Origin of the sequence: Nonomuraea sp. NPDC059023 (assembly GCF_042740095.1) — a bacterium.
In the GTDB taxonomy this organism is placed as follows: Bacteria; Actinomycetota; Actinomycetes; order Streptosporangiales; family Streptosporangiaceae; genus Nonomuraea.
In genome coordinates, this window is sequence record NZ_JBHYIO010000010.1 from 130941 (window position 1) to 243157 (window position 112217).

Annotated in this window: 110 protein-coding genes (1 of these 110 only partly in view); 50 read left to right on the top strand and 60 right to left on the bottom strand. The window is 69.6% G+C overall.

All coding sequences use genetic code 11. The features are described 5' to 3' along the window. Nucleotides 1-126: 126 nt before the first annotated feature. The 4 genes from ACFWYW_RS18965 to ACFWYW_RS18980 are packed head-to-tail and all read right to left on the bottom strand — an operon-like array spanning nt 127 to nt 3487. A complete protein-coding gene (locus tag ACFWYW_RS18965) occupies nt 127-1059 on the bottom strand; it encodes an ABC transporter substrate-binding protein (protein WP_379612102.1) in 933 nt (310 codons plus the stop codon). Between the two features lie 37 nt (nt 1060-1096). Continuing rightward, entirely contained in the window at nt 1097-1762 is a 666-nt protein-coding gene (locus ACFWYW_RS18970; RefSeq protein WP_379612103.1) for an ABC transporter permease, read from the bottom strand. Continuing rightward, the gene (locus tag ACFWYW_RS18975; RefSeq protein ID WP_184972667.1) at nt 1759-2433 is read right to left on the bottom strand and encodes an ABC transporter permease; all 675 of its coding nucleotides are present in this window, start codon (nt 2431-2433) and stop codon (nt 1759-1761) included. Before ACFWYW_RS18975 ends, ACFWYW_RS18970 begins: the two co-directional genes overlap by 4 nt. Further along, nucleotides 2426-3487, bottom strand: coding sequence for an ABC transporter ATP-binding protein (locus ACFWYW_RS18980; protein WP_379612104.1), 1062 nt, complete (start codon nt 3485-3487; stop codon nt 2426-2428). Before ACFWYW_RS18980 ends, ACFWYW_RS18975 begins: the two co-directional genes overlap by 8 nt. A 263-nt stretch (nt 3488-3750) precedes the next feature. On the opposite strand from ACFWYW_RS18980, the gene ACFWYW_RS18985 reads away from it, so the two are divergent. Continuing rightward, nucleotides 3751-5781, top strand: a complete 2031-nt coding sequence (locus ACFWYW_RS18985; RefSeq protein ID WP_379612105.1) for a hypothetical protein — start codon at nt 3751-3753, stop codon at nt 5779-5781. Between the two features lie 123 nt (nt 5782-5904). Here ACFWYW_RS18985 and ACFWYW_RS18990 read toward each other — a convergent pair whose 3' ends face one another. The 6 genes from ACFWYW_RS18990 to ACFWYW_RS19015 all read right to left on the bottom strand — a co-directional run bounded on the left by ACFWYW_RS18990 (nt 5905) and on the right by ACFWYW_RS19015 (nt 12654). Next, nucleotides 5905-7062, bottom strand: coding sequence for a lipid-transfer protein (locus ACFWYW_RS18990; RefSeq protein ID WP_379612106.1), 1158 nt, complete (start codon nt 7060-7062; stop codon nt 5905-5907). Nucleotides 7063-7660: 598 nt separating this feature from the next. After that, complete coding sequence (locus ACFWYW_RS18995; protein ID WP_379612107.1) at nt 7661-8071, bottom strand: MaoC/PaaZ C-terminal domain-containing protein; 411 nt, start codon at nt 8069-8071, stop codon at nt 7661-7663. Beyond that, complete coding sequence (locus ACFWYW_RS19000; protein ID WP_379612108.1) at nt 8068-8958, bottom strand: bifunctional MaoC family dehydratase N-terminal/OB-fold nucleic acid binding domain-containing protein; 891 nt, start codon at nt 8956-8958, stop codon at nt 8068-8070. Before ACFWYW_RS19000 ends, ACFWYW_RS18995 begins: the two co-directional genes overlap by 4 nt. Continuing rightward, the gene (locus tag ACFWYW_RS19005) at nt 8955-10109 is read right to left on the bottom strand and encodes an acyl-CoA dehydrogenase family protein (RefSeq protein WP_379612110.1); all 1155 of its coding nucleotides are present in this window, start codon (nt 10107-10109) and stop codon (nt 8955-8957) included. Before ACFWYW_RS19005 ends, ACFWYW_RS19000 begins: the two co-directional genes overlap by 4 nt. Continuing rightward, on the bottom strand, nt 10109-11065 hold the full coding sequence (locus ACFWYW_RS19010) for an acyl-CoA dehydrogenase family protein (protein ID WP_379612111.1): 957 nt from the start codon (nt 11063-11065) through the stop codon (nt 10109-10111). The genes ACFWYW_RS19005 and ACFWYW_RS19010 overlap by 1 nt, the downstream gene beginning before the upstream one ends. Further along, a complete protein-coding gene (locus ACFWYW_RS19015; protein WP_379612113.1) occupies nt 11065-12654 on the bottom strand; it encodes an AMP-binding protein in 1590 nt (529 codons plus the stop codon). The genes ACFWYW_RS19010 and ACFWYW_RS19015 overlap by 1 nt, the downstream gene beginning before the upstream one ends. A gap of 268 nt (nt 12655-12922) precedes the next feature. Between ACFWYW_RS19015 and ACFWYW_RS19020 the strand changes: the two genes are divergently transcribed. The 9 genes from ACFWYW_RS19020 (at nt 12923) to ACFWYW_RS19060 (ending at nt 21247) form a co-directional block, all read left to right on the top strand. Beyond that, entirely contained in the window at nt 12923-13486 is a 564-nt protein-coding gene (locus tag ACFWYW_RS19020; RefSeq protein ID WP_379612114.1) for a TetR family transcriptional regulator, read from the top strand. A gap of 301 nt (nt 13487-13787) precedes the next feature. Beyond that, the gene (locus ACFWYW_RS19025; RefSeq protein ID WP_379612115.1) at nt 13788-14303 is read left to right on the top strand and encodes a TetR/AcrR family transcriptional regulator; all 516 of its coding nucleotides are present in this window, start codon (nt 13788-13790) and stop codon (nt 14301-14303) included. Nucleotides 14304-14404: 101 nt separating this feature from the next. Beyond that, on the top strand, nt 14405-15337 hold the full coding sequence (locus tag ACFWYW_RS19030; protein WP_379612256.1) for an NADP-dependent oxidoreductase: 933 nt from the start codon (nt 14405-14407) through the stop codon (nt 15335-15337). Between the two features lie 240 nt (nt 15338-15577). Further along, entirely contained in the window at nt 15578-16549 is a 972-nt protein-coding gene (locus tag ACFWYW_RS19035) for a sigma-70 family RNA polymerase sigma factor (protein ID WP_379612117.1), read from the top strand. A gap of 125 nt (nt 16550-16674) precedes the next feature. Continuing rightward, on the top strand, nt 16675-17790 hold the full coding sequence (locus tag ACFWYW_RS19040; RefSeq protein WP_379612118.1) for a steroid 3-ketoacyl-CoA thiolase: 1116 nt from the start codon (nt 16675-16677) through the stop codon (nt 17788-17790). 377 nt (nt 17791-18167) lie between these two features. After that, nucleotides 18168-19112: an MBL fold metallo-hydrolase gene (locus ACFWYW_RS19045; RefSeq protein ID WP_379612119.1), complete on the top strand. Its 945-nt coding sequence runs from the start codon at nt 18168-18170 to the stop codon at nt 19110-19112. 25 nt (nt 19113-19137) lie between these two features. Then, nucleotides 19138-19812, top strand: a complete 675-nt coding sequence (locus ACFWYW_RS19050; RefSeq protein WP_379612120.1) for a FadR/GntR family transcriptional regulator — start codon at nt 19138-19140, stop codon at nt 19810-19812. A gap of 36 nt (nt 19813-19848) precedes the next feature. Then, nucleotides 19849-20796 carry a DNA polymerase ligase N-terminal domain-containing protein gene (locus tag ACFWYW_RS19055; RefSeq protein WP_379612121.1) on the top strand — a complete coding sequence of 316 codons (948 nt, stop codon included), beginning with the start codon at nt 19849-19851 and terminating at the stop codon, nt 20794-20796. A gap of 16 nt (nt 20797-20812) precedes the next feature. Continuing rightward, the gene (locus ACFWYW_RS19060; protein WP_379612123.1) at nt 20813-21247 is read left to right on the top strand and encodes a GNAT family N-acetyltransferase; all 435 of its coding nucleotides are present in this window, start codon (nt 20813-20815) and stop codon (nt 21245-21247) included. On the opposite strand, the gene ACFWYW_RS19065 is transcribed toward ACFWYW_RS19060, so the two are convergent. From ACFWYW_RS19065 to ACFWYW_RS19100, 8 genes are read right to left on the bottom strand one after another with little or no spacing between them, the layout of a single operon-like run. Then, nucleotides 21233-22135: an aldo/keto reductase gene (locus tag ACFWYW_RS19065; RefSeq protein WP_379612124.1), complete on the bottom strand. Its 903-nt coding sequence runs from the start codon at nt 22133-22135 to the stop codon at nt 21233-21235. The genes ACFWYW_RS19060 and ACFWYW_RS19065 overlap by 15 nt on opposite strands. After that, nucleotides 22132-22437: an L-rhamnose mutarotase gene (locus ACFWYW_RS19070; protein WP_379612125.1), complete on the bottom strand. Its 306-nt coding sequence runs from the start codon at nt 22435-22437 to the stop codon at nt 22132-22134. Before ACFWYW_RS19070 ends, ACFWYW_RS19065 begins: the two co-directional genes overlap by 4 nt. Continuing rightward, nucleotides 22437-23453, bottom strand: a complete 1017-nt coding sequence (locus ACFWYW_RS19075; protein WP_379612126.1) for an ABC transporter permease — start codon at nt 23451-23453, stop codon at nt 22437-22439. Before ACFWYW_RS19075 ends, ACFWYW_RS19070 begins: the two co-directional genes overlap by 1 nt. Beyond that, entirely contained in the window at nt 23450-24925 is a 1476-nt protein-coding gene (locus ACFWYW_RS19080; RefSeq protein ID WP_379612127.1) for a sugar ABC transporter ATP-binding protein, read from the bottom strand. The genes ACFWYW_RS19075 and ACFWYW_RS19080 overlap by 4 nt, the downstream gene beginning before the upstream one ends. Beyond that, nucleotides 24925-25947 (bottom strand): sugar ABC transporter substrate-binding protein, encoded by a 1023-nt coding sequence (locus tag ACFWYW_RS19085; RefSeq protein ID WP_379612128.1) that lies wholly within the window; start codon nt 25945-25947, stop codon nt 24925-24927. Before ACFWYW_RS19085 ends, ACFWYW_RS19080 begins: the two co-directional genes overlap by 1 nt. A gap of 37 nt (nt 25948-25984) precedes the next feature. Next, nucleotides 25985-26719: an SDR family oxidoreductase gene (locus tag ACFWYW_RS19090; protein WP_312896761.1), complete on the bottom strand. Its 735-nt coding sequence runs from the start codon at nt 26717-26719 to the stop codon at nt 25985-25987. Next, entirely contained in the window at nt 26716-28011 is a 1296-nt protein-coding gene (locus tag ACFWYW_RS19095; protein WP_379612129.1) for an L-fuconate dehydratase, read from the bottom strand. Before ACFWYW_RS19095 ends, ACFWYW_RS19090 begins: the two co-directional genes overlap by 4 nt. Then, nucleotides 28008-28853, bottom strand: a complete 846-nt coding sequence (locus ACFWYW_RS19100; RefSeq protein ID WP_379612130.1) for a fumarylacetoacetate hydrolase family protein — start codon at nt 28851-28853, stop codon at nt 28008-28010. Before ACFWYW_RS19100 ends, ACFWYW_RS19095 begins: the two co-directional genes overlap by 4 nt. Before the next feature lie 354 nt (nt 28854-29207). Here ACFWYW_RS19100 and ACFWYW_RS19105 point away from each other — a divergent pair, with 354 nt between their 5' ends. Then, nucleotides 29208-30392: a cytochrome P450 gene (locus ACFWYW_RS19105; protein WP_379612131.1), complete on the top strand. Its 1185-nt coding sequence runs from the start codon at nt 29208-29210 to the stop codon at nt 30390-30392. Nucleotides 30393-30436: 44 nt separating this feature from the next. On the opposite strand, the gene ACFWYW_RS19110 is transcribed toward ACFWYW_RS19105, so the two are convergent. From ACFWYW_RS19110 to ACFWYW_RS19125, 4 genes are all read right to left on the bottom strand, one after another. Further along, nucleotides 30437-32062 (bottom strand): ABC transporter permease, encoded by a 1626-nt coding sequence (locus tag ACFWYW_RS19110; RefSeq protein WP_379612133.1) that lies wholly within the window; start codon nt 32060-32062, stop codon nt 30437-30439. Further along, nucleotides 32059-32952, bottom strand: a complete 894-nt coding sequence (locus ACFWYW_RS19115) for an ATP-binding cassette domain-containing protein (protein WP_379612135.1) — start codon at nt 32950-32952, stop codon at nt 32059-32061. Before ACFWYW_RS19115 ends, ACFWYW_RS19110 begins: the two co-directional genes overlap by 4 nt. Nucleotides 32953-33098: 146 nt before the next feature. Further along, nucleotides 33099-33923: an oxidoreductase gene (locus tag ACFWYW_RS19120; RefSeq protein ID WP_379612136.1), complete on the bottom strand. Its 825-nt coding sequence runs from the start codon at nt 33921-33923 to the stop codon at nt 33099-33101. Nucleotides 33924-33951: 28 nt separating this feature from the next. Further along, nucleotides 33952-34302: a hypothetical protein gene (locus tag ACFWYW_RS19125; RefSeq protein ID WP_379612137.1), complete on the bottom strand. Its 351-nt coding sequence runs from the start codon at nt 34300-34302 to the stop codon at nt 33952-33954. A 217-nt stretch (nt 34303-34519) separates the two neighbouring features. Here ACFWYW_RS19125 and ACFWYW_RS19130 point away from each other — a divergent pair, with 217 nt between their 5' ends. Both ACFWYW_RS19130 and ACFWYW_RS19135 read left to right on the top strand, forming a co-directional pair. Beyond that, on the top strand, nt 34520-35236 hold the full coding sequence (locus ACFWYW_RS19130) for a helix-turn-helix domain-containing protein (protein ID WP_379612139.1): 717 nt from the start codon (nt 34520-34522) through the stop codon (nt 35234-35236). 216 nt (nt 35237-35452) lie between these two features. Then, nucleotides 35453-35653: a hypothetical protein gene (locus tag ACFWYW_RS19135; protein ID WP_379612140.1), complete on the top strand. Its 201-nt coding sequence runs from the start codon at nt 35453-35455 to the stop codon at nt 35651-35653. A gap of 122 nt (nt 35654-35775) precedes the next feature. Here the strand turns inward: ACFWYW_RS19135 and ACFWYW_RS19140 are convergent, their stop codons facing one another. From ACFWYW_RS19140 to ACFWYW_RS19150, 3 genes are all read right to left on the bottom strand, one after another. After that, on the bottom strand, nt 35776-36315 hold the full coding sequence (locus tag ACFWYW_RS19140) for a S1 RNA-binding domain-containing protein (protein WP_379612141.1): 540 nt from the start codon (nt 36313-36315) through the stop codon (nt 35776-35778). Then, nucleotides 36315-36536, bottom strand: a complete 222-nt coding sequence (locus ACFWYW_RS19145; protein ID WP_379612142.1) for a hypothetical protein — start codon at nt 36534-36536, stop codon at nt 36315-36317. The genes ACFWYW_RS19140 and ACFWYW_RS19145 overlap by 1 nt, the downstream gene beginning before the upstream one ends. A gap of 65 nt (nt 36537-36601) precedes the next feature. Then, nucleotides 36602-37222 (bottom strand): recombinase family protein, encoded by a 621-nt coding sequence (locus ACFWYW_RS19150; protein ID WP_379612143.1) that lies wholly within the window; start codon nt 37220-37222, stop codon nt 36602-36604. Nucleotides 37223-37845: 623 nt separating this feature from the next. Here ACFWYW_RS19150 and ACFWYW_RS19155 point away from each other — a divergent pair. Further along, nucleotides 37846-38685 (top strand): DUF559 domain-containing protein, encoded by an 840-nt coding sequence (locus ACFWYW_RS19155; protein ID WP_379612144.1) that lies wholly within the window; start codon nt 37846-37848, stop codon nt 38683-38685. A 543-nt stretch (nt 38686-39228) separates the two neighbouring features. On the opposite strand, the gene ACFWYW_RS19160 is transcribed toward ACFWYW_RS19155, so the two are convergent. Then, on the bottom strand, nt 39229-40254 hold the full coding sequence (locus ACFWYW_RS19160; RefSeq protein ID WP_379612145.1) for a GDP-mannose 4,6-dehydratase: 1026 nt from the start codon (nt 40252-40254) through the stop codon (nt 39229-39231). A 248-nt stretch (nt 40255-40502) separates the two neighbouring features. Between ACFWYW_RS19160 and ACFWYW_RS19165 the strand changes: the two genes are divergently transcribed. The 5 genes from ACFWYW_RS19165 (at nt 40503) to ACFWYW_RS19185 (ending at nt 46137) form a co-directional block, all read left to right on the top strand. Next, on the top strand, nt 40503-41747 hold the full coding sequence (locus ACFWYW_RS19165) for a glycosyltransferase family 4 protein (RefSeq protein ID WP_379612146.1): 1245 nt from the start codon (nt 40503-40505) through the stop codon (nt 41745-41747). A gap of 1 nt (nt 41748) precedes the next feature. Next, nucleotides 41749-42459, top strand: coding sequence for a class I SAM-dependent methyltransferase (locus tag ACFWYW_RS19170; RefSeq protein WP_379612147.1), 711 nt, complete (start codon nt 41749-41751; stop codon nt 42457-42459). Between the two features lie 2 nt (nt 42460-42461). Next, nucleotides 42462-43481 (top strand): prenyltransferase, encoded by a 1020-nt coding sequence (locus ACFWYW_RS19175; protein WP_379612148.1) that lies wholly within the window; start codon nt 42462-42464, stop codon nt 43479-43481. A gap of 147 nt (nt 43482-43628) precedes the next feature. Then, nucleotides 43629-44627 carry a DUF1702 family protein gene (locus tag ACFWYW_RS19180; RefSeq protein ID WP_379612149.1) on the top strand — a complete coding sequence of 333 codons (999 nt, stop codon included), beginning with the start codon at nt 43629-43631 and terminating at the stop codon, nt 44625-44627. Between the two features lie 37 nt (nt 44628-44664). After that, entirely contained in the window at nt 44665-46137 is a 1473-nt protein-coding gene (locus ACFWYW_RS19185) for a rhodanese-like domain-containing protein (protein WP_379612151.1), read from the top strand. Nucleotides 46138-46250: 113 nt separating this feature from the next. Here ACFWYW_RS19185 and ACFWYW_RS19190 read toward each other — a convergent pair whose 3' ends face one another. Next, nucleotides 46251-46880 (bottom strand): class I SAM-dependent methyltransferase, encoded by a 630-nt coding sequence (locus ACFWYW_RS19190; RefSeq protein ID WP_379612257.1) that lies wholly within the window; start codon nt 46878-46880, stop codon nt 46251-46253. Nucleotides 46881-46965: 85 nt separating this feature from the next. Here ACFWYW_RS19190 and ACFWYW_RS19195 point away from each other — a divergent pair, with 85 nt between their 5' ends. The 4 genes from ACFWYW_RS19195 to ACFWYW_RS19210 all read left to right on the top strand — a co-directional run bounded on the left by ACFWYW_RS19195 (nt 46966) and on the right by ACFWYW_RS19210 (nt 49405). Then, nucleotides 46966-47418: a pyridoxamine 5'-phosphate oxidase family protein gene (locus ACFWYW_RS19195; RefSeq protein ID WP_379612152.1), complete on the top strand. Its 453-nt coding sequence runs from the start codon at nt 46966-46968 to the stop codon at nt 47416-47418. After that, on the top strand, nt 47415-47606 hold the full coding sequence (locus ACFWYW_RS19200; RefSeq protein WP_184972597.1) for a ferredoxin: 192 nt from the start codon (nt 47415-47417) through the stop codon (nt 47604-47606). Before ACFWYW_RS19195 ends, ACFWYW_RS19200 begins: the two co-directional genes overlap by 4 nt. 15 nt (nt 47607-47621) lie before the next feature. Further along, nucleotides 47622-48707, top strand: coding sequence for a Zn-dependent alcohol dehydrogenase (locus ACFWYW_RS19205; RefSeq protein WP_379612153.1), 1086 nt, complete (start codon nt 47622-47624; stop codon nt 48705-48707). 101 nt (nt 48708-48808) lie between these two features. Continuing rightward, a complete protein-coding gene (locus ACFWYW_RS19210; RefSeq protein ID WP_379612154.1) occupies nt 48809-49405 on the top strand; it encodes an NAD(P)-dependent oxidoreductase in 597 nt (198 codons plus the stop codon). Between the two features lie 3 nt (nt 49406-49408). Here the strand turns inward: ACFWYW_RS19210 and ACFWYW_RS19215 are convergent, their stop codons facing one another. Continuing rightward, complete coding sequence (locus tag ACFWYW_RS19215) at nt 49409-49825, bottom strand: organic hydroperoxide resistance protein (protein WP_379612155.1); 417 nt, start codon at nt 49823-49825, stop codon at nt 49409-49411. 86 nt (nt 49826-49911) lie between these two features. Between ACFWYW_RS19215 and ACFWYW_RS19220 the strand changes: the two genes are divergently transcribed. Then, a complete protein-coding gene (locus ACFWYW_RS19220; protein WP_379612157.1) occupies nt 49912-50466 on the top strand; it encodes a TetR/AcrR family transcriptional regulator in 555 nt (184 codons plus the stop codon). 33 nt (nt 50467-50499) lie between these two features. On the opposite strand, the gene ACFWYW_RS19225 is transcribed toward ACFWYW_RS19220, so the two are convergent. From ACFWYW_RS19225 to ACFWYW_RS19250, 6 genes are read right to left on the bottom strand one after another with little or no spacing between them, the layout of a single operon-like run. Beyond that, nucleotides 50500-51507 (bottom strand): sugar phosphate isomerase/epimerase family protein, encoded by a 1008-nt coding sequence (locus ACFWYW_RS19225; protein ID WP_379612158.1) that lies wholly within the window; start codon nt 51505-51507, stop codon nt 50500-50502. Next, complete coding sequence (locus ACFWYW_RS19230; protein ID WP_379612159.1) at nt 51504-52604, bottom strand: Gfo/Idh/MocA family protein; 1101 nt, start codon at nt 52602-52604, stop codon at nt 51504-51506. Before ACFWYW_RS19230 ends, ACFWYW_RS19225 begins: the two co-directional genes overlap by 4 nt. Nucleotides 52605-52618: 14 nt before the next feature. Next, nucleotides 52619-53674 carry an ABC transporter substrate-binding protein gene (locus tag ACFWYW_RS19235; protein WP_379612160.1) on the bottom strand — a complete coding sequence of 352 codons (1056 nt, stop codon included), beginning with the start codon at nt 53672-53674 and terminating at the stop codon, nt 52619-52621. Further along, complete coding sequence (locus ACFWYW_RS19240; RefSeq protein WP_379612161.1) at nt 53671-54660, bottom strand: ABC transporter permease; 990 nt, start codon at nt 54658-54660, stop codon at nt 53671-53673. Before ACFWYW_RS19240 ends, ACFWYW_RS19235 begins: the two co-directional genes overlap by 4 nt. Further along, nucleotides 54657-56135, bottom strand: a complete 1479-nt coding sequence (locus ACFWYW_RS19245) for a sugar ABC transporter ATP-binding protein (protein ID WP_379612162.1) — start codon at nt 56133-56135, stop codon at nt 54657-54659. The genes ACFWYW_RS19240 and ACFWYW_RS19245 overlap by 4 nt, the downstream gene beginning before the upstream one ends. Before the next feature lie 8 nt (nt 56136-56143). Continuing rightward, on the bottom strand, nt 56144-57301 hold the full coding sequence (locus tag ACFWYW_RS19250) for an ROK family protein (RefSeq protein WP_379612164.1): 1158 nt from the start codon (nt 57299-57301) through the stop codon (nt 56144-56146). A gap of 355 nt (nt 57302-57656) precedes the next feature. Between ACFWYW_RS19250 and ACFWYW_RS19255 the strand changes: the two genes are divergently transcribed. Further along, the gene (locus ACFWYW_RS19255; RefSeq protein ID WP_379612165.1) at nt 57657-58268 is read left to right on the top strand and encodes a DNA-binding response regulator; all 612 of its coding nucleotides are present in this window, start codon (nt 57657-57659) and stop codon (nt 58266-58268) included. Here the strand turns inward: ACFWYW_RS19255 and ACFWYW_RS19260 are convergent. The 7 genes from ACFWYW_RS19260 to ACFWYW_RS19290 all read right to left on the bottom strand — a co-directional run bounded on the left by ACFWYW_RS19260 (nt 58254) and on the right by ACFWYW_RS19290 (nt 68525). Further along, nucleotides 58254-60230: a prolyl oligopeptidase family protein gene (locus ACFWYW_RS19260; RefSeq protein ID WP_379612167.1), complete on the bottom strand. Its 1977-nt coding sequence runs from the start codon at nt 60228-60230 to the stop codon at nt 58254-58256. The two genes, ACFWYW_RS19255 and ACFWYW_RS19260, sit on opposite strands and share 15 nt — an antisense overlap. Continuing rightward, a complete protein-coding gene (locus ACFWYW_RS19265) occupies nt 60227-61930 on the bottom strand; it encodes an ATP-binding cassette domain-containing protein (protein WP_379612168.1) in 1704 nt (567 codons plus the stop codon). The genes ACFWYW_RS19260 and ACFWYW_RS19265 overlap by 4 nt, the downstream gene beginning before the upstream one ends. Next, nucleotides 61927-63585, bottom strand: a complete 1659-nt coding sequence (locus ACFWYW_RS19270; RefSeq protein WP_379612170.1) for an ABC transporter transmembrane domain-containing protein — start codon at nt 63583-63585, stop codon at nt 61927-61929. The genes ACFWYW_RS19265 and ACFWYW_RS19270 overlap by 4 nt, the downstream gene beginning before the upstream one ends. A gap of 70 nt (nt 63586-63655) precedes the next feature. After that, the gene (locus ACFWYW_RS19275; protein WP_184972567.1) at nt 63656-63787 is read right to left on the bottom strand and encodes a SapB/AmfS family lanthipeptide; all 132 of its coding nucleotides are present in this window, start codon (nt 63785-63787) and stop codon (nt 63656-63658) included. A gap of 5 nt (nt 63788-63792) precedes the next feature. Next, nucleotides 63793-66279, bottom strand: coding sequence for a class III lanthionine synthetase LanKC (gene lanKC, locus ACFWYW_RS19280; RefSeq protein ID WP_379612171.1), 2487 nt, complete (start codon nt 66277-66279; stop codon nt 63793-63795). Between the two features lie 125 nt (nt 66280-66404). Then, the gene (locus ACFWYW_RS19285; RefSeq protein WP_379612172.1) at nt 66405-67505 is read right to left on the bottom strand and encodes a sensor histidine kinase; all 1101 of its coding nucleotides are present in this window, start codon (nt 67503-67505) and stop codon (nt 66405-66407) included. 147 nt (nt 67506-67652) lie between these two features. Next, a complete protein-coding gene (locus ACFWYW_RS19290) occupies nt 67653-68525 on the bottom strand; it encodes an SDR family oxidoreductase (RefSeq protein ID WP_379612173.1) in 873 nt (290 codons plus the stop codon). A gap of 183 nt (nt 68526-68708) precedes the next feature. On the opposite strand from ACFWYW_RS19290, the gene ACFWYW_RS19295 reads away from it, so the two are divergent. Continuing rightward, complete coding sequence (locus ACFWYW_RS19295; protein ID WP_379612174.1) at nt 68709-69758, top strand: dihydrodipicolinate reductase; 1050 nt, start codon at nt 68709-68711, stop codon at nt 69756-69758. Nucleotides 69759-70192: 434 nt separating this feature from the next. Here the strand turns inward: ACFWYW_RS19295 and ACFWYW_RS19300 are convergent, their stop codons facing one another. The 5 genes from ACFWYW_RS19300 to ACFWYW_RS19320 form a co-directional block, all read right to left on the bottom strand. After that, nucleotides 70193-70699 carry a flavin reductase family protein gene (locus ACFWYW_RS19300; RefSeq protein WP_379612176.1) on the bottom strand — a complete coding sequence of 169 codons (507 nt, stop codon included), beginning with the start codon at nt 70697-70699 and terminating at the stop codon, nt 70193-70195. Continuing rightward, a complete protein-coding gene (locus ACFWYW_RS19305; RefSeq protein WP_379612177.1) occupies nt 70696-71292 on the bottom strand; it encodes an NADPH-dependent FMN reductase in 597 nt (198 codons plus the stop codon). The genes ACFWYW_RS19300 and ACFWYW_RS19305 overlap by 4 nt, the downstream gene beginning before the upstream one ends. Next, nucleotides 71289-72575, bottom strand: coding sequence for an LLM class flavin-dependent oxidoreductase (locus tag ACFWYW_RS19310; RefSeq protein WP_379612258.1), 1287 nt, complete (start codon nt 72573-72575; stop codon nt 71289-71291). The genes ACFWYW_RS19305 and ACFWYW_RS19310 overlap by 4 nt, the downstream gene beginning before the upstream one ends. Before the next feature lie 147 nt (nt 72576-72722). After that, on the bottom strand, nt 72723-73406 hold the full coding sequence (locus ACFWYW_RS19315; protein WP_379612178.1) for an ABC transporter ATP-binding protein: 684 nt from the start codon (nt 73404-73406) through the stop codon (nt 72723-72725). A gap of 180 nt (nt 73407-73586) precedes the next feature. Continuing rightward, nucleotides 73587-74651 (bottom strand): MBL fold metallo-hydrolase, encoded by a 1065-nt coding sequence (locus ACFWYW_RS19320; protein ID WP_379612179.1) that lies wholly within the window; start codon nt 74649-74651, stop codon nt 73587-73589. Nucleotides 74652-74766: 115 nt separating this feature from the next. On the opposite strand from ACFWYW_RS19320, the gene ACFWYW_RS19325 reads away from it, so the two are divergent. Both ACFWYW_RS19325 and ACFWYW_RS19330 read left to right on the top strand, forming a co-directional pair. Continuing rightward, entirely contained in the window at nt 74767-75867 is a 1101-nt protein-coding gene (locus ACFWYW_RS19325; RefSeq protein ID WP_379612180.1) for a sensor histidine kinase, read from the top strand. Then, on the top strand, nt 75864-76469 hold the full coding sequence (locus ACFWYW_RS19330; protein WP_379612181.1) for a DNA-binding response regulator: 606 nt from the start codon (nt 75864-75866) through the stop codon (nt 76467-76469). The genes ACFWYW_RS19325 and ACFWYW_RS19330 overlap by 4 nt, the downstream gene beginning before the upstream one ends. Nucleotides 76470-76474: 5 nt before the next feature. On the opposite strand, the gene ACFWYW_RS19335 is transcribed toward ACFWYW_RS19330, so the two are convergent. Genes ACFWYW_RS19335 through ACFWYW_RS19345 form a run of 3 tightly spaced genes read right to left on the bottom strand, consistent with a single transcriptional unit; the run spans nt 76475 to nt 79565 of the window. Next, nucleotides 76475-77758 carry an MFS transporter gene (locus tag ACFWYW_RS19335; RefSeq protein ID WP_379612182.1) on the bottom strand — a complete coding sequence of 428 codons (1284 nt, stop codon included), beginning with the start codon at nt 77756-77758 and terminating at the stop codon, nt 76475-76477. Beyond that, complete coding sequence (locus ACFWYW_RS19340; protein ID WP_379612183.1) at nt 77755-79008, bottom strand: MFS transporter; 1254 nt, start codon at nt 79006-79008, stop codon at nt 77755-77757. The genes ACFWYW_RS19335 and ACFWYW_RS19340 overlap by 4 nt, the downstream gene beginning before the upstream one ends. Continuing rightward, nucleotides 79005-79565, bottom strand: a complete 561-nt coding sequence (locus tag ACFWYW_RS19345) for an ArsR/SmtB family transcription factor (protein WP_379612184.1) — start codon at nt 79563-79565, stop codon at nt 79005-79007. The genes ACFWYW_RS19340 and ACFWYW_RS19345 overlap by 4 nt, the downstream gene beginning before the upstream one ends. Before the next feature lie 71 nt (nt 79566-79636). On the opposite strand from ACFWYW_RS19345, the gene ACFWYW_RS19350 reads away from it, so the two are divergent. The 7 genes from ACFWYW_RS19350 to ACFWYW_RS19380 all read left to right on the top strand — a co-directional run bounded on the left by ACFWYW_RS19350 (nt 79637) and on the right by ACFWYW_RS19380 (nt 87877). Continuing rightward, entirely contained in the window at nt 79637-80281 is a 645-nt protein-coding gene (locus ACFWYW_RS19350) for a B3/4 domain-containing protein (protein WP_379612185.1), read from the top strand. Nucleotides 80282-80485: 204 nt separating this feature from the next. After that, nucleotides 80486-84139, top strand: coding sequence for a multifunctional oxoglutarate decarboxylase/oxoglutarate dehydrogenase thiamine pyrophosphate-binding subunit/dihydrolipoyllysine-residue succinyltransferase subunit (locus ACFWYW_RS19355; RefSeq protein ID WP_379612186.1), 3654 nt, complete (start codon nt 80486-80488; stop codon nt 84137-84139). A 57-nt stretch (nt 84140-84196) separates the two neighbouring features. Next, on the top strand, nt 84197-84373 hold the full coding sequence (locus tag ACFWYW_RS19360) for a DUF6104 family protein (protein ID WP_184972535.1): 177 nt from the start codon (nt 84197-84199) through the stop codon (nt 84371-84373). Nucleotides 84374-84460: 87 nt separating this feature from the next. Then, nucleotides 84461-85264 (top strand): DUF4097 domain-containing protein, encoded by an 804-nt coding sequence (locus tag ACFWYW_RS19365; RefSeq protein WP_379612187.1) that lies wholly within the window; start codon nt 84461-84463, stop codon nt 85262-85264. Then, the gene (locus tag ACFWYW_RS19370) at nt 85261-85965 is read left to right on the top strand and encodes a PadR family transcriptional regulator (protein WP_379612188.1); all 705 of its coding nucleotides are present in this window, start codon (nt 85261-85263) and stop codon (nt 85963-85965) included. The genes ACFWYW_RS19365 and ACFWYW_RS19370 overlap by 4 nt, the downstream gene beginning before the upstream one ends. Before the next feature lie 22 nt (nt 85966-85987). After that, entirely contained in the window at nt 85988-86944 is a 957-nt protein-coding gene (locus ACFWYW_RS19375) for a zinc-binding dehydrogenase (RefSeq protein WP_379612189.1), read from the top strand. 75 nt (nt 86945-87019) lie between these two features. Further along, the gene (locus tag ACFWYW_RS19380) at nt 87020-87877 is read left to right on the top strand and encodes an oxygenase MpaB family protein (protein ID WP_379612190.1); all 858 of its coding nucleotides are present in this window, start codon (nt 87020-87022) and stop codon (nt 87875-87877) included. A gap of 82 nt (nt 87878-87959) precedes the next feature. On the opposite strand, the gene ACFWYW_RS19385 is transcribed toward ACFWYW_RS19380, so the two are convergent. The 4 genes from ACFWYW_RS19385 to ACFWYW_RS19400 all read right to left on the bottom strand — a co-directional run bounded on the left by ACFWYW_RS19385 (nt 87960) and on the right by ACFWYW_RS19400 (nt 91109). Then, nucleotides 87960-88847: a hypothetical protein gene (locus ACFWYW_RS19385; protein WP_379612191.1), complete on the bottom strand. Its 888-nt coding sequence runs from the start codon at nt 88845-88847 to the stop codon at nt 87960-87962. A gap of 45 nt (nt 88848-88892) precedes the next feature. Beyond that, nucleotides 88893-89321, bottom strand: coding sequence for a type II toxin-antitoxin system VapC family toxin (locus ACFWYW_RS19390; protein WP_379612192.1), 429 nt, complete (start codon nt 89319-89321; stop codon nt 88893-88895). Then, nucleotides 89308-89586: a DUF6364 family protein gene (locus ACFWYW_RS19395; protein ID WP_379612193.1), complete on the bottom strand. Its 279-nt coding sequence runs from the start codon at nt 89584-89586 to the stop codon at nt 89308-89310. Before ACFWYW_RS19395 ends, ACFWYW_RS19390 begins: the two co-directional genes overlap by 14 nt. 83 nt (nt 89587-89669) lie before the next feature. Beyond that, nucleotides 89670-91109, bottom strand: a complete 1440-nt coding sequence (locus ACFWYW_RS19400; protein WP_379612194.1) for an acetyl-CoA synthetase — start codon at nt 91107-91109, stop codon at nt 89670-89672. 321 nt (nt 91110-91430) lie between these two features. On the opposite strand from ACFWYW_RS19400, the gene ACFWYW_RS19405 reads away from it, so the two are divergent. Next, nucleotides 91431-92555 carry a trypsin-like serine peptidase gene (locus tag ACFWYW_RS19405; RefSeq protein ID WP_379612195.1) on the top strand — a complete coding sequence of 375 codons (1125 nt, stop codon included), beginning with the start codon at nt 91431-91433 and terminating at the stop codon, nt 92553-92555. A 64-nt stretch (nt 92556-92619) separates the two neighbouring features. Here the strand turns inward: ACFWYW_RS19405 and ACFWYW_RS19410 are convergent, their stop codons facing one another. Beyond that, nucleotides 92620-92889 carry an SSI family serine proteinase inhibitor gene (locus ACFWYW_RS19410; protein ID WP_184972515.1) on the bottom strand — a complete coding sequence of 90 codons (270 nt, stop codon included), beginning with the start codon at nt 92887-92889 and terminating at the stop codon, nt 92620-92622. A 268-nt stretch (nt 92890-93157) separates the two neighbouring features. On the opposite strand from ACFWYW_RS19410, the gene ACFWYW_RS19415 reads away from it, so the two are divergent. The 6 genes from ACFWYW_RS19415 to ACFWYW_RS19440 all read left to right on the top strand — a co-directional run bounded on the left by ACFWYW_RS19415 (nt 93158) and on the right by ACFWYW_RS19440 (nt 101534). Then, nucleotides 93158-94249 carry a trypsin-like serine peptidase gene (locus tag ACFWYW_RS19415; RefSeq protein WP_379612196.1) on the top strand — a complete coding sequence of 364 codons (1092 nt, stop codon included), beginning with the start codon at nt 93158-93160 and terminating at the stop codon, nt 94247-94249. Nucleotides 94250-94451: 202 nt separating this feature from the next. Next, nucleotides 94452-95534: a trypsin-like serine peptidase gene (locus tag ACFWYW_RS19420; RefSeq protein WP_379612197.1), complete on the top strand. Its 1083-nt coding sequence runs from the start codon at nt 94452-94454 to the stop codon at nt 95532-95534. A gap of 69 nt (nt 95535-95603) precedes the next feature. Continuing rightward, the gene (locus ACFWYW_RS19425) at nt 95604-96023 is read left to right on the top strand and encodes a hypothetical protein (RefSeq protein WP_379612198.1); all 420 of its coding nucleotides are present in this window, start codon (nt 95604-95606) and stop codon (nt 96021-96023) included. A 312-nt stretch (nt 96024-96335) separates the two neighbouring features. Next, the gene (locus tag ACFWYW_RS19430) at nt 96336-97865 is read left to right on the top strand and encodes a trypsin-like serine peptidase (RefSeq protein ID WP_379612199.1); all 1530 of its coding nucleotides are present in this window, start codon (nt 96336-96338) and stop codon (nt 97863-97865) included. A gap of 433 nt (nt 97866-98298) precedes the next feature. Beyond that, nucleotides 98299-99867, top strand: a complete 1569-nt coding sequence (locus ACFWYW_RS19435) for a trypsin-like serine peptidase (protein ID WP_379612201.1) — start codon at nt 98299-98301, stop codon at nt 99865-99867. Nucleotides 99868-100049: 182 nt separating this feature from the next. Next, the gene (locus tag ACFWYW_RS19440) at nt 100050-101534 is read left to right on the top strand and encodes a trypsin-like serine peptidase (RefSeq protein WP_379612202.1); all 1485 of its coding nucleotides are present in this window, start codon (nt 100050-100052) and stop codon (nt 101532-101534) included. 47 nt (nt 101535-101581) lie between these two features. Here the strand turns inward: ACFWYW_RS19440 and ACFWYW_RS19445 are convergent, their stop codons facing one another. From ACFWYW_RS19445 to ACFWYW_RS19460, 4 genes are all read right to left on the bottom strand, one after another. Beyond that, entirely contained in the window at nt 101582-101803 is a 222-nt protein-coding gene (locus ACFWYW_RS19445; protein ID WP_379612203.1) for a sigma factor-like helix-turn-helix DNA-binding protein, read from the bottom strand. Between the two features lie 36 nt (nt 101804-101839). Next, entirely contained in the window at nt 101840-103198 is a 1359-nt protein-coding gene (locus ACFWYW_RS19450) for a hypothetical protein (RefSeq protein WP_379612204.1), read from the bottom strand. 103 nt (nt 103199-103301) lie between these two features. Beyond that, nucleotides 103302-103754 carry a hypothetical protein gene (locus ACFWYW_RS19455; protein WP_379612205.1) on the bottom strand — a complete coding sequence of 151 codons (453 nt, stop codon included), beginning with the start codon at nt 103752-103754 and terminating at the stop codon, nt 103302-103304. Between the two features lie 109 nt (nt 103755-103863). Then, a complete protein-coding gene (locus ACFWYW_RS19460) occupies nt 103864-105054 on the bottom strand; it encodes an NADP-dependent malic enzyme (RefSeq protein WP_379612206.1) in 1191 nt (396 codons plus the stop codon). Between the two features lie 274 nt (nt 105055-105328). Between ACFWYW_RS19460 and ACFWYW_RS19465 the strand changes: the two genes are divergently transcribed. Genes ACFWYW_RS19465 through ACFWYW_RS19480 form a run of 4 tightly spaced genes read left to right on the top strand, consistent with a single transcriptional unit; the run spans nt 105329 to nt 108550 of the window. Next, nucleotides 105329-106180 (top strand): ABC transporter substrate-binding protein, encoded by an 852-nt coding sequence (locus ACFWYW_RS19465; protein WP_379612207.1) that lies wholly within the window; start codon nt 105329-105331, stop codon nt 106178-106180. Then, nucleotides 106180-106989 (top strand): amino acid ABC transporter permease, encoded by an 810-nt coding sequence (locus ACFWYW_RS19470; RefSeq protein ID WP_379612208.1) that lies wholly within the window; start codon nt 106180-106182, stop codon nt 106987-106989. Before ACFWYW_RS19465 ends, ACFWYW_RS19470 begins: the two co-directional genes overlap by 1 nt. Further along, the gene (locus ACFWYW_RS19475; protein WP_379612209.1) at nt 106986-107735 is read left to right on the top strand and encodes an amino acid ABC transporter ATP-binding protein; all 750 of its coding nucleotides are present in this window, start codon (nt 106986-106988) and stop codon (nt 107733-107735) included. The genes ACFWYW_RS19470 and ACFWYW_RS19475 overlap by 4 nt, the downstream gene beginning before the upstream one ends. Next, on the top strand, nt 107735-108550 hold the full coding sequence (locus ACFWYW_RS19480) for an ABC transporter substrate-binding protein (RefSeq protein ID WP_379612210.1): 816 nt from the start codon (nt 107735-107737) through the stop codon (nt 108548-108550). The genes ACFWYW_RS19475 and ACFWYW_RS19480 overlap by 1 nt, the downstream gene beginning before the upstream one ends. On the opposite strand, the gene ACFWYW_RS19485 is transcribed toward ACFWYW_RS19480, so the two are convergent. Further along, on the bottom strand, nt 108499-108834 hold the full coding sequence (locus ACFWYW_RS19485) for a S24 family peptidase (RefSeq protein WP_379612212.1): 336 nt from the start codon (nt 108832-108834) through the stop codon (nt 108499-108501). The genes ACFWYW_RS19480 and ACFWYW_RS19485 overlap by 52 nt on opposite strands. 72 nt (nt 108835-108906) lie before the next feature. On the opposite strand from ACFWYW_RS19485, the gene sodN reads away from it, so the two are divergent. The 3 genes from sodN to ACFWYW_RS19500 all read left to right on the top strand — a co-directional run bounded on the left by sodN (nt 108907) and on the right by ACFWYW_RS19500 (nt 110675). Further along, nucleotides 108907-109308, top strand: a complete 402-nt coding sequence (gene sodN, locus ACFWYW_RS19490; RefSeq protein WP_221341572.1) for a superoxide dismutase, Ni — start codon at nt 108907-108909, stop codon at nt 109306-109308. 144 nt (nt 109309-109452) lie between these two features. Then, nucleotides 109453-109878, top strand: a complete 426-nt coding sequence (locus tag ACFWYW_RS19495; protein ID WP_184972484.1) for an anti-sigma factor — start codon at nt 109453-109455, stop codon at nt 109876-109878. Nucleotides 109879-109895: 17 nt separating this feature from the next. Then, a complete protein-coding gene (locus ACFWYW_RS19500) occupies nt 109896-110675 on the top strand; it encodes an RNA polymerase sigma factor SigF (RefSeq protein WP_379612213.1) in 780 nt (259 codons plus the stop codon). Here ACFWYW_RS19500 and ACFWYW_RS19505 read toward each other — a convergent pair. Further along, nucleotides 110672-111055 carry a hypothetical protein gene (locus ACFWYW_RS19505; RefSeq protein ID WP_379612214.1) on the bottom strand — a complete coding sequence of 128 codons (384 nt, stop codon included), beginning with the start codon at nt 111053-111055 and terminating at the stop codon, nt 110672-110674. The two genes, ACFWYW_RS19500 and ACFWYW_RS19505, sit on opposite strands and share 4 nt — an antisense overlap. A gap of 585 nt (nt 111056-111640) precedes the next feature. Between ACFWYW_RS19505 and ACFWYW_RS19510 the strand changes: the two genes are divergently transcribed. Beyond that, nucleotides 111641-112217 carry the 5' portion of a diacylglycerol/lipid kinase family protein gene (locus ACFWYW_RS19510; protein ID WP_379612215.1) on the top strand. The gene runs 365 nt beyond the window's last position, so only the first 577 of its 942 coding nucleotides appear in the window; it begins with the start codon at nt 111641-111643; its stop codon lies off the right edge, out of view.

Sequence of the window (112217 nt, forward strand, 5' to 3'; positions counted from 1 at the left end):
GCCGCCCCGCCCCCCCCTCCTGGGGGCGCCCCCCCCCCCCCCGGGGGGGGGGCGCTCCCCCCCCCGGGCCCCCCCCCCCCACGCCGGCGGCCAGCTGGGCCATCGCCTCGGTGAACTCGCTCAAGCTCAGCCGAGCCCGTTGGCCGACAGCCACTCCTTGGCCACGGTGGCCGGCTCGTCCTTGTTGACGGAGATCTTCGTCATCATCTCGATCAGCGACTGCGTGCTGAGCTTGGCGGAGACCGCGTCGAGCGTGGTCTTGATGGTGTCGTTCGCGCCCGCCTTGTAGACCAGCGGGGTGACGTTCTGGGCGGGGAAGATGTTCTTCGGGTCCGCGAGCGGGACCAGCTTGTTGGCGATGATCTTGGGGTCGGTGGTGAAGACGTTGCCGACCTGGATCGTGCCGTCCTTGATGGCGTCAGCGGTGGTGGGGCCGGTGGGCTTCCACTCCTTGAACTCCAGGCCGTAGACCTCCTTGAAGCGGGCCTCCCAGCGCTTCTTGAACTCCGGCGGGCCGCCGACGACCATGGTCTTCGACACCTTGGCCAGATCCTCGATGGACTTCAGGGAGTCCTTGGTCGCCGACGCCTCGGAGACCGACAGGCTGTCCTTGTCCTCGGCGGGCGAGGAGGTGAGGATCTCCAGCGTGTCGGGCAGCTTCTCCTTCAGCGCCGTGTCCACGTCGGCGGTGGTGCCGGCCGTGGTCTTGGGGTCGATGAAGGCCAGCAGGTTGCCGTTGTACTCGGGCACGATGGTCAGGCCGCCGGCCTTGACCTGGTCGTAGACGACCTCGCGGCTGCCGATGCGCGGCTTCTCCTCGACCTGGACGCCCTTGGCCTCAAGCGCCTGGGCGTAGATGGAGCCGAGCAGGACGCTCTCGTCGAAGTCGAACGAGCCGATGATGGCCTTGCCGCCGCCGGCGGGCGCGCTGCTGGCGGCACCGCTGGGCTGGGCGCTCGTGGTGTCGAGCGGGTTGCCTCCCGAGCCGGAGGATCCGCAAGCGGCCAGCGCGAGTCCGGCCGACAGCAGCACCGCAGCGGTGCTGAAGATGCGTTTCATCAAGATTTCCCTTCTTAGCGGGGGGTTGAGTAGGAGACTAGCGAACTCTCTGACTAACCCCCGGAGAGACGCTCACCCGCTGGACGAGGGTGAACGCCAGCTGCACCACCAGAGCGAACAGCACAATCAGTACTGAACCGCCGACCACGCTCGCATACTCCTTGGTGGCGAATCCGTCGATGACGAAGCGCCCGAGCCCGCCCAGGCCCACGTACGCGGCGACGGTCGTGGTGGCCACCACCTGGATGGCCGAGAGCCGCAGACCCAGCAGGATCAGCGGCAGCGCCACCGGGACCAGCACCCGTCCGAGCACCTGCCCGCCGCGCAGACCCATCCCGTACGCGGCGTCGCGCAACTCGGGATCCACACCCCGGATGCCCTCGAACGTGTTGACCAGGATCGGCGGGATCGACAGCAGCACCAGCGGGATGATCACCGGCAGGATCGAGGCCGTGCCCAGCAGCAGCACGAACAGCACGAGCATGCCCAGCGTCGGCAGCGCCCTGGCCAGGTTGGCGGAGATCACCACGATCACCCCGCCCTTGCCCGTGTGCCCGATCAGCAGGCCGAGCGGGATCGCGATCAGCACCGCGAGCACGAGGGCCAGCACCGAGTACTCCAGGTGCTCCAGCAGCCGCATGGGGATGCCGCCGGGTCCCGTCCAGTTCTCGGGGTTGCCGAAGAAGTCCGTCAGCCAGTTCACGACGCCCTCCTCGCCCGCACCCACGGCGTCAGCAGCCGTTGCGCCAACACCAGGAGCCCGTCGGCGACCAGCGCCAGCAGCACGATGCCCACGATGCCGACGATGACCGGCGGCAGGAACGGGTTCTGGTAGGCCCGGGTGAACAGCATCCCGAGCCCGCCCTGGCCGATCAGCGCGCCGACGCTGACCAGCGAGATGCTGGAGACCGCGACGACCCGCAGGCCCGCCAGCACGACCGGGGTGGCGATCGGCAGCTCGACCTGGACCAGCCGGCGGACCGGCGTGAAGCCCATGGCCACGGCCGACTGTCGGACGTGGTCGGGCACCGCGCCCAGCCCGTCGACCACCGACGGGATCAGCACGGCCATGGCGTAGAACGTCAGCGGGATGATCACCGTGGTCTGCGACAGCCCGGTCACCGAGATCAGCAGCATGAAGATCGGCAGCGACGGCAGCGCGTAGAGGATGTTCATCAGCCCGGACGTGGGCTGGTACAGCCAGCGGAACCGCACGCACGCCAGCCCCAGCGGCAGCGACAGCACGAGTGCCGCCACGATCGGCACCAGCGACATCACCAGGTGGTCGCTGAGCAGGTTGCTGATGCTGCCGACCCGCCCGGTGTCCCAGTTGCGGGCGAACCACTCCCAGAGTGTTGGCGGACCGTCAGACATCGGCCGCCTCCGCGAGCGCCTCGTCGAGGGCCTCGCGGGTGGCCACCCCGACCACCTTCCCGTTCTCGTCCACGGCCACCGCGCAGCCCGAAGGCGACAGCAGCGCCGCGTCGAGCGCCGACCGCATGTTGTCCTTGCCGTGCAGGAACGTCCCGTACGGCTCCCGCTCCTCCGGCCGCCGGGGCGTGACCCAGGCCACGGGCCGCCGGTCCGGGGTGACGATGAGCAGCCAGGGCTCATCGGAGTCCGCGGGGAACGCGTCCTCGGCGACGGTCAGGTCGGTGCGCAGCCGTAGCCCCGCCGCGGAGATGAACTGCAGGCGCCGGATCCCCCGGTCGTGCCCCAGGAACTCGCGCACGAACTCGTCGGCGGGCTCCGACAGCAGCGTCTTGGGATCGGCCAGTTGCGCCAGCCGCCCGCCCACGCGCAGCACGGCCACGCGGTCGCCGAGCTTGATGGCCTCGTCGATGTCGTGGGTGACGAAGACGATGGCCTTGTTCAGCTCGGACTGCAGCTTGAGCAGCTCGTCCTGCAGGCTCGTCCGCACGATCGGGTCGACCGCGCTGAACGGCTCGTCCATGAGCAGCACCGGCGGGTCGGCGGCCAGCGCCCTGGCCACCCCGACGCGCTGCTGCTGACCTCCCGACAGCTGGAACGGGTAGCGCTGGGCCATCGCCGGGTCGAGCCCGACGACCTCCAGCAGCTCCATGGCCCGGTCGCGGGCCTTCTTCTTGTCCCAGCCGAGCAGGAACGGCACCGTGGCGACGTTGTCGACGATCCTCCGGTGCGGGAAGAGCCCGGCCTGCTGGATGACGTAGCCGATCCCCCGGCGCAGCGTCGGCGGGTCGATCGTCTGTACGGCGGTGCCGTCCAGCAGGATCTGTCCGTCCGACGCGTCGATCATGCGGTTGATCATCCGCAGTGAGGTGGTCTTGCCGCACCCCGACGGCCCGACGAACACGGTGATCTGGCCCGTGGGCGCCTCAAGGCTGAGGTTGTCCACGGCGACCGTTCCGTCTGGATAGCGTTTGGTGACAGAGTCGAACGTGATCACGCGTGACCTTCCGTTCGTGGCGGGACCGTAGCCCCCCTGCCACGTCCGCCGCATGATCTCTTGCGGACCTCAGACTACGGCGATGAGGGTGCTTCTGTCCCATCGGCCTGTGCTTAAACGCTTCACCGACCTGGGAGGATTCATATCAAATGACGTTCTCATAGTGCGCAACACCTGTAGGAGTTGGCATGATTGCCAGCACAAACTCCGACGCCGCACCCCTCACCCCCCAGCGTCCGTTTTCCACCAGAGGATCCGGCCCAGTGACTCAACCGCTCACCGATCAGCGCTCCCGCAACGACCTGATCGCCGAGCTCTACGACCGTCACGCCACCGGGCTGTTCGCGTACTGCGCGGACCAGCTCGGCGACCCAGCCTCCGCCGGGTACGCGCTGGTCGCCGTGCTCTCCAGCGTGCCCGCCCAAGCGCCGCCGCGCGCCGCCCTCTACGCCCTCGCCCGCCGCGAGATCCACCGGCGCGACATCGTCTACGCGCCCCCCGTCGTCGACCCGCTCGTCGACCCCGCCTCCGCCCTGGTCGAACGGACCCTGCGCGAACTCCGGCCCCACCAGCGCGAGGTCCTCCTCCTGTGCGAGGTCTGCGGCCTGACCACGACCGAACTCGCCTGGGTACTCGACGTCGCCCCCGACACCGCGGAAGAGCTGGCCATCAGCGCCGCGCACCGCTTCCGCCAGACGCTCTCCACCGCCCTGGCCTCCACGGGCGCGCGCGTCCCCGCCTCCGTCGCCGACGTCTACGGCGCCCTGTCGGTCGCGCCGCTGCGCGACATCCTGTGCCGCCTGCCGTGGCCCGCCCCTGCCGCCGTACTGCGCGTGCACGTAGCAGGATCCCGTACGGCCGGCGCCGCCCCCCTCTTCGTCAAGCCCCGCTGGCCCGCGCCACCCCGCTGGCCACAGCCGCTCGCCGAATCGGACCCCAGGACGGCGACGGGCATCTTCCCCACGGAACTCCTCACACCCCCGACGGGCCGCGCCGACCACGAGGCCACCACGGCCCCCATGCCCCGCCTCCGCGACCCCCTGACCGGCCCGCCACCGCTGCTGGGCACCTCTTCCCCCCGCGACCCCCTGACCGGCCTCCCGCCGCTGCTGGGCACCACTTCCCCCCGGGACCGATCGACCGGCTCTCCCACCCGCGACCGGTGGGGCTCTCCCAGCGGCGATGTGCTGGGCGGACCTTCCACCCGCGATCAGCCGGGCGTGTCCCCTGCCCGTGACCTGCCGGGCGGCTCGCCCACTCCCAACCCGCAGGCCGGCTCGCCCGCCCGCCCCTTCACCGCCTATCCGGTCAGCGACCCACAGGGCGAAGCCCCTGTGCGCGGCCCGTTCACCGCGGCTCCCACCCGCGATCCGTCGGCCGGGGCGCCTCCGTCCGGCGCGTTCACCTCCGGGCGTGACCCCTTCGCCCCCTTCACCGGCCCCTCCGCCGCCGGCCCCTCCGCCCAGGAAGAGGCGTCCAGCGCCGATGGGGAGGAGCCGGGCCGGCGTGCGGGCCTGCCGCCCAGGCCCAGGGTCCGGGACGGGCTGCCGCCGAGGACCGGGTTCCTGATGTCGGCTCCGGTGCCCGCGGACATACTGGACGACCCGCCCACCGACATCATGCCGCCGCTGGACCTGCCCTCCCCCGGAGACGTACTGGTCCACAGCTCCCGGCAGGACACCTCGACGCCCAGCCCCCCGGAGCCCGGCCGAAGCCCGGATGCCAGGACCACGGACGGCGGCCAGGAGGCGGGGGACACGTTCTCCGCGTTCCAGCCCTTCACCCGGACCCGCCGCCCGGCCGACGAGCCCGTCTACCGGCTCCCCATGCCCTCCGACATCCTGGCCGCCAGCGACCCCACCCTGCTGGACCAGCCCGACGAGGCCCCCGGCGTCCTGAATGCCCCTTGGGTATCCGACTCGGCCACCCCTCCTGAGCCGGCGCCTGAGTACTCCTGGGCACCAGGCGACCGCCCGACGCGGGCCGACCGCGACCCGCTGGACGGCCGCGACCCGCTGGACGGCCGCGACCCGCTGGACGGCCGTAAGGCGCCAGGACGCGACGGCCGCGTACAGGGCAGGCCCCGGCTCGCGGCATCCCGGCAGAACATGGGCGCCAAGCAGCCCACCGGTCCCCGGAAGCCGTCGCGCACCGGCCCGGCGGCCAAGAAGCAGGCGAGGAAGCGCAAGCAGCGTAAGCACCGCGACTGGGCTTGGGAGGTGGCGGGCTTCCTGATCTGCGTGCTGATCGCCATGCTGGTGTTCTTCGCAGTCCCGGTAATCGGCTCCCCCTGACCACCCCCTCTCCCGACCGGTCAGCGGCACCGCGGTGTGCCTGTCCCGATCGGGACCCCATGGCTCTGACGGCTACCTGCCCCGGAGCCCCTGCCCGCATGACCGGGCCCGGCGGGGGTGGGGTCAGGGGGTGGAGAGGATGAGGCCGCTGGTGGGGACGCCGGTACCGGCTGTGACCAGGACGTTCGACACGTCCTTGACCTGGTTGACCGAGGTTCCCCTGACCTGGCGGACGGCTTCGGCGATGCCGTTCATGCCGTGGATGTAGGCCTCACCCAGCTGGCCTCCGTGCGGGTTGACGGGGAGGCGGCCCTCCAGTTCGATGCCGCCGTCCGCGACGTACCCGGCCGCCTCGCCGCGACCGCAGAAGCCCAGTTCCTCAAGCTGCGTCAGCACGAACGGCGTGAAGTGGTCGTAGAGGATCGCGGTCTGCATGTCAGCGGGCCCCATGCCGGAAATTTCCCAGAGTTTGCGGCCGACGACGGACATCTCGGGAAGGCCGGTCATGTCGTCGCGGTAATAGCTGGTCATCATCATCTGCCCGGCGCCCGCCCCCTGCGCGGCGGCCGTGATCACCGCGGGGGAACGGCGCAGGTCCCTGGCCCGGTCCTCCGAGGTGACGACCAGCGCCACCGCGCCGTCGCTCTCCTGACAGCAGTCGAGCAGGTGCAACGGCTCCACGATCCACTTCGACGCCTGATGGTCGGCCAGCGTGATCGGTCGCCCGTGGAACCACGCCGCCGGGTTCGTGGCCGCGTGCCGCCGCATCGCGACGGCGACACGGCCGAAGTCCTCCGACGTCGCGCCGTAGACGTGCATGTACCGCCGCGCGAACATGGCCACCCAGGCCGCGGGCGTCATCAGCCCGTACGGCACGTGCCAGCTCATCTCCAGCCCCTGCGAGGAAGGCTCCCCGCCGAGCCGGGCGTCGGGCTGGCCGAAGCGGCGGCCGGATCGTTCGTTGAAGGCGCGGTAGCAGACGACGGTACGGGCCATGCCGGTCCGCACGGCCATGGCGGCATGCATCACCGTGCCACAGGCGGCGCCACCGCCATAGTGAACACGCGAGAAGAAGGTCAGGTCCCCGATCCCGACCTCGCGGGCGACGGCGATCTCCTGGTTGGTGTCCTGGGTGTAGGTCACCAGGCCGTCGACGTCCCCGGGCGAGAGCCCGGCATCGTCGAGCGCGGCGAAAACGGCCTCGGCGGCCAGTTGCAGCTCCGAGCGCCCGGAATCCTTGCTGAACTCGGTGGCACCGATCCCGGCGATGGCGGCTTTCATAAGGAAACCCTTCAGGTATTCACAACATCCCGACCCGAACGACAACCGCTCAGAGGGGGCAAGGACGGGCAGATCAGGTCAGGAACGGCCATCGACTGTGACGGTGAGCCAAGCCGAGCCGACAGCCAAGCGGGGGGGAGACGGCGAGCCGGATGGAGCGGTGGCCCAGCGGGTGAGGGCGGGAGAGGGGATTGGCCGAACGGGCAGGTGGCAGAGCGGGCGGAGGCGGGCCAGCGGGTGGAGACGGCCGGGCCGGATGGAGCGGTGGCCCAGCGGGTGAAGGCGGGAGAGGGGGTTGGCCGAACGGGCGGAGGCGGGCGAGCGGGGTGGCGGTGGGTAGATGGGGTGGTGGCCTGGCGGGCTGGCGGTTGGCGGTTGGCGGTTGGCGAGGGATGTGATCGGGGCCGGGGGGACCGCGGCGGTGGGTAAAGGGGGCCGTTGCGGTGGGGAGCACGTCCGACGTGAGAAGCGATCCCCCCGACCTGGGCCCGCCCACGTCGGCGGGTGGCGTGGGGGTGGCTTCGCCGTAACGTATAGAGCCCATGATCTTGAAGGTCCGCAGGACCGTGCTCTTAAGATCCCGCAGGGCTATGGGACGCTAAGACGGGAGCGAGAGGACCACCGATCCGGTCGCGTGGCTGCCGAGGGAGACCTTGCCGCGGACCTCGACGGTGAACTCCTCGCCCTCGCGCGCGATCACCGCCCCCGTGAACGCCAGCAGGTCCCCCGCGTAGGCCGGCACCCCGAGCTTCACGTTGATCCGGCGGATCACCGCCTCGGGGCCCGCCCAGTCGGTGACATACCGTTCGACCAGCCCCATCGTGGTCAGGATGTTGAGGAAGATGTCCTGCGAGCCCTGCGCGCGGGCGATCTCGACGTCGTGGTGGACCGGGGTGAAGTCCATGGTGGCGATCGCGGTCGAGACCACGAGGGTGGGCGTGATGCTGATGGACAGTTCTGGCAGAACCATGCCGATTTCGATCTGCTCTCCGGTCAACGTCCGCATCATGACTCCTGTGGCGTCCACATCGGAAGGATCAGTTCGTCATCCATTGCGCGAAACGTTGCCCGCACCGTCATACCGATACCCACCGCGTCCACGGGACAGTCCACTATGTTCCCCACAATCCTCACGCCTTCCGGAAGTTCCACCACCGCCACCACAAACGGGGTTTCGCGGCCGGGCACGGGCGGATTGTGGTGGACGACGTAGCTGTAGACGGTTCCCTCGCCGCGGGCGACGATGTGGCCGCGGTTCGCCGAGCGGCAGGCGGGGCAGATCGGGCCTGGTGGATGGCGTAGTTCGCCGCAGTCGGCGCAGCTTTGGACGCGCAGTTCGCCGAGTTTCACGCCGTCCCAGAAGAACTGGGTGTCCCGGTTCACGGCAGGTTTCAGCGGATACGGCTCGCGCCTTTCCTTTACCCGCGGGCGAAATTTCAGGACCCGGAAGAGCATCTCCGCCACCGGCTCGTCGAACTGGTCGTACCAGATGACATTCCAGGTGGCGAAATATCCCTCTCCAAGGGCGGTCGCCTTCGGTCCGGTAAGTCCGGAAAAGCGGGTGGCCGGAGTCAGCACGTCGCCCAGCCGGGCGTACCGGTGGTAGGTCTGCTCGCAGTTGGTCGCCACCACCCCCGTGTATCCCTGGGCGTTCAGCTCGGCCAGCATGTCGTCGACCGGCGAGCGGTCCCGTACGTCGCGCCGTACCCCGCCCATGGTCCACACCTGCGCCATGGCCGGAGGCGCCACCCCTTTGTCGAGATAAAGCGGGTTCTGGTCGCCCATGGCGTCGAGCCAGTGCCGGATCATCGGTTCGTTGACCGGATCGGCCGCGGGCAGGCCGCGCAACTCGCCCATGGCCACCTGCCTGCGCGCCATCTCGTGCAGATCGGTCATCGCGGCGGCCTCGGCAGGCTCAGGCCGAGCATGGCGATCAGCTCGCGCTGCACCTCGTTCACCCCGCCGCCGAACGTCAGCACCACGGCCCCCTTCACGCCATGGTCCAGCCGGTCGAGCAGTTCGGCCGTCTCCGGGTCGGCCGGATCCCCGAACCGCGCCAGGATGTCGCCCACGATCCGGCCGATCTCCTGCATGCGCTCCGAACCGTAGATCTTGGTGGCCGACGCGTCGGGCGCGCCCAGCCAGCCGAGGTCCATGTTGGCCGCGACCTGCCAGTTCAGCAGCTCGTTGGTGCGGAAGTAGGCGTAGACGCGACCCAGCGCGCGGCGTACGTCGGGATGCCCGTCGTTGCCCGTTCTGCGGGCCCAGGCCAGGAACCTGTCGTAGGTCTGGCCGAGGTTGCCCGCCGGGCCGAGCGTGACCCGCTCGTGGTTGAGCTGGTTGACGATGAGGTCCCAGCCTTTGTCCACTTCGCCCACGACCATGTCCACCGGTACGCGTACGTCCTGGTAGTAGGTGGCGTTCGTGTGGTGGCGGCCGTCCATGGTGACGATCGGCGTCCAGGAGAAGCCGGGGTCGTCCGTCCCGGCGATCATCATGGTGATGCCCTTGTGCTTCTTGGCCTCGGGGTTCGTCCGCGCCGCCAGCCAGACGTACTGCGCGTAGTGGGCGCCGGAGGTGAACACCTTCTGCCCGTTCACGACATAGTGGTCGCCGTCGAGCACCGCGGTCGTCCGCAGCGAGGCGAGGTCCGTGCCCGCCTCCGGCTCGCTGTAGCCGATCGCGAAGTGGCACTCCCCCGCCAGGATGCGCGGCAGGAAGAACTCCTTCTGCGCGGGCGTGCCGTACTGCATCAGCGTCGGCCCGACCGTCTGCACCGTGATGATCGGGTACGGCACCGCCGCCCGCGCGATCTCGTTGGCGAAGATCTGCTGTTCGAGTGGCCCGAAGCCGGCGCCGCCGTACTCCTTGGGCCAGCCGAGCCCCAGCTTGCCGTCACGTCCGAGGCGGCGGCAGTGTTCCATGTACGCCTCGCCGAACGGGTCCTCGGCGATCTTCTTGCGGTCGTCGCCGGTGAGGCAGGCGCGGAAGTACTCGCGCAGTTCCTCCCGCAGCCGCTTCTGCTCGGTGGTGAGGTCGATCAGCATCAGGCGAGCGCTCCGATCAGGTCGAGCTGGGCGTCGGCGCCGCCGAGCAGGTGGGACAGGTGCTTGGCGTGCGCGAAGCTCTTGTGCAGGGGGTAGGTCACGTCCAGGCCGAGGCCGCCGTGCAGGTGCTGGCAGGTGAACAGCGCGCGGAAGGCCTCGCTCACGTGGTACGCGGCCACCGCGACGTCCCTGGCCTCCAAGCCCCAGACGGCCGACCACATCGCCACGTCCAGCGCCCGCGAGGCCACGTAGACGTCGGCGATCTGCATCGTCACCGCCTGGAACTCCGCCAGCGCGCGGCCGAACTGCTTCCTGGTCTTGATGTACTCGGTGGTCAGCTCCAGCGCGCCCGCCAGGACGCCGCTCGCCTGCGCGGCGACCGCGGCCGTGTAGATCAGGCGGACACCGTCGGCGTCGTCGGCGACCTTCTCCGCCGGGGTCCGGTCGAAGACGAGCGTGGCCAGCGGCTCACCGGTCGAGGCGAACTCCGGCACCACCTGGCCGGGACGGGCCAGGAACAGTCCCTCCGCCGCCGAGACCAGCGCCACGTCCGCCACCGCCCCGTACGGCACCGCGCACTTGCGGCCGGTCAGCGTCCAGCCGCCGGAGTAGTGGGCCCGCGTCTGCGGCGGGTCGGCCAGTGCCCTGCCCGCCTCCTTCAGCGCGACCGTGCTCACCCTGGCCTGGCCGAGGCGGGCCTGCTGCTCGCGCGAGCCGTACCGGCTGATCGCCAGTGAGCTGACCAGGACGGGCAGGGCCGGCAGCTCGCGCGCGCCCACCTCGCGCAGCACGACGGCCATCTCGACGCCGCCGAGGCCCGCGCCGCCCACGTCCTCCGGCAGGCAGACGCCGAGCAGGCCGGCCTCCCTGAGCTGGTCCTCGCCGGCCTGCTTGGCGAGCAGGTCCGCGGCAAGCCGGCGCAGGTCCTGCTGCGTTTCGTCCAATGCGAAATCCACTAGTTCTCCAATAAGTGCTGCCGCCCGTACCGGGCGAACTCGGTCTCGATCTTCACGACGTCGTCGCCGGTCAGCGGCCGGTAGCCGGTCGCCGTCCGGAGGTACACGGGGTCGGTGGCGCCGTGCCAGGCCTGGCGGGCGAGGACGCGCTTGAGCACCTTGTGGGAGGGGGTCTGCGGTAGCTCCCGGCAGATCCGGATATATCGCGGTACGGCCTTCGCCCCGAGGTCGGCCCGCGCGCCCAGGAACTCCGCGAAGTCCGCCACCTCGAACCGCTCGTCCGGCACCAGGGCCAGCATCACCTGGTCCCCGGCGGCCGCGTCGGGAACCGGGTAGACGGCCGCCTCCACGATCCCCGGCGCCTCGCGGACCACCGCCTCGATGGGGGCGACGGCGAGGTTCTCCCCGTCCACGCGCAGGCGTTCGGTGCCCCGGCCGGCGAAGAAGACGTACCCCTCCTTGTCGGCATACGCCAGGTCACCCGACCAGAAGGCGCCTTCCCTGATCCGCTCGGCGTCGGCCTCCGGGTCGTTGTAGTAGCCGTCGAACAGCCCGAGCCCCTGGACGTTGACCAGTTCCCCGACGGCCTCCTCCGCGTTCAGGAGACGGCCGCCCTCGACGATCGCGGGCGGGCAGCGCTCGCCGGTCGCCGGGTCGCGGATCTCGACGCCGTCGGGCAGGCGGCCCAGGCAGCCGGGCGGCCCCGACGGATCCGGCGTGATCGAGACCGCGGTCTCCGTGGACCCGAACGCGTCGATGACGAAGCACCCGAACCGCTCCCCGAACCGGCGGGTCGCTGTGGCACTGCCCTCGTTCCCGAAGGCGAGCTTGAGCGGGTTGTCGGCGTCGTCGGGGCGCTCCGGGGTGGCCAGGACGTAGGAGAGGGCCTTGCCGACATAGTGCAGATACGTGCAGCCATATTTCCGGACATCGGGAAGAACGCCGGAGGCCGAGAAGCGCTTCCTGAGCACCAGCGCGGCCCCCGAGGCCACGGCAGGCGCATACGCCGCCATGATCGCGCCGGAGTGGAAGAGGGGCATCGAGCAGTAGACGACGTCGTCCCGGGTGAGCATGCGGGCCAGCGACAGGCCGGGGACGGCGAGTTTGCGCTGGGTGATCCGTACCGCTCTGGGACGGCCTGACGAGGTGCCGGAGGTGAAGACGAGCATGACCAGGTCGCCGGGGGGCGCGGGCTCGCGATCGTGGGTCGCCTGGAGTTCGTCCAAGGAGATCCGCCGGATGCCCAGGTCCTCGGAGATCGCTCGCGCGGCTTCGGCGTGGACGCCGTCGTACACGATGAGCTCGACGTCGGCGGCCCGCGCGTCACGAACCAGCTCGACCGGCGAGCGCGTGGGGTTGAGCGCGACCACCACCGGCCCGCCCAGCGCCGCCGCGCCCACCAGGAAGACCATTTCCGGCACGTTGTCCAGCAATACGCCTACATGACCGGCCCCGCGCAACCACCCCGCATAGGTACGGCAGAGCGCGACCTGCTCCCGCCACGACCAGACCCGGTCGGCGTAGTGCAGCGACGGCCGGTCGTCGTCGGCGCGGGCCGCGAGCAGGGCGGCGAACGTGTCCGCGGTCATCCGGCCTCCACCAAGCGCTCGGTCACCAACTGCCCGCAAAACTAGAACAGATTCTAATATCTGTCCAGCGACCGTTCCCGCCCAGGAAACACGACTTTTCCTCATAACCGGATGGACATGCGGCTATGCCCCTTCTTTGTGACTCGCGAGTAACAAGCCGAGTTACGGAGAAATCAGATAACGTGTTCTTATGCGCACCCCGCCTGCGACTGTCGCAGCGCCACCTCCCGACCCCGAGGCCCCTCTTCCGAGCGCCGGTGGGTCCGGCGTGCGCACCCGCAGCCAGCACCAGCGCCGCAAGCGCATCGTCCAGGCCGCCGCCGCCCTCGCCTCCCGAGGCGGTGTCGAGGCCATGCAGATGCGCACGGTGGCGGAACGCGCCGGTGTGGCGCTGGGGACCCTGTACCGATATTTCCCCTCGAAGATGGACCTCGTCGTGGCGGTCGTGGGCGAGGAGATCGACCTGCTGGAAAACAGCATCGAACGCCGCCCGCCCAGCGCCGGCACCCCCGCGGGCCGCGCGGTCGACGTCCTGATGCGCGCCACCCGCGGCCTCATGCGCGAGCCCGAACTGGCCGACGCGCTGATCCGGTCGCTGATCATGGCCGAGGTGGAGACGCCGTTCGGCGACCGGATGACCGGCCTGATCCTGAGAGTGTCGGCCGGCGGGCTGACCCGCGACGAGGCGAGCGAGGAGCAACTGGCGCTGGCGGGGTCGCTGTCCAGCGTGTGGGTGCACGAACTCCTCGAAATGCTGCGCGGCCGCCGCACGTACGACCAAATCCAACGCCGCATCGAAATCGCCGCCGCCCGGCTGGTGTCCGACCTCTAACCGGATGCTCCGCGCGGTCGCCAAGGGCGCTTTTCCGTTACGGCAAGCCACCCCACCGCCACCCGCCGTCGTGGGCGGGCGCCGATCGTGGGGATCGCTTCTCACGTCGGACGTGGTCCCCACCGCAACGGCCCCCCTTGACCGGCCACCATGCCTGGCCCGGCCAAGAGCGTGGGCTGACCCGGCCAAGGGGCGTGGGCAGGGCGTGGGCACGGCGTGGGCGGGTTGCTGGGAGTGCTCGGAAGCCCGGTGGGGTGTCCTCGTGGGCGGGAGGCTACCGACCGGGCGGTAGGGTGGGTTGGTGATCCAGAGTGACACCAAGGGACGGATCCTGGCGGCAGCCCTGGAGCTGTTCACCGCACGCGGCTACCGGACCACCTCCATGCGCGAGGTCGCCGAACAGGTCGGGCTGACAAAGCCCACCCTCTACCACTATTTCCGCTCCAAGTCGGAGATCATCCAGCAGCTCCTGGATCCCTTCCTCGACAACCTCGACGCCGCCCTCGAACACCCGGAGACCTTCCTGGAACGATGCGTGGACACGATGGTCGGCCATCGCCGCGTGCTCACGCTGCTCCTGCGCGACACCACCGTCTACTCCGAGGAAGAACACCTGGCCACCCGCGTCGTCACCTGGATGGACCGGGCCAACGCCCTCCTGGCGGGCCCCGCCCCGACCCGCCGCCGCACCGTCCGCGCGGCCCAGGCCCTCGCCGCCGTCGCCGACCCGATGGTTCTGTCGCTGCCGATCCCCGACGCCGAACTCCGCTCCGAACTCCTCCGCGGCGCCCAGCTCCTCCTGGCCGACAGCGGCTGACCGGACATGGCCGGCCACCGGCGAAGCCCACCCCGCCGGACCGCCTGCCCACGACCCGCCGACGACGGGTAACGCGTACCTGCGAGACTGGCGGGATGATGATGCGGGCGGTCACGCAGGACGTGCTCGGTGGTCCGGACGTGCTCAGGGTGGCCGAGGTCGCCAGGCCGGAGCCGGGGCCGACCGAGGTGCTGGTGCGGGTGCGGGCGGCAGGTGTGAACCCCACCGACTGGAAGCATCGCGCCAACGGCGGGCTGATCGGCGCCCCGCCCTTCACGCTGGGCTGGGATGTCTCGGGTGTGGTTGAGGCGGTTGGGCCGGGGACCACGCTGTACCAGCCGGGCGACGAGGTGTTCGGCATGCTCCGGTACCCGCAGGCGCACGGCGCCTACGCCGAGTACGTGACCGCGCCGGCCCGAACCTTCGCCCGCAAACCCGCCGAGATCGATCACGTGCAGGCAGGCGCGCTGCCCCTCGCGGCGCTCACGGCATGGCAGGCGCTGGTGGACACCGCGGGCGTGCGGGGCGGACAGCGGGTGCTCGTGCACGCCGCGGCGGGCGGGGTGGGACATCTCGCCGTGCAGATCGCCAAGGCGCGCGGCGCCTTCGTCATCGGTACGGCCAGCGCCGCCAAGCACGACTTCCTCCGCCGCCTGGGAGCCGACGAACTCATCGACTACCGGAGCACCGACTTCGCCAACGTGGTCCGGGACGTGGACATGGTCCTCGACACCATGGGCGGCGACTACGGCGCCCGTTCCCTGCGCACGCTGCGCGAGGGCGGCACGATCGTCTCCTTGGTCCTGTCCAAGCTCGACCCCGCCCTCGCCGAAGAGGCGTCGGCACGCGGCATCCGAACCGCCGCGATGCTGGTCGAACCGGACCTCGCCGCCATGAAGGCCATCGCCGCCCTGGCCACGGCCGGCCGCCTACGCGCCGAAATCGCCGCCGTCCTCCCGCTGGAGGAAGCTGCCAAGGCCCACGAACTCGGCGAGACCGGCCGCACCACCGGCAAGATCGTCCTCACCCCGTGACCTCTCAGAGGGTGTGGAACCCACAGAAAGGGCGCGTGCAGGGCAGGGCCCCTCGTTCCTGCCGCTGCACGCGCCAGAGGGGCGAGCCCGAGCCCGGACCCGCCCCGTCCTGAGGCCGCGGATCGAAAACCTGGAAAAGGCTCGCCATCCGGTGCGGCCACAGGGTTAGACCCCGGGCATGTTCACAGCTCATCGCCGCGCGGACAGGTTTTTGTCACACGCATCGGCTAAACAGGGAACATGACAGTCAGCGATGACTTCGCCCAGCTTGCCGACCCCTTGCGGCGGGAGCTGCTCGCGCACTGCTATCGCATGCTCGGCTCGGTTCACGATGCCGAGGACACCGTCCAGGAGACCTACGTTCGGGCCTGGCGGGCCTACGACAAGTTCGAGGGCCGCTCCTCCGTACGCACCTGGCTCTACAAGATCGCCACGACGCGCTGCCTGACCGCGCTCGACAAGCAGGGCAGGCGGCCGATGCCCACCGGGCTCGGGGCGCCGAGCGCCAGGGGTGACGGGCCGCTGGGCGAGATGATGGAGCTGGAGTGGCTCGAACCCGTCCCTGACGAGGCGGTCGGGGCGGACGGGCGGGATCCGGCGACCGTGGTCACCTCGCGGGAGAGCATACGGCTGGCCCTCGTGGCGGCTCTGCAGTACTTGCCGGCCCGGCAGCGGGCGGTGCTCATCCTGCGCGACGTGCTCCAGTGGCGGGCGGCCGAGGTGGCCGATCTGCTCGACACCTCCACCGCCGCGGTCAACAGCAGCCTGCAGCGCGCGCGGGCGCAGCTGGCCGAGGTCTCCCCGGCCGAGGACCAGATGGGCGAGCCTGACGAGCGGGAGCAACGCGAACTGCTCGACCGCTACATGCAGGCCTTCGAGAGTTACGACGTGGACGCGATCGTCAAGCTGTTCACCGAGGACGCGGTCTTCGAGATGCCGCCGTTCCCCGGGTGGTACCAGGGCGCGGAGAACATCGGGCGGCTCATCGCCACCCACTGCCCGGCCAAGCGGCCCGGCGACCTCAAGCTGGTGCCCTGCCACGCCAACGGGCAGCCGGCGTTCGGCATGTACCTGCTGGGCGAGGACGGGCTCTACCACGCCTTCGGCCTTCCGGTACTCACGCTGTCGGCGGCCGGGGTCACCCACGTGTGCCAGTTCTTCGACCTCAAACTCTTCGACACCTTCGGCCTCCCCACCACCCTGCCCGCCTGACCCCACCGGTTGCGCGCCGGGGATGCCGGACGGCCGGTCGAGGAGGTGGTCGCTGGGCCGGGTGCATTGCGGGTCGAAACTAGAACGCGTTACATTCGCTTCCAGAGCATCGTTCTGGAGGCGCTGTGGGCACACCCGTGATCGTAGAAGCCGTAAGGACTCCCATCGGCAAGCGCAACGGCTGGCTGGCCGAGCTCAAGCCGCAACAAGTTCTAGCCGCAGCGCTGACCGGCCTCGTCGAACGGTCGGGCATCGACCCGGCCACCGTCGAGCAGGTCTTCGCCGGTTGTGTCACCCAGGCGGGCGAGCAGGGCGGACATGTGGGCCGCTACTCCTGGCTCTACGCGGGGCTGCCGCACCAGACCGGCGTGACCACGATCGACGCGCAGTGCGGGTCGTCGCAGCAGGCGGTGCACCTGGTGGCGGCGTTGATCCAGGCGGGCGTCATCGAGGTGGGCGTGGCGTGCGGGGTCGAGGTGATGAGCCGGGCGCCGCTGGGCAGCAACGTCCAGCCGGCGCGGCCGCGTCCCGACGACTGGTCGATCGATCTGCCCGATCAGTTCACCGCGGCCGAGCGGATCGCCGCCCGGCGGAGCCTGACCCGGGAACGGCTCGACTGGTTCGGCGCCCGGTCTCAGCAGCTCGCGGCCAAGGCGTGGGCCGACGGCCGGTTCGACAGGGAGATCGTGCCCGTCCACGGCGTCACCAAGGACCAGGGCTTACGCGAGACCACCACCGACGGCCTGGCCAAGCTGAAGCCGGTCGTGCCGGGCGCCCTGCACACCGCGGGCACGTCGTCACAGATCTCCGACGGGGCCGCCGCCGTCCTGCTGATGAGCGAGAAGGCCGCTCAGAGGTACGGCCTGCGTCCCCGCGCCAGAATCCTGGCCCAGACGCTCGTCGGGGCGGAGCCGTACTATCACCTGGATGGGCCGGTGGACGCCACGGCGAGGGTGCTGGCCAGGACGGGGATGGCGATGAGCGACATCGAGAGGTTCGAGGTGAACGAGGCGTTCGCCGCGGTCGTCCTGTCCTGGGCGAGCGTGCACGAGCCCGACTTCGACCGGGTCAACGTCAACGGCGGCGCCATCGCGCTGGGCCATCCGGTGGGTGCGACCGGCGCCCGGCTGATCACCACTGCTTTGCACGAACTCGAACGCTCCGACTCGGCCACCGCCCTGGTCAGCATGTGCGCCGGAGGCGCCCTGGCCACGGCCACCGTCCTCGAGCGCCTCACGTGACACCCCAACCCGACGGCCAACCTCCCGAAAAGCCCAGACCCGACAACCCACCTCCGGCAACCACCTCACACAACAACCAGCCGAGCGGGACCAAGCGACGCGGGGAGCAAGGTCCGGCAACCACGCGGCAGGACGGGGCGCCTCGTGTCACGACGCAACGCGATGACCGACCGCGCGGGAACTCACGGCGCGAGGCACCACCCCCGGTAGCCGCGCAGCACGACGAGCAGCCTCATGTCACGACGCAAGGCGATGGCCGACCGAGCGGGAAGACACAGCGGACACAGCAGGCACAGCGGGCGCGGGGGAAGACGCGGCGGCAGCCGTACAGCAGTCAGAAGCCGCGGGATCTGGGTGGCGGGGTGTGGAGTGTGCCGGTGCCGATTCCCGGGAATCCGCTCGGCTACACACTGGTCTACGCGATCGAGTCGCCGCGTGGGCCGGTGCTCATCGACGCGGGGTGGAATCATCCGGACGCCTGGGAGGCGCTGAGCGGCGGGTTCGCGGCGCTGGGGATCGACGTGGCCGAGGTGTACGGGGTCGTCGTGACGCACTTCCATCCTGATCATGCGGGGCTGGCGGGGCAGGTGCGGGAGGTGTCGGGGGCGTGGATCGCGATGCACGAGGCGGACGCGGCCATCGTCACGCTGATACGGGGGCTGGCCGACGACGAGCACCGGGATTTCCAGGCCGAGATGCTGAGGCGGGCCGGTGCCGAGGGGCTGGATGTGAGTGTGCCGGTGGCCGAGCGGCCGGTGGCGCCCGCGCAGCCGGACCGGACCTTGCGCGACGGGGAGGTCGTGGACGTGCCGGGGCGGGAGTTGCGGGCCATTCACACTCCGGGGCACACGCCTGGGCATCTGTGCTTGCGGCTGGGGGACCGGCTGTTCACGGGCGACCACGTGCTGCCGGACATCACCCCGCATGTCGGTATTTATCCCTATGACCGCGTCGATGTAGACCCGCTCGGCGATTTCTTGAAATCTCTGGAGAAGGTGGCCGAGCAGGGGCCCCTAACCGCCCTGCCCGCGCATGAGTGGATATTTCCGGATGTGGCGGCACGCGCCGTCCAGATCCGCCACCATCACGAGGAGAGACTCCACACGCTCGCCACACTGCTGACCAGCACCGGCGAGCCGCTGACCATCTGGGAGATCGCCGCGATGATGACCTGGAACCGAGCATGGGATGATCTGTCCCCTATGCTCCGAGGACTGGCGGCCGGAGAAGCCGCCGCCCACCTTCGCACCCTGGAGGCACGTGGCGAGATCCGCCGCGTGTCCGGGGTCGATCCCGTACGCTTCCAGGCTCTAGACTCGTAGACATCCGATGTCTAGGGAGAGAAGCGTGGCGGTCACCGACGCTGCGATCGACAAGATCAAGCAGATGATCCTCTCGGGCGAGCTAGCCCCCGGCGACCGGCTCCCCAAAGAGGCCGATCTCGCCGAACGGCTGGGCCTGTCCCGCAACTCGCTGCGCGAGGCCGTACGCGCGCTGGCGCTCATCAACGTCCTGGACGTACGGCAGGGCGACGGCACCTACGTCACCAGCCTGGAGCCCCGGCTCCTGCTGGACACCATGTCGTTCGTGCTCGACCTGCACCGCGACGACACCGTCATCCAGTTCTTCGAGGTACGCCGCATCCTGGAACCCGCCGCCACAGCCATGGCCGCGGTCCAGATGAGCGACGCCGACATCGAGGAACTGGGCGAGGTACTCCGCTCGCTGCCCAAGGACCCCACGATCGAGGAGCTGGTCGACAACGACCTGAAATTCCACCAGCGCATCGCCCGCGGTTCCGGCAACAACGTGTTGTGCTCGTTCATCGAGAGCCTGGCCGGTCCGACCCACCGCGCGCGCATCTGGCGCGGCCTCACCCAGGAGGGGGCGCTGGAGAAGACGATGGAGCAGCACACTGCCATCTACGACGCCATCGCCGCCCGCCAGCCGGATGTGGCACGTTCCTGGGCCACGGTCCACGTGGCCGGTGTCGAGGCGTGGCTGCGCAAGGCGCTCGACTGAAGGATCGGGGGGACGAGCGCCGGGTAGGTAGGGTGCGTGGCCGACAAACTCGCGAAATATCGGAGTAAGCGGGACGCCAGCCGTACCCCCGAGCCCGTCCCCCAGCAACCACCCCAGCAGGGGGACGACCGCGCGTTCGTGATCCAGGAGCACCACGCGCGGTCACTGCACTGGGACCTGCGCCTGGAGCGCGACGGCGTGCTCGTCTCCTGGGCGGTGCCGAAGGGACTTCCGGCCGATCCGCGGGTCAACCACCTGGCCGTGCACACCGAGGACCACCCGATGGAGTACCTCGGCTTCCACGGCGAGATCCCCACCGGCGAGTACGGCGCGGGCAGCATGACGATCTGGGACACCGGCACCTACGACACGGAGAAATGGTCGGAGCGCGAGGTCAAGGTGGTGCTGCACGGCGAGCGCGCCCAGGGCCGGTACGTGCTGTTCAGGACCGACGGCAAGAACTGGATGATCCACCGCATGGACCCGCCCGCCGTGGACCCGCTGCCGCCGCTGGAGCCGATGCTGCCGGTCAGACGCGCCAAACTCCCCCGCGACCAGGAGGCCTACGCCTTCGAGTTCGCCTGGGGCGGCAGCCGCGTGCTGGTCCACGTGGACGGCGGGCGGACCGACCTGGCCCGCGAGTTCTCCTGGCTGCGCCCGATGGCCGAGGCGTTCGGCAGCAGGAGCGCGGTCCTCGACGGCGAGATCGTCCGGCTGGGCGACTCGGAGATCCTGGTCTGCACCGATCTGCTCTACGACGACGGCCACTCGCTGGTGGCCAGGCCGTTCACCGAGCGCCGCGCGGCCCTGGACGCGCTGGACCTCTCGGGCGCGCGCTGGCAGACCGCCCCGTCCTGGCCCGCCCAGGCCCAGCCCGTACGGCAGGCCGCCCGCGAGCAGGGCCTGCCGGGAATCGTCGGCAAGCGCCTCGACTCCCCCTACGAACCAGGCCACTCAAAATGGTGGGCGTTCATCCCCACATAACAGCCATAATCGGCACGTGCACCTCACCAGCATCACGCCCGACCAGCGGCTTCTCGACCTCCAGCACGCCGCCTACGCCATCGAGGCCGAGATCATCGGCGACGACCGCATCCCCCCGCTCCACGAGGACCTGACGGCTCTGAGAAGGGCGCCGCTCTCCTGGCTGGGCGCCTTCGACGACGAGGGAACGCTGACCGGCGCGGTCGCCTGGGAGGAGAGCGCCGACTTGGTCGACATCAACCGGCTGGTCGTGGACCCGGGCGCGCTGCGGCAGGGCATCGGCCGCACTCTGGTCAAGGAGGTGCTGGCCCGAGCCGGCGGCCGCAAGGTGATCGTCTCCACCGGCCGGGACAACACGCCGGCGCGCACCCTGTACGAGCGCCTCGGGTTCACGAACACCGGCGACGCCGAGGTGATCCCGGGCCTGTGGATCACCTCATACGAGCTCTAGCTCCGCCCACAACTCCTCCGGCACCGGTTCGGCCCACAAAGCGGCGTTGCGGCGTACCTCATCGGCCGAGCGGGCGCCGAGCACGACGGTCGCGACGGCCGGATGCCGCGCGGGGAAGGCCATCGCGGCCTGGGGCAGCGTGACGCCGTGCCGCCGGCAGACCGCGGCCAGCCGCCGGGCCCGTTCCAGGAGCGGCGCGGCGGCCGGCTGGTAGTCGAAGGTGCCGCCGGGCTCATCGGTGGCCAGCATGCCGCTGTTGAAGACGCCCGCGGCCAGCACCTTGACGCCCTTGGCCGCGCAGGCGTCCAGCAGCGGCAGGCCGGAGCGGTCGAGCAGGGTGTAGCGGCCGGCCAGCATGACCACGTCGACGTCGGTGTCGCGGACGAACCTGGCGGGCGCCTGCCACTGGTTCATGCCGAGGCCGATGGCCTTGACCACGCCCTCGGCGCGCAGCTCCTCCAGCGCCGGGTACGCCTCGGCCAGCGCCTGGCCTTCGTGGGCGTCGGGGTCGTGGATCAGGGCGACGTCCACGTGGTCGAGGCCGAGCCGTACCAGAGACTCGTCGAGGGAACGGCGCACACCGTCGCGCGAGAAGTCCCACACGCGGCGCTCGGCGGCGACGACGTCGAAGCCCTCGTCGTCCCTGGCCGGGCCGGCGGGCACCAGGCGGCGGCCGACCTTGGTGGACAGCACGTAGCCGTCGCGTCCGGCCAGGGCGGCGCCGAGGCGGCGCTCGGACAGGCCCAGCCCGTAGTGGGGCGCGGTGTCGAACAGCCGCACGCCCGCCTCCCACGCGGCGTCGACCGTGGCGCGGGCCTGCTCGTCCGTGACGGCGGTGAACAGGTTGCCGAGCGGCGCGCCACCAAGCCCGAAGTCAGGAAATTTCATGTCATCTCCCAGACCAGGCGCAGGCCGCCGGAGTCCTTGTCGAAGTCGCCGTCGAGCAGCCTGTTCATCTTCGCCTGCCACGCCCGGTCGGCCGGATGGTCCTTCATCGCCGCCTGGAACGCGGCGTAGTCCTCGACCTCGACCAGGTGGAACAGGTCCAGTCCTTCGCGCCAGATACGCCAGGACCGCACGCCGTGCTCACGCATCGCCGCCTCCAGCTCGGCCGGGATGGCCGCGTGCTCGCGGTCGTAAAGCTGCTCGGCGCCGGGTTTGAGCCGGGAGCGCAGCGCGAGCCGTTCCATCAGTCTTGAGCCTTTCCGCCGGCGATGCGGCTGATCATGAGAGCGATGAGGATGATCGCGCCGTAGACGACCGGCTGCCAGAAGCCGGAGACGCCCTTGAGCGTGAGGATGTTCTGCACCAGGCCGATCACCAGCACGCCGGTGAGCGCGCCGAGGATCGTGCCCTTGCCGCCGTCCATGCTGACGCCGCCGATGACGGCGGCGGCGAAGACCATGAAGATCCAGCCGACGCCCATGTTGCTGCCGATGGCGCCCAGGCGGCCCGTCTCCAGGATGCCCGCCAGCGCCGCCAGCATGCCGCCGATGACGAAGACGCCGAACAGCACCCGGTGCACCCGGATGCCCGCGGCACGGGCGGCGTCGGCGTTGCCGCCGATCGCGTAGAGCGAGCGGCCGGCGCGGGTGTAGCCCAGGACGAAGATGCCCGCCGCGAACAGCACCCCGGCGATCCAGATCGCCGCCGGAAGCCCCAGCCAGGTGACGCTGCCCAGGTAGAGGATGGAGTCGGGTAGCTGGAAGAGCGTCTTGCCCTCGGTCGGGCCGAGCAGCAGGCCGTGCACGATGATCAGCATGGCCAGCGTGACGATGAACGCCGACAGCTGGAACCTGATGATCAGAAACCCGTTGAAGGCCCCGATGGCCGCGCCCACGAGCAACGCCAGCGGGATCACCAGCGCGCCCGGCAGCCCGAGCCCGAATCCGCCCGCCGCCGCGGGGATGACCAGCATCACCGCGATCGCCGGCGCGGTGCCGACCGTCGACTCCAGCGACAGGTCGAACTTCCCGGCGATCAGGATCATCGCCTCGGCCAGCACCAGCAGCGAGATCGAGGCCTGCTGCTGCAAGATGTTGCTGATGTTGCCGCCGGTCAGGAAGACCGGGTCGGTGAACGCGCCCACGACGAGCAGGAGCACGATCACCGGGACGAGGGTCAGGTCGCGGAAGCGGGTCAACCGCAGGGCCGGCCCGTGGGCGCCCGGCTCCACGTCCGGCTTGTAGAAGGGTTTGACGCTCACTGTTCGATGCCCTCCATGACGGCCACGAGCTCGTGGTCGGTCCAGCCGCGCGGCACGTCCTTGACGATCCTGCCGTGGAACATCACCAGCACCCGGTCGCAGATCCGCAGGTCGTCGAGCTCGTCGGAGACCAGCACCGCCCCGGCGCCCTGCTCGACCGCGTCCTCGACCGCGCCCAGCAGCGCCTGCTTGGACTTCACGTCGACCCCCGCGGTGGGGTTCATGACGACCAGCGCGGTGGGGTCGTCCACGAGCGCGCGGGCGAAGACGACCTTCTGCGCGTTCCCGCCCGACAGCTCGGCGACGGGCTGGTCGGGCCCGCCGGTCTTGATGTCGAGCTCTCTGATCATCTGTTTCGCCCGGGTACGGCGCCGCCCCGGCGAGACCAGGCCGAAGCTGCCCAGCCTGCGCATGACCGGCATGGTGCTGTTCTCGCCCACCGACAGCAGGGGGACGAACCCTTCGTGATGCCGGTCCTCCGGCACGAATCCGAGCCCGGCGGCCAGGAACGCGGGCACGTCGCCGGGCTTGGGCCGCCGGCCGTTGACCGTGATCCGGCCGGTGTCGGGTTTACGCAGCCCGGCCAGCGTCTCGGCCAGGCCGATCTTGCCGCTGCTCGCCGAGCCGGCCAGGCCGACCACCTCGCCCGCGCGCACGCTCAGGCCGACGCCTTCGTAGCGCCCGCGCAGGGACAGGCCCGTCGCCTCCAGGACCACCAGGTCACGGGCCCCGCGCCGCCCGGTCCGTTGGGCGGCGGCCGCGGCCTCGCCGGTCATCGCCGAGACGAGTTCGTCGTGCGGGAGGTCGGCGACCGGCCTGGTCATGACGTGCCGGGCGTCGCGGAAGACGGTGACGCTCTGGCAGATCTCGTAGACCTCGTCGAGGTGGTGGGAGATGTACATCATCGTCACGCCCTGCTCGCGCAGCGTCCGCATGCGGGTGAACAGCCGCTCGATGGCCGGGCCGTCCAGGCGGGCGGTGGGCTCGTCGAGGATGATGAACGTGGCGCCGAACGACAGCGCGCGGGCGATCTCCACGAGCTGGCGCTGCTCGACGCCGAGGTCGCCGGCCAGCGCCTCCGCGTCGACGTCCACCTCGTAGGTGGCCAGCAGGTCGCGGGCCTTGGAGCGCAGCTCGCGCCACTTGACGAAGCGGCCCTGGCGATTGAGGAAGAGGTTCTCCGCGACCGTCAGGGCGGGGATGATCGTGGACTTCTGGTAGACGCAGGCCACCCGCCGCCGCCAGGCGTCCCGGTCGGCGAGCGCGGGGGCGGCCTCACCGGCGAACAGCACCTCGCCCTGGTCGGGGCGCTGGAGCCCGGTCAGGATCGACACGAGCGTGGACTTGCCCGCGCCGTTCCTGCCGACGAGCGCGTGGGTCTGGCCAGGGGCGATCTCGATGCCCGCGTCGTTCAGCGCGGTGGTGGGTCCGAAACGCTTCGTGATATTTCGGGCTTCAACATGAAATCTCATTACTTGACCTGGTTACCCCAAAGCTTCTGGTCATCCACGTTCTCCTTGGTGATGAGCGGGGCGGGAAGCTGGTCCTCCAGGCCGTTCGGCAGCTCGATGATCGTGCTGTCGTGGTCGGTCGGGCCCGGCTTGAACGTCTTGCCCTCGGTCGCCGCCTTGGCGTAGAACAGCGCGTACTTGGCGTAGAGGTCGGCCGGCTGCGAGACCGTCGCGTCGATGTCGCCCTCGCGGATCGCCTCGAACTCCTGCGGGATGCCGTCGTTGGAGACGACGAAGACGTGCTTGGGGTCGGCCGGCGGGACGAGCAGGCCCTTGGTCTTCAGCACCTGCAGCGTCGGGGCCAGGTGAACACCGCCCGCGTGCATGTAGATGCCCTTGATATCGGGGTTCTGCTCCAGGCGGGTCTGCAGCATGGACGCGGCCTTGCTGCCCTCCCACTCCGTCGGCTCGCTGAAGACCGTGATGCCGGGGAACTTGCTCTTCATGCACTCCGCGAACGCCTCGGAGCGGTCGCGGCCGTTGATCGAGCCGAGGGCGCCCTGGAGCTGGACGACCTTGCCCTTGCCGCCCAGCTTCTCGCCCAGGAACTCGCAGGCCTTGGTCCCGTACGCGCGGTTGTCGGCGCGTACCACCATGAAGACCTTGCCCTTGTCGGGGCGGGTGTCCACGGAGACGACCGGGATCTTCTTGTTCTCCAGTTGCTGGAGCGTGGTGGCGATGGCGCCGGTGTCCTGCGGGGCCATCACGATCGCCTTGGCGCCCTGGCCGGTCAGCGCCTGGACGTTGCTGACCAGCTTGGAGACGTCGTTCTGGGAGTTGGTCGGGTTCAGCTTGTCGACCTTGAGCTCGGTGGCCATCTGGTCGACGTACTTCATGTAGGAGTTCCAGAAGTCGGAGTCGGCCCGGGGGTGGTCGATGCCGACCTTGCCGCCGGCTCCGCCCGCGGCCGGGGCGCCGGTCGAGCCGCAGGCCGTAACCATCGTGAGAAGAGCCGCCGAGGCGACCACGGATCCGATCTTCATGTGCCAGAGATCCTGTTCGTTGGGGGGTGTTCCTTGGCTAGGTGGCCGGGCGCAACCTCAATCCGTGCATGCCGCCGTCTACCGCGAGCACCGTGCCCGTGGTCGCGGCGGCCTCGGGACCGGCCAGGTAGGCGATGGCCGCGGCGACCTCCTCGGCGCTGACCAGGCGGCCCATCGGCTGCCTGGCGTTGAGCGCCCGGCGCTCGGCCTCGGGGTCGTCGGCGGCGTCGAGCAGCCTGGCCACCCAGGGGGTGTCCGCGGTGCCCGGGTTGACGCAGTTGACGCGGATGCCCTCGCGGACGTGGTCGGCGGCCATCGCCAGCGTCAGCGACATGACCGCGCCCTTGGTGGCGCTGTAGAGCGCGCGGTTCGGCAGGCCCGCGGTGGCCGCGATCGAGCACGTGTTGACGATCGCGGCGTGCTCACTCCTCCTGAGGTACGGCAGCGCCGCCCTGGCCACCCTGACCATGCCGAAGACGTTGACGTCGAAGACCTTCCGCCACTCCTCGTCAGGATTGTCCTCGATGGTGCCCTGGGCCCCGATTCCGGCATTGTTGATCAGGACGTCGATGCCGCCGAGCCGGTCGGCTGCTTCGGCGATGGCCGCGCGTACCTGGGCATCATCCGTCACATCCGCCTTTATCCCGATAAAGGGCTCGCCGGGCGGATTGACGTCCAGGCAGGCGACGGTCATCCCCTTCGCGGCCAGCGCGGTCGCCGCGGCCAGGCCGATGCCGGAGCCGCCGCCGGTGACGATGGCCTTGAGGCTCACTGGTCCCTCCATACTTCGCCGCCCGGATAGACGTGGGCGGCGATCGACTCGGGGTGCATCTCCGCGCTGAACCCCGGCATGGACGGCGCCACGTAGTTGCCGTTCTCGATCACGACGGGGTCGGCGAAGTGCTCGTGAAGGTGGTCCACGTACTCGATGACCCGGCCGTCCAGCGAGCCGCTCACCGCGACGTAGTCGAACATCGCCAGGTGCTGCACCAGCTCGCACAGCCCCACGCCGCCCGCGTGCGGGCAGACCGGCACCCCGAACTTGGCCGCGAGCAGCAGGATCGCGATGTTCTCGTTCACCCCGCCGACCCTGGCCGAGTCGAGCTGCAGGTAGGAGATGGCGCCGGCCTGAAGGAGCTGCTTGAAGACGATGCGGTTCTGCACGTGCTCGCCGGTGGCGACCGGGATCGGGCGGATGCCCTGGGCGATCGCCGCGTGACCGAGCACGTCGTCGGGGCTGGTGGGCTCCTCGACCCAGTGGGGCGTGAACTCGCGCAGCGCGTTCACCCACGCGATAGCAGAGGCGACGTCCCAGCGCTGGTTGGCGTCGATGGCGATGGGGAAGTCGGGGCCGCACACCTCGCGAGCGGTGCTGAACCGGCGGATGTCATCTTCGAGGTCGGCGCCGACCTTGAGCTTGATCTGCTTGAAGCCCTGGTCGAGCGCCTCCTTGCAGAGGCGGCGGAGCTTGTCGTCGTCGTAGCCGAGCCAGCCGGGCGAGGTGGTGTAGGCCGGGTAGCCATCGGCCTGCAGCTTGGCGGCGTGGGCCGAACGGGCCGGCTCCGCCTTCTTCAGGATCTGGAGAGCTTCGTCCGGGGTGAGGGCGTCGCTCAGATAGCGGAAGTCGACCAGGTCCACGATCTCCTCGGGGGACATCTCGGACAACAGTCGCCAGAGCGGCTTGCCGTGCCTCTTGGCCTTGAGGTCCCACAGCGCGTTGACGACGGCGGAGATCGCCATGTGCATGACGCCCTTCTCGGGCCCCAGCCACCGCAGCTGCGAATCGTTGACCAGCTCCTTGTACAACGCCCCGAGGTCCTCGGCGTCCCTGCCGATCACGTACGGCTTCAGCGCGCCGATGGCCGCCGTCTGCACGTCGTTGCCCCGCCCGATCGTGAACGCGAACCCGTGCCCCTCGAACCCGTCATCGGTCTTGAGCACCACATACGCGGCGGAGTAGTCAGGATCCGGATTCATCGCGTCAGACCCGTCCAGCTCCCGCGAGGTCGGGAAGCGGATGTCGTGGGTCTCCATCTCCACGATCCGGTACGGCGCCGCCGTCATGCCTGGCCCACCCTCTGGCGCTGGCGGCCGAGACCGGCGATCTCCAGCTCCATGACGTCACCGGCCCGCAGGTACGGCTGGCCGGGCAGCCCCAGCGCCACCCCGGCCGGAGTACCCGTGTTGACCACGTCACCCGCCTCCAGCACCATGAACTGGCTCAGGTACCGCACGACCTCCGCCACATCGAAGATCATGTTCTTGGTGTTGCCGTCCTGGCGCGGCTCGCCGTTGATCCACAGGCGCATGGCCAGGTTCTGCGGGTCGCCCACCTCGTCGGCGGTGACCAGCCAGGGGCCGAGCGGGTTGAACGTCTCACACGACTTGCCCTTGTCCCACTGACCGCCGCGCTCCAGCTGGAACTCCCGCTCGGAGACGTCATTGGAGATCGCGTAGCCGGCGATCACGTCGAGCGCGGCCTCGCGACTGTCCAGGTAGCGCGCCGTCCTGCCGATGACGACCGCGAGCTCGACCTCCCAGTCGGTCTTGACGGAGCCGCGCGGCACCAGAACCTCGTCGTCGGGGCCGACCACGGTGTTGGGCGCCTTCATGAAGACGACCGGCTCCTCCGGCTCCTGCGCGCCGGACTCGGCGGCGTGGTCACGGTAGTTCAGCCCGATGCAGACGACCTTCCCTGGCCGGGCGACGGGCGCCCCGATCCGCAGGCCCTTCCCCTCGAACAGCGGCAACCGGCCGCCGTCCAGCGCGTCGCGGACGCGCGCCACTCCCCCGGAAGCGAAGAAAGCCCCGTCGATCTCGGGCTCTCCTATGTCGCGCAGGTCACCGGCGGCGTCCATCACCACCGGGCGCTCCTGGCCGACAGGTCCAACTCGCAGCAGCTTCACACCGCATCCCTCAGCTATACATCGGATGTCTCGACCTCTGATGCTCGTACCCGGGTGGGGAGCTGTCAAGTCGGGGACGGGGGATACATCCGATCCGTGACCTCGGGATTTCTCGCGTTCATGTGCAACCGGTTGCACTGCCGTGCACCGTGCGTCACTTGTGTCGCAGCTTCCCCTGATGCACCCGGAAACATCGGAGGTGGCCCGTTCTCTGGGCGAGGGCAGACCTCCTACCTTGCCGGGCGTTTCGGCGGGCCGTACCTCATGAGGGTGGGTTGACGTGGCGGGCGTCGCGTAATAGAACACGTTTCAGTGCGGTGATTGACCAAGCGCTAGATCAAAGGGGTGGAACGGGTGCTCGTTGACCTCGTTGACCAGGACCGGTACGCCGATTCCGGACCGCCACACGAGCAGCTCCGGTGGCTGCGTGAACATGATCCCGTTCACTGGCACCCCGGCGAACCCGGCTTCTGGGCGGTCACCAGGTACGACGACGTCGTGCACGTCTCGCGGCACTCCGAGTTGTTCTCCTCCTCGCGGCGGCTGGCGCTGTTCAACGAGATGCCGGAAGAGCAGCGGGCCATGCAGCGCCTGATGATGCTCAACCAGGACCCGCCCGAGCACACGCGGCGCCGCTCGCTGGTCAACCGGGGGTTCACGCCGCGTACCATGAACGCCCTCGAACCCCACATCCGCGACATCTGCGACGACCTCCTCGACAAGTGCTCCGGCGAGGTCGACTTCGTCACCGAGATCGCCGCGCCCCTGCCCCTGTACGTGATCTGCGAGCTGCTCGGCGCGCCGGTGGCCGACCGGGACAAGGTGTTCACCTGGTCCAACAAGATGATCGGCGCCCAGGACCCCGACTACGCCGCCTCTCCCGACGAGGGCGGCGCAGCGGCCATGGAGGTCTACGCCTACGCCAACCAGCTCGCCGCCCAGCGCCGCGGCGCGCCGCGCAACGACATCGTCACCAAGCTCATCCAGCCCGACGAGAACGGCGAGACGCTCGACGAGAACGAGTTCGACCTGTTCGTGCTGCTGCTGGTGGTGGCAGGAAACGAGACCACCCGCAACGCGGCGTCCGGCGGCATGCTCGCCCTTTTCGACCACCCCGAGCAGTGGTCCCGCATGGTGGCCGACCCCGCCCTGTCCCGCACCGCGGCCGACGAGATCGTGCGCTGGGTCTCGCCCGTGAACCTCTTCCGCCGCACCGCCACGGCGGATGTGCTGCTGTCCGGGCAGCAGATCCGCGAGGACGACAAGGTCGTCGTGTTCTATTCGTCGGCCAACCGGGACTCTTCGGCGTTCGCGCAGCCCTATTCGTTCGACATCGGGCGTGACCCCAACCCGCACATCGGGTTCGGGGGCGGCGGGGCGCACTTCTGCCTTGGGAACCATCTGGCGAAGCTGGAGTTGCGGGTGCTGTTCGAGCAGCTGGCGGTACGGTTTCCGCGGCTGCGGCAGACGGGGGAGGTGCGGCGGTTGCGCTCGAACTTCATCAACGGCATCAAGGAACTCCCCGTGCGGCTCGATTAGCTCACCTCGCCCCGACTTTGTGACGGGCACGGGCGGCCTGCGGCTTAGCCGCAGGCGAGATCGCGGCGGCGCAAGCCGTACAGGCCGAGGGCCGTCAGCGCGGCGGCGAGTGCGACCAGGAGCACCGTGGCCACCGGGGCGAACGCCCCCAGCGGGTGCCAGGGCAGGTGAGACAGCACCGACGTGTTCACCACCCACTCCGGCAGGCTCATGTAGGACCCCAGGATCTGCACGAATCCGCTGTACACGAGCACGGCCCAGGCCGCGCTCATGGCCCGTGGGGCGAGCCCGAGCAGGGCGGCGGGGATGGCGAGCAGCGTCAGCACCTCCGGGGCGCGGATCGTGCTCGCCCGGAAGACCTCTCCCACGAGGCCGGGATCGCCGGTGGACAGGGCGGCGCCGATGCCGAGCGCGGCGCCGTAGACCGCCGGCAGTACCACCACGGCGAGCGCGGTGACCAGCAGGGACGACAAGTACCACGTCGCTCTGCCGGTCGGCCCGGCCAGTACGGGACCGATCCGGCCGCGTACCTCCTCCGCCCGGAGCCGGATGACCGACAGGACCGCGAAGACGCCGGTGTAGAGGGACCCGGTGAACACCATGAGGCTGAGCCAGGCTCGCCCGAAGTCCGCGCCGGCGGAGAAGATGGGGAGATTGGTCTGCTCCATTCCCCCGGTCATGGCGCCCAGGACGAGGCCGATGGCGAGGAACGCGGCTCCCCACCCGGCGATGGTCGCCTGCTGGAGTCGCAGGGCGAGCGTGAACGGCGTGCGCAGCCACGAAGGCGCCGAGGCCCGGCCCGGGCGGGAGACCACCATGGAGGCGCCGAGATCCCTGCGGCTCGACAGTGAGAAGGCGCCCACGACCAGGAGCCCGGCGAGGACAACCGAAAGGCCGAGCGGCCACCAGCGCTCGTCGGCCAGCGTCCGGGTCTGCTGTGACCAGCCGATCGGGGACAGCCAGAACAGCGGACCGCCCTCCTGGCCCTGCATCGCTCCCGCGCCGCGCAGGAGCCACGCGGCGAAGAGCACGATGCCCGCGAGCCCGTTGGCGCCTCTGGGGTGTTCGGTCACCTGGACGGTGACCGCGGTGACCCCGGCGAACACCAGCCCGGCCGCGGCGAGGGACGCGCCGAACAGCAGGGCGCTGCCGACGGGGAACCCGATGGTGCTCGCCGCGGCAGCGGTGAGGACCGCCAGCGCGGCATTGCTGATCAAGGCGACGATCAGCGCCGCGGTGAGCTGGGCGTGTCTGCCGACGACGGCCGCCCGGATGAGTTCGGCCCGGCCCGACTGCTCTTCCGCCCGGGTGTGCCGGGTGACGAGCATCATGTTCATGATCGCGGCGGCCAGCAGGAACTCGACCCAGTAGGCGGCGAGGAAGTAGCTCTGCGTGGTGACCTCGCCGAAGAGGGGCCCGCCGAGCACTCTCATGAAGGAGACGCGGATCATCTGCGCGGCTTGGGCCAAGGCCTCTGGCGTCGGGACGACCGCGTTCACGGCGGCGGAATGGAAGCGTGGGACGAGAACCGTGATGGCGACCAGCCACAGGGTGAGTTTGATCCGGTCGCGGCGCAGCGCCAGCCGTACCATGGCGCCGGTGCCGGTCAGGTGGTCGCTCACCCCTCTCGATCCGGTACGGCCGCGCGCCGTGGACACCGAGGCGGTCATGCGGCCTCCTTGGTCCCGTAGTGCCGGAGCATGAGCTCTTCGAGCGTCGGCGGGTGGCTGACCAGCGAGTGGATGCCGAAACCGGCGAGGAGCCTTACGGCGGCGTCGAGGTGTTCGGTGTCCACGCTGAACCGCACGCTGCCGCCCTCGATCTTCGCGTTGTGGACACCGGGCAGCTCGTCGAGGCCGCTGACCGGGGCGGTGGTCTCGGCGACGATCGCCGTCCGGGTCAGGTGCCGCATCTGCGCCAGCGTCCCCGACTCCACGACCTTCCCTTCCCGGATGATGGTGATCCGGTCGGCGAGGGTTTCGACCTGGGCGAGGATGTGGCTGGACAGCAGGATGGTGCGGCCCGCGGCCTTGGCTTCGGCGACGACCTGCTGGAACACCGCCTCCATCAGCGGGTCAAGCCCGCTCGTGGGCTCGTCGAGGATCAGCAGCTCCACGTCGGCGGAGAGGGCGGCGACGAGGGCGACCTTCTGGCGGTTGCCCTTGGAGTAGGTCCGTGCCTTCTTCTTCGGATCGAGCTCGAACCGCTCGATCAGCTCGTTCCTGCGCTGGTCGTCGAGCCCGCCACGCAGGCGGCCGAGCACGTCGATGGCCTCGCCTCCGGTGAGGTTGGGCCACAGCTCCACATCGCCCGGCACGTACGCCAGGCGGCGGTGCAGCGCGACGGCGTCGGCCCAGGGGTCGGCGCCCAGCAGCCTGACGTTGCCGGAGGTGGCCCGTATCAGGCCCAGCAGGATGCGGATGGTGGTGCTCTTGCCCGCGCCGTTCGGGCCGAGGAAGCCGTGCACCTGTCCGGCGCTCACGGTGAGGTTGAGCCCGTCGAGGGCGCGTACCGGCCCGTAGGCCTTGACGAGCCCGGAAATGGCGATCGCAGGGGTCATGGGGTTTCTCCGAATTGCGGGTCTCGTTGGGCCGGTGAGGAGGCGACCCTGGATCTCCTCGCCGGGTGAAGGTGCCGACGCGCGGCAGGGTCTCCAGTAGGCGTCGGGGAATGCCGGTTATCGTGCGTTTCGGTGCCACTCCGTGCTCATGCGGAGCCGGTGACCCGCGCGTCGAACTCGCGGTCGGAAAGGGACCTTTTGAGGCTCAGGAGGGCTTCGGCCTGCCAGCCCACGACGTAGCGGGTCTCCGGCCGATCCGACTCGACGGCCCGCAGGATCGCGGTCGCGACGACGCCGGGGTCTGAGGCCTGGTCGCTCTGGTGGCCCACCTGCGCCTCGGCAGCGCCCGCCATGGCCTCGGCCATCTGCCGGTAGGGCCCGTCTCCGGAGATCTCCCGCAGCTGCCGCGCGGTCCCGGACTCGAAATCGGTCTTGATGATGCCCGGCTGGATGACGACGACCTCGATGCCGAACTGCCGGGTCTCCATGCGGAGCGTGTCGGAGAAGGCCTCAAGGGCGTGCTTGGAGGCGTAGTACCAGGCGCCGAGCGGCAGGGCGAGCTCGCCCCCGATCGAGGACACGTTGACGATCGTGCCCGATCGCCGCCGGCGCATGTGCGGCAGGACGAGCTGGACCAGCCGGGCCGGCGCGAACACATTGACCTCGAACGCGTCTCGCGCCATCTCCAGTGGTGTGTCCTCGGCCGCGCCGTGCACGACGGCTCCCGCGTTGTTCACCAGGACGTCGATCCGCCGGTGTTCGTCCAGGATGGTGCGGACGGCCCGCTGGCGGTCTTCTTCCTTGGTCACGTCCATCTGAAGCGCGTGACCTCCCGCTTCACGGATCGCCCCCATCAGGTGCGAGCGCCGCGCCGCGCCGTACACGATGTGTCCCGCGCGCAGGAACTCGAGCGCGGTGGCGTGGCCGATGCCGGATGAGGCGCCGGTTACGAGGCATACTTGGGCAGCCATGTCAGAGGCCTCCTAGACATTCGGAAAGCTACGCGTCCCGGGCGACCGGAAGTTCGTGGACGCCGTAGACGGCCAGGCGCCGGCTGACCAGGGCGGGGATCTGTAGTTCCGCACGGGCCGGCTGCCGGCCGAGGCACTGGTGGATGCCGTGGCCGAAGGCGACGTGCCCGCCGTCCCGGTGGAGCGGGTCGAGGTTGGCCGCCGAGATCGAGACGGTCACCGTTTCGCTTGCCTTGATCAGCTCGACGTCCTCCAGAGCGGTGCGGATCGTGAACGGGGTGATGCTCAGCGGACGGCCTTCGCGAAGTCGCGTGAGTCCGAAGGGGTGCTCCGTGACGCGCTCCGTCGGCAGCGCGGGCGCGGGATTCGGCTGGGTCATGTCGGTTCTCTCCGCGCGAACGGCCATCGTTCACGCATGAGGAAAGCTACGGACGTGTTCGAGAAACCTGCAAGTCAAACGCCCTATCTCTGCAGGTCAGAGCGTATTGATTGGCGCAACGACCTTGTCGGCAAATGCAACAACTGCCCAGCGGGTGTCGCATTCAGGCCGCTCCTGGCGACATACTTGGGCACGTGCGACAACCTGGGAGGAGCATGTGCCGGGAGGTCACCTGACGTACGAGGACCGCCGCAAGATCGCCGAAGGACTGGCTGAAGGGCTCGCCTATGCGGAGATCGCCCGTCGCCTGTCGCGGCCGAGGTCGACCATCGGCCGCGAGATCGCTCGCAACGGTGGCCCGCACGGCTACCACGCGGCCCGGGCGCAGCAAGCGACCGGATGGCGCGCCCGCCGCCGGCCGACCCCGCCGCTGAGCACGCCGGCCATCGTGGACGCCGGCAGTCGTGACCCGCAGACGGTGCGCGAATACGAGCAGAAACTCACCGGGCTGATGTCAGGAGGGTGGCCGCCGATGGCCGCCAAGGTGCTGGTCTGCCTGCTCACCAGCGACAGCGGCAACATGACCGTCGCCGAGCTGATCGAGCGGCTGCGGGTCAGCCCCGCGTCGATCTCCAAGGCCGTCGGCGCGCTCGAGCAACTGGGGCTCCTCAAGCGCGAACGTGACAACCGGCGTGAGCGGTACTTCATCGACGACGACGTCTGGTACCGGGCGTGGCTGGTGGGCACCCGGTCGCTGGCGTTGTGGGCCGACACCATCGAGGAGGGCGCCGACGTCCTCGGCGCTCATAGCCCGGCCAGCATCCGGCTCCGGACCGCGAGCCGGTTCTTCCAGCTCCTCAGCTCGGACATGGCCCAGGCGGCCGAACACTACCGGCAAGCCTTCTCCTCCGGCACCGGGGCAGCCACGCGCTGACCGCACCCTTTTTTCGTGCACCCCCTCCGCCACCTCACCGCCGACCGCTGACCGACCCGCCCACCCCCGCCGAGCCCTTGACCGCCCACCTGACGGCGCTCACCACCGAACCCCTGACCGCCCACCTGACGGCGCTCACCACCGACACCACCGCCGCGCCACCCAGCCCGAAGACCAGCCCGCCCGGTCACCCTCGCGCACGCCTGCCGCGGTTTCGTGCTCGCCGGCTTCGTCAGCGGCCTGCTCGACCAGCGTGCGATCCCCCGCCGCGACGCCTTCGCCGTCAGCGACGACTCCTGTGAGCGCACCGACGCCGGGCTGACCGAGGTGCTCGGCGAGCAGATGCGGCGCCGACCTGGCCACACCGCTCCGCAGCGGCGAGGCAGAGCTGGTCGACGAGGCGGTGACCGCTGGTGATGTAGGTGATGGCGACGGCTTCGGTGGTGGCGAAGTCGATGAGGCTGAGGTGGGCCATTTGCGGGTGAGAGCTTTTCGATCAACAGATCGTGGTCAAGAACACCGTTGAAGCCGGCTATCCGTCACGTACCCGTCTGTTCGTCGGCGGAGCCGGAGGGACGCGAGAGCTCGATGCGCCGCCGCATCACATCGACCTGCTTGATCTGCACGGTCACCGTTTCGCCCACCGCCGGCGGTTCGACGCCGAGCTCAGCGCTTGGAAGCAAGCCCTCGAACCCGCGGTCGGTGTCCTCCACGCGTACGAACACACCGAAAGGCACGACCTTGGTGACGGGGCCGGTGACGATACGGCCGACGCTTCGCCGCAGGTCGCGAAGCGGATCGTTCTCAAGGGCTTTGAGGGACAGCGAGACCCGGCGGCGCCGGAGATCGATGTCGAGAATCTCGGTGGTGATCTCCTGGCCCACAGCGACGACGTCGCTCGGATGGTCGATCGGCCGCCATGACAGCTCGGGGATATTGATCATCGCGGTGAAGCCGCCGATGTCGACGAACGTGACGCCGAAGCCGGCGATCTCGATGACGGTTCCCGTGACGATCTGGCCGCGGCGCAGAGTCCGCAGGAGGTCCGGTTCGGGGTCGCGATGCGGTTGCTCGGCCATCAGGGGCGCCCGTTCGGGTCGTCGGCAGGGATGGGCGGGGCGGCATCGTCCAGCAGTTCGAGCGCCTCGGTGTAATAGCGGCGGCGTTCGGCGATGACTTGCTCGACTTGCTCGTCGGTGACGTCGGACAGCTTCCGGAGATCGAGAATCTGCCGCCGATCCTCCCAGGTCCCATTGGAAGGCAGACCGCGTTCGTCGGTGCCGCCCTCGAACGCGAGCAACGGCCAGAGCTCAGGGTCTTGGAGCGGCCACTCGGCTCGCAGGGCGGGGGCATCGTCGGGCCCGGTCATGCGGATGGGCCCGTTTTGGTCGGTTCATCGGTGGTGAGGTAGCGGTGTAGCGAGGTCTTGGGGATGCCGGTCTTGGCGGCGATAACGCCGAGTGAGTCGCCCTGGGCTTTGAGGAGACGCGCGTACTCGATCTTGTCCTCGGGGTGAGCGACGGGGCGGCCGATGCGCCGGTCATGAGCTTCGGCGACGCTGCGGGCGTGGGCGGCGCGTTCAGCGGTGAAGGTGCGCTCCATCTCGGCGAACAGGGCCAGCAGAAGGAAGGCGATCCTCGCCATGCCCTCGTCGGCGGTGTTGATCGGCAGCGGGTCCGCCAGCGACCGTACTCCGATGCCGCGTTCAGACAGATCATGGACAAGATTGAGTACTTCGCGAAGGTTGCGACCGATCCGGTCGAGAGTGTGCACGACGATCACGTCGCCGGGCCGGGCGTAGGCCAGCAGCCGGTTCAGGCCGTCGCGGTCGACGGTGGTGCCGGTCTTCGTGTCGACGTAGATCTGGGCTTCAGGGATGCCGACGGAAGCGAGCGCGTCGAGCTGCCGGTCCAATGACTGCTTTGTGGTGGATACGCGGGCATAGCCCAGTTCCAGCCCATCCTGGGGGCGTCCGGGGTTTGCCATCCGCCCACCGTACCGAAGTTCGTCTCCGTACGGCAGTTTCGGAACGCCATGGGGGATGTCTGTCGGCGTCCGATTTCGAGTGCTCGCGCGACGGGCTCTCGAACTGTTCCTCTTCCAGGGTGTGGAACGCGGTCGCGCGGACCAGCCGGTAGTTAAGGCCTGTGGTGGATCATGGGTACGGCGCGGCCGTACTTGAGTTCGATGCGGTCGTTCGTGCGCGGCCCTACATGTAGTTCGGCGTCGCGCTGGACGATCCGAGGCTGCCGGCCGAGATGCTCTCAGCCGCGGCCCGGCACGCACTCCACCCGGCAACCCGAGTCGCCGACGAGCACTCGTGCCCACCCGATCCGCGCGCAACGCCCGAGCGGCGAAGCCGCCGTAGCGTCCGAGCGGCGTCCGAGCGGCGAAGCCTCCCGGATTGCCGTGCCGCCCTCCGGGCCGTGCAGCGGTTCCCTCAGCGGCGGAGTGGTCGGGCACGGTGGCCGGGTCTGACTGCATGAGGCGAGCCGTGCCGGAACGGCCGGATCTGGTTGTGGGCTCGTGGGGCTGTGGAAACCCGCTCCCCATCCACAGAACCCCGTTCGCCCCCACCCAACCCGGCCCCCACAAGCCACCCTGAACCCGTGACCGACACCCTCACCACGGGCTCCCTCCTCGACCGCACCCGCCTGCTCACGCAGCTGGTCCCGAGCGCCGTGGCCATCCGCCGTACGGCCGCGCACGTCTGGGGCCTGCACGCCATGCCCGACGGCACACGCGAGGAGGGCTGGCCGGTAGAGCTGGCCATCCCGATCCACATGGACATCCCCGGCTGCCAGGCGTACGAGCTGTCGCTCCCGCCGGCCGACACCACCACACACAAGGGAATCCGCCTGACCACCCTCGAACGCACCGCCCTGGACTGCGCCCGAACCCTCCCCAGAATCGACGGCATCGCCATCGTCGACCAGTTCCTGAGGCGAGGCGTGAGGATCGCCGACCTCCGCACCCAGGCGACCGCCTTCACTCACCTCCTGCAAACCCTGAGCATGGCCGACAGCGGCGCCGCCTCCCCCAGGGAAAGCAGCCTCCGAGTGACCTTCCTGGAAGCCGGCCTCCCCCGCCCCACCACCCAGATACACGTGATCCTCCCCGACACCCGCCACGCCTACCTGGACCTCGGCTGGCCCGCCTACCACCTGGCAGTCGAGTACGACGGCCGCGACCACCACTCATCCCCCGAGGACCGCGCCAGAGACACAACCCGCCGAACAAGCCTGGAATCCATGGGCTGGCACATCATCCCCGTCCGCCGCGACGTGGTCCCCGCCCGCATGGGCGACCTCCTGGAGCAGGTGGCCAACTCCCTCATCGAACGCGGCTGGCGCCCTCACCCAGACGAGACCACCCGCATCCTGTCCCACATCCGCAAAGCCCGCCGCCACCCCAACGGCCCCCGCCCCCACCTCCGCCGAAAACCCTGACACCACGGCCCCAACACGCCACGGCACCACCCTCCCCGGCACCCCGCCCTGGCTTGCCGCCCAGCCTCCGCTTCCGCCTCAGACCGCAACGCCCCCAGCCGCCATCTCCGCCGCACACCCTGACGTCACGGCCCCAGCACGCCGTGGCACCGCTTTTCCCGGGCGCCAAGGTGGCCCCTAGCCTCTCTGGCACCCCACTATCCAGCCCCGCTCCCCCACTTCCTGCCGCCCTGCTTTCCCACCTGCTCAAGCACCCATACGGGCGCGCCAGCCCCTGCGCCGGAGGCGCCCGATCAAACCCCGAGCGCAGCGAGGACCGGCGCGTGGTCGGGCGCCGGTCCGACTGGAAGCACGCGCGAAGCGAAGCGGGGCACCGCTGAACCAGGGCGCGGGCTCCACCTGCCCAACCACTTAGCTGGGCAACGGGTGGGCCTCAAGAGGGCGGCCGATCGGAGGAAGGACCTTCAGGGGCTGAGCTTCAACTCGACTGGAGCAACGCCTGGAACCCCACACGCGACATGCGCGCCAAAGTGAAAGACCGTTCTACGGCCAGGAGGAGTCCTGGTCGGGGTCGCCGCCGTTGGACAGGAGGCGGATGTCGGATTCGACCATCATGGCGACCAGGTCGTCGAAGGAGACGGTGGGTTCCCAGCCGAGCTGTACCCGGGCCTTCTTGGGGTCGGCGCACAGCAGATCCACCTCGGCGGGGCGGTGGAGGGTCTGGTCGCGGACGACGTACTGCTCCCAGTCCAGGCCGGCGGCGGTGAAGGCGGCCTCGACCAGTTCGCGTACCGACTTCATCCGGCCGGTGCCGATCACGTAGTCCTCGGGGGCGGCGGCCTGGAGCATGAGGTGCATGGCGCGGACGTAGTCGCCGGCGAAGCCCCAGTCGCGGCGCGCCTCCAGGTTGCCCAGCCGCAGCTCGGAGGCCAGGCCGAGTTTGATGCGGGCCACCCCCAGGGTGACCTTCCTGGTGACGAACTCGGCGCCCCGGCGCGGGGATTCGTGGTTGAACAGGATGCCGGAGACGGCGTACATGCCGTAGGACTCGCGGTAGTTCTGGGTGAGGAAGTGCCCGTAGGCCTTGGCCACGCCGTACGGCGAGCGGGGGTGGAAGCCGGTGCGCTCGTTCTGGGGCGTCTCGGTGACCTGGCCGAACATTTCGGAGGACGAAGCCTGATAAAAGCGCATCTGCCCGGAGCGGGTGCTTGAACCTCGGGAAACACCGGAACACACGCGGATGGCCTCCAGCATGCGCAGCACGCCCATACCGGTGACCTCGGCGGTCAGCTCGGCCTGCTCCCAGGACATGGGCACGAAGGAGATGGCGCCCAGGTTGTAGACCTCGTCGGGCTGAACGCGTTCCACCGCCGAGATCAGCGACCCCTGGTCGAGCAGATCGCCCCGCACCACCTGAACGTCCGCGAGGAGCTTACGCATGCGCGACACCCGCGGGTTGGCCTGCCCTCGGGCCAGACCCCAGACCTCGTACCCCTGGGCGAGCAGGTGCTCCGCCAGATAGGAACCGTCTTGGCCGGTGATGCCGGTGATCAGAGCGCGCCTGGCCAACGGGTCCTCCAACTATCGCAACCACGTCCGTTGGGACGGGAATGTACAGCTACGCGTCTCGAACAGCACCAAGCCAGCTAGAACAGGTTCCACCGAACTACGTTCGGTCACGCCAACGTCGCAGTTCGCGAGGGCTGCGAGCCGGGGTAGGAACAATTCCAGATGACCTACCGAATGGTAGCCTTTTCCAACTAAGGTCATCTTTCACGGTACACGCCCGTCTCAGGTGTCTACCGGCGGAGAAAGGGGTGTCCGTGAATGACACGCTGCGGATCGCGCTGTTGTCCTACCGCAGCAAGCCGACCTGTGGCGGTCAAGGTGTCTACCTTCGGCACCTGAGCCGCGAACTCGTCGCCCTCGGACACCATGTCGAGGTCTTCTCCGGCCAGCCGTACCCCGAGCTCGATGAGGGTGTGATCCTCAACAAGGTCCCGAGCCTCGACCTCTACCGCGACGAAGACCCGTTCCGGACCCCCAAACTGCACGAATACCGCGACTGGATCGACTGGCTCGAAGTCGGGACCATGTGGACCGCGGGCTTCCCCGAGCCGCTGACCTTCACGTTGCGCGCCTACCGCGAGCTGAAGAAGCGCGTCGGCGACTTCGACGTCGTCCAGGACAACCAGACGCTCGGGTACGGCCTGCTCGGCATCCAGAAGCTTTTCCCGGTCGTCGGCACCATCCACCACCCGATCAGCGTGGATCGCCGCATCGAGCTGGAGGCGGCCAAGGGCGGCAAGAAGCTGAGCATGCGCCGCTGGTACGGGTTCGTGAAGATGCAGGCCAAGGTCGCACCGCGGCTGAGCCCGATCCTGACGGTGAGCGAGTCAAGCCTGGCCGACATCCACCGCGACTTCAACGTCCCGCAGGCCAACATGCGCCTGATCCCCCTCGGCGTCGACACCCGATATTTCCACCCGAGGCCCGAAAAACCCCGGAAAAAGGGCTCGATCGTCGCCGTAGCCAGCGCCGACTCGCCCATGAAGGGTGTGTCCACCCTGCTCAGAGCCGTGGCCAAGCTGGCGACCGAACGCGACGTCACCCTGACCGTCGTCAGCAAGCCCACGCCCGGCGGCCCCACCGAGCAACTCGTGCAGGAGCTCAGCCTCCAGGACCGCGTCACGTTCGTGCACGGCATCTCCGACGACGAGCTGGGCGAGCTGATCGCCACCTCGGAGATCTCGGTCGTCCCCTCGCTCTACGAGGGCTTCTCGCTGCCCGCCGTGGAGCACATGGCCTGCGCAACGCCGCTGGTGGCCAGCCGTACCGGAGCGTTGCCCGAGGTCGTGGGCGACGCGGCCATCCAGGTGGCGCCCGGTGACCCGGAGGAGTTGGCCGCGGTGCTGCGCCGCCTGCACGACTCCCCCGAAGAGCGTGAGGCGGTGGGCAAACGCGGTTACGACCGCGTCATGGAGCGCTACACCTGGCACGTCGTCGCCAAGCGGACCGTCGAGGCCTACCGAGAGGCCATCCAGAACAGAGGAGCACGCTGACTTGCTGACCGTCGACTTCGCCAAGCTGCCCGTCGGCCCCGGAGTACGGGTTCTCGATCTCGGCTGCGGCGGCGGCCGGCACGCCTTCGAGGTGCTGCGCAGGGGCGCCGACGTGGTCGCCTTCGACATGGACCAGGCCGAGCTTGACAACGTGGCCGCCATGTTCGTGGCGATGGACAAGGCCGGCGAGGTGCCGATCGGCGCCGGCGGTGAGACCGTGCAGGGCACCGCGCTCGACATGCCGTTCGAGGAGGGCAGCTTCGACCGGGTGATCGCGGCCGAGGTGCTGGAGCACATCCCGGACGACATGAGCGCGATGGCGGAGATCTTCCGGGTGCTCAAGCCGGGCGGCACGGCGGCCATCACGGTGCCGAGCTTCCTGCCCGAGCGGATCTGCTGGGCGCTGGACGAGGACTACCACACGGCGCCCGGCGGACATGTCCGCATCTACACCCTGGCCGAGCTGAGCGCCAAGCTGAAGTCCACCGGGTTCGAGATCGGGCCCCATCACCATGCCCACGGGCTGCACGCGCCGTACTGGTGGATCAAGTGCGCCGTCGGCGTCAACAACGACGAGCACCCCCTCGCGAAGGCCTACCACGAGCTGCTCGTATGGGACATCATGAAGCGCCCGGCCGCCACCCGCGTCGCCGAGGCCCTGCTCAACCCGCTGATCGGCAAGAGCGTCGTCCTCTACGTGCGGAAGCCCTGAGCGTGATCAGCTGGGAGCAGACCGTCCAGACCGCCCAGAGCATCGCCGCCATCCAGCAGGACGACGGCGGCGTGCCCTGGCCGGAAGGACACGTCGACGCGTGGAACCACGTCGAATGCCTGATGGCGATGGCCGTCGCCGGCCTGTCGGAGCCCGTCGACCGCGGCTACGACTGGCTGATGCGCCACCAGCGCCCCGACGGCTCCTGGGCGATGAAGATCCAGGACGGCGTGGCGGTCGAGCGCGGCGGCGAGTCCAACCACGCGGCGTACGCGGCCGTCGGCGCCTGGCACAACTACCTGGTCACCGGCAAGGACCCCAGCCCCCTCTGGCCGATGGTCAAGCGCGCACTCGACTACGTGGTGGACCTGCAGACCGCGCGCGGCGAGATCGTCTGGGAGCGTGACGCCCAGGGCCGCGCCTCCACCTACGCGCTGCTGACCGGCTGTTCCTCGATCCACCAGGGGCTGCGCTGCGGCGTCCTGCTCGCCGATCACCTCGGCGACCCGCAACCTCATTGGGAGCTGGCCGCCGACCGCCTCGCCCACGTGCTCGCCTTCCACCCGGAGGCGTTCACCGACAAAAGCCGCTTCTCCATGGACTGGTACTACCCGGTCCTCGGCGGCGCCGTCCGCGGCCGCGCGGCCTTTGACCTGATCGACCGCGAATGGCCGACGTTCGTGGTGCCGGGCCTCGGCATCCGCTGCGTCTCCGACCAGCCGTGGGTGACGGGCGCGGAAACCTGCGAGCTCGTGCTCGCCCTCGACGCCCTGGGCCGGCGCGAGCGCGCCGTCCGCCTCTTCACCGACATGCAGCACCTGCGCCACGACGACGGCTCATACTGGACCGGCTGGCAGTTCGTCAACCGCAAGCACTTCCCCCACGAGCGCAGCGGCTACACCGCCGCCGCCACCATCCTCGCCGCCGACGCCTTGTCCGGCCTCAGCGGCGGTTCCGGCATCTTCCGCGACATCCGCACTCCCGCCTCACACACCTGCGACTGCACGATTTCCTCGGGTTAGACCACCTTTCTCGCGTACGGCGAAGCCGCCGATGAGCGCAATCGGTTTTGCCGGTTCTTTGCCCCGAGAGGCGGAGCGGCGGCGGGGAATGCCGCAATGGGCTCACTAGCTTCGTGAGTGGCCGTACGAGGCGTCTTCGGGGGAAGCGTGGGCGACACGGGCACAACATCGTTCTTGGATCAGGTCACGATTGAACAGACACTGGCCCCAGCGCGTGGCCTGTGGAGGTTCCTGGAGAAAGATCCGGTCGAGTCTGACTTGGGGCGGCGACGGTTCCGGCTCAGGGCGGGAGCGGCTCCGGGAGTGCTCACGGCGGCCGAGGAAACCTATGTGTACGGCTACAACGCGGTCATCGCCCGGGAGATCCACAAGGTCGGGCGGATACCGCAGGAGCGGCAGCCGTTCGCCTGGGAGGGCGCGGCGGCGGCCGCGACCATGCTCGACCTGATCACCATGACTCGGGGCCGGCGCCTGAACGAGCTACTTGCCGGCCCCGCCCAGCTCCACCCGCATGCCGCCCACCTGGGCGCGGGCCGCGCACACGCGTTGCTGCGCCTGCCGCCCACGTGGGGCATGCGGCGGGCCCATCCGCTGCTGCGCTGGCTGGCCATCGACGGCTACGGCTTCCAGCGCAGCATGTCCAAGGCCGACCTCATGGTGGGCGAGCGGGCCATGCCCGAGCTGGCCGTACGCGCACACTGTGCGATCTTCGACCAGGGCCTCGGGCGGCTCCTCTGGTACCACGACTGCGCCGAGCCCGACGACCTCACGGCGCACATCCACGCGTACCCGGCATCCCGCCGGGCGGATCTGTGGAGCGGCGTGGCCTTCGCGGCCGTGTACACCGGCGGCGCGGACCTCGACGAACTCGACCGGCTCGCCGTCTACGCCGGCGCCGACGGCTTCCGCCAGCACGTGGCGCAGGGCGCCGCCTTCGCCTGCGCCGCCTGGCTCACCGCCGGCACCCTCCCCGGCCACGCCGCCGAGGCCGCCCCGATCCTGACCGGCGCCCCGGCCGAGGAGGCGGCCGCCTGGACCGACGCCGCGCTGGCCTCCCTCGGCCACGACCCGCACACGCACGACGACTTCCTGACCTGGCGCGCCCAGACCCGCCGCGCGTGGGCCCGGCGCCACCGCACCGACTGACCGTCGCGGAATATACCCCCGGAGGGTAGCCGTTGCGATGGGTGAGGAGGTTGAGCAGATGTTCGACGTGCACGTGATCGAGACGTCCACCCTAGGCGACCGCAGTTACCTGGTCACCGACGGGAAATCGGCCGCGGTGGTGGATCCCCAGCGGGACGTGGACCGGATCCTGGCCCTGGCCGGCAAATTGGGCGTCCGGATCACCACCGTCGCCGAGACCCACCTCCACAACGACTACGTCTCCGGCGGCCTGGAACTGTCCCGGCTGACCGGCGCGGTCTACGCGCTGGCCGACGCGGCGGACTTCCCGCACCGGGCGCTGAGCGACGGCGACACGCTGGACATCTCGCCCACACTGCGCCTCAGGGCGTTGCACACCCCCGGCCACACCTTCCACCACCTGTCGTACGTCCTCGACCACGACGGCACCCCCGAGGGCGTCTTCACCGGCGGCTCGCTGCTGTTCGGCACCACCGGCCGCCCCGACCTGCTCGGCCACGAGCACACCGAGACCCTCGCCCGCCACCAGCACGCCTCCGCGCGCAGACTCGCCGACGCCCTGCCCGACGGCGCGCGCATCTGGCCGACCCACGGGTTCGGCAGCTTCTGCGCAGTCGGTACGGCCGGCGGCGACGCCTCAACCGTGGGCCAGGAGAGATCGACCAACCCGGCATTGCGGCTGGCCGAGGACACCTTCGTCACCGAAGTCCTGTCCGGCCTGGACGCCTACCCCGCCTACTACGCCCACATGGGCGCGATCAACGCCACCGGCCCCGCCCCCGTGGACCTGCGCCTGCCCGAACCCGCCACCCCCAAGGAACTGGCCCGGCGCATCGACGCCGGCGAGTGGGTCGTGGACCTGCGCTCCCGCACCGCGTACGCGGCCTCACACCTGATCGGCACCGTCAGCCTGGGCCTGGACGGCAGCATGGCCACCTGGCTCGGCTGGCTGACCACCCGCGGCGCCCCCATCACCCTGATCGGCGCCACCCGCGACGCGGTCGCCGAGGCCCAGCGCGAACTGGTCCGCATCGGCCTCGACCACCCGGCCGCCGTGGCCATAGGCACCCCAGAAACCTTGACCACCTCAACCACCCGCCTAGGCTCCCTCCGCCGAGCCACCTTCACCGACCTGTCCGAGGCCCTGGCCACCTCGGGCGACAACGTGCCCGGAACAGCCCACAACGGAAGCGGCGCAGACACGCCAGCGGACGGCATGGGCGACGCAAGGAGCGCGGGTGGAGCAGCGGATGGGAGGCCGGTGGTGGTGGATGTGCGGTTGGCCGGGGAATGGCGGGACGGGCATGTGGCGGGTTCGATCAGCATCCCGCTCCCCCAGCTCACCGCAAGGCTGGCCGAGATCCCGCCGGGCGAGATCTGGGTGCACTGCGGCAGCGGCTACCGTGCCACCGCCGCCGCTTCCCTTCTGGCGAGGGCGGGACGCGAGGTCGTGGTCATCGACGACGCGTTCGCCCGTGCCGCCGACCAAGGCGTCCCTATGTCCGCCTAAAGCCCTATGTCCCTCTAAAGCCCTATGTGCCCATACATGGCCGCTCAAAGCCGCATGAAACCGCCCAACCGAGCCACAAAGCCCAGCCGCCGACGGTCCGCAGCAAAGCACGCCTAGATGCCGGGGCCGACTCGCTCCAGTACCCGTAGCGAGCCCTCACCCCCCACCTCCTTGAACGCCCCGGACGACAGCGCCCGCCGATAAACCCGGTACGGCGCCTGCCCACCCTCAGCAGGGTCGGGGTAGATGTCGTGGAACACCAGCGCCCCGCCCTCCATCACATGCGGCGCCCACCCCTCATAGTCAGCGGTCACCGGCTCCTCGGAGTGTCCTCCGTCGATGAACAGCAGGGCCAGCGGCGTGTTCCACAACCCGGCCACCCTCCCCGACTGCCCGACCACGGCGATCACCTCGTCCTCCAGCCCGGCCGCGGCGATGGCGGTGCGGAAGGCGGGCAGCGAGTCCATCTTGCCGAAGCGCGGGTCGACCAGCGTCGGGTCGTGGTGGGCCCAGCCGGGCTGGATCTCCTCCGACCCGCGGTGGTGGTCGACGGTGATCACGACGCTGCCGGTCTGGCGGGCCGCCGCGCCGAGGTAGATCGCGGACTTGCCGCAGTAGGTGCCGATCTCGCAGATGGGGCCCTGCCCTCCGTACTTCAGGGCGGCGTGGAAGAGGGCGAGCCCTTCGCCGGCCGGCATGAATCCCTTGGCATGCTCGGCTGCGTAACGCAAGTCAGGCGGCATCGTCATGGAGAAGCACCCTAGTGGAACCGAACAACATTCCATTGCCCTCTTGTCGGCGATTCTGGAACCTGTTCTACTGGGCAACGTGAATCAGCGCGCGCGCATCGCGATGCCGGAAGCGGACGTCACAGCCCTCATCGAGGGCTCGCGCAAGCTCCAGCTGGCGACCATCAACCCCGATGGCACCCCGCACCTGGTGACCATGTTCTACGGCCTCGACGAGGGCCGGATCGCCTTCTGGACCTACGGCAAAGCCCAGAAGGCCGTCAACCTCGCCCGCGACCCCAGGGTCAGCTGCCTGATCGAGACCGGTGACGACTACGCGGAACTGCGCGGAGTCCTCCTGTACGGCGTGGCCAAGCAGGTCGCCGAGCACGAGCGCGTGCTGGAGATCGGCATGGAGATCGCCCGCCGGATGACGCCCGGAGTGCCCGACGCGGACCTGCGCCCGTACGTGGAACTGACCGGAAGAAAACGCATCGCATACGTGGTCGAGCGCACCAGGGTGGTCTCATGGGATCACAGGAGGCTCACATGAAGATCAAGGTCGACTACCTGGTATGCGAGGCGAACGCCGTATGCATGGGGCTCGCCCCTGAAGTGTTCGACGTGGACGAGGAGGACAACCTGCACGTCCTTCTCCCCGAGCCGCCAGCCGACATGCAGGACCGGGTACGGCACGCCGTACGTTCCTGCCCGAAAGCCGCCCTCTCCCTAGAGGAGTAACAGGAGGAACCCCCCATGCGCGCCGCCATTCTGCACGCTGTAGGCGACGACAAGCTCGACCTCCGCGATGACGTCACGCTGGCCCCGGTCGGGCCGGCGGACGTACGCGTCCGGATCCGGGCGACCGGTGTCTGCCATTCCGACCTGTCGGCCATGTCCGGCGTGCTGCCCCAGCCGGTGCCGCTCATCCCGGGCCATGAGGGCGCGGGCGAGGTGGTCGAGGTGGGCGAGCACGTCACCTCGCTCCAGCCGGGCGACCACGTGATCATCAACTGGCGCCCTTCGTGCCAGGAGTGCGCTCTGTGCCTGGGCGGCCAGCCGTACCTGTGCATGAAGTATGTGATCGAGTCCTTCTCCAAGGGCAACTTCCGCATCGGCGGCGACTCCACCGTCTTCGGCATGGCGGGCTGCGGCACCTGGGCCGAAGAGTGCGTGGTGCCGTGGCAGGGCGCGATCAAGATCGACCCGGAGGTGCCGTGGGAGGCGGCCGCGCTGATCGGGTGCGGCATCACCACGGGCGTCGGCGCGGCGCTCAACACGGCCAAGGTGCGTCCGGGCTCCACGGTCGCGGTGATCGGCTGCGGCGGCGTGGGACTGTCGGTGATCCAGGGCGCGCGAGTCTCCGGCGCCCGCGTGATCCTGGCCGTCGACCCGCTGACGTCGAAGCACGAACTGGCCAGGAAGGTCGGCGCCACGCACGCGGTCACCCCCGACGACCTGCCGGGCGCCGTGGCCGAGCTGACCGGCGGCAACGGCTTCGACTACGGCTTCGAGGTCGTCGGCAAGTCCGCGACCATCACCAGCGCGTGGCAGACGACCCGCGCGGGCGGCGACGTGATCGTCGTGGGCGCCGGCGCCATGGACGACATGGTGCAGATCTCCGCATTCAGCCTGCTGTTCGAGGGCAAGAACCTGCTGTCCAGCATGTACGGCGAGGCCGACGTGCGGCACGACTTCCCCTACTTCGCCGCCCTGTACAAGGCCGGCCAGCTCGACCTGGAGTCGATGATCAGCGCCAGGATCAAGCTGGCCGACCTCAACGACGCCGTGGCCGCGCTGAAGGGCGGCGAGGTGCTGCGCCAGATCGTGGTGATGGACTAGCGACGGAAGGAAGGGCCGGGGCCGATACCCCGGCCCTTTCGCATGCCGCTTGACGCGCATCCTCCTATAGTGCAAATTGCAATATAGGAGGTAGCCATATTATGAGGATCTTGGTTGTCGGTGCGGCCGGCCGTACCGGAAAGCATGTGCTCACCCAAGGTGTACGGCGGGGCCACGAGATCACCGCCTTCGCCCGCACCCCCGAGGCGCTGAAAGAACACGAAGGACTGAGCGGCGTGCACCGGGGCGACGCCCGCGACCTGGACGCGGTCCGCACGGCGATCCAGGGGCAGGACGCGGTGATCGCCGCGGTCAGCGGGAGCACGATCGCGCTCACCCTGATCACCGCGATGCGCGAAAGCGGCCCGCGCCGGCTGGTCATGACCAGCAGCCGGTCGGTCCCGGCGACCAGGCCGCGGCTGCCGATCGCCCTGGCCTGGTTGTTCCTCCGCACCGCCTACGCCGACCTGGCCCGCGCGGAGGGCATGCTGCAGGCCAGCGACCTCGACTGGAGCGTGGTGCGCGGGACCATGCTCAACGACAAGCCGGCGGCCGGGCGGGTGCACGTGGACTTCGCGGCCAACGCGACGGGCGGCACGATGCGGCTGTCGCGCGCCGACTACGCGATGGCGCTGCTCGACACGGCCGAGGACGCGGGGCTGATCGGGAAGGCGCTGGGCGTCTGCGGCCCGAAGTGAGGGCTACTCGACCACCAGGTTGACGGGGATGTTGCCGCGGGTGGCGTTGGAGTAGGGGCAGACCTGGTGGGTGGCCTCCAGCAGGGCGTGGCCGGCCTCGGCGGAGATCTCGTCGGGCAGCTCCACCCGCAGCGTGACTTCGAGGCCGAAGCCGCCGGCGCCGTTGGACACCAGGCCCACCTCGGCGGTCACGGCCACGTCGGTGACATCGAGGTTCTGCTTCTTGCCGACGAGCTGCATGGCGCTGGCGAAGCACGCGGCGTACCCGACCGCGAACAGCTGCTCGGGATTGGTGCCCGCGCCGGCGCCACCGAGCTCGGCGGGCGGGGACAGCTTGACGTCGAGCTTGCCGTCCGTGGTGACGCCGCGGCCGTCGCGGCCGGAGGCGGTGCCGACCGCGGTGTACAGGGCCTTGCTCATCAGGGTGCTCCTCACAGCAGATGGAGACAGACAGGTCTGTCTAGCTACGACTGACACTAGACAGACCTGTCTGATAATGTCAAGGCATGACGAGTCCTGCCCGCCAGCGCATCCTGGATACCGCGACGCGGTTGTTCTATGCCGAAGGCGTACGCGCGGTGGGCATCGACCGGATCATCGCCGAGGCGGGAGTGGCCAAGGCGACCTTCTACCACCACTTCCCGGCCAAGGACGACCTGGTCACCGCCTATGTGGAGGACCAGGGTCAACGGCAGCGGGCGCTGGCCGACGAACTGCCTGACGGGTCCGGGCGGGAGCGGTTGCTGGCCATGTTCGAGCGGATGGGCGAGTTCGGCAGCCTGCCCGGTTACCGGGGCTGCCCGTTCATCAACGCCGCGGCGGAGTATCCCGACCGCTCGCACCCGGTGCGCAGGGCTGTCGCCGCCTACCGGGAGTGGTTCCGCGACCTGATGCTCGGCCTGCTCAAGGAGGCCCGGCACCCCACGCCGGACACCACCGCCGACATCCTCATGATCGTGCGCGACGGCGTGGCCGTGGGCTTCGACCTCGACGACCCGGCCGTGGTACGCGCCTCGATCCGGGAGACCGCGGAGCGCGTCCTGGGCTCTTCAGGCGAGTGAGAGGCCGGCCTCGCGAGAAGGCCGGCCGGGGTCTCACGTGGTGGAGAAGGCGGCGTCGAAGGCCGTGGCGGGCGGGGTGATGGAGTTCAGGGTGCGGATGAAGCCCAGAGCCTCGCGGGCGCCGTCGAGGCGGTCCATACCCGCGTCCTCCCACTCGATCGAGATCGGGCCCGTGTAGCCGATGGAGTTCAGCGCCCTGAAGCAGTCCTCCCACGGCACGTCGCCGCGACCGGTCGAGACGAAGTCCCAGCCGCGCCGCAGGTCCGCCCACGGCAGGTGCGAGGACAGGCGGCCCCGGCGGCCGTCACCCACGCGCATCCGGGTGTCCTTGCAGTCCACGTGGTAGATGCGGTCGGCGAAGTCGAGGATGAAGTTCACCGGGTCGATGTCCTGCCAGACCATGTGCGAGGGGTCCCAGTTCAGGCCGAAGGCGGGGCGGTGGCCGATCGCTTCCAGCGTCTTCTGGGTCGTCACGTAGTCGTAGGCGATCTCCGACGGGTGCACCTCGTGCGCGAACCGGACGCCCACCTCGTCGAAGACGTCCAGGATCGGGTTCCAGCGGTCGGCGAAGTCCCGGTACCCGGCCTCCACCATCGAGGCGGGCACCGGCGGGAACATCGCCACGGTGTGCCAGATCGACGAACCGGTGAACCCCACCACGGTGTCCACGCCGAGCGCGGCGGCGGCCCTGGCGGTGTTCTTCATGTCCTCGGCCGCGGCCTGGCGCACCGACGCCGGATCGCCGCTGCCCCAGATGCGGGCGGGCAGGATGGCCTGGTGCCGCTCGTCGATGGGATGGTCGCAGATGGCCTGGCCGACGAGGTGGTTGGAGATCGTCCACACCTTCAGGCCGTGCTTGTCGAGCTGTTCGAGCTTGCGGGTGACGTACCCGGAGTCCTCCAGGGCGGCGGCCACGTCGAAGTGATCGCCGGAGCAGGCGATCTCCAGCCCGTCGTAGCCCCACTCCGCCGCCAGCCCGCACACCTCCTCGAAGGGCAGGTCGGCCCACTGTCCGGTGAAGAGCGTGACCGGTCTGGTCATGGGATCTCCTTGTACGCGCCGTTGCTCTGCTCGACCGCCTCCAGCACCCGCTGCACCCGCAGCCCGTCGGCGAACGAGGGCGAGGGGTCGGCGCCGGCGGCGATCGCCTCCAGGAAGTCCTTGATCTCGTGGGTGAACGTGTGCTCGTAGCCGAGCCCGTGCCCCGGCGGCCACCACGCCCCGGCGTAGGGATGGCCGGGCTCGGTGACGAGGATCCGGGTGAAGCCCGCGCCGCCGTCGCTGACCCACAGCTCGTTCATCGCCTCGAAGTCGAAGAACAGGCTGCCCAGCGCGCCGTTCAGCTCGATGCGCAGCGCGTTCTTGCGCCCGGTGGCGAAGCGCGTGGCCTCGAACGAGGCCAGCGCGCCGCCCGACATCCGGCCGACGAACAGCGCCGCGTCGTCCACGGTGACCGTGCCCATTTGCGTGCCCTCGTCCGTACGGCTGCCGCCCTCGAGCGGCCGTTCCTTGACGAAGGTCTCGGTCAGCCCGGTGACGCCCACGACGCGCTGGCCGGTGACGAACTCGGCGGTGTCGATGATGTGCGCCCCGATGTCGCCGAGCGCACCCGAGCCCGCCTTGTCCTTCCGCAACCGCCACACCAGCGGGAAGTCCGGATCCACGATCCAGTCCTGCAGGTACTGCGCCCGTACGTGCCTGATCTCGCCCAGCCGGCCCTCGGCGACCAGTTGCCTGGCCAGGGCGACGGCGGGCACCCGCCGGTAGTTGAAGGCGACCATGCTCTTACCCGGCCCGCGCGCGGCGGCCTCGGCCATCCGCGTGGCCTCCTCCACCGTGTTGGCCAGCGGCTTCTCACAGATGACGTGCTTGCCCGCGGCCAGCGCGGCGATGGCGATCTCGGCGTGCGAGTCGCCGGGCGTGCAGATGTCGATGATGTCGATGTCGTCGCGGGCGACCACCTCGCGCCAGTCGGTCACCGCCTCCGCCCAGCCCATCTGGGCGGCCGCCGCCTCGGTCGCCTCCTTCGAGCGCCCGCAGATCACCCGCATCTCGGGTTTCGCGCGCAGCTCGAAGAAGGCGGAGACGTTCCGCCACGCCTGGGAGTGGACGCGTCCCATGAAGGCATAACCGATCATGCCTACGCCGTTAATCAAGATTCAAACCCCAATGGCAGGTACTTCTCGACGTTCTCCTTGGTGATGGTCTCCGACGCGAGGGTGATCGACTGGGGCACTTGGTTCTCCACGAGATCGCTCATGCCCTTACCCTGGGCGATCAGTCGCGCGAGCTTGATGGCCGATGAGGCCATCGTGGGGCTGTAGGTGACCGTGGCCTCCAAGACCGAGCTGCCCGACTGGATCTCCTTCATGGCGTTGAGCGAACCGGCGCCGCCGACCATGAAGAACTCGCTGCGTCCCGCCTCCTTGATCGCGGCGAGCACGCCGACGCCCTGGTCGTCGTCGTGGTTCCACAGCGCGTCGATCTTCTTGTGCGCCTGAAGGAGGCTGGCGGCGACCTGGTTGCCGGTCTCCACGGTGAACTTGGCGTCCTGCTTGGCGGTGACGCTGAAGCCGTACGTCTTGAGCGCGTCGGCGAAGCCCTTGCTGCGGTCCTGGGTGAGCGGGAGCGTCGCGATGCCCTGGATCTCCACGATCACCGGGTTGGCGACGCCCTTGTCCTTGAGCTTCTTGCCGACGTGGTGGCCGGCCGCCACGCCCATGCCGTAGTTGTCGCCGCCGACCCAGGTGCGGTAGGCGAGCTTGTCGGGGAAGACGCGGTCGAGGTTGACGACGGGAATGCCCGCCGCGGTGGCCTGCAGCGCGACCTGGTTGAGCTGCTGGCCGTCGTTGGGCAGGATCACCAGCGCGGCGACCTTGGCCGCGATCAGCGACTCGACCGCGGAGATCTGGGCGTTGATGTCGTTGGTCGGCTCGACCGGCTTGAACTCGATGTCGGTGTACTGCTTCGCGGTCGCCTCGGCGTTCTTGGCGATGGCCGCGATCCAGCCGTGGTCGGCAGCCGGCGCGGAGAAGCCGATGACGACCTTCTCCCCCGGCTGGTCGTTGCCGCTCGCGGCGGGGGCGGGTGCCGGGGCCGCGCTGGTGGGCGCCGCCGCCGGCTCGTTCGAGGTGCAGCCCGTGGCCAGTAATGCGGCACCGCCCAGGCCGCCGATGAGGAATCCCCGGCGCGCGACGTTTTCGGTCATGGTGCTCTCTCCTTGAGGTTGCGCCGCTGGAGAAGGACGGCGACGACGATGATCAGGCCCTTGGCGATCAGCTGGTCGCTGGTGTTGAGGCCGTTGAGGATGAACAGGTTCGTGATGACCGTGAAGATGAGCAGGCCGAGGATCGAACCGACGATGGTGCCCCGGCCGCCGGTCAGCAGGGTGCCGCCGATGATCACGGCGGCGATGGCGTCGAGCTCGTACAGGTCGCCGTGGGTGGACGACCCGGTGGTGGTGCGGGCCATGATCAGGATCGCGGCGATGCCGCAGCACAGGCCGGACAGCGCGTACAGCAGCATCGTGTGCCTGCGTACGTTGATCCCGGCGAGCCTGGCCGCCTCGGGGTTGCCGCCGACCGCGTAGGTGCGGCGGCCGAACGTGGTGCGGTTGAGCAGGACCCAGCCGAGCACCACGACCAGCGCGAAGATGTAGACCAGCAGCGGGATGCCGAGCACCCGCGTGGTCGACAGCTCCACGATGGCGGTGTTGCCGCTCTGGATGAGCTGGGTCTTGCGGTCGGACATGCGCTGGGCCAGGCCGCGCGCGGCCACCAGCATGGCCAGCGTGGCGATGAACGGCACCAGCCGCCCATAGGAGATCAGTAACCCGTTGACCAGCCCGGCCCCGGTGCCGACCAGGATCGCGCAGACCGCCATGACGAACGGCCCGTACGACTGCGTGGCAAGCGTGGTCGCCCACACCGAGGCGAGCGCCATGATCGCGCCCACGGACAGGTCGATGCCGCCGCCGATGATCACGAACGTCATGCCGACCGTGATGACGCCGATGGTGGCGGCCAGCGACAGGATGCTGACCAGGTTCGACGCGGTGGCGAAGTTGTCGGGCTTGGTGATCAGGCCGACGATCGCGAGCAGCACCAGCGCCGCCACCAGCCCGAGGTGGCGGGCCTCGCCGACCCGCCCCCACCAGGCCTCGCGTACGGCGACGCCGCGGGTGTCCACCTTCACGCCGCACTCCCTTCCATGATCATGTCGAGTACCCGGTGCTCGTCGAGACCTTCGGCCGCGCTCTCGTGGATGACCCGGCCCTCGCGCAGCACCAGCACCCGGTCGGCCAGGCCGAGCACCTCGGGCACCTCGCTGGAGACCAGCAGCACGCCGATCCCCTGCTCGGCCAGCTTGCGGATGACCGCGTACAGCTCGGCGCGGGCGCCGACGTCCACGCCGCGGGTGGGCTCGTCGAGCAGGAGCAGCTTGCGCTCGTCGAGCAGCCAGCGGGCCAGCACGGCCTTTTGCTGGTTGCCGCCGGACAGCGTCTTGATCGGGCGTTCCGGGTCGTGGGGGCGGATGTCGAGGGCGTCCACCAGGCGTCTGGCCTCGGCTCTTTCCCGGGCGCGGTCGAGCCAGCCGAATCTGGAGAAGCCGGGCAGCGTGCCGAGGGTGATGTTGGCGGTGACGCTCTGGTCGAGCAGGAGCGCCTGGGCCTTGCGCTCTTCCGGGGCCAGGCCCATGCCCTGCCTGACGGCCGCGACCGCGCTCCTGATCTGCCTGCCTTCCAGCAGGACCCGGCCTGAGCTGGGGCGGGAGCCGTACACCGCCTCCAGGATCTCTGAGCGGCCGGAACCGACGAGGCCGGCCAGGCCGACGATCTCGCCCGCGTGCACGGAGAAGGAGACGCCGGCGAACGCGCCCGGCGAGCTGAGGTCCTCCACGCGCAGCACCTCGCGGCCGCGGCCGGAGCCGCGCGGCGGGAAGACGTACTCGACGTTGCGGCCGGTCATCAGGGAGACGATCTGCGAGGTGGGGGTCTCGTGGGCGGGCAGGCCGACGGCGACCGTGCGGCCGTCCTTCAGGACGGTGACGCGGTCGCCGATCTCGCGGATCTCCTCCAGGCGGTGGGAGATGTAGACGACGGCGACGCCCTGGGCGGTCAGCTCGCGGATGATGCGGAAGAGGTTGGCGACCTCGTCGTGGGCGAGGGCCGCGGAGGGCTCGTCCATGATGATCAGGCGGGCGTCGTGGGAGAGCGCCCTGGCCATGGAGACGACCTGCTTGGCGGCCGGGGACAGGCGCCCGACCTCGGTGGACGGGCGGATCTCCGGGTGGCCGAGCCGGGCGAGCACCGCGGTGGCGGCCCGGTTGGTGGCGGAGCGGTGGACGAAGCCCAGGGACGACTTCTCGTGGCCGAGCAGGATGTTCTCCGCCACGCTGAGCCCGTCGACGAGGTCGAGCTCCTGGTAGATGGTGGCGATGCCGAGCCTGATGGCGTCGATGGGGCTGCTCGGGCGTACCTGCCCGCCGCCGAACTCGATCGTGCCCTGGTCGGGCTGGTGCACGCCGGCCAGCACTTTGATCAGTGTGGACTTGCCCGCGCCGTTCTGGCCGAGCAGGCAGTGCACCTCGCCCGCCCGCACGTCGAGATCGACCCCGTCGAGCGCGCGCACGCCGGGGAACTGCTTGACGACTCCCCTGATGACCAGCATGGGCCCTCTCAGGCGTTGATGATCCGGTTGATGTTCTCGGGTGAGAGGTAGTGCTCGATCGCGAGGATGCCCGCGCCCAGCGCGGCCGCGTTCACCCCCGTACGGCTCGGCACGATCGTCAGATGGTGGGTGGCCAGCGGCAGCGACCGGCGGTAGACGGTCTCGCGGATCCCGGCCAGCAGGTGCTCGTGCACGCGTGACAGGGCGCCGCCGATGACGATGACCTCGGGGTTGAAGAAGTTGACCAGACCGGCGAGGACCTCGCCGATGAGCCGCCCGGCCTCCCTGACCAGCCGCAGCGCCTGGGTGTTGCCGCTCTGCACGAGCCGCACCACGTCGGCGCCGGACTCGGCGGGGAAGCCGAGTTCGGTGAGCCTGCGGGCCAGCGCGGCGCCGCCGGCGACCGCCTCCAGGCAGGCGCTGTTGCCGCAGCGGCAGCCCGCCTCCTCGTGGCCGCTGACCCTGATGTGGCCGATGTCGCCGGCCGAGCCGCTGGCCCCGCGGTGCAGGGCGCCCTCGGTCACGATGCCGCAGCCGATGCCGGTGCCGACCTTCACGAACAGCAGGTGGCCGGTGGCGGCGAAGGCGTTGCGGTGCTCGCCCAGCGCCATCACGTTGACGTCGTTGTCGACCAGGACCGTGGGGCCGCGGAAGTAGTCGGGGATGGGGTAGTCGTTCCAGCCGGGCATGATCGGCGGGTTGTTCGGCCGTCCGGTGGCGAACTCGACCGGCCCCGGCACCCCGATGCCCAGCGACCTGAGCCCGGCGCGCGGCCGGCCCACCTCGGCGAGCAGCTGATCCACCAGCCGGTCGACCTGCGGCAGCACGGCTTCCGGACCTTCGGCGATGTGCAGCGGCTCCTCGGACTCGGCCAGCACGGCGCCGGTGAGGTCCATGAGCGCGACCCGGCAGTGGGTGGCGCCGAGGTCGACTCCGGCGACGCTGTGTTCGTCGGTGTACAGGCGCAGCTGGCGCGGCGGGCGGCCGCCGGTGGACTCGCCGCTGTCGCTCTCCTCGACCAGGCCGCGCTCGATGAGCGCGTCGACCCGCTGGGAGATGGTGGATCTGGCCAGGCCGGTGACCCGCGCGAGGTCGGAGCGGGTCGTGGCCGACCCGGCGCTGATCAGGGTCAGCACGTCGCCCGGAGAGCCGGGAGGTGAGCTCATGCGCCGACCATAGGAGCACTCGTCGGTCAGAAGCAAGACCCTGATCCAACAAACCTGGCGGACTTTCGCCGACGATCGAACAAAGCCTCCGTCAGGGCCCAAAGGCGCAAAAGAGAATGAGAATCTGGTTTCACAGATGCGGAGAGCACGCATAGTAAATGGCGATGCACTCGTAAGGACCGTCGGTTCACCAGGCGGGTTCCGACCTCACCGAAATACACCCTTAAAAGCGTCAGTAAGCCGAAAAAACAAACAAACACCTAATAGTTAAGCTATACCTCTGCAACGTTCTGGCTTTTCAACCCCTAAGCCATTAGTCAGGATGTAGTCGTACATCACGCTGTGTTCCGAAAGGATGCCGGTGATCCGTACTTTGCTCGCTGAGGACATGGAGCTCGTCCGCGGGGCGATCGTCGCCCTCCTCGCCTACGAGGAGGACATCGAGGTCGTCGCCGAAGTGGACCGAGGTGACCACATCCTCGAAGCCGCGCGGGCCACCAAACCTGATGTGGCCGTGATCGACCTGGTGATGCCGGGAGCGGACGGGCTGGAGGCGGCACGCGAGCTGCACGAGGCCCTGCCCGGCTGCGCGGTGCTGATCCTCACCGCGGTCGGCACGCCCGCCATGCTGAAACGGGCTTTAGACGCGCGGGTACGCGGGTTCCTGGCCAAGGACGCGCCGCCCGCGCAACTGGCCGACGCCATCAGAAAGGTGGCGGCCGGCGGGAGCGTCGTGGACTCCTCGCTGGCCATCGCCGCCATGACCACCCCGGAGACGCCGCTGACCTCCCGCGAACTCGACGTGCTGACCGCCGCGGCCGACGGCTCGTCCGTCTCGGAGATCGCCGGTTCGCTCTTCCTCGCGGAGGGCACCGTGCGCAACTACCTCAGCCGCACGCGCTCCAAGCTGAGCGCGCGCAGCAGCATCGACGCCATCCGCATCGCCCGCGAATCAGGCTGGATCTGACGGCAGCGGAAGACCGGTGTGCTCGGCGAGGAAGGCCAGCGCGTCCGCCGCCAGCGCCACCGAACGGCTGACGGCCCTCGCGCCGTGGCCGACGTCGCCCTCGTGGCGCAGCAGCAGCGGCCGGCCCCCCGCGTCCGCCCGCTGCATCGCCGCGCACATCTTGCGCGCGTGCGCGGGATCGACGCGAGTATCCTCGCCGAAGACTGTGAACAGGGTCGCCGGGTAGGCCGTGCCCTCGGTCACCCGGTGGTACGGGGAGTAGGACAGCAGCCAGGCCAGCTCCTCCGGGCGGTCGGCGGTGCCGTACTCCTGCTTCCAGGACGCGCCGAGGCCCGAGCGCTCATATCGCGTCATGTCGAGGATCGGCGCCGAGCAGACCGCGGCGGTGAACAGTCCTGGGTACTGCGTCAGCATGCCGCCGATGAGCAGGCCGCCGTTCGACTCGCCCCAGATGCCCAGCTGGGCGGGGGTGGTCCAGCCGTCGGCGACCAGTTTCTCCGCCGCGGCGGCGAAGTCGTCGAAGACGTTCTGCTTGTGCTCGCGCATGCCCGCGCGGTGCCAGGCCTCGCCCTCCTCGCCGCCGCCCCTGATGCCGGCGACCGCCAGCACGCCGCCCGCCTCGATCCAGGCCACCGAGTCGGCGGCGTAGCCGGGCGTCAGCGACATCCCGAAACCACCGTAACCGGTCAGGATCGCCGGGCGCGGGCGGCCGTCGCCCGGCATGGCGACCACGGTCATGCGCACCTCGGTGCCGTCGCGCGAGGTGAAGGTCACCTGCCTGCTCACCACGCCCGGCACCGGCAGGCTCGCCTCCCACGCGGTGAGCGAGCCGTCCTTCGCGTCGTAGCGCCACACGCCCGCGGGCGTGACGGCGTCGGTGTAGAGGAACCACGCCTCGTGCCCGCCCTCGGGGCGCGCGGTGAGCGGGCCGACCGTCCCCGCACCCGGCAGTCTCACCGGTACGGCCGGCCGCCCCGTGTCCAGCTCGTGCACGACGACCTCGGCGACCGCGTGCCGTACGCGGGAGACCAGCAGCCGGTTGCCCTCCAGGATCGTGAACGCGGCCAGCACCGACTCCGGGTCCTCGGCCACCAGGTCCTTCCACGCGTCGGGACGCTCCGGGTCGGCCACGCACAACCGCCGGCGCGGCGCGTCGCGGTCGGTCAGGATGTAGAGCCGCCCGTCCGCGCCGACCGCCGCCACGCTCCTGGCCGATCCGCCGGGCTGCACCCGCCGCCGCTCGCCACTGGCCAGGTCGGCCAGCCACAGCTCGTTCGGGGTGCTCGGGCCGGGTGCCGCCGACAGCGTGAGCCAGCGGCCGTCCGCGCTGAGCGTCAGCCCGTAGGAACCGGCGTCGCCGGCGGTGAAGACCTCTTCGTCGGGCTCCCGGGAGCCGATCCGGTGCAGGTAGACGCCGGTGCGGGCGCGGACGTAGTAGAACGCCGCGCCGTCGGGCAGCCACGCTACCGGCGCGTACCGGCAGTCGCCGATCGGGCCGTCCACGTCCGCGCCGGTCCTGACGTCCATGACGCGCAACTCGGCCCGTTCCTCGCCGCGCCGCGACAACTGGTAGGCCAGCAGGGTGCCGTCCGGTCCCGGCTGCCATTCGTCCAGGGTGGTCAGGCCGGTGGGGTCCAGGCGCATCGGGTCGAGCAGGACCGCGTCGTCGCGGTAGAGGACGGGGTGCTCCTGGTCGGCCGCGCGGCGCTCCACGAAGCGGTGCTCGCCGCGCCATACGGGCGGGGTCGCGATGCCGGTACGGCTCAGCTCGCCCAGCCGGGTCCGCATGCGCTCGCGCCACGGGAGGGCGGCGGCGTGCTCGCGCCAGAGAGCCTCCTGGGCGTCGAGCCAGGTGACGGTGGCGGGGTCGGCCGGGTCTTCGAGCCACCGGTAGGGGTCGGGGATCCGGTGGCCGTGGAGCTCGTCGACCAGCGGCAGCCGGGATGCGTCCGGATATTTCATGAAAGCTGGGCCTCCTCGCGGGTGGTCTCCCAGTGACCGACCAGATCGGCGTAGAGCGGTGCCGCCGCGACGAGCTCCTCGTGGGTGCCCATGCTCGCCCGGGAGCCGTCGAGCAGGACAACCCGCCCCGCCCTGCGGGCCGAGGTGAGCCGGTGGGCCACGACGATCAGCGTGCCGCCCCGCCGTACGAACGCCTGCTCGGCCCGTTCCTCCGCGGCCGGGTCGAGATGGCAGGTGGCCTCGTCGAGTATCACCAGGCGGGCCTCGGCCAGATGGGCTCTGACCAGGGCGATGAGCTGCCGCTCCCCCGCGGACAGGCCGCCGGGGTCCAGGGCGGCGTCCAGGCCGCCCAGGCGCTCGATCAGCTCGCCCGCGCCCACCTCGCGGGCGGCGGCCAGGATGCGCTCCGGCGGGGCGTCGGACAGGTAGGCCAGGTTCTCGCGCAGCGAGCCACGGAAGGCGTAGGCCTCCTGGGGGATCAGAACCCTGGTGCCCGGGTCGGCCAGGTGGGCGGGTACTCCGGCCACGGTGACCGTGCCGGCGCCGGGGCTCAGCAGTCCCGCGGCCAGGGCGGCCAGCGTGGACTTGCCCGCGCCGCTCGGCCCGACGATCGCCAGGTGCTCGCCGTCCCGGATCTCCAGGTCGAGGTCGTGGACGACGGGGGCGGCGTGCTCGCCGTACGAGAAGCTCACGCCCGTGAAGGCGAGCGCGGGCGGGTCGTCCACAGCGGGGGAGGCGGTGCGTTCGCGGGAAGGGGAAGGGGACGGGGACGTCGTGTGGAGGATGCGGTCGAGGGAGGCGAACAGGCGTACGCCGCTGACGCCGACGCCTTCGATGAGGCCGCCGAGCGCCGGGGCCAGCGACTGGGTGACGTACGCGAGCGCGCCCACGATCACGCCGGCGCCGAGCGTGCCGCCCGCCACCCACGGCCCGCCGACCAGGATCAGGACGACCGGAGTCCACGCGCCGACGCCCAGGGCGGCGGTGCGCAGCGCGGTCATCCCGGCCAGGCGCCCGGCCGAGCGGGCCTGGGCTGCTATGCGGCGGCCGACGAGGGCCTCGACGCGTTCCTCCGCGCCGCAGGCGGTGACGTCGCGCAGGCCGCCGGTCACCGAGACGAGCGTCTGGGCGGTGCGCTCGTCGGCTTCGAGGTAGGCGCGCTGGCGGCGGTACAGGGCGGGCAGGGAGATCGTGAACAGCACCGCCCCCAGCACGAACGGCGGCACCACCAGCACGGCCAGCGCCGGATGCAGCGCCACCAGCCCGAGCACCGCGCCCGCCGCCGTGAACGCGAACCCGCGCACGACGGTGACCACCGCCGCGAAGGCGTCCCTGGCCAGCTCGACCTGCAGGTTGATCCGGGCGACCGCGCTCGCCGGCGCGTCCTGCGGCCCCTCACACAGCGCCCCGCGTACGGCCAGCGTCAGCAGGTCGTCGCGGAACGGCTCGGCCACGGCGGCCACAGCCAGAATGACCTGCCGGGCCGCGAACGCCGCCAGCAGCCACGCCGCCCCGAGCGCCGCCAGCCAGGCCAGCCCCACGTCCACGCGCCCGGCGGCGAAGCCGTCGTCGATGGCGCGGGCGATCGCCAACCCGATGAGGAAGGCGGGCGCCACCTCCACCACCGACCAGCCCGCGATCCTGGCCAGCGCCGCGGGCCGGGCCCGCAACGCCGTCCACACCACGCGGCCGGCCTTCATGACACGACCCCGGCGTGCTCGAAGACGGCCCGGTATCCGGGGTCCTTCCACAGGCTGGCGTGGGGGGCGTGGCCGCGTACCCGGCCGCCGTCCAGCCAGATCACCCGGTCGGCGCGGGCCGCGGTGGCGGCGCGGTGCGTGACGACCAGCCGGGTACGCCCGCCGAGCTCACCGGTCAGCGCCTCGCCCACCTGCTGTTCGGTCAACGTGTCGAGGCCGGAGGTGGCGTCGTCCAGCACGAGGAAGCGGCCGCCCTGGGCGAAGGCGCGGGCCAGGCCGACCCGCTGGCGTTCGCCGCCGGACATGGGCGCGCGCTCCAGCGGCGTCAGGAAGCCCTGGGGCAGCCGGGACAGGAATCCGTCGGCCCGTGCGGCCCGTGCCGCCCCTTCCGCGGCGCCGGCCGGGGCCCGGCCGAACTCGATGGCCTCTTCCACGGTCTCCCCCAGCAGCACCGGGCGTTCGAAGGCGTACGCGACCGCCTGCCGCAGGGCCGAGGGCGACAGCTCGCGCAGGTTCACCCCGTCCAGCGACACCGTGCCCTGGTCCGGGTCGGTGAGCCGCCCGGCCAGCGCGGCCAGCGCGGACTTGCCCGCTCCAGAACGTCCGACCACGGCCGTCACCGACCCGCCGGGCAGCACGAGGTCGCCGACCTCCAGGCCGCCCGCGGTCACGGCGCGGAACTCCACGGTCCCGTCGCCGGGAGGCAGCGTCGCCGCGCCCGTCTCCGGCTCCCGCTCGTCCAGGACCTCTGCCACGCGGCCGGCCGCCGCGCGCGCCCTGGCCAGCCTGGCCACGAAGCCGAGCGCGCCGCTCAGCGCGGCGCCGAGAACGGCGTACCGCGCGGCGGCGTAGAGGTCGCCGACGGTGATCTGCCGGGTGGCCAGCAGATACCCGCCCACGGCGAGCACCGCCACCTCCAGCACCGGCACCATGATCCCGGCCCTGACCCCGGCGCCCGCCGTGGCCCGCCACAGGGCCAGACCGTGCGCGCGCAGCGTGGGCAGCGGCGTCAGGACCCGGCGTACCTCGCGTTCCTCGGTCCCGGCCGCGGCGATGGTCCTGGCTCCGGCGAGCGCGTCGACCAGGCGGGTGGCGATCTCGCCCTGCGTCTCCTGGTAGGCGGCGGCGATCTCGCCGCTGGCCCGCATGAAGGCGCGCAGCACGAACATGATGGCGACGAGACCGGCGGCCAGGGTGAGTGTGAGCCGGGGGTCGATGAGGGTGAGGGCCACGAGGCCGCCGACGGTCGGCACCAGCAGCGTGATCACGCTGACGGCCGCGTCCGGCGCGCCGCCGAGCTCCTCGGCGTTCAGTCCCGCTCTGGTGACCAGGTCTCCCTGGCCGAAGCGGCGGGTCATCCCCGGTCCCACGCCCAGCACGCGCCGCATGAGCGCCCCGCGCATCCGGGCCGCCGCGGCGGCTCCGCTCACGCCGCGGGTCCAGACGGTCAGGCACTCGCAGATCATGATCACGGCTACCGCGCCGACGGCGGCGGTGAGCCAGGTGGTGCGGTCCTGGCCGTCGATGGTCCGTCCGATCAGGTACGGCAGGGCCAGCTCGGCCGCGGCTCCGGCGATCCCCGTGAACGCCAGCACGAGGGGCCAGGGGCCGCTGCGCCGTACCGCGTCCAAGACGAGCCGATCACCAGACCGCACGATGTTCCTTTCCCCTAAACCCGGAATCCCGGGACGTCCTTCGCAGACGCCCCGGGACCCATTTACTTTCTTAGTGGCACAGAGCGACGCTGAGGTTGCTCGGCTTGCCGGAGTGGCACGTAAGGACAGTGAGCGTGCTGCCGCCGCTGGCGACGTCGCTGCTTGCCGGTGCCTCCAGGCCCTGAAGGTCGAGGAGAGTCATGTTGTCTACACCTCCTTCCTGTGCTCGTGTCGGGCAGGTGACTCCAGGAAGGGGAGGTGAGCCCGCGGCTCCGGCACCGCCGTTGCCAGAGCGAGTAACACACCCGCACTTCCTGTAGCCAGATCCATGGACAGCCGCAGCAGCTGATCACCGGGGAAGGCCAGGCCCCCGCCGTACGGGAGGGCGTGCCAGCGCAGATCGCGCGGGCCCTTCCCGAAGGCGGCGAGGATGCCGGCGCGGCCGGTGAACAGGCCCGACTGCACGAAGAAGCCTGATCGCGCGACCAGCCGCAACTTCTCCAGCTCGGGAGCGAGCTCGGAGGAGGGCCGGTGGCGCAGGTAACGTTCGAGGACCATCGCGATGCCGGCCGACCCCTCGTCGAGGTAGGGCAGCAGCCGCCAGCCCTGGTTGACCTGGAGCGAGCCGTCCTCCGCGGTACGGCACCGCCGCAGGTCCAGGCGGAGCGCGGTCTCGGCCAGGTCGAGCAGGCCGGAGTCGCCGGTGCGCTCGTAGGCGTGGACGAAGAGCAGCGCGGGGCCGGAGAAGCCGTTCATGAGCCCGGCGTGCGGGTTCGTGCCGCCGCTGATCTCGGGCACCTCGACGTCGAGGCGGCCGGCGCACAGCTCCACGGCGCGGTTGGCCGGTTCGTCCAGGCCGAGGTGGAAGAGGTTCAGCCCGATGCCCGACAGGCCGGAGAAGAGGGACGCCTCCAGGCCTTCCCACTTCTCCCGCAGCACGATGTCGGCCACGTCGAGCGCGTCCTGGCGGTGGCCCAGCAGGTCGAGGACGTGCGCGATGCCGTGCAGCCCGTCGTACAACCCGAGGCCGGAGCCCGGCGCCGGCTTGGTCGCCCGCCGGCGCAGCCAGTCCTCGTGCACCGGCTCGCAGCCGGCTTTGACCAGCGCGTAGAGCACGCCGGCCGCGCCGTGGGCAAGTCCGAGTCCGCCGCCCGGCTTGAACTGCGCCGGGTCGCCGGGGAAGAGCCGGTCGTCGCGCTCGGGTGTCGCGCTCGCGGTGATGGCCTTGGCCAGCGCGTCGCGTACCTGCGGCCAGGGGTCGTCGCCGGGGAGCGGCGGGGGCGTCCAGGTCGCGTCGCCGGCGATCGTCTCGACCGCTTCGCCCAGGTCGGCGCCGAACGTCTCCGTCACGATCGCGCCCAGGTGACGCACCTTGCCGTGGTGGAGCGGCTGCATGATCGTGCACTGGGGCGCGAACAACGCCATCCGCAGGCACGCCAGCGCGTATTCGTCGACCTCGACGCCCTGTCGTTCCTGCGGGGCGACGAAGGCGGGGTGGGCCAGGGCGGCGCGGTCGCCGTTCTCGACGAGCGTGGCGACCTCGTAGTCGATCAGCACGACCCGGCCGTCGTCGGTGAGCAGGATGTTGTCCGGGTGCAGGTCGCCGAAGACGACCCCGCGCTCGTGCAGCGAGCGCACCGCCACGTCCACCCGGGCGAGGATCTCCAGGGCCCAGCCGGTGTATTCCTCCAGGTCGGCGGCCGTACAGGTCGCCGAGGTCAGCGGATACTTGTGGACCAGCCTGCGCTGCAGCGTGGTGGCCTCCACGAACTCCTGCACGAGGAAGTGGTGCTCGCCCAGCTCGAAGTGGTCGATGAGCGCGGGCGAGGCGTCCAGGCCGGCCAGCCGCGCCAGCATGTCGCGCTCGTGCCCGAGCCGCGCCACCGCGTCCCGGCCGGCCGCGTCGAGCCCGGCGTGCGGCCTGGCCTCCTTGAGCACGACGCGCGCGCCGGTCCGCAGGTCCGCGGCGAGGTAGACGCCGCCGCCGTTGGAGAAGTGCAGGACACTCTCCACCTTGTACGGCAGGCCGTCCAGCTTGACCGCGTTCCTGACGTCAAGGTGCGGCTGAAGGAAGTCGGGCAGGCTCGTCCAGGGCGGCACGGAGAACACCGCGTTCCGCACGTCCGGCACCAGGTTCCCCTCGCCGTCCTCGACGGCCAGGACACGCTCGCCGCTCTCGGACAGGCAGTGGCGCTCGGCGAAGCCGCCGTACCGGACGAACAGGGGGCCGTCGCCGTAGCGCAGGTCGCTCAGGATGTAGGGGCCCTTCACCCCGCGCAGCAGCTCGTTGAGCTCCTTGAGCACGAGTTCGAGCTGCGCCTCGTCACGCGGGTAGATGGTGACGAGCTTGCCGCTCGATGCGCGGGAGGCGGCCTTGGAGCCGAGCATCACCAGCACCGGCAGGCCGCGCAGAAACTTGAAGGCCACGCCGCGGGGCACGCAGTAGTCCCAGATGGCGGAGAGCGCCTTCTCGGCGTCGTCCACCCGGGCGGAGACGTGGATCTTCCATCCCTGGGCCGGCAACGGCTCCTCGTTGACCGGCGCGTAGTACATCCAGGTGTCGGTGGGGTGATGGGTCCAGCCGTCGGGCACCGGGCGGCGGGCGACGGGGAAAAGAGCGTCCGGCGACTTCCGCTCGTCCAGCACGTCATAAAAGACTGGATCCGCCAGACAATACATCTCGTACTGCTCCATCAAGCCCGCCTCCCTGGTGGGAACACCTCTAGAGAATGCGAGCTGGCGGGGCTATTCGTCTAGTTACACGAATCATCAGCAAGTAGGAAGACCACACAGCCATTTGTGATGATTTCACAGACGCATTAGTTGGGATTCCCGGGAATATATACCGACATTCTAAATCGGCCGTGGTGCATGGCCCTGGCCTCGAACCAGCCGCCGTACTCGACGACCCGCTCCCTCAGGTTCCGCAGCCCCTGGCCCGGCTGGTGACGCGGCTTCTTGGCGCCGTCGTTGAGTATCGACAGCAGCACCATGCCGCCCTCCTCCAGAACCTGGATCGAGCATTCGCGGGCGGTCGTGTGCCGCAGGATGTTGGTGACGCCCTCGCGCAGGACGTAGGTCAGCACCTGGATGGCCGACTGCGGGAGCCCGCCGCAGGCGACGTGGACATGACAGCTCAGCCCGGCCGACTCCAGCACCGAGCGGGCCGAGCTCAGCTCGGTCTCCAGGGAGTAGCTGCGGCCCAGGTGCGCCACCGAGCGCACGTCCTCGGTCACGCCGCGCACGAGCTCCAGCGCCTCGTCCAGCTCCTCGCGGCCCCGCTCGCTGTTCTTCTCCAGTTGCCGCTGCGCCAGCTCGATCCGCAGGATCAGCAGCGTCAGCCGGTGGCCCACGAGGTCGTGCAGGTCACGGGTGAGCCGGTGCCGCTCGTCCTCGACCGCGCGGCAGACCTGGTCGGTCAGTACGGCCCGCAGCGAGTGCGCCCGCACGGTCAGGCTGACCACCGCGTACTCGGCGAACCCCACCACCGGCGCCGCGAGCAGCCACGGCTGGTCGACCACGCTCAGCATCACCGGCCCGCACCCCAGCGCCACGACCACCAGCGTCCAGGACCGTTTCCGCTCGGCCACCACCAGCAACGTCCCGGTCAGCAGTACGGTGACCGGCGCCCACCCCGTCCAGTAGAGAAGCGGAGCCACCGTCAGCGCCACCTGCCCGGCCAGCGGCAGCCAGGGCGTCCTGCGCAGGCGCAACGTCGCCAGCACCGCCCAGGCGTGCAGCCCGATCACGGCCACCAGGCAGCCCAGCCACACCGCCAGCATGTCGGAGCCCGACGGCAGCACCCTGAGCACGCCGACGACGACCATCCCCACGATCCCCGGCGCCAGCGCGAAGCCGCACAGCACCAGCGGCGACAAGGCGGCGATCCCTAACGAGCGCAGCCGGGAGGGAGGCTCCATGGGTACCCTTCGCAAGCAGGCGAGTCGTGACCGTAGCTGCCGCGATTATTTCTTCCTCGAATCACCGGCTTCTAACGGAACATCCTTCCGCCCCGGGACATGGAAAGCGGGCCCCCGCCGGGGAGGCCCGCTGCGGATCTTCGCTTCTCAGAGCATGGCCTTCATGGAGTCGCCCGCCGTCAGCACGTACGGCTGCTCCGTCATCACCGCCGCCCAGTTGTCGGCGATCGCCTCCGGCGAGAGGTCGTCGGACTTCCAGCCGGGCCCCTCGGCCACGAACACGCGCGCCACCCGGCCGCCGCCCACGCTGAACACCTCGCCCGACGCCTCACACGAGTCGTGCGCCAGGTAGGCGACCAGCGCGCTCACCCGCTCCGGCGTGAACTTCGCCTCGAACTCGGCCGGCAGCAGCGCCTCGGTCATCCGGGTCCAGGCGATCGGGGCGATGGCGTTGGCCTTGATGCCGTTGCGCGCGCCCTCGATCCCGAGCGTCTTGGTCAGGCCGACCAGGCCCATCTTCGCGGTGGAGTAGTTGGCCTGCCCGAAGTTGCCGAACAGCCCGGCGGGCGAGGAGGTGTTGACGATCCGGCCGTATCCGGCCTCCTTCATATGGGGGTACGCCGCCTGGCTGACCAGGTAGGAGCCGCGTACGTGCACGGCCAGCACGCCGTCGAACTCCTCCACCGTCATCTTCCCGAACGACTTGTCGCGCAGGATGCCCGCGTTGTTGATGACGACGTCCACGCCGCCGAACGCCTCGACCGCCGTGCGCACGATCGCCTGGGCGCCCTCCGGCGTGGCCACGTTGTCGGTGCTGGCGACGGCCTGCCCGCCGTTCTTCTGGATGAGCTCGACCACGTCCGCGGCGGGCCCGGTCGAGGCCCCGGTGCCGTCCAGTGCCCCGCCGAGGTCGTTGACCACCACCTTCGCGCCCCGCTCCGCCAGCAGCAGCGCGTGTGACCTGCCCAGACCGTGTCCGGCCCCCGTGATGATCGCGACCCTGTCATCGAACCGAAGCATCGAACCTCCACCTCGTCGACCTCGGTTAAAGAGAACAACATTCTAGTACCCGCCCCCTCCTTCCGGAGAAGAGGTGTTGGTGATCACGAAGGGCTGATCGTCGCGGATAGTGATCAGACAGGTCTTTTTCTGCTAGAGTTCTGGGCTCTGCGCCCACCCTCCAATCCGGCTTGGAGGCTCTCCATGCCCGCAATCCGCGTGGTCCAATGGGCCACCGGCGCTGTTGGTCGCTACGCGCTGCGCAGCGTGCTCAGCAGACCAGAGTTAGAGCTGGCGGGTGTGCTCGTCTACGACCCCGACAAGACCGGCAAGGATGCCGGAGACCTCGTGGCGCTCCCCCGCACCGGCGTCACCTGCACCGACGACATCGAACGCATCCTGGCCACCGACGCCGACTGCGTCCTGCACATGCCGCTGCCCGCCTCGTACTTCGGCGCCGACCAGGCCGCCGACCTGGAGACGATCTGCGCCCTGCTGGCCTCCGGCAAGAACGTCATCACCACGACCGGCTTCGTCTACCCCAAGTCCTACGGCCCCGGCGTCGTCCAGCGCATCGAGAGCGCCTGCGCCGAAGGCGGCACCTCGCTCCACGGCACCGGCGTGAACCCGGGCTTCATGAGCGACTTCCTGCCCCTGGCGCTGAGCGGCCTCTCCTCCAGGGTCGACCACATCTACGTGCGCGAGTCGTCCGACTTCCGCGGTCACCCGTCCCGGCAGATCGTCGTCGACCTGGTCGGGTTCACGCGATCGGCCAAGGACTACATCGCGGCGGTCCGGCCGTACCGGGCCTTCCAGCGTTCGCTGTTCGCCGAGAGCGCCCAGCTCGTGGCCGACGCGCTCGGGGTCCAGCTGGACGAGGTGGAGGAGAGCGACGAGTTCGAGCTGGCGACGGAGGAGTTCGAGATCGCCGCCGGGCTGGTGCGCGAGGGCACCGTCTGCGCCTCGCGCTGGGTCTTCAGCGGTCTGGTACGCGGGCGGCCCTTCATGACCATCGAAGTGGTCTACAAGGCCGACGCCGCCAAGGTACGCCGCTGGCCCGATCCCGGGTTCTCGATCCACATCGAGGGGGTGCCGCAGATGACGGTGTCGGTGGAGGAGGTCTCCCACGGCCTGGCCGCTGCCGCCTCCCACGCCGTCAACTCCATCCCCGCCGTGGTGTCCGCCGAGCCCGGCATCCGCACCCTCCTCGACCTCCCCCTCCCCACCGCCCGCGGCCTCGCCCGCCTCGCCTGACCTTCCCTCCCCCACCCGTCTCCCCACCCCACCCCCCGGACCTCTGACCCACCCGGACCTCCGGCCCCACCTGGTCCCCTGAGCCGCTCACCCCCCGATGCTCTGGCCCACCCGAGGCCCCGGGCCGTTCGGGATCTGGCCGCGCGGGTCCCGAGGTTGCCTGGTCCGTGCGACCCATCCCCTGGGCGGCCATCCCCCGGGCGGCGCAGACCTGGGTGCCTCCCAGACCCAGCTCTGCGCCGCCCTCTCGCCCGGGTCCATGCCCCGGCTCGGGGTTCCTCAGGCCCGGCGCTGTCCGGGTCCCGGGGCGGCCGGGTCCGAAAGGCCGTCCGAGCCCGGACAGCCCCGGGTCTGAGGTGGTGAAGTGCTGAGGGGGCCGGGCCGCCAGCCTTCGTCCGGCCCCCTCAGCCCGCCCGGCCCTCGGGCGGAGTCCCTCAGTGCGGGAGGAAACGGCCGTAGCGGCCGCGGTGGTACAGGAGGGGCCGGTTGCCCCCGGCCGCACACTCCACCACCAACCCCACCACCAGCGTGTGGTCGCCGATGTCCACGGTCGTGTGCGGCACGCAGATCAGGTGGGCGGCCACGTCGTCCAGCAGCGGCGTCTCGAAGGGCCCGGGGTGCCAGCGGGTCGGCCCGGCGAAGCGGTCGATGCCGCGGCGGGCGAAGCGGGTGGCCAGGTCGTGCTGGTTGCCGGCCAGGACGTTGACGGCGAAGTGGTCGGCCAGCCGTAGCCACGGCCAGGTGGTGGAGGAACGGTCGACGTAGAAGGAGACCAGCGGCGGTTCGAGGCTGACGGAGGAGAACGACGTCGCGGTCAGGCCGACAGGGACGCCCTCCGGGCGGGCGGTGACGATCACGACACCCGCCGCGTGCTGGGCCAGCGCGGTACGGAACCCGTCGGCGTCCACGCCATAGCCGTGCTCGTACGCGTGGGCCGTCATCTGAGCGCCTCTTCCCTCGTCACGATCTGCGGGCCCACCCGGCCGGCCCAGCGCGCGATGACGTCCTCGCCGGGCAGTTCGGACTCCAGGAGGGCGAGCCCGGGGGTGGGCACGTGCGCGCCCAGTTCGACCAGGAGCGGCCGGAAGTGGGTCTCGACCGCCAGCGCGTGCCGCGGGTCGCCCATGACGAGGACGGGCAGCGCGGTCTTGCCGGCCAGCGCGTCCGGCGGGAACCGGTCGACGAACGCCTTGAGCAGTCCGGTGTAGGTGGCCTTGTAGGTCGGGCTGGCGAAGACGACGACGGAGGCGGAGGCCACGAGTTCGAGCGCGACCTCCAGCGCCGCGTGCGGGCCCGGGTCCAGGATCACGGGCGCCAGCGCCGAAAGGTCCACCACCTCAGCCTGGTGCCCGCCCCCACCGCCAAACCCCGAAGCACCGCCGAACTCCGAAGCACCGCCGGGGAAACCCGGAGTCTCGTCGCCGAATCCGGTGTGCCCGCGCAACCGGTCCGCGATCGCGGTGGCGGCCGCCACCGCCGCGCCGTACGTCCTGGAACCGGCCCTTGGGTTGCCGACGACCGTCACGATGCTCATGAGACCTCCGCCAGGGACAGGCCGTAGCGCTCGCGCAGCGTGCGCCCGTCGTATTCGGTACGGAACAACCCGCGCACCTGCAACTCGGGCACGACCAGGTCGACGAAGTCGGCCAGCCCGGCGGGCAGGTAAGGGGGCATGATGTTGAAGCCGTCGGCGGCGCCGTTCTGGTACCACTCCTGGAGCTGGTCGGCGATCTGCTCGGGGGTGCCGACGACGACCCGGTGACCGCGTCCTCCGGCCAGGCGGCTGATGATGCCGCGCAGTGTGAGCCCCTCCCGGTCGGCGAGGTCGCGCACGAGCTTGATGCGGCTCTGCTGGCCGTCGGGGTTGGGCGGCAGTTCCGGCAGCGGTCCGTCGAGGGGGTGGCCGGTCAGGTCGGCGCCGAAGATGTTGGAGAGCTGGCGCAGGCCGTAGGCGGGAGTGATGAGGTCTTCGAGCTCCTTCTCCCGCTGCAGCGCCTCGCGCTCGGTCGAGCCGATGACGGGCGCGATGCCGGGAAGGATCTTCAGCTGGTACGGCGTGCGCCCGTAGGCGGGCAGCCGCCCCTTCAGGTCCGCGTAGAACTCCTGGGCGTCCTCCAAGGTCTGCTGGGCGGTGAAGACGGCTTCGGCGAACCTGGCGGCGAACTCCTTGCCGTCCTCCGACGAGCCCGCCTGCACCAGCAGCGGCCGTCCCTGGGGCGAGGGCTGGACGTTCAGCGGCCCTTGGACGGTGAAGTGCGTTCCGGCATGATTAATCGGCCCAATGCTTGATTTATCGGCGTAAATCCCGTTGACCCGGTCATTGATCACGGCGCCCTCGGCCCAGCTGCTCCACAGGGCGTCGGCCACCTCCAGGAACTCCTCCGCCCGGTGGTACCGCACGCTGTGCGCGGGCCGCTCGACGCCGAAGTTCCTGGCCTCGGCCTCCCCCGCGGAGGTCACGATGTTCCAACCGGCCCGGCCGCCGCTGATGTGGTCGAGCGAGGCGAACTTGCGCGCCACGTGGAACGGCTCGTTGTACGTCGTGGACACGGTCGCGATCAACCCGATGTGCTCGGTCACCGTGGCCAGCGCGGACAGCAGGGTCAGCGGCTCCAGCCCGCCGAGCGCGTTGTGCCGCACGTCGCCCCACAACGCCAGCCCGTCGGCCAGGAACAGCGAGTCGAGCTTGCCGCGTTCGGCGATCCTGGCCAGTTCCTCGTAGTGGCGGATGTCGGTGATGCGGCCGGGGTCGGTCAGCGGGTGCCGCCAGGCGGCCTCGTGATGGCCGACGCCCATGAGAAAGGCGTTCAGATGCATGCTCAAGGGGTCCTCCACGTGGTGCTCGCGCCGGCGTTCGCCGCTTCCGCCGCCCCGAGCGCGGCGGAAGCGGGGACGCCGGGCGCGATGGGGCCGTCGTCGTCGTCGAGAGCAGAGGTGGCGAGGCCGGGGGCGACCGGCGACGGCCTAGGCAAGGGAGCCCGCCCCCTCGCGGAGGGGCTCCGTGTCGTGAAGGGACAGGACGCGGCCCGGCGAGGAGGTCAGGATGGCGACCCGCCGGCCCAGGTAGGCGGCCTCGTCCAGCGACCGGGTGGCGAAGACGATGGTCTTGCCGGTCTTCTCCCAGACCGACAGCAGATCCTCGCGCAGCGAGGAACGAGTCCGGGTGTCGAGCGCCGCGAACGGCTCGTCCATGAGCAGCACGCCGGGGTCGTAGGCGAGGCTTCTGGCGATGGCCACGCGCCGGCGGGTGCCGGCGGTCAGTTCGTGCGGGTAGCGGTCGTCGAGGGCGCCGAGCCCGACCAGGCCGAGGTAGTGACGCGCCAGACCGGCCCGCTCGCCGCGCGGCACGGCCGTGGCCTCCAGCCCGAACTCCACGTTGCCCAGCGCGGTGCGCCAGGGGAACAGCGCGTGCTGCTGGAGCACGACGCCGCGGTCGAACCCGCTTCCGGTCACCGGCGCGCCGTCGAGGAGGATCTCGCCGGCGCTCGGCTTGAGCAGGCCGCTGATCAGGTCGAGGAGGGTCGACTTGCCGCATCCGCCGGGGCCGGCGATGGTCAGGAACTCGCCCTGCCGTACGTCAAAGGTGATGTCCGACAGGACGGTGAGAGAGCCGAAGTGCTTGGTCACATGGTTGATCTGGATCTTCATCGAGCGCCCTCCCGAGGCGATCGAGGGTCAGGGAGCGAAAGATCGTGATCACTGACACTGGGCGCTGACGACGCGGCAGAAGTCGACATGCGCGCGCCGGGTCAAATCCGGGCTCATGTCCACGACGCTACGCGGGAGATTCCGCGTAGTCAACATTCCCTACTTGATATACATGAAATATCAGGCGGGCACCCAGAGATCCACGTCACCCGCGATACGGCGCAGCCGCCCGCGCGCCTCCAGCCACACCAGGTGCGCCAGCGTCTCGTTGTTGGCCGAGCGGCGCATGAACGGCGGGATCGTCTCCCACGGGCGCGACCACGTGAGCCGCGTGGCGATGTCCCAGCAGGAGATCCCCGAGGCCACGTCGGCGGCCACGGCCTCGATCTCGGCCAGCCGCTCCTCGTGGTGGAGCATGACGTGGTCCACGCGCTCGGCCAGTTCGAGGAAGCGGTACTCGTGGGCGGGCAGCACCTCGTCCACGTCCCACTTGCGCACGGCGGCCAGCGAGTCGAGGTAGTCGGCCAGCGGGTTCGGCCCCGACTGCGGGTGCACGGCGACGATCGGGGTGATCTTGGCCAGCACGTGGTCGCCGGAGAACAGGATCCGGCGTTCGGGCGAGACGAAGCACAGGTGACCGGGCGAGTGTCCGGGCGTCCAGATCGCCCGCAGGTCCCAGCCGGGCAGGCCGAGTGCCTCGCCGTCCTCCACCAGGCGGTCGGGCTTGGCCATGGAGACCATGTGCCTGATCATCATCGAGGCTCCGGCCAGCTCGTCGAGGGTCAGCCGGGGCACGCCGGAGCGTACGAGGAGGCGGCGTTCCTTCTCCACCAGCGCGTCGATGGCGCCGTCGTCGTAGCGGTCGTGCAGGAGGTTCGCGTCGGCCGGGTGCAGGGCGATCCAGGCGCCGCTGCTCTCGCGCACGCGGCCGGCCAGGCCGTAGTGGTCGGGGTGGATGTGGGTGACCAGCACGCCCTTGACGTCGGTGATCGAGTAGCCCGCCACCGACAGCCCGTCGCAGAGCGCCTGGTAGGCCTCGTCGGTGTTCCAGCCCGCGTCGACGATCACCACCCCGCCGGGCAGCTCCAACGCGTAGACCAGCACGTACCGCAAGGGATTGATCGGGATCGGCACCGGGATCGACCACAATCCCGGCCGGACCCGCTCGACCTCCGGCATCGCCACTCTGCTCTGCCAGGCGGCACGCTGTTCCTCGCTGGCGGGTGTCACCACAAACTTAGCCATTCACCCATTGTTACAGAATCATATTCTAATGGCGGCATCATGCGCTCCGCATCTGCCCTTTGTGCGCACCCGGCCCGACCGTTGAAGCATGCCAACCGCGCCTAGAATCACGCCCGTGCACGTACGCCTGCGCCGCGCGCGACTCGCCACCCTGGCGACGCTCAGCATGGCGGTGATGTCCAGCCTGATACTGCCGGGCATCGGGGTGTTCAGAGAGCCCGATCCGGTCCGCGCGGTGCTCGGCGCCACGGGCACACTGCTCTTCGCCGCCGCGCAGGCCGCCCTGCTGTACGCGACCGTCACGCCCGACATCTCCAGGAACATCCAGCACCGGCTCGCCCAGGCCTTCGGCGTGACCGCTCTGGCCTCCGTCCCGCTGGTCGGGCCGCTCGCCGCCGCGCAGGAAGCGGGCCGGTGGGAGTCGTGGGCCTGGATCGGCGCCTCGATCCTGGCGACCGCGCCGGTGCTCGGCCGCCGGCCGGTCGTCGTCACCACCGTCGCCGCGACGCTCGCCGCCGCCGCGCTGCTGGCCTGGTGGCACGGCGACATCGGCTACTTCACGATCACGGTCGCGGTCGGGCTCTGCCTCGTGGCCGTCAGCGGCCTGCACCTGTGGCTCTGGACGCTGCTCGTCGAGGCCGACGACGGCAGGAAGGCCCAGGTCAAGCTGGCCGCCGCCGAGGAACGCCTGCGCTTCGCCCGCGACGTGCACGACCTTCTGGGGCACGACCTGTCGGTCATCGCGCTCAAGGCGGAGCTGGCCGAGCGCGATCCGGGCCGCGCCGCCGAGGAGGCCGCCGACCTGCGCAGGCTGGCCGCCGCGGCGCTGAGTGACCTGCGGCGGGCCGTACACGGGTATCGGGAGGTCGATCTGCGCGCGCAGATCACCGCGATCGAGCAGGTGCTCCGCTCCTCGGGCGTGCGCTGCACCGCGACCCTGCCCGCACAGGACCTCCCGCAGGACGTCGCGGCCCGCCTCGCGCCCGTCGTGCGCGAGGCCGGCACGAACGTGCTGCGCCACAGCAAGGCCACCTGGTGCACCATCGAGGTCGGCCCCGACGGCGTCACCGTGGCCAACGACGGCGCCGCCGAGCGCCCGGCCGACCCCCATTCGTCCGGTCTGCGGGGCCTGGCCGACCGGCTGGCCGAGTCCGGCGGCACACTCCGCACCCGCCTCGAAGGCGGCGTGTTCACCCTGGAGGCGACCCTCAGGTGATCAAGGTCCTGCTCGCCGACGACGAGGAGCTCATCCGCACGGCGCTGGCCGCGCTGCTGGGGCTGGAGCCCGACCTGGAGGTGGTCGCGCAGGCCGCCGACGGCCGCGCCGCCGTCCAGGCCGCGCTGTCCCACCGCCCCGACGTGGCCGTGGTCGACCTGGAGATGCCCGCCCTCGGCGGGCTGGAGGTCAGTGCCGAGCTGGCCGCCGTGCTGCCGTCCTGCCGCGTGATCATCCTCACCGGGTACGGCAGGCCGCCCCTCCTCAAGCGCGCCCTCGACGCCGGAGCCAGCGGCTTCCTGCCCAAGGGCGCACCCGGCGGCGCGCTGGCCGACGTCATCAGGCGCGTCCACGGCGGCGCCCGCTACGTGGACCCCGAGCTGGCGGCCGACGCCCTGACCGCCCCGGAGTGCCCGCTCACCCCGCGCGAACTGGACGTGCTGCGCCTGGCCGAACTGGACACGCCGGTCGCGGTGATCGCCCGCCGTACGCACCTGTCCAACGGCACCGTCCGCAACTACCTGGCCGCCGCCGTCACCAAGCTCGGCACCGCCACCCGCGCCGAGGCCTACCAGCTGGCCAAGCGGCACGGGTGGCTGTAACCGGCTCACGCCGCCGCCTGCTCCTTGATCGGCAGGCGGAAGAACAGCAGGCTCGACAGCAGCACCACCGCCGCCACCAGCCACCAGGCCGCCGACGTCCCCAGGCCCATGGCCAGCGGCGCCAGCGTCAGGTTGGCCAGCGCGGCCCCGCCGGACCCGGCCAGCGACGCCGCCGAGGCCATCGTGGCCCGCTCCGTGGCGGTGACCCGGTGATGGCCGAGCTCCGCCCGCAGAACGCCATAGGCGCCCAGCCCGACGAAGAGCACCGCGTACGGCAGCCCCGCCAGCACCACGGAGCCCACCCCGGACGCGCCGCCGAGCAGGACCGACAGGGCCAGGCCCGCCAGCGAGAGCCCCGACAGCACCAGCCCGGCGACCGCCCCGCGCACCGAACCCCTGATACCGGGGGCTTCCCGCCCGGCCAGTCTTCTCGCGAGCGCCGGAGCCAGGCCGCTGCCGAGCGCGCCGCCCGCGAACCCCACCGCCGCCACGACCGCGTAGGCGGTGGCCCCGAGCTCGGCCGAGCCGGTGAGCGCGGCCAGATGACCGGGCACCAGCAGTTCGACGCAGGTCAGTGCCATCCCCACCACCGCCGACAGCAGTACGAGCCGCCGCAGTACCCCGTCGCGGACCGCCACGCGCACCCCCGAGGCCACGGTGCGCGGCACGCCGCGCAACACCTCGCCCATCGGCACCCGGGGATGGGGCGGCTCCGGCAGCGCCACCAGCACGACACCCAGCCACACCAGCGCGGCCACGGCCCCAGCCAGCGGCGGGACGGCCAGCGCGGGCAGGCCCAGCGGCAGGTCCAGGAGCGGCACGAAGCCGCCGGCCAGCACGCCGACGCCCAGGGCGACGTCCTCCAGCACGTGACCGCGCGCCAGCCCCGGACGCAGATCCGCCTCGGGCCCCTCGATCGCGTGCAGGGTGTCGACGTACCAGGCCTCAGCCGGCCCGCTGGACAACGCCCTGGACACCCCGAGGACCCCGCAGGCCAGCACGAACGCCCAGAACGAGTCGGCCAGCACCAGCAAACCCAGCGACAGGGCGGTGCAGGCCGCGGCGACCGCGAGCACCGCCCGCCGCCCCACCACGTCGGCGAGCCCGCCGGTCGGCAGCTCAAGCACGGCGATGACCAGCGAGTACACGGTCATGACCACGCCCACCTGCACGATCGTCAGCCCCCGGTCGAGCATGAGCAGGACCAGCGGGGCGATCATCAGCCCGGCGGGCAGCCAGGTCAGGAAGCTGACCAGCGCGTACCGGCGGGCGGCGGAGGTCGCGTTCACACGGCCTCCCTCACGCGCTCCGGCAGCCGGACGAACAGCAGGCTCGACAGCAGCAGCACGAAGGCCACCAGGCCCCAGGCCGGGGCCACTCCCGCGCCGGCGGCGAGCAGGCCGAGCGCCATGTTGGACAGCGCGCCGCCGGCCTGCAGCGACAGGGAGCCGATCGAGGTGACGGTGGTGCGTTCGGCAGCGGTGACCGCGTTGTGCGTCATGGTCTGGGCCAGCAGGCCGGTGGCGCTGATCCCGGTGAACATCAGCACGTAGGCGATGCCGGCGCTCACCAGGCCCGGTGGCCCGTCCAGGCCGGCGGTGGCGGCCAGCGCGCCGAGTGACAGCGCCGCGAGCACGACGCCGGCGCTCGCGCCCCTGGCGTTGCCGCCGGCGAGCCTGGCCAGCGCCGGTCCGAGCGACGAGCCCGCCGCGCTGCCCGCGAAGCCGACGGCGGCCACGAGGGCATAGGCGGTGGTGCCGCGCTCCGCCGTACCGGCGAGGTCGGCCAGGCGTCCCGGGGTCAGCAGCTCGACGGCGGTGAGGGCGACGCCGTTGGCGACCGCGTAGAGCATGAGGCGGCGCAGCTGCGGGCCGCCGGTGGCCAGCCGCAGCCCGGCGGCCACGGTGAGCGGCACCTCGCGCAGCACGCCGCCGATCGAGCGGCGCGCGTGCGGCGGTTCCGGCAGGGCGAGCAGGACCACAACGAGGAGTACGGCGGCGGCCAGCGCGCTGGCCAGCGCCGGCGCGGCGAGCGGAACGATGGGCGCGCCCGGCGGCACGGCCAGCGGCAGGACACCGCCGGTCAGCATGCCCGCGCACAGGGCGACGGAGCCCATCGCGCTGCCCCTGGCCAGTCCCGGGCGCAGGTCGGCGGCGGGGCCCTGGGCGGCGTGGAGGGTGTCGACGTACCAGGCCTCAGCGGGGCCGCTGGAGAGCGCTCTGGCCACGCCCTTGAGCACGGCGGCGGCCAGGAACACTCCCAGGGTGGTGGCGAAGGCCAGCGTCACCATCGCGAGCACGCTGACGGCGGCCGAGGCGGCCAGGACCGTGCGCCGGCCGATCACGTCCGACAGGCCGCCGGTCGGCAGCTCCAGCGCGATCGTCACGACCGAGAAGACGGTCACGGTCAGGCCGACCTGCGGCAGGCTGAGCCCGCGCTCGGTCATCAGCAGCACCATCGGGGCCATCATCAGTCCGGGCGGCAGCCAGGTGAGGAAGCTGACGAGGGCGTAGCGGCGGCGCGCGCTCAAGGGAGTCACGCGTCCAGTTCCCTTCTGGGGTATCCGGCGAGGAACACGTGCGCCTGCACGGTCTCGGGGTCGTCGGCGTAGCGCTCTTCCAGCTCGGTGATCAGGGCGTCGGCGCGCTCGAAGAACTCGCGCAGGCCGGCGGGCGGCAGCTTGGCCAGGATGTCGGTCATGCCGCCGGCCTCGACCCACGCGGTGGACCAGTCGTTCTCGTCGAAGCGCTCGATGGCGTGGACGAGCGCCTCCACCTGGCGCATCTTCATGATCCTCAGGGCCTCGCGGCCCTGGGGCGTGGCGCCCATCTGGACGTTGTCCCAGCTCGTGTAGTGGTGGCGGGCGCGCCAGCGGCGTTCTCTGCCGTCCGCCGAGGGGTCCTCCTCGATGAAGCCGTACTTGGCCAGCTCGCGCAGGTGGTAGCTGGTCGAGCCCGAGCTCTCGCCGACCCGCCTGGCCAGCTGGCTGGCGGTCGCGGGGCCGTCCGCGCGCAGCATGCCGAGCATCCGCACGCGCAGCGGGTGCGCGACCGCCTTGAGCACTTCGGGATCGGTGATCCGGTATCCCTCTTCCATACCTTGACGGTAAGCCGCAAAGACAATTTTGCAAAGTGATTTTTGCGAATTGGCCGCCTAAGCTGCCAGGCATGATTGAGCACATCCGGGTGGACGAGGCGATCTTCGAGCTCCGTCCCGACTTCGCGGTCCTGGTCATGACGGCCCACGGGATGAAGAACGGGCCCACGGACGAGCGGGCGCGCGGCTGGCTGGCCGAGGCTTCCGCGCGGGCCGTTCAGACCGAGAAGATCGACGCCTGGAAGGACGCCTACCGCGCGTTCGGCGCCAAGCCCCAGCGCACGCGCCCGAGCGTCGACGCGCTGACCCGCAGGCTGCCGCTGCCGGAGATCAACCGGATCGTCGACGCCTACAACTCCGTGAGCGTCACCCACGCGCTGCCGATCGGCGGCGAGGACCTCGACCGGTACGCGGGACCCGCCCGGCTGATCAGGGCCGGCGGCGACGAGGCGTCGGAGGAGGCGCTGGGCACGCCCGAGCCCGGCGAGGTGATCTGGCGCGACGACCTCGGCGTCACCTGCCGGCGGTGGAACTGGCGCCAGGTGGCGCGCACCCGGCTGACCGAGGAGACGGTCAACGGCCTGTTCCTGCTGGAGCGCCTGGAGCCGATGACGCTGGAGGAGCTCAAGGTCGCCGGCGAGGAACTGGCGGAACTCCTGACCGAGCTCTCCCCCGGCGTGCGGATCACCAGCAGAGTCATCTCCGCCGGGAACTAAACCTCCTGTCAGCCTGTTGATACCAAACAGTAATATTGGCTGCACCACCTGGATTGACTAGGGGGGCGTGACCTCTTTGGACTCTCCTGAGAGGATCAGGCGGGGCGCGGTGGTCTCTCCGGCGCGCTCTGCCGGTCTGTGCGAGTAGCCTTGGACCGGTTCTCTAACATCAACGCCGATCTGCGGAAGAGGGCGATTTCCGCCGTGTCGTCTGAGTCGTCGCGGTCAAACCCGCTGGCAAGCTTTGGGCAAAACGAGTGGCTTGTCGACGAGCTGTACCAGAAGTACCTCCAGGATCCCGAGTCTGTGGACAAGGCCTGGTGGAACTTCTTCGCTGACTACAACCCTGACTACGGACCGGGCCGAACCCCGGCCAGGGAGGCGGCGAACGGCACTACAACCGCGCCCGCCCCCGCACCAGCTCCCGCCAAGGCGCCGGCCACCCCGGCGCCCGCGGCCGAGAAGCCGAAGCAGCCTGCCACGGCGGTGCCCAAGGGCGCCGAAGAGGTCAAGTTGCGCGGCGCCGCGGCCCGTACGGCGGCCAACATGGACCTGTCGCTGTCGGTACCGACGGCGACGAGCGTCCGGGCCATCCCGGCCAAGTTGCTCATCGACAACCGCATCGTGATCAACAATCACCTCAAGCGGGGACGCGGCGGCAAGGTCTCCTTCACGCACCTGATCGGATTCGCGATCGTCAAGGCGCTGAAGGCCATGCCGGAGATGAACTTCTCCTACACCGAGGTCGAAGGCAAGCCGACGCTGGTCAAGCCGGAGCACGTGAACTTCGGTCTGGCCATCGACGTCCAGAAGAGCAACGGTGAGCGCCAGCTCCTCGTGCCGTCCATCAAGGCGGCCGACGACATGGACTTCCGCCAGTTCTGGATGGCCTACGAGGACATCGTCCGCAAAGCACGCGGCAACAAGCTGGGCGTCGACGACTTCGCCGGCACCTCGATCTCGCTGACCAACCCCGGCACGATCGGCACCGTCCATTCCGTGCCGCGCCTGATGCCCGGCCAGGGCACGATCATCGGCGTGGGCGCCATGGAGTACCCGGCCGAGTACCAGGGCGCCGCCCCCGACACCCTGTCGAGGCTGGCGGTCTCCAAGGTCATGACGCTGACCAGCACCTACGACCACCGGATCATCCAGGGCGCCCAGTCGGGCGACTTCCTGCGCCAGATCCACCGGTTGCTGCTGGGCGAGAACGGCTTCTACGACGAAATCTTCGAGGCGCTGCGGATCCCCTACGAGCCGGTCCGCTGGGTCCAGGACATCTCCGCCTCCCACGACGACGACGTCTCCAAGTCGGCGCGGGTGATCGAGCTGATCCACGCCTACCGGGTACGCGGCCACCTCATGGCCGAGACCGACCCGCTGGAGTACAAGCAGCGCAAGCACCCCGACCTCGACATCCAGTCGCACGGCCTGACGCTGTGGGACCTGGAGCGCGAGTTCGCGACCGGCGGTTTCGGCGGCCGCCCGCTGATGAAGCTGCGCGAGATCCTGGGCGTGCTGCGCGACTCGTACTGCCGCACGGTCGGCATCGAGTACATGCACATCCAGAGCCCGGAGGAACGGTCCTGGATCCAGGCGCGGGTCGAGATGGCGCACGCCTCGCCCGACCGCGAGGAGCAGCTCAACATCCTCGGCCGGCTCAACACCGCCGAGGCGTTCGAGACGTTTCTGCAGACGAAGTTCGTCGGCCAGAAGCGCTTCTCGCTGGAGGGCGGCGAGTCCCTGATCCCGCTGCTCGACTCGGTGATCAGCGACGCCGCCGACGAGGACCTCGACGAGGTCGTCATCGGCATGGCCCACCGCGGCCGGCTCAACGTGCTCGCCAACATCGTCGGCAAGTCCTACGGGCAGATCTTCACCGAGTTCGAGGGCAACATCGACCCGCGGACCGCCCACGGCTCCGGCGACGTGAAGTACCACCTGGGCGCCTCCGGCACCTTCACCGCACCCGGCGGCAAGACCATCACCGCCTCGGTCGTGGCCAACCCCTCCCACCTGGAGGCGGTCGACCCGGTGCTCGAAGGCGTCGTCCGCGCCAAGCAGGACCTCCTGGAGCGTGGCGAGGAGGGCTTCACGGTCCTGCCCGTGCTCATCCACGGCGACGCGGCCTTCGCCGGCCAGGGCGTCGTGGCCGAGACGCTCAACCTGTCGCAGCTGCGCGGCTACCGCACCGGCGGCTCGATCCACATCGTGGTCAACAACCAGGTCGGCTTCACGACCTCGCCCGCTTCCTCCCGAAGCAGCGTGTACGCCACCGACGTGGCCAGGATGATCCAGGCCCCGATCTTCCACGTCAACGGCGACGACCCGGAGGCCGTGGTCCGCGTGGGCCAGCTGGCCTACGAGTACCGTCAGGCGTTCCGCAAGGACGTGGTCATCGACCTGATCTGCTACCGCCGCCGCGGCCACAACGAGGGCGACAACCCCGCCTTCACCCAGCCGCTGATGTACGACCTCATCGACGCCAAGCGCTCCACGCGCAAGCTCTACACCGAGGCCCTGATCGGCCGCGGCGACATCACGGTCGAAGAGGCCGAGTCGGCGCTGCGCGACTACCAGGCCAAGCTGGAGCAGGCGTTCACCGAGGTCCGCGAGGCGGCCAAGCAGCCGCACCAGGACTCCGGCGAGCTGCGCGTGCCGCCCACCGAGGTGATCAAGTGGTCGCACACGGACACGCCCACGGCGATCACCGACGAGACGCTCAAGCGCATCGTCGACACCCAGCTCAACCTGCCCGAGGGCTTCACCGTGCACCCGCGCCTGTCGCCGGTGCTGCAGCGGCGCGGCCAGATGGTCGAGCAGGACGCGATCGACTGGTCGATGGGTGAGGCGCTGGCGATCGGCTCCCTGCTCATCGACGGGCACCCGGTCCGCTTCGTCGGCCAGGACACCCGCCGCGGCACCTTCACCCAGCGCCACGCGGTGCTGGTCGACAGGATGACCGGCGAGGACCACACCCCGCTGAAGACCTTCAACCACGGCACCACGAAGTTCTACGTCTACGACTCGCTGCTCAGCGAGTTCGCGGCACTGGGCTTCGAGTACGGCTACAGCGTGGTCCGCCCCGACGCCCTCGTGGCGTGGGAGGCCCAGTTCGGCGACTTCGTCAACGGCGCACAGACGATCATCGACGAGTTCATCTCGTCCGGTGAGCAGAAGTGGGGCCAGAAGTCGGGCGTCGTCCTGCTGCTGCCGCATGGCTACGAGGGTCAGGGCCCCGACCACTCCAGCGCCCGGATCGAGCGCTTCCTACAGGTCTGTGCCCTGGACAACATGACGGTCGTGCAGCCCACCACCCCGGCCAACTACTTCCACCTCCTCAGGTGGCAGGTGGAGTCCGGGCGGCACAAGCCGATGGTGGTCTTCACGCCCAAGTCGCTGCTGCGGCACAAGAAGGCGACCTCGAAGGCGGCCGACTTCACCTCGGGCACCTTCCAGCCGGTCATCGGCGACACCACCGCCGACCCGTCGAAGGTCACCAAGGTCGTGCTGACCTCCGGCAAGCTCTACTACGACCTGGCCGCCGGTCGTGAGGCGGCGGGCCGCGAGGATGTCGCGATCGTCCGTCTGGAGCGCCTCTACCCGTTCCCGGCCGAGGAGCTCACCGCCGAACTCTCCCGGTACGGCGCGCAGGCCGAGCTGCTCTGGGCCCAGGACGAGCCGGTCAACATGGGGCCGTGGCCGTACCTCACGCTGAAGCTGGCGGAGGACCCGCAGTTGCTCGGCGGCCGTGCCCTCCGCCGGGTCTCGCGCACCCCCAACAGCTCCCCCGCGACCGGCTCACACGCCGCTCACGACAAGGAGCTCGAGGAGATCGTGCACGAGCTCTTCGGCTAGTCGTTTCCATCTGGAAGCCCCCGCTCCGGCGGGGGCTTTCTGTTAGAACGGAGCACCATGTACTTCACCGATCGGGGGATCGAGGAGCTCGTCGAGCGCCGCGGCGAGGAGGAGGTCAGCATCCTCTGGCTCGGGGAGCGGCTGAAGGAGTTCGTCGATCTCAACCCGGAGTTCGAGACGCCCGTCGAGCGGCTGGCCACGTGGCTGGCCCGGCTGGATGACGACGACGAGTAGACGCGACCGCACGGGCAAACGCGATACATCTTGAGTTTTGGTTTGACGCGACATATCGTGTATGGAGGAACCTAACGCGGAGGGGTCATGGCTCAGTGGACTATCGACGGGCCCGAACAGCTCACGTTCGGCCCGGTGACGGCGCTGGACGTGCGCATCGTCGCGGGCAAGCTCAACGTGCTGGCCAGCGACGGACCGCCGGGGCTCGAGGTGTCCGAGGTCGAGTCGGCCTCACCGCTGATCGTCACCTATGACGAGGAGGCCGGGGAGCTCAGCGTCACCTACAAGGACCTCACCTGGGACGGCCTGCTCGGCTGGCTGCGGCGCGACAAGCGGCGCTCGGTGCTGACGCTCACCGTGCCGAAGACCTGCAGGGTCAACGCGGGAGTCGTCTCCGCGCCCGCCGTGGTCGCCGGGTTCGAGCGGCAGACGCAGGTCAGGAGCGTCTCCGGCGAGATCGTCCTCGACGGTGTGAGCGGCGACGTGAGCGCCACCACCGTCTCCGGCGACGTCGAGAGTCGCGCGATGGCCGGCGACCTGGCCTTCAAGAGCATCTCCGGCGACCTCACCGTCGCCAACGGGATACCACGGCGGCTGAAAGCCAACACCGTGTCCGGCCGCATCACCGCCGACCTGGCGCTGCGGCCCACCGGTCACGTGACGCTCAACAGCGTCTCGGGCGGCGTCATGGTCAGGCTGCCGGAGAACGTCGAGGCCGACGTCGCCGTCCGCTCGACCTCCGGCCGGGTCGTCAGCACGTTCGACCGGCTCGTCAACCAAAGCAAGCCCGGCTCGCAGTCGATGTCGGGACGGCTCGGCGGCGGCATGGCCTCGCTCACGGTGACCACGGTCTCCGGCGAGGTCGCGCTGCTCAAGGGAGAGAAGGAATGAGCCCCGTCTTCGGTCACGGCCGCCTGCGGCTGTACCTGCTCAAGCTGCTGGAGGAGAGCCCCCGTCACGGGTACGAGGTGATCCGCCTCCTCCAGGACCGCTTCCTCGGCGTCTACTCGCCCTCCCCCGGCACCATCTACCCGCGGCTGGCCCGTCTGGAGGAGGAGGGCCTGGTCACCCACGAGGTGGTCGACGGCAAGAAGGTCTTCTCCATCACCGACAAGGGCCGCGAAGAGCTCGACGAGCGCCTCGACGAGCTGGCCGACCTGGAGCAGGAGATCTCCGCCTCGGTCCGCGACATCGCCCGCGAGGTCAAGGAGGACGTCCGCGACACCGTCAAGTCGCTCCGCGAGGAGCTGACGAAGATGGCCAAGGACGTGCGTACCGGGCAGAAGGCCGACATGCGGCGCCTCAAGGAGGAGCAGAAGCGCCAGTGGACCGAGAACGTGAGCTCGTGGCAGGGCGAGAGCGAGCGGCTCAAGCACGAGTGGCGGCGCATCTGGGGCGACATCTGGACCACGATCGGCGGGGTATCCCCCAACCGGGTCGAGCTGGACAACGAGCTCGGCGGGATGCTGGCCGACTTCGTGGGGCAGGTGCGCGAGGAGGCGTCGGAGAGCCAGCTCACCCGCGAACGCCTGGAGGAGGTCCGCCAGGCCCTCGACACGGCCGCACGGCAGATCCGCGACTCGCTCGGCTGACGGGCTGAAGTAAGGTGCGGCCATGTTCGCCGCAACCGCCGCACAGACCGATCCCGACAACCCGCTCGCCGGCCTGAGGCTCGGCGAGCACGCCGAGCCCAAGGCGCCCGACGGGTGGACGACCGTCACGGTCAAGGCCACCGCGCTCAACCACCACGACCTGTGGACGCTGAAGGGCGTCGGCATCCGCCAGGACCGGCTGCCGATCGTGCTCGGCTGCGACGCCGCCGGCCTGGACGAGGACGGCAACGAGGTCATCGTCCACTCGGTGATCGGCTCGGGCGCCGACGAGACGCTCGACCCCAAGCGCTCGCTGCTGTCGGAGACCTACGACGGCACCTTCGCGGAGCGCGTGGCCGTCCCGAAGCGGAACCTGGTGCCCAAGCCGGCGGCGCTCAGCTTCGAGCAGGCGGCCTGCCTGCCCACGGCGTGGCTGACCGCCTACCGGATGTTGTTCGACAAGGCCGGGCTGCAGCCGGGCGCGACCGTGCTGGTGCAGGGCGCCGGCGGCGGCGTGGCCACGGCGCTGATCGCGCTCGGCCGGGCCGGCGGCTACCGGGTCTGGGCCACCAGCCGGTCGGCCGGGAAGCGGGAGCGGGCCCTCGAACTGGGCGCCGACCGGGTCTTCGAGCCCGGCGCGCGGCTGCCCGAGCGCGTGGACGCGGTCATGGAAACCGTCGGCCAGGCCACCTGGGACCACTCGCTGAAGTCGCTCAGGCCGGGCGGCCGCATCGTGGTCTCCGGCGCGACCAGCGGCGCGGTCCCGCCCGCCGACCTGAACCGGGTCTTCTTCCTGCAGCTGTCCGTGGTCGGCTCCACGATGGGCACCAGGGACCAGCTCCAGCGCCTGTCCGTCTTTCTGGAGCAGACCGGGGTGCGCCCGGTCATCGACAGAACGCTTCCGCTGGCCGAGGCGGCGGCCGGGTTCGCCGCGATGCACGAGGGCGAGATCTTCGGGAAGATCGTCTTCACCCTGTAGATAAGTGATGGGTTACTGGGGTGACTTCTGGGTGATACAAAGAAAGAGAAGATGTATCACCCAGGAGGCGCCGTCATGGACGTTGAGCCCTTCGGCCCGGGATCGATGCACTGGGACACCGCGGGTGAGTACCGCAACCTGCTGGTCGCCGGCAGTGCGCTGATCCTGCAGACCATGCACCCCGCCGTGGGCGCCGCCGTCGCCGAGCACTCCACCTTCAAACAAGACCCGTGGGGACGCCTCGACCGCACGCTCACCTCCGTCCAGACCTGGGTGTACGGCGGGCCGGACGGCCTGGCAGAAGGCCGGCGGCTCCGCGAGCTCCACGAGCCGATCAGCGGCGTGGACGAGCGGGGCCGGGTCTACCACGCGCTCAACGGCGAGGCATGGGCGTGGGTGCACTGGTCGTTGTTCGAGCGCTTCCTGACGTTGAACCGGGTGTTCGGCACCCCCTACTCGGCGGCGGACGAGGAACGGATGCTGGCCGAATCACGGCAGCTCGCCCGGATCCTGCGGGTGCCCGAGCGGAAGACGCCGCCGGACATGCCGGCCTTCTGGGCCTACTTCGACGACATGGTCGCCAACCGGCTGGAGGCGCACGCCACCGCGCTGGACGTGCTCGCCGTCATGCGCGGCACACCCGCCCCGCCTCGGCTGCCCGCGGCGGTGCGGCGGCTGTGGATGCCGGTGGGGGTGGCCTCCGGGGGGTTCAACGCCTTCGTGACCGTGGGGACGTTGCCGCCCGCCGTACGCGCGATGCTCGGCCTGAGGTGGACGGCCCGCGACGAGCGGCGGCTGCGGCGGATCGGGCGGCTGGTGGCGATGGTGACGCCGCGGCTGCCCGAGCGGTTGCGGTACATGCCCCTCGCCTACCACGCCCGCCGCGCCGCCCGCACCCGCCCGCAACGCCACCTGACCAGCGCCACCCACTGACCCACACACCCGCATCCCTGCTGCTGTCTTAGCGGCACTCCCACAGACCGGCTTCGTGGCGCTCTCAGAGACCGTCGTCCGGTCACTTCACCGTGATCCGGATCTTGCTGACCGCCGTTCGCACGAACTCACGGGAGCCCGAGGCGGCCACCATGAAGTCGCCCATGCAGACGGACTCGGTGTGGCGCCCGCGCGCGCCCATCGCGCTGGGCACCTCCGGCAGCGCGCAACCCGGCGTGGGCACGAGGGCGAGCATGTCGCTGGACCCACCGCCGAACAGCAGCTGCGGCCCCACCGGATCGCTACGCCGCCCGTCACCCGGCGCGGCCAGCCGGATCCGCCCCGACGACTTCAGCACCAGGTAGCCGTCCTTGGTCACCGTGCCCTTGAGGCTCGTGGCCAGCTCCATCCGCTGCTCGAAGCGCATCCCGGTCGGCCGGTCGTACATCGCCATCCGCCACGGCCCGAACGCGAACAACATCACCTGCCCCACCAGCCCCGCCCCCGGCGGCCGCGGCCAGAGCGTCACGTTGCCGGTGAACGACCGCAGCGGCTTCTCCCCTCGCGTCACCTCGATGTCACCCCCGTAGGGCGCCGTCAGCTGCCGGTACTGCGAGAACTCCCCGCCCGCGATCCACAGCCCCACGAACGGCCGCGACCCGAGGTCGTCGAGCCCCAGCTCGGCCGGATACCGCACATCAGCCCGCAACCCATGCGGAAAAACCACCTGAATGACCTCGTCAGCCCCCTTGGCACGCGCCTTGGCATGCAGCACATTGGGCGCCGACCTGAGCGTCGTCAACGACGGAGCCGGATGGGCCGTCGGCCGCGCGGGCGGCTCCGCCTCCGGCGCCCGGCTGGCCAGCAGGCCGACGACGGGCACCGCGAGTACCGCGACCAGCACCACGATGCCGATCCACCGCCGACGCCCCTTCTCGCCGGCCTCGATGACGTCGAACTGATCCGCCACCAGCGATCCTCGCGGAGTAGTGCGGCTTACGCCCTCGGCCCCAGTTCAGTTGAGCGGCGACCTCCAGCGCAACCCCTCGAACCGGGCAAAGTCCTTGTCACAGGTCACAAATTCACAACCGTGCTCAATCGCCAGCGCAGCCAGGTAGGCGTCGGGCACGAGCTTGTGGTTCGTGCCTATCTGCTTGCACAAACCGGTGAAGATCTCCCAGTGCCGCTCACCCGGGCTGACCACGATCGCATGGGACTGGTTGCGGACCAGCTCCGCGAAGGCGCGGATCTCATCCATCGTGGCCGGGTTCTCATAGAGCGGCCGATTCGCGAGGATCCGGATGAAGCCGTTGATCACCTGGTCGGAGACCGCGTAGGCCGAGTCGCCGTTGACCAGCTCCTCGATGACCGCGCGGCAGGACCGGTGCTCCTTCGCCTCCAGCCGGAAGGCGTTGACGAGGACGTTGACGTCACTCAGCAGCATCGTCCACCGCCTTGAGGCGTCGCTCGACGTCCTCTCGGTCGAGCAGGTCCTTGATGAACTCGGGGGTGAGCTCGATCCCGTGCCTGAGACGAGATCCGGAGACCGGGAGCTCCACCCGTGGCCGTTGGGCCGCTTCCGTGGAGCGGTTGAGCAGTTGCCGCAAGGCGTCCTCCATGACCGAGGTGAGACTGCGTCCGTTGCGTGCTGCGTACGCCTTCGCCTCGTTGAGGAGTGTCTCGTCGATGCGCACCGTGGTCCTCCGCATGACTCCAGCGTTCGCCGGTGACATAAAAATGTCAACCTACGAAGGGTAGCCGCTCGGCTACGGTCGCGCATCGGGTTGGCCTGTCACCAATCGGCTACGTTCACCTGTCCCTCGGGGCGCAGGCGCACCTGGCGGCCCACCAGTTCGCGGGACTCGGCGTCGGCCAGCAGGTCGGCCTGCCGTACGACGGCGTGGGCTCTGGAGGCGCCGCCAGGGACGTCGACGACCAGGATGGCGCGCTCGGGACTGCCGTCGCGGCCGTGGGCGACCGTGTAGCCGGCCACCGTCGCGGGACCCTCGTACAGGTCCTGGATGGGGACGGGGGTGGCGGTGTGCACGGGGGCGGCCTCGCCGAGTGTGCCGCCGGGGTCGGTGGACCAGACGGCGCAGGTGTGTTTGGTCAGGTGCATGCCCACGCCGGTGACCAGGCCGTGGCCGCCCTGGGAGCGCAGGAGCCCGGCCATGGTGGCCGTGGAGTGCAGGACGTAGTTGCTGGCGGGGCCGCCGGCGTACGGCAGGCCGCCGGTGACCGTGAGGCCGCGCGGGTCCAGGAGGTCCAGCTTGAGCGCGTCGCAGGCCTGCCGCAGGGCGATGGCGAAGCAGCTGTAGAGGTCGAGCGCGGCCATGTCGTCCAGGCCCAGCCCGGCGCGGGCGAACGCGGCCTCGGCCGCCTTGGCGATCGCCGGCGAGGAGGCGAGCGAGGGGCGGGCGGCGACCTCCCAGGTGTCCTCGGCGTAGGCCCAGCCGCGCAGGTACACGCGCCGCTCCAGCGGGATCGCCAGCCGGTCGGCCAGCTCCGTGCTGACCAGGATGACGGCGGCGGCCTGGTCGACCTCCAGCGTCGCGACCGTGTTGCTGGTGTACGGCCAGCCGACGAACCGCCCGGACTCCAGCTCCTCCGGAGAAAACGCCGCGCGCCGCCAGGCATGGGGATTGGCCGCCGCCACTTCCGACATAAGCGACATAAACCGCGCCCGCTCCGACATTTCCCGACTTATCGCCATATTTCGGGAAAAGCGGTGCGCCGTCTCCAGGATCGGATAAGTGTGGACAGGAAGGAACAACTCGTGCGCCAATTCCGCCGGATGCGGCGGCCGGTCCCACCCGTACGGCGGCTTCGGATCGGCCGGATGGCTCCACGCCACATGCTCGCCCAGCTTGCGCACGTGCCTGCGCGTGGCCAGCGCCTCCGCCCCCGCCACCAGAGCGCTGTCGAGCTCCCCCGCCGCGATCCGCCCTGCCGCCGCGCCGATGAGCATCTGCGGGGCCGTACCGCTGACATTGGAGTAGACGCTGTGGCGCGGCGCCGCGCCGAGCCGTTCCGCCAGCCGGTACGGCGGCGCGTCGTACTGCCAGGAATCGGTGTAGACCAGCCCGATCGAGTCGAGCCGCGACGGCGCGAGACCGGCGTCGCGCGCGGCCCGCCTGGCCACGTGCTCCCAGAGGTCGAGGGGTTCCGGTCCGGGCTGCGTCCGGACGGTCAGCTGGGCGGCGCCGACGAGGCAGGGGGTGCGCGGATCCATGCCACCCATCTAACCAGAACAAGATTCGGTTTGGCTCGCCTGTGACGTTTCTGACCGGAGTGAGCACAGGCGGCGCACGGATATAGGTGACCACTGTTATCAGTGAGAAAAATGAATTCCGGGCGTCACGGAGACCTGCGTGAATACCGGTTGAGAATACATGCCCAATTGCTATTTCTATAACGGAACGGAACCGGCCCAGACTTTTTCGCGTCGTTTCCTGGAACTCGCCCTGCGCCATTCATTAGCGTTCCCAGCGTTTTCCTGGCCCACCGGGGCGCCGTACCCCGCTCTGGGCCGCCGAGAACTGGAAGGAGCTCCATGATTTCCCGAGCAAGGCGCATGGCGATTCCGCTCGCCGGCCTCGTGGCCATCGGACTGGCCGCCGGCATGATGAGCGGCACCGCTTCGGCGACCCAGGCACCCAAGGACGTCGTCTCCAGGAACGCGACGACGCCCGCGACCCAGGCGGTCCAGTTCTGGACCCCCGACCGCATCCGGTTGGCCACGGACATGAAGGACTCGCTGGACATCTCGTCCAGAGGCGTCAAGGGCGGCACCCAAAGCCCTGACGGTCCGCCCGGATCGGTCCCGCCGATCGGCGAGGAGAAGACGAAGACCGCGAAGAGCAAGCACGTCAACCTGCCCAACACGGTCGGCCGCGTCTTCTTCACGCTGCCCGGCGCCAACCCGAACGACCCGAAGAGCTGGCGTTTCTGCTCGGCCAGCTCTGTCCAGGGCAAGTTCCGCAACCTGGTGGCGACATCGGCGCACTGCGTCTACGACACCAAGAAGGACGTCTTCTACGACAACTGGATCTTCATCCCGTCGTACTGGGACGGCAACAACGCGTGGGAGGGCAAGGCTCCCTACGGGATCTACGCCGCCAGGACCTTCAACGCGCACGACGACTTCGTGGTGAAGGAGGACTACGACTTCGACTACGCGTTCGTCAACGTCTACAACGGCATCAAGGTCAAGTGGGAGAAGGTCAACGGCAAGTGGCAGTGGACGGTCAAGAACGTCGGCCGCCTCGGTGAAAACGTCGGCGGCCAGGGCTTCGCCTGGAACCGCAGCACGAAGGTGAACGTCTTCTCCTTCGGCTACCCGGCCGGCGAGCACCCCGACGGCGACAAGCCGTTCACCGGCCGCACCATGAAGTGGTGCTACGGCAAGACCAAGCCGATGCCGTCCGCGCCGAAGTACAACCTGCAGGAGCACATCGGCTTCAAGTGCTCCTTCACCGCCGGCGCCAGCGGCGGGCCGTTCATCTACAACTACAAGAGCGCCTCGCGCACCGGCTACCTGGTCGGCGTCAACAGCGTGGCGTGGGACACCGACGGCAACGACAGGTACGACCACATCTCGTCGCCGTACTTCAACGCCGACACCTACAAGGTCTACAAGGCCGCCGCCAACCGGTGGACCGGCAACTTCCCCCTGTAGCGGTCTGACGCGAGCTGAAAGTCCCCGGGCCCTCCCCGGGGACTTTCCCCTTTTCCGAGGCCCTTCAGAAGGCGAACAGCGGGCCCGTGGCGGCGCCCATCCTGCAGCGGTTGCCGTAGACCGCCGTGTAGTTGATCAGCCGCTCCCCCCAGACGCCGGTGGCCGTGACCTTCACCGGGCTGTACTCCTCCGTGCACAGCACCTGCGCCACCGGCATGCGCGCCGGGTTGCCCGCGGCGGCCGTCAGCGCGGCGCAGGCCTCGGTGGCGCGCGGGTGCACACTGGGGTTGCCGTCGCAGACGAGAAGGACGTGACGGGCGCCGTGGGTGAGCACGTATCCGTTCTTCGGTGGTTCCGCGGGATTTGCGGCTGGACCAGCGGCGATAGCCGTACATGAAAGGACGGCGAGACACATGAGTCGCATACCCGCAGCCTTGCTCGCAGATCAGCGGTGACCAACGACCGACGCGCGGGACGCATGCCTCACATGGGCTTTATAGGACACACGTCAACCTTGATCAGATAACGAATCTCCATCCGAGCTGCCATAGAGTGAGTCGATCTGGAAAAATCCTCCCTTACGACCCTAAGAAAGGCATTTCATGATCCCCCCGGTCAGGTCCCTCGCGGCCGCCGCCCTCGGCGCGCTGCTGATGGTGCCTGCCCTGACAGGGATCGCGAACGCCGCGCCGAGCAAGGTGATGACGGTCCCGCTGGCCAAGACCGACGCGGACATGAAGAAGGTCGCGGAGTACTGGCAGCCCGACCGGCTCAAGAAGGCCGACAGCTACTCGCCGGCCACGCCCGCGGGCAACGCCCCCGCCGCCTCCTCGACCGCCGCCGGGTCATCGGCCGGCGCCGCCGTACCGGCTGCTTCCACCACCGCGAAGAAGGCGAAGACGGGCCCGCGCGACGTCGCGCCCGCGCTGCCCAAGAGCGGCTCGGCCGCCAAGACCATGGGCAAGGTCTTCTTCCGGTTCGGCAGCAAGGAGTTCTGGTGCTCGGCCAGCGCGGTGGCGTCCAAGAGCAAGAGCGTCGTCGCCACGGCCGGTCACTGCGCCTACGACCCGCGCCAGCCCGGCGAGGCGCACAACTGGATCTTCGTCCCCAACCCGCAGCCCGACGGCACCACCCCTGACGGCATCTACGTCGGCGCCTCGCTCAGCCTGCACGAGGACTGGGTCAAGGGCGACTACGACTTCGACTACGCCTTCGTCACCGTCCACCGCGGCTTCGTCTGGGAGAAGCAGAAGGACGGCAGCTACTCCATGAAGGACGTCGGCAAGCTGCAGGACAACGTCGGCGGCCAGGGCCTGGCGATCTCCAAGGGGTACGGCAACCGCGTCAACGCCTTCGGTTACCCGGCGGGCGCCCAGCCCGACGGCACCCGCCCCTTCAACGGCAAGACGCTCGAGACCTGCGCCGGCGGCACCAGCAAGACGACCGCGCCGAGCCGGGAACTGCAGTACGGCGTCCTGCTCCAGCCCTGCAACCTCACCGCGGGCGCGAGCGGCGGCCCCTGGCTGTGGAAGTTCCAGAGTTCGACCAAGCTCGGCTACCTCAACGGGGTCAACAGCCTGACCTGGAACCGCGACGCCCGCGGGGCGTACGACGCGGTGTCCGCGCCGCCCTTCATCGCCACCACCGCCGACGTCTACCGGCAGGCCGACGCGCAGGGCAGCAGCGAAAAGTGAGGCAAGTCACATCGGCCCCATAGGTCGGCTCTGTGATCAGGCACTCCTTCTGTCTCGGAACGATCACACCGCGTGTTGGAGCGGTTGACATGATCTACCGAAAATTCACATGACACGAGTCAGCGCTGTAAGTTCCGGGCTGTCCGTTTTTGCTGAGTTCGGCGCGCTTGGAGCGCCCATACCAGCGCAACCTGGAGTTACCTTGAAGCGAATCCTTCTCCCGGCCGGTGGCGCTCTGCTGGCGACCGGTCTCGTGGCAGCCGGCCTGTCCGGCACCGCCCAGGCCGCCGACGACATCGCCAAGGACCCGATGGCCACCAACACCAAGGCGGCCTACTCCGTCGCCGCGTTCTGGATGCGGTCCAACTTCGCAGCCCTGCGCAACGCGACGGCCTACACCTGGGACGCCGCCGACGTGAAGAAGGTCGTCCAGAAGGGCGGCTACAGCCCCGACGGCCGTCCCGGCCAGACCGCGCCGCAGTCCGCCGGCTCCGGCAAGTCCCAGAACGTGAACCTGCCGAAGACCATCGGCAAGGTTTTCTTCGTGGACGCGTCCGGCAAGTACCGCTGGTGCTCGGCCACCTCGATCCAGTCGAACTACCGCAACGTGGTCTCCACCGCCGCGCACTGCGTGTACGACACCGACGGCAACCGCGACGTCATGGACCGCTGGGTCTTCGTCCCCGGTTACTACCAGGGCAAGGCTCCGTGGGGCATCTACGTGGGCAAGCAGGCGTTCACCCACTACGACTTCACGACGTACGAGGACTACGACCGCGACTACGCGTTCGTCACCGTGTACAACGGCATCGGCCACAACGGCAAGAAGTTCGTGGACGCCGGTCGCCTCGGTGACAACGTCGGCGGCCAGGGCATCTCCTGGAACCAGCCGAGCGGCAAGCCGGTGCGCGCCTTCGGTTACCCGTACGCGCCGCACCCGGACGGCAACAAGGTCTACTCGGGCGTGACCCCGAAGACCTGCTACGGCCCGACCACCGGCAAGAAGGTCGGCGCCTCCTGGCTGAAGATCGAGGAGCACGTGGGCCTCAAGTGCGCCGTGACCCCCGGTTACGACGGCGGCCCCTGGCTGAAGAACTACAGCAACGCCAAGCGTCTCGGTTACGTGAACGGTGTCACCAGCACCTTCGCCGACCAGGACGGCAACGACCGCATCGACTGGATCACCTCCCCGTACTTCGACGGCGAGACGGCTGACGTCTACAACGCCGCGAAGAACGTGTGGTCCGGCAAGGTCGTCGGCCCGAACGGCGAGCTCTACAAGTAAGACCACCGTGTGAAGGGGGCCCGGCTCGATGCCGGGCCCCCTTCCGCGTTTCTGGGCATATCTCCCAGCATGACCGGCCACTTTCACGCCTACCGGTGGACCGGGATCGGCGAGGAGCTGAGCCTGGAGGAGGAGCGCCGGACCGGCACACCCGAGTTCCCCAGTTCGCCGCTGCCGCCGCTACGCACCGCCGACTGGCTCGCGCGCCCACGCCGCCAGGTGGCCGCCACCTTCGAATCAGCAGCCGGCGCGGTGGACTGGCTGGGCCGGGAGTACACGCCGGTGAGCCGCAAGCTGCTCCTGCCCGCCGGCGAAGAGCGCATCGGGCGTGCCGTACGGCTGGCCAACGCGACCGAATCCCTCACGGGCGGCGCCGACGTCCAGTGGGGTTTCTGGCTCACGGGCGGCCGGTTCGTGTCCCTGGCGGTCGTCTGCTGCCCGAATCGGACCGCCGCACACCCGTGCCCGCTCATGATCGGAGCGACTTAGACGGGGTGAGAGCCCCATCTGGTTCCTGTGATCTGCGTCACATTCACCGGATCACGGGGAGTGCCGAGGCACTTACCGCTCATTTGCACCATTCGCCACATGCCCCCGATTGGCCAGTGAAAACATGCCCAAACGATCACCGCGGGTAATTGTCTCTGACAGATAACAGCACGGTCACGGCGGTAAGGGTGACTACCAGACCGGGCGAAACGGCTTCCACCTGCAAAGATCACACGGGTATGTTCCTTGCTATCCCTTTACTGACGCATGGGACGCATGTTGCGACCCACGACAGACCAAGGAGCAGTTCCCTTGAAGCGCATCCTCATCCCCGCCGGTGGAGCCGTTCTGGCAACCGGCCTGCTGGCTGCCGGCCTGGCCGGCACCGCCTCGGCCGCCAACGACGTCGACACCGACGCGATGGCGAAGAGCGCAGCCACCGCTAAGGCCATCGCCGCTTTCTGGGCGGACAACAACGGCGCCGCCCTCAAGGGCGCCAAGGAGTCCAACGTCTGGGACGGCAAAGACGTCGAGAAGCTGAAGCAGAAGGGCGGCTACTCCGCCGACAGCCGGCCCGGCACCACGCCCCCGATCGGCGCCGAGAAGAAGACCACCGCCAAGGTTCAGAACGTGAACCTGCCGAAGACCATCGGCAAGGTGTTCTTCGTGAACGGCAAGGGCGAGAAGAAGTGGTGCTCGGCCACCTCGATCCAGTCGCAGTACCGCAACCTGGTCGCCACGGCCGGCCACTGTGTGTACGACGTCAAGAACAACCAGGACGTCATGTCCAAGTGGGTCTTCGTCCCCGGTTACTACCAGGGCAAGACTCCGTGGGGCATCTACGTGGGTAAGCAGGCCTTCACCCACTACGACTTCTCCACCTACGAGGACTACGACCGCGACTACGCGTTCGTCACGGTCTACAACGGCGTCCAGCTCGGCAACGGCACCGCCAAGAAGGTCTCCAAGGCCGAGTTCGACAAGTACCAGGGCGTCAAGGACGCCAAGGACGTCGAGATCACTCGCGCGGAGTTCCGCAAGTGCAAGCTCGACCCCACCTCGATCGAGGCCTGCTGGGTCAAGAAGGGCTCGGACGCTGAGCCGTCCGGTCCCGACTACCCCGGCGCCGAGGTCGCCAAGGTCGAGGTCAACGCGGACAAGTACAAGGCCGCGAAGGTCGGCAAGGGCAACGGCTTCAAGTTCGGCGAGCCGGTCACCGAGATCGTGACCGACCCGGCTGCCAAGGCCTACGTCGAGAACCAGAAGAAGGACCCGGTCAAGTACCCGGCCACGGTCAAGCAGGACGCGCGCGGCAACTGGACCATCACGCACTACTACGTGCAGCAGTGGTACAGGCCGGGCCAGGCGACCAAGTTCTACAAGACCGAGTTCTACATCATCGAGGGCTTCGCCAAGGACGCCGGTCGCCTCGGTGACAACGTCGGTGGCCAGGGCTTCGCCTGGAACCAGCCCACGGGCAAGTACGTCCGCGTGTTCGGTTACCCGGCCGCCCCGCACCCCGACGGCAACAAGAACTACACCGGCATCACCCCGAAGTGGTGCTACGGCAAGACCTCTTCGAAGCTGGCCGCCTCGGCAGCCAAGAAGATCGAGGAGCACGTCGCGCTCAAGTGCGCGATGACCGAGGGCGCCGACGGTGGCCCCTGGCTCCTCAAGTACAGCAACGCCAAGCGCATCGGTTACGTGAACGGTGTCACGAGCACGTTCGCCGACCAGAACGGCAACGACCGCGTCGACACCATCACCTCGCCGTACTTCGACGGCGAGACCGCGGCTGTCTACAAGGCCGCCGCCAAGGTGTGGTCCGGCAAGGCGTTCTAAGTAACGCAACGCGAGCGGCACTAGCTGTTCGTAGATCGTGAATAACCCGTAGGGCCCGGCAATCGCCGGGCCCTACGGCTGTCCCGCCGAAAGTTGAAGCCGTTTTGACGCATGGGGCCCGCAGACGGTGCCATCAACTCGATGTGATCTGCGTCACATTGGTGGCGGACCACCCATCAGGGCAACACCCCAACCCCACACGTCACACCAGCAACAAGCATCTGTTGATCTGCGAAAACATCACAGGTCTGGCCTCTCGCCCGGTCAGCCCCATCGGCTGCATAAACATCACGAAGCGATCACGGCCGACTTGTCCCATCTTTTCCGCCCGAAGCGGGTTCCTGTTTTCAAGATCGGCGCTGTATGTTCCTGGCTATCCCTTTACTGACGCATGGGACGCAAGAGGCGTTCCACGACAGCGCAAGGAGTTACCTTGAAGCGCATCCTCCTCCCGGCCGGTGGCGCCATCCTGGCCACTGGTCTGCTGGCCGCCGGCCTCGCCGGTGCCGCCCAGGCCGAGCCGAACATTGACGCCGACGCCCTCGCTGCGTCGAACGCCAAGGCGGCCGAGGTTCTCAACTTCTGGACCAAGTCCAACAACGCTGCCCTGCGGCAGGCCACGGCCTACTACTGGGACAACAAGGACGTCAAGAAGATCGTCGAGAAGGGCGGCTACGTCGGCAACACCAAGCCCGGCGAGCTCCCCCCCATCGGTGCCGAGAAGAAGGTCACCGTCAAGTCCCACAACGTGAACCTGCCGAAGTCCATCGGTAAGGTCTTCTTCGAGGGTCGCGACGGCAACCTCTACTGGTGCTCCGGTACCTCGATCCAGGCCAAGTACCGCAACCTGGTCTCGACCGCTGGTCACTGCGCGTACGACTACAAGAACAACGGCGAAGTCGTCTCCAAGTGGGTCTTCGTTCCCGGTTACTACCAGGGCAAGACGCCGTGGGGCATCTACGTGGGTAAGCAGGCCTTCACCCACTACGACTTCTCGAACTACGAGGACTTCGACCGCGACTACGCCTTCGTCACCGTTTACAACGGTATCGGCGGCGTGCAGGCGGACGCGAAGAAGGTCACCAAGAAGGAGTACGACGCCTACCAGGGGTCCAAGGACACCAAGGTCGTCGAGGTGACTGCCGAGGAGTACAAGAAGGGCAAGCTCGACCCCGCCACGACCGACGACTACGACGTCGAAGAGGGCTCCGCTGACGAGGCCTCCGGCCCCGACTACCCCGGTGCCGTCGTCGGCAAGGTCGAGGTTCTTAAGGGTGAGTACGACCTCGCCAAGGTCGGCAAGGGCAACGGCTTCAAGTACGGCGAGCCCGTGGTCGAGCACGTGACCTACGACGAGGCTGTCGCTTACATCAAGAAGCAGAAGCCGAGCTGGAAGCCGGGTCAGGCGCTGCCCGCGCCCACCAAGGACTACCCGGGCGTTGTCGCGGTCGACGGCAACACCAACGCCACCATCACGCACTACTTCGTGCAGCAGTGGTACAAGGCGGGCAAGGCCACCAAGTACACCCGCACGGACTACTACATCTTCAGCGCTGCGCTGAAGGACGTCGGTCGTCTGGGTGACAACGTCGGCGGCCAGGGCTTCTCCTGGAACCAGGGCACCGGCAAGGTCGTTCGTACCTTCGGCTACCCGTACTCGAAGCACCCCGACGGCTCGAAGCCCTACTCCGGCGTTACGCCGAAGTGGTGCTACGGCAAGACCGGCCCCAAGGCCACCAAGGTCGCGAGCCTGAAGATCGAGGAGCACGTGTCGCTGAAGTGCGCCGTCACCGGCGGCTACAACGGCGCCCCGTGGCTGCTCAAGTACAGCAACGCCAAGCGCATGGGCTACGTCAACGGCGTGACCAGCGTTCTGTACGACACGGACGGCAACGACCGTTGGGACTACATGTCCTCGCCGTACTTCGACGAGGAGACGCACTCGGTGTACTCCGCCGCTGCGAACGTGTGGTCCGGCCCGATCACCGCGGTTGCCAAGTAACCTCGTGATCACCTGAGTCGGAGGTCCAAACTCTGACTCGCCCTAGCATCACCCGAAGGGCCCGGCTTCTAGCCGGGCCCTTCGGCATTCTTCAGGAAATTTCCGCGAAGATCCCTTATCAGAGGGGCGCAAGGGTCGATAGGGTCCTGACATCCCCTTTGTTACTCCTGTGGAGCCCCCCTGTGAAGCGCCTGTTCGTCCCCCTCGCCGTCGCCGGTTTGAGTGCTGCCGCCGTCGCCTTCCCCGCCGCCGCCGAGCCCAGCTGGGTCCAGGACCCGCTCGCTCCGAAGCCGGCCGACGCCTACAGCAACGCCTTCTTCTGGCTGGACGGCAACGCCGCCGCGCTGAAGAAGGCCACCCAGTACCACTGGGACGCCAAGGATGTCCCGAAGCTGGTGACCACCCAGGCCAAGAAGTTCGACGGCAAGCCCGGCATGACCGCCCCCATCACCTCGTCCAAGCCCGGCGCCAAGGTGAAGAACGTCAACCTGCCCCGCAGCATCGGCAAGGTCTTCTTCCTCGACCGCAAGGGCAACTACCGCTGGTGCTCGGCCACCTCGATCCAGTCGCGCCACCGCAACCTGGTCGCGACCGCCGGCCACTGCGTGTACGAGGACGGCAAGGACGTCTACCGCAAGTGGGTCTTCGTACCCGGCTACTACCAGGGCAACGCTCCCTGGGGCGTCTACGCGGGCGCGTACGCCTTCACGACGTATGACCTCGACGTGTACGACGACTACGACGGCGACTACGCCTTCGTGGCCGTGCACAACGGCTTCACGCTGACCGAGGAGAAGAAGGTCACCGCCCAGCAGTACAAGGCCTGGGCCGGCGACAAGTGGATCAAGCCCCGCGAGATCACCGCCGAAGAGTTCGCCAAGTGCAAGCTGAACCTCGGCGACTGCTGGTCCGAGGGCGAGGACAAGCCCGCCGACCTGGTCGGTCCCGACTTCCCCGGCGCGGTGCTGGAGAAGGTCGAGGTCAACGAGAAGACCTACACCGACGCCAAGATCGGCAAGGGTCAGGGCTTCAAGTTCGGCGAGCCCGTGGTGGAGCAGGTCACCAAGGCGGCGCACGACGCCTACAAGGGTCCGGGCAAGCCCGGCACCGACAAGTACGGCAACTACACCATCACCCACTTCTACACGCAGAAGTGGGTGAAGCCCGGCACCAGCCGCAAGTACTTCGTGGCCGAGTACATCATCGGTCTCGCCAAGGACACCGGGAAGCTCGGGGACGTCGTGGGCGGGCAGGGGTTCGCGTGGAACCAGCCCAAGGGCCAGCCGGTCTACGCCTTCGGCTACCCCGCCGACCCGCACCCCGACGGCGACAAGCCGTACTCCGGCGTCACCCCCAAGTTCTGCTACGGCAAGACGGGCACCAAGACCTACCAGGTCAACAGCTTCAGGGTGGAAGAGCACCAGGTGCTCAAGTGCTCGCTGACCGGCGGCGCCGACGGCGGTCCCTGGCTGCTCAGGTACAACAACGCCAAGCGCACCGGCTACCTGAACGGCGTGACCAGCATCTTCCACGACCAGGACGGCAACCAGCGGATCGACTTCATCAGCTCCGCCTACTTCGACAGCGAGACCGCCGACGTCTACAACAAGGCGACCTACGCGGAGACGAAGTCCGTCGTGGGCCCGAACGGCGAGATCCTGCACTAAGAACGGCATCACGAAAGCCCGCGGTCCCGCCGCGGGCTTTCGCGCGTTCAGGGGTGGCCGTCCATGCGGCGGCGGGCGTCGGCGACGAGCCGCCGCGTCGCCGCCGGTGAACGGTTCAGAAGGGCCGCGACCTCCTGGTACGGCAGGCCGAACAGAACATGCAGCACGAAGGCGAGCCGTTCGGCCGGTGACAGGGTCTTCAGCACGTCCAGCAGGGCCAGCCGCACGGCGTCGGCCACCAGCTTGTCCTCGTCATCACTGCTGTTCATACCGCAGTGACGGTTGGCGGGGCGCCGGATGTGACGTCAGACGGAGGCCAGGTCGCGGGTGCGTTCCGCGAGTTCCTGTACGGCACGCTCCTGCTTGTGCGGTTCGAGGCGGCGGCGTAGGTCGGCGGCGTAGGAGCGGGAGCGGGCCGACTGGAGTTCGGCGCCCAGGACCAGCGCGTCGGTCGCGGCGGCGCAGGCTTCCTCCAGTTCGCCGTGCTGCAGGAGCCCGGCCGACAGCAGGGAGAGGTTGAACATGCGGCCGCGCACGAAACGGCCGTCCATCTGCAGCGAGCGGCGCGCGTGGCGGACGGCGCGCTCGCCGTCGCCGAGGTCGCGGAAGCAGTGGGCGAACTTGGCCGCCAGGTACGCCTCGTCGAAGTACCCGAGCCACGCAGGCTCCTCCTCGGTACGGCGGGCGGCGAAGGCCTGCTCGGATTCGTTGAGCGAGACGCCGCAGGCGCGGGCGTCGCCGAGTCCGGCGTGGGCGTGGGCCTCCAAGACGTGGGCGGAGGCCAGGAGCGTCCGTACGCCCGCCCGCCCGGCCGACAGCTGCGCGGCACGGGCCAGGTCGAGCGCGTGGCCGTGCTGGCCCATGTAGATCGCCTGGTGGGCCATGCCGGCCAGGATCTCGCCGCCCAGGGCGTGGTCGGCGGCGCCGCGGGCCAGGCGCAGCGCCTGGATCAGGTAGCGCTGGGCGAGGCCGTGCTGTTCGAGGTCGTAGGCCATCCAGCCGGCCAGGCGGGTCAGTTCGGCGGCGGCCGAGGCCAGCTGGCGGCCGGTGGCTTCGCCGTACGAGCCGTCCTTGAGGAGCGGCGAGACTGCGGTGTCCAGATATTTCACGACCGAGGAGCGCACGCGGCCGCTGCCGAAACGGTTGTCCAGTTCCCCGAACGAACGGGTCACCTCGTGAATCGCCGCGATGTCCGCGTTGCCGACCCTGCGCCCTCCCCCGCCGGTCGGCCGTCCCTCCGCCGGCGCCGCCAGCCAGCGCAGGGCGCCCACCGAGCCCGCCCCGATCGCGAACGTCGAGTCGAGCAGGAACCTCCGCCTCTCCACATCCGCGCGCCACAGTGCTGTCACGGTAGCGACCCCCTCCTGCCAGGTGTGCGTGAACTCCTGCCCGAGATCGAGGGGTGTGGTCATGGCCGGCATGCCGAGTTCTTCCGCGCTCACCGGCCTGCCGAGCCGGAGCGCGAAGATCTCCGCGAGAAGGCATGGAACCGGTTCCCTCGGCCGCTGACCACCGATCCAGCGCAGAACGGAGCTGTGGTCGTACTTGAGGCCGGGGGTGCCGCGCGCTGCTCCCAGATCGTTCAGCCGCCGGGCAAGGCCCTTGTGTGAGAAGCCCGCCTCCGCGATGACTCGCTGGAGCAGTCGGTTGGGCTCGCGTTCCATAGCTCTCCTCGCCCAGGAGCCGGCGCCCGCCATCCTTACAGAGCGCTCCCTTTATAGCACGAAGAGTAAAGAGGTTTTCTGCAGTTCCTAAAGACGAGGCGGGCTAGGGCAGGTTCAGCTCCCAGACGCGTACGGCCATCGGGCGCTTGGTGTTGTCGAAGACCACGCGCACCGCCATGCGGCCCTTCTTGAGCCGCTGCCAGAGGTGGATCGGGTCGCACTTGGTCTTGCCATAGGCCTTCTTGGTGGCACTGTCATGGGGGTATCCGGCGGCCCGCTTGCCGCACTTCTTGTTGACCTGGCGGTAGTCCAGCCCTTCCGTGTACGCGATCCGGATCGGCTTTCCTGTCTTCTTGTCCAGTGACCAGCCGAGCAGGCCGCTCTCCCCGATCTCGCCCAGCGACGCCTTGTGCGGGGTCAGGATCAGGTGGGAGTTGCCGGAGATCTTCGCCCAGCCGTACACGGTCTTGAGGCCCGCGGCGGTTTCCGCGGAGGCCGGGGTGGTCGCGACGAGCAGCATCGCGGCGGCCGCCGCGCTGACCAGAACCGCTTTCATGTGTCCTCCAAGATCGACGTTTCCGCGAGCCTCTCAGACGCCGCTTAAGAACGGCTTGCAGAAAGCGCCCGGCCGGATTGCTCCGGCCGGGCGCTGCGATCGTGCGGGTCTAGAGGCGGCTGACCCCGTCGATCTGGGCCTGGGCGGCGACGGCGGCCGTCACCGCGGGCGCCACCCGGGCGTCGAACGGGCTCGGGATGATGTAGTCGGGGGTCAGGTCGTCGGCGACCACGTCGGCCAGGGCGTCGGCGGCGGCCACCTTCATGTTCTCGGTGATCGTGCGGGCGCGCACGTCGAGGGCGCCGCGGAAGACGCCGGGGAAGGCCAGCACGTTGTTGATCTGGTTGGGGTAGTCGGAACGGCCCGTGGCCACGACGCTCGCGTGGCGGCGGGCGACGGCCGGGTCGATCTCGGGGGTCGGGTTCGACAGGGCGAACACGATCGCGTCGGGTGACATGGAGGCGATGGCCTCCTCGGCGACGGTCGAGCCCGACAGTCCGATGAAGACGTCGGCGCCGGCCAGCGCCGACTCGGTCGAGCCGGTGTGGCCGCCCTTGTTGGTGTCGCGGGCCAGCGCGGCCTTGACCGGGTTGAGGTCGGTGCGTCCCAGGTGGAGCAGGCCCTTGGAGTCGGCTACGGCGATGTCACCGATGCCGGCCTCCAGCAGGATACGGCTCACCGCGACGCCGGAGGCGCCCGCTCCGGCCACCACGGCGCGCAACTCGGACAGGGAGCGTCCGGTGACCCGTGCGGCGTTCTTGAGCGCGGCCAGGGCCACGATGGCGGTGCCGTGCTGGTCGTCGTGGAAGACCGGGATGTCGAGCAGGTCGCGCAGCCGGTCCTCGACCTCGAAGCACCGGGGGGCGCTGATGTCCTCCAGGTTGATGCCGCCGAAGGAGGGCGCGAGCCGTACCACCGTCTCGACGAGTGCGTCGACGTCGGTGCAGGCGAGGCAGATGGGGACCGCGTCGACGCCCCCGAACTCCTTGAACAGGAGGGCCTTGCCCTCCATGACGGGCATCGCGGCGGCCGGGCCGATGTCGCCGAGCCCTAGCACAGCGGTGCCGTCGGAGACGACGGCGACCACATTCGAGACCCAGGTGTAATCGTTGACCAGCTCCGGGGAGTCGGCGATGGCCGAGCAGACGCGGGCCACTCCGGGGGTGTAGGCGAGGGAGAGGTCGTCCTTGTCGCGGACGGGGATGGTCGAGCGGACCTCAAGCTTGCCGCCGCGGTGCAGCGCGAAAGCGGGATCCAGGTCGAAGGAATCGAGCGAGGTGGAAGCGGGCGTGACAGCCACAGAGACCCCTGTAGGTTCATCGGACGGAAGGACAGACGCCACAAGGAGGCCTGGCTTCGGTAGCTGCCAGGTTCCCCTCGTCGATGGGTCGTCTCGTGAGGGGTACGGGGGTCACCCGTTTCATGATTGTGCCACATGGTGAGATAGATCAGGTGTCGGAGCTGACGCCGTTCTGTTGACGCATCGTTAAATCAGAACGCACGGACTGCTACTAACCGCCATCTAAACTTCACAAAACCTAACTTTCGTGGCATACCTCATGAGGAGGCCGAACATGGCCCTCTGGTCCTCGCGACGCCGTGGCTACGCCGTAGGCACGCTCGCTATCACCGCCGCCCTGACGCTGTCCGCCTGCGGCGGCCAGCAGGCGGGCACCGACACCGCGCAGCCGACGGGCGGCACCGCCGCGGGCGGCGCCAAGCTGGTGAAACCCGGCAAACTCACGACATGCACGAACATTCCCTATGAACCTTTCCAGTTCAAGGAAGGCGACAAGGTCGTGGGGTTCGACGTCGACATCGTCGACCTGGCCGCCAAGAAGCTCGGCGTGACCCAGGAGATCGTCGACATCGACTTCGCCCAGATCAAGAGCGGCGCGGCCATGGCCTCCGGCAAGTGCGACGTCGCCGCCGCGGGCATGACGATCACGGACGAGCGCAAGAAGAACATCGACTTCTCCGTGCCGTACTTCGACGCCACCCAGGCCCTGCTGGCCAAGAAGGGCACCGGCGCCACGTCCCTGGAAGACGTCAAGGCCAAGGGGCTCAAGCTCGGCGCGCAGGCCAGCACCACCGGCCTGGAGTTCGTGAAGGGCAAGGGCTTCGACCCGGTCGAGTACGCCGACTCGGCCAAGGAACTGCTCGCGCTGCAGTCCGGCCAGGCCGACGTCATCGTCCAGGACCTGCCCGTCGTCCTCACCTGGCTGAAGAAGCCGGACGTGGCCGCCAAGTTCGAGGTGATCGCCAGCCTCGACACCGGCGAGCAGTACGGCATCGGCCTCAAGAAGAACGCCGACCCGGTCCTGCTCAAGGCCATCAACGAGTCCATCGAAGCCGCCCAGAAGGACGGCACGTACGAGCAGATCTTCGTGAAGTGGTTCGACAAGAAGCCTGGTGAGCTGGGCTGATGAAGCCGTCCACGGCGGCTGAACCGGGCCGGGCCCGGTTCAGCCCTCGCCAGAAGCAGCGGGTCACGCGGATCGTCCAGTACGTCGTGCTGGCGCTCGCCGCCATCGCGCTGGTCCTCTATGTGGACTGGCCGAACCTGGCCCAGAACTTCGCCAAGCCCGAGGTCGCCCAGGAGACACTGCCCGAGCTGTTTACGATCGCGTTGAAGAACACGGTCATCTACACCGTGGGCGGTTTCATCCTCGCGTTCTTCTTCGGGCTCCTGTTCGCGCTCATGCGCATGTCCCAGGTGGCCGTCTACCGGTGGATCGCGACGATCTACATCGAGATCTTCCGCGGCCTGCCCGCGGTCCTGATCTTCATCATGATCACCTTCCTCCCGGTGGCGCTGCCCGGCTTCGTGGTGCCCGGCGACATCTACGGCCAGGTCTTCCTCGGCCTCGGCGTGATCGGCGCGGCCTACCAGGCCGAGGTCTTCCGCGCGGGACTGCAGGCGGTGCCCAAGGGCCAGACCGAGGCGGCCAGGTCCCTCGGCATGTCGGCGTCCAGGGCGCTGTTCACCGTGGTCGTCCCGCAGGCCGTCAGGATCGTCATCCCGCCGACGACCAACCAGTTCGTGATGCTGCTGAAGGACTCCTCGCTGGTGTTGTTCCTGGGGGTGTCCAGCCAGTACGTGGAGCTGGCCAAGTTCGGCAACGACCTGGCATCGGAACACTCCAACGCCACTCCGATCATGGTGGCGGGCATCACCTACCTCCTGGTCACGATCCCGCTCGGCTACCTCGCGCGCAGGCTGGAGAAGCGATGACGACGCCACACGCCATCGACGTCAGAGACCTGCACAAGAGCTTCGGCGACAACCACGTGCTCAAGGGCATCGACTTCACCGTCGATCCCGGCCAGGTCGTCTGCGTCATCGGGCCGTCGGGTTCCGGCAAGTCCACGCTGCTCCGCTGCGTGAACCTGCTGGAGCAGCCGTCCAAGGGCACGGTGTACGTGGAGGGCGTCGAGCTGACCGACCCCGACGTGGACATCGACGCCGTACGCCGCCGCATCGGCATGGTCTTCCAGCAGTTCAACCTGTTCCCGCACATGACGGCCCTGCAGAACGTCATGATCTCCCAGCAGCGGGTGCTCAAGCGCAGCAAGAAGGAAGCGGAGATCATCGCCAGGGAGAACCTGGACAAGGTCGGCGTGGGCGCCAAGTGCGCCGCCTACCCGGCCCAGCTCTCCGGCGGCCAGCAGCAGCGCGTGGCCATCGCCAGGGCGCTGGCGATGAACCCCGACCTGATGCTGTTCGACGAGCCCACCAGCGCCCTCGACCCCGAACTCGTCGGCGACGTGCTCACGGTCATGCGCAAGCTGGCCGAGGAGGGCATGACGATGATGGTGGTCACCCACGAGATGGGCTTCGCCCGCGAGGTGGCCGACCGGGTCGTGTTCATGGACGGCGGCGTGATCGTCGAGGAGGGCACCCCCGCCCAGCTCATCGGCGACCCGCAGCACGAGCGGACCAGGGCGTTCCTGCGGCGCGTCCTGCACCCCGAGGGCTGATGAGCACCGCACGCGGCAGGACGTCTTACGCGGGCTCCCCGGCCCGCGTGAGGCGCCGCGCGGTGATCTCGGCCGGGCTCGCGCTGCTCGCGCTCGCCGCCTGCGGAACCGAGCGCGTACGGCACGGCGATCCCTCCGGCGCCCTCACCATGTGCACCAACACGCCCTACGAGCCGTTCGAGTTCGAGCAGGAGGGCGTCATCGTCGGCTTCGACGTGGACCTGGTCTCCCTGGTGGCCCAGGAACTGCGCCGGCCGCTCAAGGTCGTCAGCGTTGAGTTCGACAGCATCCAGAACGGCAGCGCGCTCAACGACGGCACCTGCGACCTGGCCGCCGCCGGAATCACGATCACCGCGGAACGCAAGAAGAACCTCGACTTCTCCACGCCCTACTTCGAGGCCTCCCAGGCCGTCCTGGTGCGCAGGGACAGCAAGCTGAAGAAGCTGACCGGCGCCAAGATCAAGGTCGGCGTCCAGACCGGCACCACCGGCGCCGACTACGCGCGGGAGAAGGGCCTGACCGTCGTCGAGTACGACGACTCCCTGCAGCAGCTGATCGGGCTGCAGGCCGGGCACGTGGACGCGCTGATCCAGGACCGGCCGGTGATCGCGCTCTGGCTGACCAAGCTCAAGCTCGGCAAGGAGCTGAAGCTGCTGGAGAGCCTGGAGACCGGTGAGGAGTACGGCATCGCCGTACGCAAGGGAAACACCGAGCTGCTCCGGACGGTGGACACGGTCCTGGAACGTGCCAGAAAAGACGGAACCTACGCGCGGTTGCGTGACAAATGGCTGGGCAACCTGAGCAACGGCCAGTAGCGCAGCACGACACGGCCCACGATGTCGTCGACCGGGCCGAAGTCCCAGCTGTCGCGCCTGCCTGAGGCGCGCTGGTTGTCGCTCTCCAGCCACCATCCCTCCTCGCCGTGCCACTGGGCCCGCTTGACGATGAGGCGCGCGGGATCGCCGGGCAGGCGGGCGACGACCAGGTCTCCCGGGTGGACCGTGGCGCCCCGCCGTACCAGCAGCCAGTCGCCCGGACGGAGCGCGGGCCGCATGGAGTCCCCTTCGACACGCACTCTCATGTGCTGTGACCCCCTCATCCATGGGCGTTTGCAGCCGAGTAAGGTCGGTAACCGGACCAAGCTGACTCAGCATCAAGGAAGGACTTTCTGATGCTCGCACGACTGCTACGACCCAAGCATGTCGCTTCCGCTCACTGCGACCTGCCCTGCGGCGTCTACGACCCCGCTCAGGCCCGGATCGAGGCGGAGTCGGTCAAGGCGATCATGGAGAAGTACGCCGGCAACGAGGACCCGGTCTTCCGCTCGCGCGCCCTCACGATCAAGGAGGAGCGCAGCGAGCTCGTCAAGCACCACCTGTGGGTGCTCTGGACCGACTACTTCAAGCCCCCGCACCTGGAGCAGTACCCGCAACTGCACCAGCTGTTCTGGGAGGCCACGAAGCTGGCCGGCGCGGCGGGCGGCAAGGGCACGGTAGACGTGGCCAAGGCGGACGACCTTCTCGGCAAGATCGACGAAATCTCCAAGATCTTCTGGGCGACTAAGGCCGCATAAATCGGGAGATAAGGCTCTGTGTGGTACCAGCCACGCAGAGCCTTTTCGTTCGTTGGCGAGTCTGAATCCGCCAAGCACCTCTCCGGGGCGGTAAGTTGCAGTCAGCGTCGAAACCGTACGGGGTCGCTGACCCGAGGGAGGAACGTGACCGAGGAAACCGAGACGCGCGCTGAGGGCGTGGCGGGCATCCGCGACGTGGTGAGCATCAGGCTCCCCGCAGCGAGCGCCTACCTGTCCGTGCTGCGTACGGCAACCGCCGGGCTGGCCGCGCGGCTGGACTTCACGCTCGACGAGATCGAGGATCTGCGGATCGCCGTCGACGAGGCGTGCGCCATGCTGCTGACCGAGGCGGTGCCAGGCACCGACCTGACGGCCGAGTTCGAGCTGACCGGGCAGGAGATGCAGGTCAGCGTGGAGGTCGCGACCGTCGGCAACTCCGCGCCCAAACGCGATGACTTCGCGTGGATGGTGCTGACCGCCCTTGCGGATGACGTGGACGCCGTGACCGACTCCCCCGACCGCATGGCGATCGTCCTGCGTAAGCGCCGAGGCGCGGCGAGGCCGGCGTGACGGAAAGGACTGGAGCCATGGCCACCAGCGAACACGCCGTCCCCGACAGGGTGCGCGCCCGCATGCTCTTCGCCGAGCTGGCCGAGCTGGGTCCCGACGAGCCGCGCCGTCAGCGCATCCGGGACGAGCTGGTCGAGCTTCACCTTCCCCTTGTCGAGTACCTGGCCCGCCGCTTTCGCAACCGCGGCGAATGGCTGGACGACCTCACCCAGGTCGCCACCATCGGCCTGATCAAGTCCATCGACCGCTTCGACCTCGCCCGCGGCGTGGAGTTCTCCACCTACGCCACGCCGACGATCGTCGGCGAGATCAAGCGTCACTTCCGCGACAAGGGCTGGGCGGTCCGCGTACCACGCCGCCTGCAGGAGCTGAAGCTGTCGCTGACGAAGGCGATAAGCGAACTGTCGCAGCGCGAGGGCCGCGCGCCGACCGTGGCCGAACTGGCCGCCTTCCTCAAGATGACCGAGGAAGAGGTCCTGGAGGGCCTGGAGTCGGCCAACGCCTACTCGACCGTCTCGCTCGACGCGCCCGACTCCGGCGACGACGACGCGCCCGCCGTGTCCGACTCGCTCGGCATCGTGGACGAGTCACTCGAAGGCGTCGAGTACCGCGAATCGCTCAAACCGCTGCTCGAACGGCTGCCGCCGCGCGAGAAGCGCATCCTGCTGCTGCGGTTCTTCGGGAACATGACGCAGTCGCAGATCGCCACCGAGCTCGGGATCTCGCAGATGCACGTATCGCGCCTGCTGGCCCGCACGCTCGCGCAGCTACGCGAGGGACTGACCGCCGAGGACTAGCCGTCCTCCCCGTAGAGCGCCTTCGTGGTGGGGGGCGCCAGCAGTACGCCGAGGCCGACCAGGGCGACCGCCATCAGCGGGAAGCCCAGGGCCGGCCGGTCCGCCTGGATCAGCGTGACAGCCACCGGGATCATGAAGATCTGGGTGAGCACGCTCGGCGCCCTCCCCCACCGCTCCACCTTGAACAACCCGCCCCACGCGACCCACAGCAGCCCGGCCCCGACCAGCAGCCCGAACCCGGCCTCCGCGACGGCGCTCGTCATGCTCTCCGGCCTGCCCACGATGGCCTCGACGGCGACGTAAACCCCCAGGCCCAGAGCCACCAGCCCCTCCAGAGCCACCAGCACCGCCGCCACCAACAAAGTCCCAGGACGCGTCACCCCCTCACCCTAATGGGCGCCCTCTGTTGCTGCCGCTCTCAAGCCCCACTGCTCTGTTGCTGCTGCCCTCAAGCCCATTGCTCTGTTACGGCAAGCCCACCCACCCCCACCCGCCGTCGTGGGCGGGCGCCGATCGTGGGGGTCGCTTCTCACGTCGGACGTGGTCCCCACCGCAACGGCCCACGTTGACCAGCCACCATGCCCCAGGTCGGCCGCCTGCCGAGAGCGCCGAGCCCCACCGTCCAACCTCCCGCCGTCTCGGCGCTGGGAAGAGCGCGGGCTGACGCCGCGCCAGCCCCGAGCTCCCGCCACCACCCCGAGCTCGCCCCGGCGCACGCCGCCACCCCCGGTCAAACCACCACCCCCGGTCAAACCGCCACCCCAAGCCTGCCTCCCGGCTCACGCCGCCACCCCAAGCTCGCCTCGCCGCTCCCGGGTCCCGGCAGTCCGGGGGTCGAGTCCAGGTGGCTGGTCTCGGTGGTCGAGTCCTGCCTTATCGGTGTGGGCGGGTTGTTCTGGTTTGGGGTGGGGATTTGGGTGGGTGTGGGAGGAGTGGGGCGATCGGGTAGCGGTTACGGTGGAGGCATGCGTGCGATGTTGCTGGTCAACCCCAAGGCGACCACCACGAACTCGCGGACCCGCGACGTCCTCATCCGCGCCCTGGGCGCCGCCGTTGACCTGACCGTCGAGGAGACCGGCTACCGCGGGCACGCGGCGGCGCTGGCCGGGAAGGCGACGGCGAAGGGGTTCGACGCGGTAGCCGTACTCGGTGGGGACGGGACCGTCAACGAAACGGTGAACGGCCTGCTCAACACGCCCGCCACCAGCGCGACCGAGCGGCCCGCGCTCATCGTCATCCCCGGCGGCAGCGCGAACGTCTTCGCCCGTGCGCTCGGCCTGCCCAACGACCCCGTCGAGGCCACGGGGGCGGTGCTGGAGGCGTTGCGGGAGGACCGGCGGCGGGTCGTGAGTTTGGGACATGCCCAATGGGAAGATGAGGGCAGGTACTTCACCTTCTGCTCGGGCATGGGCTATGACGCCGAGGTGATCAGGGCCGTCGAGGGGCTGCGCGGGAGCGGCAGAAAGGCCACTCCGGCACGTTATGTGAACACCGCGCTACGCCACTATGTCGCCACCGACAAGCGGACTCCGGCCATGACCC

Excerpts from the sequence above, each read along its gene's own strand:
- ACFWYW_RS19465 (WP_379612207.1), top strand. The coding sequence starts at position 105,329 with ATGGCCCTCTGGTCCTCGCGACGCCGTGGCTACGCCGTAGGCACGCTC.
- ACFWYW_RS19210 (WP_379612154.1), top strand. The coding sequence starts at position 48,809 with ATGAGGATCTTGGTTGTCGGTGCGGCCGGCCGTACCGGAAAGCATGTG.
- ACFWYW_RS19345 (WP_379612184.1), bottom strand. The coding sequence starts at position 79,565 with ATGGAAGAGGGATACCGGATCACCGATCCCGAAGTGCTCAAGGCGGTC.
- ACFWYW_RS19235 (WP_379612160.1), bottom strand. The coding sequence starts at position 53,674 with ATGACCGAAAACGTCGCGCGCCGGGGATTCCTCATCGGCGGCCTGGGC.
- ACFWYW_RS19015 (WP_379612113.1), bottom strand. The coding sequence starts at position 12,654 with ATGACCGCGGACACGTTCGCCGCCCTGCTCGCGGCCCGCGCCGACGAC.
- ACFWYW_RS19125 (WP_379612137.1), bottom strand. The coding sequence starts at position 34,302 with ATGACCCAGCCGAATCCCGCGCCCGCGCTGCCGACGGAGCGCGTCACG.
- ACFWYW_RS19250 (WP_379612164.1), bottom strand. The coding sequence starts at position 57,301 with ATGAGCTCACCTCCCGGCTCTCCGGGCGACGTGCTGACCCTGATCAGC.
- ACFWYW_RS19225 (WP_379612158.1), bottom strand. The coding sequence starts at position 51,507 with ATGACCAGACCGGTCACGCTCTTCACCGGACAGTGGGCCGACCTGCCC.
- sodN (WP_221341572.1), top strand. The coding sequence starts at position 108,907 with ATGCTCGCACGACTGCTACGACCCAAGCATGTCGCTTCCGCTCACTGC.
- ACFWYW_RS19115 (WP_379612135.1), bottom strand. The coding sequence starts at position 32,952 with ATGACCCCTGCGATCGCCATTTCCGGGCTCGTCAAGGCCTACGGGCCG.
- ACFWYW_RS19085 (WP_379612128.1), bottom strand. The coding sequence starts at position 25,947 with ATGAAGATCGGATCCGTGGTCGCCTCGGCGGCTCTTCTCACGATGGTT.
- ACFWYW_RS19310 (WP_379612258.1), bottom strand. The coding sequence starts at position 72,575 with ATGCATCTGAACGCCTTTCTCATGGGCGTCGGCCATCACGAGGCCGCC.
- ACFWYW_RS19140 (WP_379612141.1), bottom strand. The coding sequence starts at position 36,315 with ATGGCCGAGCAACCGCATCGCGACCCCGAACCGGACCTCCTGCGGACT.
- ACFWYW_RS19425 (WP_379612198.1), top strand. The coding sequence starts at position 95,604 with ATGACCGGCCACTTTCACGCCTACCGGTGGACCGGGATCGGCGAGGAG.
- ACFWYW_RS19070 (WP_379612125.1), bottom strand. The coding sequence starts at position 22,437 with ATGGAACGGCTCGCGCTGCGCTCCCGGCTCAAACCCGGCGCCGAGCAG.
- ACFWYW_RS19190 (WP_379612257.1), bottom strand. The coding sequence starts at position 46,880 with ATGCCGCCTGACTTGCGTTACGCAGCCGAGCATGCCAAGGGATTCATG.
- ACFWYW_RS19200 (WP_184972597.1), top strand. The coding sequence starts at position 47,415 with ATGAAGATCAAGGTCGACTACCTGGTATGCGAGGCGAACGCCGTATGC.
- ACFWYW_RS19320 (WP_379612179.1), bottom strand. The coding sequence starts at position 74,651 with ATGGCTAAGTTTGTGGTGACACCCGCCAGCGAGGAACAGCGTGCCGCC.
- ACFWYW_RS19485 (WP_379612212.1), bottom strand. The coding sequence starts at position 108,834 with ATGAGGGGGTCACAGCACATGAGAGTGCGTGTCGAAGGGGACTCCATG.
- ACFWYW_RS19065 (WP_379612124.1), bottom strand. The coding sequence starts at position 22,135 with ATGAAATTTCCTGACTTCGGGCTTGGTGGCGCGCCGCTCGGCAACCTG.
- ACFWYW_RS19500 (WP_379612213.1), top strand. The coding sequence starts at position 109,896 with ATGGCCACCAGCGAACACGCCGTCCCCGACAGGGTGCGCGCCCGCATG.
- ACFWYW_RS19095 (WP_379612129.1), bottom strand. The coding sequence starts at position 28,011 with ATGACGGCGGCGCCGTACCGGATCGTGGAGATGGAGACCCACGACATC.
- ACFWYW_RS19360 (WP_184972535.1), top strand. The coding sequence starts at position 84,197 with ATGTACTTCACCGATCGGGGGATCGAGGAGCTCGTCGAGCGCCGCGGC.
- ACFWYW_RS19350 (WP_379612185.1), top strand. The coding sequence starts at position 79,637 with ATGATTGAGCACATCCGGGTGGACGAGGCGATCTTCGAGCTCCGTCCC.
- ACFWYW_RS19305 (WP_379612177.1), bottom strand. The coding sequence starts at position 71,292 with ATGAGCATCGTGACGGTCGTCGGCAACCCAAGGGCCGGTTCCAGGACG.
- ACFWYW_RS19450 (WP_379612204.1), bottom strand. The coding sequence starts at position 103,198 with ATGGAACGCGAGCCCAACCGACTGCTCCAGCGAGTCATCGCGGAGGCG.
- ACFWYW_RS19205 (WP_379612153.1), top strand. The coding sequence starts at position 47,622 with ATGCGCGCCGCCATTCTGCACGCTGTAGGCGACGACAAGCTCGACCTC.
- ACFWYW_RS19120 (WP_379612136.1), bottom strand. The coding sequence starts at position 33,923 with ATGGCTGCCCAAGTATGCCTCGTAACCGGCGCCTCATCCGGCATCGGC.
- ACFWYW_RS19230 (WP_379612159.1), bottom strand. The coding sequence starts at position 52,604 with ATGATCGGTTATGCCTTCATGGGACGCGTCCACTCCCAGGCGTGGCGG.
- ACFWYW_RS19005 (WP_379612110.1), bottom strand. The coding sequence starts at position 10,109 with ATGCTGATCGACCTCACCACCGAGCAGAAGCGGCTGCGGGAGGAACTG.
- ACFWYW_RS19260 (WP_379612167.1), bottom strand. The coding sequence starts at position 60,230 with ATGAAATATCCGGACGCATCCCGGCTGCCGCTGGTCGACGAGCTCCAC.
- ACFWYW_RS19185 (WP_379612151.1), top strand. The coding sequence starts at position 44,665 with ATGGGTGAGGAGGTTGAGCAGATGTTCGACGTGCACGTGATCGAGACG.
- ACFWYW_RS19445 (WP_379612203.1), bottom strand. The coding sequence starts at position 101,803 with ATGAACAGCAGTGATGACGAGGACAAGCTGGTGGCCGACGCCGTGCGG.
- ACFWYW_RS19300 (WP_379612176.1), bottom strand. The coding sequence starts at position 70,699 with ATGACGGCCCACGCGTACGAGCACGGCTATGGCGTGGACGCCGACGGG.
- ACFWYW_RS19365 (WP_379612187.1), top strand. The coding sequence starts at position 84,461 with ATGGCTCAGTGGACTATCGACGGGCCCGAACAGCTCACGTTCGGCCCG.
- ACFWYW_RS19470 (WP_379612208.1), top strand. The coding sequence starts at position 106,180 with ATGAAGCCGTCCACGGCGGCTGAACCGGGCCGGGCCCGGTTCAGCCCT.
- ACFWYW_RS18965 (WP_379612102.1), bottom strand. The coding sequence starts at position 1,059 with ATGAAACGCATCTTCAGCACCGCTGCGGTGCTGCTGTCGGCCGGACTC.
- ACFWYW_RS19370 (WP_379612188.1), top strand. The coding sequence starts at position 85,261 with ATGAGCCCCGTCTTCGGTCACGGCCGCCTGCGGCTGTACCTGCTCAAG.
- ACFWYW_RS19390 (WP_379612192.1), bottom strand. The coding sequence starts at position 89,321 with ATGCTGCTGAGTGACGTCAACGTCCTCGTCAACGCCTTCCGGCTGGAG.
- ACFWYW_RS19285 (WP_379612172.1), bottom strand. The coding sequence starts at position 67,505 with ATGGAGCCTCCCTCCCGGCTGCGCTCGTTAGGGATCGCCGCCTTGTCG.
- ACFWYW_RS19415 (WP_379612196.1), top strand. The coding sequence starts at position 93,158 with ATGATCCCCCCGGTCAGGTCCCTCGCGGCCGCCGCCCTCGGCGCGCTG.
- ACFWYW_RS19220 (WP_379612157.1), top strand. The coding sequence starts at position 49,912 with ATGACGAGTCCTGCCCGCCAGCGCATCCTGGATACCGCGACGCGGTTG.
- ACFWYW_RS19400 (WP_379612194.1), bottom strand. The coding sequence starts at position 91,109 with ATGGATCCGCGCACCCCCTGCCTCGTCGGCGCCGCCCAGCTGACCGTC.
- ACFWYW_RS19315 (WP_379612178.1), bottom strand. The coding sequence starts at position 73,406 with ATGAAGATCCAGATCAACCATGTGACCAAGCACTTCGGCTCTCTCACC.
- ACFWYW_RS19475 (WP_379612209.1), top strand. The coding sequence starts at position 106,986 with ATGACGACGCCACACGCCATCGACGTCAGAGACCTGCACAAGAGCTTC.
- ACFWYW_RS19255 (WP_379612165.1), top strand. The coding sequence starts at position 57,657 with ATGCCGGTGATCCGTACTTTGCTCGCTGAGGACATGGAGCTCGTCCGC.
- ACFWYW_RS19455 (WP_379612205.1), bottom strand. The coding sequence starts at position 103,754 with ATGAAAGCGGTTCTGGTCAGCGCGGCGGCCGCCGCGATGCTGCTCGTC.
- ACFWYW_RS19150 (WP_379612143.1), bottom strand. The coding sequence starts at position 37,222 with ATGGCAAACCCCGGACGCCCCCAGGATGGGCTGGAACTGGGCTATGCC.
- ACFWYW_RS19290 (WP_379612173.1), bottom strand. The coding sequence starts at position 68,525 with ATGCTTCGGTTCGATGACAGGGTCGCGATCATCACGGGGGCCGGACAC.
- ACFWYW_RS19215 (WP_379612155.1), bottom strand. The coding sequence starts at position 49,825 with ATGAGCAAGGCCCTGTACACCGCGGTCGGCACCGCCTCCGGCCGCGAC.
- ACFWYW_RS19480 (WP_379612210.1), top strand. The coding sequence starts at position 107,735 with ATGAGCACCGCACGCGGCAGGACGTCTTACGCGGGCTCCCCGGCCCGC.
- ACFWYW_RS19275 (WP_184972567.1), bottom strand. The coding sequence starts at position 63,787 with ATGACTCTCCTCGACCTTCAGGGCCTGGAGGCACCGGCAAGCAGCGAC.
- ACFWYW_RS18975 (WP_184972667.1), bottom strand. The coding sequence starts at position 2,433 with ATGTCTGACGGTCCGCCAACACTCTGGGAGTGGTTCGCCCGCAACTGG.
- ACFWYW_RS19000 (WP_379612108.1), bottom strand. The coding sequence starts at position 8,958 with ATGACCGATCTGCACGAGATGGCGCGCAGGCAGGTGGCCATGGGCGAG.
- ACFWYW_RS19110 (WP_379612133.1), bottom strand. The coding sequence starts at position 32,062 with ATGACCGCCTCGGTGTCCACGGCGCGCGGCCGTACCGGATCGAGAGGG.
- lanKC (WP_379612171.1), bottom strand. The coding sequence starts at position 66,279 with ATGGAGCAGTACGAGATGTATTGTCTGGCGGATCCAGTCTTTTATGAC.
- ACFWYW_RS19080 (WP_379612127.1), bottom strand. The coding sequence starts at position 24,925 with ATGAGATTTCATGTTGAAGCCCGAAATATCACGAAGCGTTTCGGACCC.
- ACFWYW_RS18995 (WP_379612107.1), bottom strand. The coding sequence starts at position 8,071 with ATGATGCGGACGTTGACCGGAGAGCAGATCGAAATCGGCATGGTTCTG.
- ACFWYW_RS19245 (WP_379612162.1), bottom strand. The coding sequence starts at position 56,135 with ATGCTGGTCATCAGGGGAGTCGTCAAGCAGTTCCCCGGCGTGCGCGCG.
- ACFWYW_RS19395 (WP_379612193.1), bottom strand. The coding sequence starts at position 89,586 with ATGCGGAGGACCACGGTGCGCATCGACGAGACACTCCTCAACGAGGCG.
- ACFWYW_RS19375 (WP_379612189.1), top strand. The coding sequence starts at position 85,988 with ATGTTCGCCGCAACCGCCGCACAGACCGATCCCGACAACCCGCTCGCC.
- ACFWYW_RS19405 (WP_379612195.1), top strand. The coding sequence starts at position 91,431 with ATGATTTCCCGAGCAAGGCGCATGGCGATTCCGCTCGCCGGCCTCGTG.
- ACFWYW_RS19295 (WP_379612174.1), top strand. The coding sequence starts at position 68,709 with ATGCCCGCAATCCGCGTGGTCCAATGGGCCACCGGCGCTGTTGGTCGC.
- ACFWYW_RS19030 (WP_379612256.1), top strand. The coding sequence starts at position 14,405 with ATGCGGGCGGTCACGCAGGACGTGCTCGGTGGTCCGGACGTGCTCAGG.
- ACFWYW_RS19035 (WP_379612117.1), top strand. The coding sequence starts at position 15,578 with ATGACAGTCAGCGATGACTTCGCCCAGCTTGCCGACCCCTTGCGGCGG.
- ACFWYW_RS19380 (WP_379612190.1), top strand. The coding sequence starts at position 87,020 with ATGGACGTTGAGCCCTTCGGCCCGGGATCGATGCACTGGGACACCGCG.
- ACFWYW_RS19265 (WP_379612168.1), bottom strand. The coding sequence starts at position 61,930 with ATGAAGGCCGGCCGCGTGGTGTGGACGGCGTTGCGGGCCCGGCCCGCG.
- ACFWYW_RS18990 (WP_379612106.1), bottom strand. The coding sequence starts at position 7,062 with ATGAAAGCCGCCATCGCCGGGATCGGTGCCACCGAGTTCAGCAAGGAT.